General features: G+C 62.2%; 104 protein-coding genes and 5 pseudogenes. 67 read left to right on the top strand and 42 right to left on the bottom strand.

The window, feature by feature from the left end:
- Positions 1–106: 106 nt before the first annotated feature.
- Positions 107–1039 (top strand): LysR family transcriptional regulator, encoded by a 933-nt coding sequence (locus NPS46_RS17390; RefSeq protein WP_274109242.1) that lies wholly within the window; start codon positions 107–109, stop codon positions 1037–1039.
- Between the two features lie 53 nt (positions 1040–1092).
- On the opposite strand, the gene NPS46_RS17385 is transcribed toward NPS46_RS17390, so the two are convergent.
- A complete protein-coding gene (locus NPS46_RS17385; RefSeq protein WP_425312755.1) occupies positions 1093–2550 on the bottom strand; it encodes an MFS transporter in 1458 nt (485 codons plus the stop codon).
- A gap of 278 nt (positions 2551–2828) precedes the next feature.
- A pseudogene (locus NPS46_RS17380) lies at positions 2829–3035 on the bottom strand (transposase); the annotation flags it as partial.
- A 291-nt stretch (positions 3036–3326) separates the two neighbouring features.
- Here NPS46_RS17380 and kwaA point away from each other — a divergent pair.
- The 6 genes from kwaA to NPS46_RS17350 all read left to right on the top strand — a co-directional run bounded on the left by kwaA (position 3327) and on the right by NPS46_RS17350 (position 11629).
- Positions 3327–3917 carry an anti-phage protein KwaA gene (gene kwaA, locus NPS46_RS17375; protein ID WP_274109238.1) on the top strand — a complete coding sequence of 197 codons (591 nt, stop codon included), beginning with the start codon at positions 3327–3329 and terminating at the stop codon, positions 3915–3917.
- On the top strand, positions 3914–4882 hold the full coding sequence (kwaB, locus tag NPS46_RS17370) for an anti-phage protein KwaB (RefSeq protein WP_274109236.1): 969 nt from the start codon (positions 3914–3916) through the stop codon (positions 4880–4882). Before kwaA ends, kwaB begins: the two co-directional genes overlap by 4 nt.
- A 412-nt stretch (positions 4883–5294) precedes the next feature.
- Positions 5295–6212 carry a radical SAM protein gene (locus NPS46_RS17365; RefSeq protein ID WP_274109234.1) on the top strand — a complete coding sequence of 306 codons (918 nt, stop codon included), beginning with the start codon at positions 5295–5297 and terminating at the stop codon, positions 6210–6212.
- Complete coding sequence (locus NPS46_RS17360) at positions 6209–6616, top strand: DUF6375 family protein (protein WP_274109232.1); 408 nt, start codon at positions 6209–6211, stop codon at positions 6614–6616. The genes NPS46_RS17365 and NPS46_RS17360 overlap by 4 nt, the downstream gene beginning before the upstream one ends.
- 14 nt (positions 6617–6630) lie before the next feature.
- The gene (locus tag NPS46_RS17355) at positions 6631–10665 is read left to right on the top strand and encodes a hypothetical protein (RefSeq protein ID WP_274109230.1); all 4035 of its coding nucleotides are present in this window, start codon (positions 6631–6633) and stop codon (positions 10663–10665) included.
- A 496-nt stretch (positions 10666–11161) separates the two neighbouring features.
- On the top strand, positions 11162–11629 hold the full coding sequence (locus NPS46_RS17350) for a hypothetical protein (RefSeq protein WP_274109228.1): 468 nt from the start codon (positions 11162–11164) through the stop codon (positions 11627–11629).
- Positions 11630–11719: 90 nt separating this feature from the next.
- Here the strand turns inward: NPS46_RS17350 and NPS46_RS17345 are convergent, their stop codons facing one another.
- Positions 11720–12577, bottom strand: coding sequence for a LysR family transcriptional regulator (locus NPS46_RS17345; RefSeq protein WP_274109226.1), 858 nt, complete (start codon positions 12575–12577; stop codon positions 11720–11722).
- Between the two features lie 109 nt (positions 12578–12686).
- Here NPS46_RS17345 and NPS46_RS17340 point away from each other — a divergent pair, with 109 nt between their 5' ends.
- The 4 genes from NPS46_RS17340 (at position 12687) to NPS46_RS17325 (ending at position 16874) form a co-directional block, all read left to right on the top strand.
- A complete protein-coding gene (locus tag NPS46_RS17340; protein ID WP_274109224.1) occupies positions 12687–13346 on the top strand; it encodes an ankyrin repeat domain-containing protein in 660 nt (219 codons plus the stop codon).
- A 19-nt stretch (positions 13347–13365) separates the two neighbouring features.
- Complete coding sequence (locus NPS46_RS17335; RefSeq protein ID WP_274109222.1) at positions 13366–13842, top strand: nucleoside deaminase; 477 nt, start codon at positions 13366–13368, stop codon at positions 13840–13842.
- Entirely contained in the window at positions 13829–15016 is a 1188-nt protein-coding gene (locus tag NPS46_RS17330) for a CynX/NimT family MFS transporter (RefSeq protein WP_274109220.1), read from the top strand. The genes NPS46_RS17335 and NPS46_RS17330 overlap by 14 nt, the downstream gene beginning before the upstream one ends.
- 499 nt (positions 15017–15515) lie before the next feature.
- On the top strand, positions 15516–16874 hold the full coding sequence (locus NPS46_RS17325; RefSeq protein ID WP_274109218.1) for an 8-oxoguanine deaminase: 1359 nt from the start codon (positions 15516–15518) through the stop codon (positions 16872–16874).
- 111 nt (positions 16875–16985) lie between these two features.
- On the opposite strand, the gene NPS46_RS17320 is transcribed toward NPS46_RS17325, so the two are convergent.
- On the bottom strand, positions 16986–17441 hold the full coding sequence (locus tag NPS46_RS17320; protein ID WP_274109216.1) for a methyltransferase family protein: 456 nt from the start codon (positions 17439–17441) through the stop codon (positions 16986–16988).
- A 152-nt stretch (positions 17442–17593) separates the two neighbouring features.
- Positions 17594–18367 carry a transcriptional regulator GlcC gene (gene glcC / locus NPS46_RS17315; protein WP_274109214.1) on the bottom strand — a complete coding sequence of 258 codons (774 nt, stop codon included), beginning with the start codon at positions 18365–18367 and terminating at the stop codon, positions 17594–17596.
- A 250-nt stretch (positions 18368–18617) separates the two neighbouring features.
- Here glcC and glcD point away from each other — a divergent pair, with 250 nt between their 5' ends.
- The 8 genes from glcD (at position 18618) to NPS46_RS17275 (ending at position 28083) form a co-directional block, all read left to right on the top strand.
- A complete protein-coding gene (gene glcD, locus NPS46_RS17310; protein ID WP_274109211.1) occupies positions 18618–20117 on the top strand; it encodes a glycolate oxidase subunit GlcD in 1500 nt (499 codons plus the stop codon).
- A gap of 5 nt (positions 20118–20122) precedes the next feature.
- Positions 20123–21181, top strand: a complete 1059-nt coding sequence (gene glcE, locus NPS46_RS17305) for a glycolate oxidase subunit GlcE (RefSeq protein ID WP_274109563.1) — start codon at positions 20123–20125, stop codon at positions 21179–21181.
- 2 nt (positions 21182–21183) lie between these two features.
- Complete coding sequence (glcF, locus tag NPS46_RS17300; protein ID WP_274109209.1) at positions 21184–22401, top strand: glycolate oxidase subunit GlcF; 1218 nt, start codon at positions 21184–21186, stop codon at positions 22399–22401.
- Between the two features lie 11 nt (positions 22402–22412).
- The gene (locus NPS46_RS17295; protein WP_274109207.1) at positions 22413–22814 is read left to right on the top strand and encodes a heme-binding protein; all 402 of its coding nucleotides are present in this window, start codon (positions 22413–22415) and stop codon (positions 22812–22814) included.
- 78 nt (positions 22815–22892) lie between these two features.
- Positions 22893–25070, top strand: coding sequence for a malate synthase G (locus NPS46_RS17290; RefSeq protein WP_274109205.1), 2178 nt, complete (start codon positions 22893–22895; stop codon positions 25068–25070).
- A 269-nt stretch (positions 25071–25339) separates the two neighbouring features.
- Positions 25340–27040 (top strand): L-lactate permease, encoded by a 1701-nt coding sequence (locus NPS46_RS17285; protein WP_274109203.1) that lies wholly within the window; start codon positions 25340–25342, stop codon positions 27038–27040.
- 211 nt (positions 27041–27251) lie between these two features.
- Positions 27252–27413 (top strand): DUF2986 domain-containing protein, encoded by a 162-nt coding sequence (locus NPS46_RS17280; RefSeq protein ID WP_274109201.1) that lies wholly within the window; start codon positions 27252–27254, stop codon positions 27411–27413.
- 226 nt (positions 27414–27639) lie between these two features.
- On the top strand, positions 27640–28083 hold the full coding sequence (locus NPS46_RS17275) for a DUF2846 domain-containing protein (RefSeq protein WP_274109199.1): 444 nt from the start codon (positions 27640–27642) through the stop codon (positions 28081–28083).
- 133 nt (positions 28084–28216) lie between these two features.
- Here the strand turns inward: NPS46_RS17275 and NPS46_RS17270 are convergent, their stop codons facing one another.
- Positions 28217–28849 (bottom strand): hypothetical protein, encoded by a 633-nt coding sequence (locus NPS46_RS17270; RefSeq protein ID WP_274109197.1) that lies wholly within the window; start codon positions 28847–28849, stop codon positions 28217–28219.
- Positions 28850–29182: 333 nt separating this feature from the next.
- Positions 29183–30199: a hypothetical protein gene (locus NPS46_RS17265; protein WP_274109195.1), complete on the bottom strand. Its 1017-nt coding sequence runs from the start codon at positions 30197–30199 to the stop codon at positions 29183–29185.
- A 359-nt stretch (positions 30200–30558) separates the two neighbouring features.
- On the opposite strand from NPS46_RS17265, the gene NPS46_RS17260 reads away from it, so the two are divergent.
- Positions 30559–31806, top strand: coding sequence for a ubiquitin-like protein (locus NPS46_RS17260; RefSeq protein WP_274109193.1), 1248 nt, complete (start codon positions 30559–30561; stop codon positions 31804–31806).
- Positions 31807–31886: 80 nt separating this feature from the next.
- Here NPS46_RS17260 and NPS46_RS17255 read toward each other — a convergent pair whose 3' ends face one another.
- The 3 genes from NPS46_RS17255 to NPS46_RS17245 all read right to left on the bottom strand — a co-directional run bounded on the left by NPS46_RS17255 (position 31887) and on the right by NPS46_RS17245 (position 34680).
- The gene (locus NPS46_RS17255; protein ID WP_274109191.1) at positions 31887–33047 is read right to left on the bottom strand and encodes a GGDEF domain-containing protein; all 1161 of its coding nucleotides are present in this window, start codon (positions 33045–33047) and stop codon (positions 31887–31889) included.
- 278 nt (positions 33048–33325) lie between these two features.
- A complete protein-coding gene (locus NPS46_RS17250; RefSeq protein WP_274109189.1) occupies positions 33326–33940 on the bottom strand; it encodes a hypothetical protein in 615 nt (204 codons plus the stop codon).
- On the bottom strand, positions 33937–34680 hold the full coding sequence (locus NPS46_RS17245; RefSeq protein ID WP_274109186.1) for a tRNA (adenine(22)-N(1))-methyltransferase: 744 nt from the start codon (positions 34678–34680) through the stop codon (positions 33937–33939). The genes NPS46_RS17250 and NPS46_RS17245 overlap by 4 nt, the downstream gene beginning before the upstream one ends.
- 584 nt (positions 34681–35264) lie before the next feature.
- On the opposite strand from NPS46_RS17245, the gene NPS46_RS17240 reads away from it, so the two are divergent.
- Positions 35265–36053, top strand: a complete 789-nt coding sequence (locus NPS46_RS17240) for an SDR family NAD(P)-dependent oxidoreductase (RefSeq protein WP_274109184.1) — start codon at positions 35265–35267, stop codon at positions 36051–36053.
- A gap of 48 nt (positions 36054–36101) precedes the next feature.
- Here the strand turns inward: NPS46_RS17240 and NPS46_RS17235 are convergent, their stop codons facing one another.
- Complete coding sequence (locus NPS46_RS17235) at positions 36102–36512, bottom strand: SRPBCC family protein (protein WP_274109182.1); 411 nt, start codon at positions 36510–36512, stop codon at positions 36102–36104.
- 517 nt (positions 36513–37029) lie between these two features.
- Here NPS46_RS17235 and NPS46_RS17230 point away from each other — a divergent pair.
- The 4 genes from NPS46_RS17230 (at position 37030) to NPS46_RS17215 (ending at position 41277) form a co-directional block, all read left to right on the top strand.
- Complete coding sequence (locus NPS46_RS17230; protein WP_274109180.1) at positions 37030–38223, top strand: GGDEF domain-containing protein; 1194 nt, start codon at positions 37030–37032, stop codon at positions 38221–38223.
- Between the two features lie 9 nt (positions 38224–38232).
- Positions 38233–38691 (top strand): GNAT family N-acetyltransferase, encoded by a 459-nt coding sequence (locus tag NPS46_RS17225; protein ID WP_274109177.1) that lies wholly within the window; start codon positions 38233–38235, stop codon positions 38689–38691.
- 217 nt (positions 38692–38908) lie between these two features.
- Positions 38909–40006, top strand: coding sequence for a carboxynorspermidine decarboxylase (locus NPS46_RS17220; RefSeq protein WP_274109175.1), 1098 nt, complete (start codon positions 38909–38911; stop codon positions 40004–40006).
- Positions 40007–40032: 26 nt separating this feature from the next.
- Positions 40033–41277 (top strand): saccharopine dehydrogenase family protein, encoded by a 1245-nt coding sequence (locus tag NPS46_RS17215; protein ID WP_274109173.1) that lies wholly within the window; start codon positions 40033–40035, stop codon positions 41275–41277.
- 74 nt (positions 41278–41351) lie between these two features.
- Here the strand turns inward: NPS46_RS17215 and NPS46_RS17210 are convergent.
- Positions 41352–41462: pseudogene (locus NPS46_RS17210) on the bottom strand (cupin domain-containing protein); the annotation flags it as partial.
- Between the two features lie 365 nt (positions 41463–41827).
- On the opposite strand from NPS46_RS17210, the gene NPS46_RS17200 reads away from it, so the two are divergent.
- Positions 41828–43165 carry an MFS transporter gene (locus tag NPS46_RS17200; RefSeq protein WP_274109171.1) on the top strand — a complete coding sequence of 446 codons (1338 nt, stop codon included), beginning with the start codon at positions 41828–41830 and terminating at the stop codon, positions 43163–43165.
- A gap of 64 nt (positions 43166–43229) precedes the next feature.
- Here NPS46_RS17200 and NPS46_RS17195 read toward each other — a convergent pair whose 3' ends face one another.
- Entirely contained in the window at positions 43230–44117 is an 888-nt protein-coding gene (locus NPS46_RS17195) for a LysR substrate-binding domain-containing protein (protein ID WP_274109169.1), read from the bottom strand.
- Positions 44118–44304: 187 nt separating this feature from the next.
- Here NPS46_RS17195 and NPS46_RS17190 point away from each other — a divergent pair, with 187 nt between their 5' ends.
- Positions 44305–44934 carry a glutathione S-transferase family protein gene (locus NPS46_RS17190; RefSeq protein WP_337994238.1) on the top strand — a complete coding sequence of 210 codons (630 nt, stop codon included), beginning with the start codon at positions 44305–44307 and terminating at the stop codon, positions 44932–44934.
- 23 nt (positions 44935–44957) lie between these two features.
- A pseudogene (locus NPS46_RS17185) lies at positions 44958–45361 on the top strand (LLM class flavin-dependent oxidoreductase); the annotation flags it as partial.
- A gap of 94 nt (positions 45362–45455) precedes the next feature.
- Here the strand turns inward: NPS46_RS17185 and NPS46_RS17180 are convergent.
- Positions 45456–45845: a cytochrome c family protein gene (locus NPS46_RS17180; RefSeq protein ID WP_274109165.1), complete on the bottom strand. Its 390-nt coding sequence runs from the start codon at positions 45843–45845 to the stop codon at positions 45456–45458.
- Between the two features lie 236 nt (positions 45846–46081).
- On the opposite strand from NPS46_RS17180, the gene NPS46_RS17175 reads away from it, so the two are divergent.
- The 4 genes from NPS46_RS17175 to NPS46_RS17160 all read left to right on the top strand — a co-directional run bounded on the left by NPS46_RS17175 (position 46082) and on the right by NPS46_RS17160 (position 50942).
- A complete protein-coding gene (locus NPS46_RS17175; protein ID WP_274109163.1) occupies positions 46082–46597 on the top strand; it encodes a sigma-70 family RNA polymerase sigma factor in 516 nt (171 codons plus the stop codon).
- Complete coding sequence (locus NPS46_RS17170) at positions 46594–47544, top strand: FecR family protein (RefSeq protein WP_274109161.1); 951 nt, start codon at positions 46594–46596, stop codon at positions 47542–47544. The genes NPS46_RS17175 and NPS46_RS17170 overlap by 4 nt, the downstream gene beginning before the upstream one ends.
- Before the next feature lie 74 nt (positions 47545–47618).
- Entirely contained in the window at positions 47619–50033 is a 2415-nt protein-coding gene (locus NPS46_RS17165) for a TonB-dependent siderophore receptor (protein WP_274109160.1), read from the top strand.
- Between the two features lie 189 nt (positions 50034–50222).
- On the top strand, positions 50223–50942 hold the full coding sequence (locus tag NPS46_RS17160; protein ID WP_274109159.1) for an SDR family NAD(P)-dependent oxidoreductase: 720 nt from the start codon (positions 50223–50225) through the stop codon (positions 50940–50942).
- Positions 50943–50949: 7 nt separating this feature from the next.
- Here the strand turns inward: NPS46_RS17160 and NPS46_RS17155 are convergent, their stop codons facing one another.
- A complete protein-coding gene (locus NPS46_RS17155; RefSeq protein ID WP_274109158.1) occupies positions 50950–51402 on the bottom strand; it encodes an Lrp/AsnC family transcriptional regulator in 453 nt (150 codons plus the stop codon).
- 225 nt (positions 51403–51627) lie between these two features.
- Here NPS46_RS17155 and NPS46_RS17150 point away from each other — a divergent pair, with 225 nt between their 5' ends.
- Entirely contained in the window at positions 51628–52245 is a 618-nt protein-coding gene (locus tag NPS46_RS17150) for a LysE family translocator (RefSeq protein ID WP_274109157.1), read from the top strand.
- Between the two features lie 32 nt (positions 52246–52277).
- Here the strand turns inward: NPS46_RS17150 and NPS46_RS17145 are convergent, their stop codons facing one another.
- Positions 52278–52748 carry an Lrp/AsnC family transcriptional regulator gene (locus NPS46_RS17145; RefSeq protein ID WP_274109155.1) on the bottom strand — a complete coding sequence of 157 codons (471 nt, stop codon included), beginning with the start codon at positions 52746–52748 and terminating at the stop codon, positions 52278–52280.
- A gap of 124 nt (positions 52749–52872) precedes the next feature.
- Here NPS46_RS17145 and NPS46_RS17140 point away from each other — a divergent pair, with 124 nt between their 5' ends.
- Both NPS46_RS17140 and NPS46_RS17135 read left to right on the top strand, forming a co-directional pair.
- Positions 52873–54114, top strand: coding sequence for a methionine gamma-lyase (locus tag NPS46_RS17140; RefSeq protein WP_274109154.1), 1242 nt, complete (start codon positions 52873–52875; stop codon positions 54112–54114).
- A 46-nt stretch (positions 54115–54160) separates the two neighbouring features.
- Entirely contained in the window at positions 54161–55294 is a 1134-nt protein-coding gene (locus NPS46_RS17135) for a branched-chain amino acid ABC transporter substrate-binding protein (RefSeq protein ID WP_274109152.1), read from the top strand.
- A gap of 137 nt (positions 55295–55431) precedes the next feature.
- On the opposite strand, the gene NPS46_RS17130 is transcribed toward NPS46_RS17135, so the two are convergent.
- The 7 genes from NPS46_RS17130 to NPS46_RS17100 all read right to left on the bottom strand — a co-directional run bounded on the left by NPS46_RS17130 (position 55432) and on the right by NPS46_RS17100 (position 62771).
- A complete protein-coding gene (locus NPS46_RS17130) occupies positions 55432–57912 on the bottom strand; it encodes a TonB-dependent siderophore receptor (RefSeq protein ID WP_274109150.1) in 2481 nt (826 codons plus the stop codon).
- 102 nt (positions 57913–58014) lie between these two features.
- On the bottom strand, positions 58015–58974 hold the full coding sequence (locus NPS46_RS17125; protein ID WP_274109561.1) for a FecR domain-containing protein: 960 nt from the start codon (positions 58972–58974) through the stop codon (positions 58015–58017).
- A complete protein-coding gene (locus NPS46_RS17120) occupies positions 58971–59492 on the bottom strand; it encodes a sigma-70 family RNA polymerase sigma factor (protein ID WP_274109149.1) in 522 nt (173 codons plus the stop codon). The genes NPS46_RS17125 and NPS46_RS17120 overlap by 4 nt, the downstream gene beginning before the upstream one ends.
- Before the next feature lie 162 nt (positions 59493–59654).
- Positions 59655–60668 (bottom strand): GlxA family transcriptional regulator, encoded by a 1014-nt coding sequence (locus tag NPS46_RS17115; protein ID WP_274109148.1) that lies wholly within the window; start codon positions 60666–60668, stop codon positions 59655–59657.
- Between the two features lie 20 nt (positions 60669–60688).
- On the bottom strand, positions 60689–61150 hold the full coding sequence (locus NPS46_RS17110) for an Lrp/AsnC family transcriptional regulator (RefSeq protein WP_274109147.1): 462 nt from the start codon (positions 61148–61150) through the stop codon (positions 60689–60691).
- Positions 61151–61271: 121 nt separating this feature from the next.
- Entirely contained in the window at positions 61272–61595 is a 324-nt protein-coding gene (locus NPS46_RS17105) for an ArsR/SmtB family transcription factor (RefSeq protein ID WP_274109145.1), read from the bottom strand.
- A 51-nt stretch (positions 61596–61646) separates the two neighbouring features.
- Entirely contained in the window at positions 61647–62771 is a 1125-nt protein-coding gene (locus NPS46_RS17100; protein ID WP_274109144.1) for an alkene reductase, read from the bottom strand.
- Between the two features lie 261 nt (positions 62772–63032).
- On the opposite strand from NPS46_RS17100, the gene NPS46_RS17095 reads away from it, so the two are divergent.
- Both NPS46_RS17095 and NPS46_RS17090 read left to right on the top strand, forming a co-directional pair.
- On the top strand, positions 63033–64097 hold the full coding sequence (locus NPS46_RS17095; protein WP_274109143.1) for an aromatic ring-hydroxylating oxygenase subunit alpha: 1065 nt from the start codon (positions 63033–63035) through the stop codon (positions 64095–64097).
- 98 nt (positions 64098–64195) lie between these two features.
- Positions 64196–65146: a PDR/VanB family oxidoreductase gene (locus NPS46_RS17090; RefSeq protein ID WP_274109142.1), complete on the top strand. Its 951-nt coding sequence runs from the start codon at positions 64196–64198 to the stop codon at positions 65144–65146.
- 6 nt (positions 65147–65152) lie between these two features.
- On the opposite strand, the gene NPS46_RS17085 is transcribed toward NPS46_RS17090, so the two are convergent.
- From NPS46_RS17085 to NPS46_RS17075, 3 genes are all read right to left on the bottom strand, one after another.
- Entirely contained in the window at positions 65153–65866 is a 714-nt protein-coding gene (locus NPS46_RS17085; RefSeq protein ID WP_274109141.1) for a GntR family transcriptional regulator, read from the bottom strand.
- A gap of 239 nt (positions 65867–66105) precedes the next feature.
- Positions 66106–67437, bottom strand: coding sequence for an MFS transporter (locus NPS46_RS17080; protein ID WP_274109140.1), 1332 nt, complete (start codon positions 67435–67437; stop codon positions 66106–66108).
- Positions 67438–67916: 479 nt separating this feature from the next.
- Positions 67917–68708, bottom strand: a complete 792-nt coding sequence (locus tag NPS46_RS17075) for an aldolase (protein WP_274109138.1) — start codon at positions 68706–68708, stop codon at positions 67917–67919.
- Positions 68709–68928: 220 nt separating this feature from the next.
- On the opposite strand from NPS46_RS17075, the gene NPS46_RS17070 reads away from it, so the two are divergent.
- Positions 68929–70251, top strand: coding sequence for an aspartate aminotransferase family protein (locus tag NPS46_RS17070; protein ID WP_274109136.1), 1323 nt, complete (start codon positions 68929–68931; stop codon positions 70249–70251).
- Positions 70252–70293: 42 nt separating this feature from the next.
- On the opposite strand, the gene NPS46_RS17065 is transcribed toward NPS46_RS17070, so the two are convergent.
- Complete coding sequence (locus tag NPS46_RS17065; RefSeq protein WP_274109134.1) at positions 70294–71790, bottom strand: PLP-dependent aminotransferase family protein; 1497 nt, start codon at positions 71788–71790, stop codon at positions 70294–70296.
- 200 nt (positions 71791–71990) lie between these two features.
- On the opposite strand from NPS46_RS17065, the gene NPS46_RS17060 reads away from it, so the two are divergent.
- The 5 genes from NPS46_RS17060 (at position 71991) to NPS46_RS17040 (ending at position 75989) form a co-directional block, all read left to right on the top strand.
- Positions 71991–72884, top strand: coding sequence for a transporter substrate-binding domain-containing protein (locus tag NPS46_RS17060; protein ID WP_274109132.1), 894 nt, complete (start codon positions 71991–71993; stop codon positions 72882–72884).
- 175 nt (positions 72885–73059) lie between these two features.
- Complete coding sequence (locus tag NPS46_RS17055) at positions 73060–73701, top strand: amino acid ABC transporter permease (RefSeq protein ID WP_274109130.1); 642 nt, start codon at positions 73060–73062, stop codon at positions 73699–73701.
- 12 nt (positions 73702–73713) lie between these two features.
- A complete protein-coding gene (locus NPS46_RS17050) occupies positions 73714–74376 on the top strand; it encodes an amino acid ABC transporter permease (protein ID WP_274109128.1) in 663 nt (220 codons plus the stop codon).
- A complete protein-coding gene (locus NPS46_RS17045) occupies positions 74369–75166 on the top strand; it encodes an amino acid ABC transporter ATP-binding protein (protein ID WP_274109126.1) in 798 nt (265 codons plus the stop codon). The genes NPS46_RS17050 and NPS46_RS17045 overlap by 8 nt, the downstream gene beginning before the upstream one ends.
- Before the next feature lie 61 nt (positions 75167–75227).
- Entirely contained in the window at positions 75228–75989 is a 762-nt protein-coding gene (locus tag NPS46_RS17040) for an SDR family NAD(P)-dependent oxidoreductase (protein WP_274109125.1), read from the top strand.
- A gap of 81 nt (positions 75990–76070) precedes the next feature.
- Here the strand turns inward: NPS46_RS17040 and NPS46_RS17035 are convergent, their stop codons facing one another.
- The 4 genes from NPS46_RS17035 to NPS46_RS17020 form a co-directional block, all read right to left on the bottom strand.
- Complete coding sequence (locus NPS46_RS17035; protein WP_274109124.1) at positions 76071–76781, bottom strand: sulfite exporter TauE/SafE family protein; 711 nt, start codon at positions 76779–76781, stop codon at positions 76071–76073.
- 102 nt (positions 76782–76883) lie between these two features.
- The gene (locus tag NPS46_RS17030) at positions 76884–77297 is read right to left on the bottom strand and encodes a PaaI family thioesterase (RefSeq protein ID WP_274109123.1); all 414 of its coding nucleotides are present in this window, start codon (positions 77295–77297) and stop codon (positions 76884–76886) included.
- Positions 77298–77453: 156 nt separating this feature from the next.
- Complete coding sequence (locus NPS46_RS17025; protein ID WP_274109122.1) at positions 77454–78392, bottom strand: p-hydroxyphenylacetate 3-hydroxylase reductase component; 939 nt, start codon at positions 78390–78392, stop codon at positions 77454–77456.
- A gap of 90 nt (positions 78393–78482) precedes the next feature.
- Entirely contained in the window at positions 78483–79652 is a 1170-nt protein-coding gene (locus tag NPS46_RS17020; protein WP_274109121.1) for a p-hydroxyphenylacetate 3-hydroxylase oxygenase component, read from the bottom strand.
- Between the two features lie 300 nt (positions 79653–79952).
- Here NPS46_RS17020 and NPS46_RS17015 point away from each other — a divergent pair, with 300 nt between their 5' ends.
- Positions 79953–81161: an MFS transporter gene (locus tag NPS46_RS17015; RefSeq protein WP_274109120.1), complete on the top strand. Its 1209-nt coding sequence runs from the start codon at positions 79953–79955 to the stop codon at positions 81159–81161.
- Here the strand turns inward: NPS46_RS17015 and NPS46_RS17010 are convergent.
- From NPS46_RS17010 to NPS46_RS16995, 4 genes are all read right to left on the bottom strand, one after another.
- Positions 81148–82338 (bottom strand): Bcr/CflA family multidrug efflux MFS transporter, encoded by a 1191-nt coding sequence (locus tag NPS46_RS17010; protein WP_274109119.1) that lies wholly within the window; start codon positions 82336–82338, stop codon positions 81148–81150. The genes NPS46_RS17015 and NPS46_RS17010 overlap by 14 nt on opposite strands.
- A gap of 65 nt (positions 82339–82403) precedes the next feature.
- A complete protein-coding gene (locus NPS46_RS17005) occupies positions 82404–83723 on the bottom strand; it encodes a TRAP transporter large permease (RefSeq protein WP_274109118.1) in 1320 nt (439 codons plus the stop codon).
- Positions 83720–84253 carry a TRAP transporter small permease gene (locus NPS46_RS17000; protein WP_274109117.1) on the bottom strand — a complete coding sequence of 178 codons (534 nt, stop codon included), beginning with the start codon at positions 84251–84253 and terminating at the stop codon, positions 83720–83722. The genes NPS46_RS17005 and NPS46_RS17000 overlap by 4 nt, the downstream gene beginning before the upstream one ends.
- A 5-nt stretch (positions 84254–84258) precedes the next feature.
- On the bottom strand, positions 84259–85278 hold the full coding sequence (locus tag NPS46_RS16995; protein ID WP_274109116.1) for a TRAP transporter substrate-binding protein: 1020 nt from the start codon (positions 85276–85278) through the stop codon (positions 84259–84261).
- A 336-nt stretch (positions 85279–85614) separates the two neighbouring features.
- Here NPS46_RS16995 and NPS46_RS16990 point away from each other — a divergent pair, with 336 nt between their 5' ends.
- Positions 85615–86880, top strand: coding sequence for an OprD family porin (locus NPS46_RS16990; RefSeq protein WP_425312753.1), 1266 nt, complete (start codon positions 85615–85617; stop codon positions 86878–86880).
- A 50-nt stretch (positions 86881–86930) separates the two neighbouring features.
- Here NPS46_RS16990 and hpaA read toward each other — a convergent pair whose 3' ends face one another.
- Both hpaA and hpaR read right to left on the bottom strand, forming a co-directional pair.
- Complete coding sequence (gene hpaA / locus NPS46_RS16985) at positions 86931–87839, bottom strand: 4-hydroxyphenylacetate catabolism regulatory protein HpaA (protein WP_274109115.1); 909 nt, start codon at positions 87837–87839, stop codon at positions 86931–86933.
- A 38-nt stretch (positions 87840–87877) separates the two neighbouring features.
- Positions 87878–88300: a homoprotocatechuate degradation operon regulator HpaR gene (hpaR, locus tag NPS46_RS16980; RefSeq protein ID WP_274109114.1), complete on the bottom strand. Its 423-nt coding sequence runs from the start codon at positions 88298–88300 to the stop codon at positions 87878–87880.
- Between the two features lie 313 nt (positions 88301–88613).
- On the opposite strand from hpaR, the gene NPS46_RS16975 reads away from it, so the two are divergent.
- The 8 genes from NPS46_RS16975 to NPS46_RS16940 all read left to right on the top strand — a co-directional run bounded on the left by NPS46_RS16975 (position 88614) and on the right by NPS46_RS16940 (position 96249).
- Positions 88614–89270, top strand: coding sequence for a fumarylacetoacetate hydrolase family protein (locus NPS46_RS16975; RefSeq protein ID WP_274109113.1), 657 nt, complete (start codon positions 88614–88616; stop codon positions 89268–89270).
- Positions 89271–89281: 11 nt separating this feature from the next.
- A complete protein-coding gene (locus NPS46_RS16970; protein WP_274109112.1) occupies positions 89282–90046 on the top strand; it encodes a fumarylacetoacetate hydrolase family protein in 765 nt (254 codons plus the stop codon).
- Between the two features lie 24 nt (positions 90047–90070).
- Positions 90071–91531 (top strand): 5-carboxymethyl-2-hydroxymuconate semialdehyde dehydrogenase, encoded by a 1461-nt coding sequence (hpaE, locus tag NPS46_RS16965; RefSeq protein ID WP_274109110.1) that lies wholly within the window; start codon positions 90071–90073, stop codon positions 91529–91531.
- Positions 91532–91650: 119 nt separating this feature from the next.
- A complete protein-coding gene (gene hpaD, locus NPS46_RS16960) occupies positions 91651–92574 on the top strand; it encodes a 3,4-dihydroxyphenylacetate 2,3-dioxygenase (protein WP_274109108.1) in 924 nt (307 codons plus the stop codon).
- Between the two features lie 72 nt (positions 92575–92646).
- Positions 92647–93057, top strand: coding sequence for a 5-carboxymethyl-2-hydroxymuconate isomerase (locus NPS46_RS16955; RefSeq protein ID WP_274109106.1), 411 nt, complete (start codon positions 92647–92649; stop codon positions 93055–93057).
- Between the two features lie 8 nt (positions 93058–93065).
- A complete protein-coding gene (gene hpaH / locus NPS46_RS16950; protein WP_274109104.1) occupies positions 93066–93869 on the top strand; it encodes a 2-oxo-hept-4-ene-1,7-dioate hydratase in 804 nt (267 codons plus the stop codon).
- Positions 93870–93942: 73 nt separating this feature from the next.
- The gene (gene hpaI / locus NPS46_RS16945) at positions 93943–94746 is read left to right on the top strand and encodes a 4-hydroxy-2-oxoheptanedioate aldolase (protein ID WP_274109101.1); all 804 of its coding nucleotides are present in this window, start codon (positions 93943–93945) and stop codon (positions 94744–94746) included.
- A gap of 48 nt (positions 94747–94794) precedes the next feature.
- Entirely contained in the window at positions 94795–96249 is a 1455-nt protein-coding gene (locus tag NPS46_RS16940) for an NAD-dependent succinate-semialdehyde dehydrogenase (protein ID WP_274109099.1), read from the top strand.
- Between the two features lie 171 nt (positions 96250–96420).
- Here NPS46_RS16940 and NPS46_RS16935 read toward each other — a convergent pair whose 3' ends face one another.
- Positions 96421–97020, bottom strand: coding sequence for a DUF3156 family protein (locus NPS46_RS16935; protein WP_274109097.1), 600 nt, complete (start codon positions 97018–97020; stop codon positions 96421–96423).
- Complete coding sequence (locus NPS46_RS16930; protein ID WP_274109095.1) at positions 96986–98485, bottom strand: APC family permease; 1500 nt, start codon at positions 98483–98485, stop codon at positions 96986–96988. Before NPS46_RS16930 ends, NPS46_RS16935 begins: the two co-directional genes overlap by 35 nt.
- A gap of 341 nt (positions 98486–98826) precedes the next feature.
- Between NPS46_RS16930 and NPS46_RS16925 the strand changes: the two genes are divergently transcribed.
- A complete protein-coding gene (locus tag NPS46_RS16925) occupies positions 98827–100332 on the top strand; it encodes an aldehyde dehydrogenase family protein (RefSeq protein ID WP_274109557.1) in 1506 nt (501 codons plus the stop codon).
- A 94-nt stretch (positions 100333–100426) separates the two neighbouring features.
- Here the strand turns inward: NPS46_RS16925 and NPS46_RS25425 are convergent.
- Together NPS46_RS25425 and NPS46_RS25420 are read right to left on the bottom strand one after the other, a co-directional pair.
- Positions 100427–100672 (bottom strand): annotated as a pseudogene (locus NPS46_RS25425) (methyl-accepting chemotaxis protein); the annotation flags it as partial.
- A 54-nt stretch (positions 100673–100726) separates the two neighbouring features.
- Positions 100727–100936, bottom strand: a pseudogene (locus NPS46_RS25420) (PAS domain-containing protein); the annotation flags it as partial.
- Between the two features lie 641 nt (positions 100937–101577).
- On the opposite strand from NPS46_RS25420, the gene NPS46_RS16915 reads away from it, so the two are divergent.
- From NPS46_RS16915 to NPS46_RS16885, 7 genes are all read left to right on the top strand, one after another.
- Positions 101578–102021, top strand: a complete 444-nt coding sequence (locus NPS46_RS16915) for a GlcG/HbpS family heme-binding protein (RefSeq protein WP_274109091.1) — start codon at positions 101578–101580, stop codon at positions 102019–102021.
- A 129-nt stretch (positions 102022–102150) separates the two neighbouring features.
- On the top strand, positions 102151–103449 hold the full coding sequence (locus NPS46_RS16910) for an NAD(P)/FAD-dependent oxidoreductase (protein WP_274109089.1): 1299 nt from the start codon (positions 102151–102153) through the stop codon (positions 103447–103449).
- Between the two features lie 60 nt (positions 103450–103509).
- Entirely contained in the window at positions 103510–103875 is a 366-nt protein-coding gene (locus NPS46_RS16905) for a cupin domain-containing protein (RefSeq protein ID WP_274109087.1), read from the top strand.
- A 50-nt stretch (positions 103876–103925) separates the two neighbouring features.
- Positions 103926–104600, top strand: coding sequence for a helix-turn-helix transcriptional regulator (locus NPS46_RS16900; protein WP_274109085.1), 675 nt, complete (start codon positions 103926–103928; stop codon positions 104598–104600).
- Between the two features lie 147 nt (positions 104601–104747).
- Positions 104748–105569 carry a molybdenum cofactor biosynthesis F family protein gene (locus tag NPS46_RS16895; RefSeq protein WP_274109083.1) on the top strand — a complete coding sequence of 274 codons (822 nt, stop codon included), beginning with the start codon at positions 104748–104750 and terminating at the stop codon, positions 105567–105569.
- On the top strand, positions 105562–106350 hold the full coding sequence (locus NPS46_RS16890) for an SDR family NAD(P)-dependent oxidoreductase (RefSeq protein WP_274109082.1): 789 nt from the start codon (positions 105562–105564) through the stop codon (positions 106348–106350). The genes NPS46_RS16895 and NPS46_RS16890 overlap by 8 nt, the downstream gene beginning before the upstream one ends.
- Positions 106350–107123 carry an SDR family oxidoreductase gene (locus NPS46_RS16885; protein ID WP_274109081.1) on the top strand — a complete coding sequence of 258 codons (774 nt, stop codon included), beginning with the start codon at positions 106350–106352 and terminating at the stop codon, positions 107121–107123. Before NPS46_RS16890 ends, NPS46_RS16885 begins: the two co-directional genes overlap by 1 nt.
- A 48-nt stretch (positions 107124–107171) precedes the next feature.
- Here NPS46_RS16885 and feaR read toward each other — a convergent pair whose 3' ends face one another.
- On the bottom strand, positions 107172–108119 hold the full coding sequence (gene feaR / locus NPS46_RS16880) for a transcriptional regulator FeaR (protein WP_274109080.1): 948 nt from the start codon (positions 108117–108119) through the stop codon (positions 107172–107174).
- A gap of 521 nt (positions 108120–108640) precedes the next feature.
- Between feaR and NPS46_RS16875 the strand changes: the two genes are divergently transcribed.
- From NPS46_RS16875 to NPS46_RS16850, 6 genes are all read left to right on the top strand, one after another.
- A complete protein-coding gene (locus NPS46_RS16875; RefSeq protein WP_274109555.1) occupies positions 108641–109912 on the top strand; it encodes a hypothetical protein in 1272 nt (423 codons plus the stop codon).
- A gap of 455 nt (positions 109913–110367) precedes the next feature.
- The gene (msuE, locus tag NPS46_RS16870) at positions 110368–110931 is read left to right on the top strand and encodes an FMN reductase (protein WP_274109078.1); all 564 of its coding nucleotides are present in this window, start codon (positions 110368–110370) and stop codon (positions 110929–110931) included.
- A gap of 17 nt (positions 110932–110948) precedes the next feature.
- Positions 110949–112136: an acyl-CoA dehydrogenase family protein gene (locus NPS46_RS16865; protein ID WP_274109076.1), complete on the top strand. Its 1188-nt coding sequence runs from the start codon at positions 110949–110951 to the stop codon at positions 112134–112136.
- A 9-nt stretch (positions 112137–112145) separates the two neighbouring features.
- Positions 112146–113246: a sigma-54 interaction domain-containing protein gene (locus tag NPS46_RS16860; RefSeq protein WP_274109074.1), complete on the top strand. Its 1101-nt coding sequence runs from the start codon at positions 112146–112148 to the stop codon at positions 113244–113246.
- Between the two features lie 67 nt (positions 113247–113313).
- Positions 113314–114450: an FMNH2-dependent alkanesulfonate monooxygenase gene (gene ssuD, locus NPS46_RS16855; RefSeq protein ID WP_274109072.1), complete on the top strand. Its 1137-nt coding sequence runs from the start codon at positions 113314–113316 to the stop codon at positions 114448–114450.
- Complete coding sequence (locus NPS46_RS16850) at positions 114447–115295, top strand: amidohydrolase family protein (RefSeq protein WP_274109070.1); 849 nt, start codon at positions 114447–114449, stop codon at positions 115293–115295. The genes ssuD and NPS46_RS16850 overlap by 4 nt, the downstream gene beginning before the upstream one ends.
- The last annotated feature ends 48 nt before the right edge of the window (positions 115296–115343 follow it).

Here is a 115343-nt window from a genome sequence, read left to right as displayed (position 1 = left end):
TCGCCTTAGGCGTGATCGAGCGCTTTAGCTTATTGACGATTAATTCGCTTATGTTGTGAATAATTCGACCTAAACTAGCCACTTTGATTCTTCAATGAGCCTTTCAATGTCGACCTACAGCGCCACCCGCCTGCAAGGCATTACCGCATTTGTCCATGCCGTAGAAGCCGGCAGCTTCACGGCGGCCGCCAGTAAAATCGGGCTCTCCAAGTCAGCGATAGGCAAGAGCGTGGCAACCCTGGAACAGCGTTTGGGCGTCAAGCTGCTGAACCGCACGACTCGCCGCCTGTCGCTTACGGCCGAAGGCCTTGATTTCCACCAAAGCTGCCTGCGGGTGCTCGCCGAGCTGGAGGAAGCCGAAGCGCGGGCAGCCGCCCGCCGTACCGAGGTGTCGGGAACGCTGCGGATCAATCTGCCAGTGGCATTCGGCCGGTTATGGGTCATGCCCGTTCTTTGTGAGCTGGCCCATACGCATCCGAAGCTGGCGTTGGACGTAAGGTTTTCCGACCGTGCGGTGGATCTTTTGGAAGAGCACATCGACCTGGTGGTGCGTTTGGGCACCCTGGACGACAGCGCTTCGCTTTGCGCACGCTACCTGGGGCAGCAACGCGTGGTCACCTGCGGTTCACCGGTCTACCTGGCCGCTCATGGGCAGCCCACCGGCATTGACGATCTGGCGCAACACGCCTGCCTCACCTTTGCCCAAGGCAGCTACGTACATCCCTGGCAATTGCTGGATCACCAGGGCCAACTCGTGAACCGTAAAATCGACGGGCGACATACCATCAGCGACGGCGAAGCGTTGCGAGCCGCCGTGCTCAACGGTTTGGGCCTCGGACAATTTCCGACCTGGCTGGTGGCGGATCAATTGCGCAACGGAACACTGGTCTCAGTGCTGGCGCCCGCAGGCGTTGAGGGCACGCCGATCCATGCGCTCTGGCCGGTAAACCGCGACCTGGCCCCCAAGATCCGGGCGACGGTCGACGCGCTCCTGCACGCCTTTACGCCCACGGCTCCCTGGGACCGACTTCAGGCTTGAGACCCAGGCGCAAAACGTACCGGATGGGCCAAGTTGGGTTGCACGCAATACTTCTAGTGGTTGGCGCGGTAGCTCCTGAGCATCAGGAACACGACGATGGCCAGACAACCAATCAGCACTGCAGATGTCATCAAAAGGGTCGAGTGGGTGGTCGAAAAGGCATCTTTTGCCGCCCTGATCAATTCGGCGGCCTGGGGCCCGTTCAGGCTTTGGGCGACAACGTAGCTGTCCCCTATCGACCTGGCTGCCTGGGCAGCGAAGGTCGGCTCAAGACCGACCGGTAGTGCGATGGTCCGGGCAAACACGCTGGACATGAACACGCCAAAAAAAGTGATGCCCAGCCCGGTGCCCAGCTCATAGGCCGTCGCCTCCAACGAACCCGCGACACCGCCTTTACTGGCATCGACCGAGCCCATGATCGCGATGGACGACGCCGTGAGGCCGATACTCAACGCCAGGCCCAGCACCGCAAGCTGGATTGGAACAGCCAGGCCCGGAATATGGAAATCGGCGAGTGCCAGAAAAGCCAGGGCGCCCGCGGAAATGGCCAGCGATAGACTGGCGACCCAGCGCAGTCCGAAGCGGTTGGACAGATAGCCCGCCACCGGTCCCCCCACCGCAGCGGCAGCCATGATCGGAATCATGAAGACCCCGGCCTGCAGCGGCGTCTTGTCCAGCACGAACTGCAACTCCAACGCGAGCGTCAGCTCGACCCCCGCCAGCGCCCCCGTGGCGACCACCGCCATGATCATGCCGGCCACAACCGCCGGGTGCGAAAACAGCGAAAGATCCAGCATCGGCGTCTGCGAGCGCAGTTGCTGGCTCACGAAGATCGCCAACAAGGCCAGGCCCAGCAGTAACACCATGACCACGACCCACAGCGGCTGCGTCGCACCGATACCGGCCTTTATGCTGTAAACAACGCAAATGATGCCGGCGATAAGCCCCAGCGCCTGGCCGAACGCCCACCGACCTGGCGTCATGATCTCCACGCGCGGTAGCCACATGAACGCGACCGGAATGACCACCGCCATGATCGGCACATTGATCAGGAAGACCGATCCCCACCAGAAGTGCTCGAGCAGCGCACCACCGATCAACGGCCCCACCGCAGCACCGGCAGCGCCGACCGTGCCCCATAACCCAAGGGCCACAGCCCGCTCGCGTTCGTCCTCGAAGTTTCGGCGGATGATGCCCAGCACACAGGGCATGATCATCGCACCGCCAAGCGCGAGCAGCACCCGGGCACCGATCAGCATGGCCGGCGTCTGGGCGAAGGCGGCCAGCAACGAGGCGACGCCAAACACGCTCAGGCCACCGAGCAGAATGCGCCGATTGCCCATACGGTCGGCCAATGTGCCCATGGGCACCAGCAAGCCGGCCATGAGCAGTGGGTAGATATCGATGATCCAGAGAATCTCTGTTCCCGATGCGCCGAGCGCGAGCGCCAGTGACGGCACCGCGATATGCAGGATCGTCATGTCGATCACGATTGGCAGAAACGCCAGCATCACGGCGATAAGAATCAACCAACGCCTGGGCGGGATAAAAGGCATGCCTAAAGCTCTCGAAGATGGGATGGCCGTCTAAATCCTACCCCACTGTCCGGCAGCACCGGCACCGTTCGAACACTCACTTATCCTATCGGCATATTTCAACTGCCACGCAACACTGCCGGTTTGGGTTCGCCAGGCACACAGTCAAGAGACTGCAATCGGCCAGAAGCGGACATTTAGCATCGACTGATATGGACCAGCAACGGCCAATTGAACGTGCCCTGATTTCGCTAATCTCGAAATCGCTTATAAACCGTGGACCATGGGCCATATCGCTCAGGCATGTCTCGCCAGGTTGCGCCGGAGCAAAGCCCCCAGAACACGCCGTTAAGCATCAATCGATCATCGGCACGTGGGCGTCCCGTGCGACGCGGCGTATTGAAGAGGTCTGCGACTAGCTCCCAGTCGGCGTCGGAGATTTCGTATCGCTGTTTGGGCATGGCAGAGTTCCGCGCTGAAAAGGCTAGAACTCTACGGAAACTCAGGTGGGCTGGGGCGGTGGCGGAATTTCAAAGGTTTTCATACAGAGCCTAGAGCGAGTGGCTCTATCACAGGCCTTTGAATCGCGAGCATCCACAGCAATACCTTCGTAGTGTCCAGGCGCTCATCCATTTGCAGGCATCGGCTAATAAGTGATAAGGCGGAGACATCCCTTCCGGTGCCATCATTATGCTAGTCTGCGCAAGGGGCAGCGAATCGTTCGGTGCCCCTCGCCAGGGAGTGGGTACTAGATGGGAAGTCAGGAGCGGCAGTTGCAGTTTCGCCAGGCCGTGATGAAGTTCGAGCTTTACGTTATTTCGCTCTGGCTTTTGTTCGTTTTGATGATCGTAGTCAAAGTTGATGTCCCTGTCTGCTTTGGACCTAATTGTAATTATATCGGTACCTGGGTACTGGTCAGTACCAACGTCCTCCCTATAATTTCTCTAGTGCTTATTGGTGTTGTGGCGATTTGCTACACTCGTTTCAAATATAGAATCGAGTCAAATGTCGGTCTGCCCGTTGTGGCTAAAAAGGTGGAAGACTTAAGCTACGAGCACCTTACCTTTCTAACAACCTACATTGTCCCTCTCATCTGTTTTAACCTAGATAACATCCGTTACATTATTGCTCTGTTCATTCTATTGTTTGTAATTGGGCAGATTTACGTAAAGACCGATAAGTTTTATGCCAACCCGACATTGGCAATACTCGGCTTCAGGCTTTATAAGCTGGAGGTCGATGGGGCTAGCAAAGTAATGATTACCACTCAGCGAATCAGCGAGCTAGACAAGGTTGTATTTACCAATATTGACGAGAAATTCGTATCTGGAAGGAAGGCATGAGCATTGATGCATTGCGGTTGACCGCAGAAAACCTGGCAGGTGATGATCACACCGTAGGTATTATGTTCTTCATTTTGAAAGATCAAAATACATTCATCGTTCGTAAGGTAGAGCTTTCAGCTGATGCCCAGCGCGCCTTAACAGCGGAAGTTAAACTTGAGCTGAGTGAGTTCTTTGAAGATAATTACGTTTTAAGAGATCTTACTGCAGTTGATCTGCGCCAAGATGCTATCTTTCGCTATGATCTTGTAGACTATCCACCCCAACTGAATGCGTTCATTGAAACGCTTGATTCACCTGGCACCATCCCAGATTTCAATCATGCGAATGACCAAGTGACTGCTTTGAAGGCTATCGTGGTCGTATTGGGAAATGGGAATGAGAGCTTATCTATCTACAAGCATCACTACCCCACTAATACTTATCGCAGAAATGGCTTTAGCTTGCTCCGTGCAGGTATCGCACAGGATCGCTTTGAGAAACTTGATCAAGACATCATTCGGATGGGCCACACCGTTGATTTTATTTATGATGGTGCTGATGTGTTTGTGACGAACTTCAAGGTTCTTGAGAAGTTTTTTGGCTTCAAAGAGGCGGTGAAGGCTGATGCCTGTGTAAAACTTGCCACGCTTACTGCCAGAAATATTATTGAGGATGTTGCCGCATTGGAGGTTAGGATTACTACCCAAGGGGATGTGACGTTCGCTCGAAAGGTAATCAGAGCAATTTCCCATTCTCGGGTTCTTGAAACCGTCGTAAATGATCAGATTATTCAGTTTATTAAGCAGCATCATAGTTTGAGTAAGAAGATAAAGATAAATGCCGCGGAGACGCAGATTGTCTTGGATACCAAAACATCTCAAAACTTCTTTATGAAGCTGCTTAATGATGACTACCTAAAGTCTGAGTTGACGCAATTTGAATATGACGCGGATAGCAAGGACTTAGTGGAGCCAGTGCCCTAACCTGTGGAACATAGGCTGGTAAAGGCAGGACGGGCTACATCGGCACCTGAATTCTTGAGTATGTTCTCGCGGTATCACTACGCGCATATCCGAAAGTAGGAGTAGCGTGTCTTGGCACAGGGCGGCACGGGCCTCAAGCAAACAGCTGCGGCAATCCTTTACAGTTTGTCGCCATTAGTTGCGTAAACTCTCCTGGGCCTCATTTTGAAGTTACATGAACGAGTGCCCTTGTCTGAATACGCATTCCATCAGCAGCTGCTTCTGGCCGAAAGCAGACGTTGGTAGTCAAGGCTTGTCTCAGGCCGAATGGTACAGAATTGGTACGATTAAGGAGGATGTGGCTGGTGAGGCCTATGAATGCTGGCCTTAGATGACCCATTTAAGGTGGAACTGCTTTCGGTGATAATGTCTTATGAAATCCAGAAACGGCCCAAACGGGGTGCATCTTTTCGATAGAGTTTCAGGCCTGAATCTCCTGCTGGACGAGCTGCGCCCGGAAGAGGCAGTTTGGTCGACATCCCCCCGTCAGGTATCCGTTGCACTCACCAATGTCTGCGACCTTCACTGTGCATACTGCTACGCGCCGAAGCACAAGGCGTCACTGCATATCGATCAGGTGGTCGGCTGGTTGAAAGAACTGGATATTGAGGGATGCCTCGGCGTCGGATTTGGCGGCGGCGAGCCTACGCTGCACCCTGACTTCGCCGACATATGCAAACAGGTTGCGGGGGAGACTCAGCTCGCGGTCACATTCACGACTCACGGTCATCGCCTGACGCCACGGCTGGTCGAGCGCCTCAAGGGCTCGATCCACTTCGCACGTATCAGCGTCGACGGGATCGGTCGCACCTATGAAGAACAGCGCGGGAAGCAGTTTTCCAGCCTGCTCAGAGGCATAGAGTCGGTTGCGACCTTGTCGCCCTTTGGGCTCAACGTCGTGGTCAACGAGCGCACTGTTGCAGAACTTGACGCGATGAGTGAGCTCGCGCAAAACGTTGGAGCTAGCGAATTGCTGTTGCTTCCTCAGCAAGCATCAGCCGCGGTCGCAAGCATGAATGGAGTAGTCGGCCGAGACCTTCAGGACTGGGTCTCTAACTACAGAGGTAAGGTTCGTCTAGCGGTCAGTGAGGCGGGGGCTTCAGGACTGCCTACCTGCGACCCGCTTCCCGATGAACGAGGCCTTCAGGCCTATGCGCACATTGATGCATCCGGCATGCTTCGCGCGAGTTCTTACTCGCCCATCGGTGCGACGATTGCAGACGTAGGTGTTCTGTCAGCGCTTCAGCGACTCAAAAATACCTTCGAGGTCCAAGGAAAAACGCAATCATGAAGATTTGGAACGGATACGGGTCTGAGCATTCGATGAACCTGGTTCTCATCGGCAAGTTCAAGCGAGCCCAAGACGCCGAGAAGGTCGAGAGGGACATTGGCAAGCTCAGTGCTCAATCTGCTAAAGACGACAGCTACTCCATCCCTTTTGCTAAACCTGAGAATCAGAGATTTTCAGATGACATGCTCTCGTTGCTGTGCAGTCTGAACCTCAACACGTTAGGTCCGGCTGATCTCGGCCAGTTGGTATCCGATCATCACCTCTCGCGTGAAGGCGATAGAATCACTGTCACAACTGACGAGGCGGAGGTGTCTGCGTTCGTGAAGCTCTTCATTGAGGCTGGGGCTAAGGTCGAGGTCTTCTCTGCGCACGACTACCCGTCCGATTCTGCCGATGCCAGCTGACAGGGAAAACGCCAATGCCTGCAGCAAATTGGGATGTATTCAGCGAGCTACCTGGAGCCGCGGACGAAAACTTCGAGAAGCTTTGCCGCTCTCTGGTGCGCCGACACTACGGACACTACGGTCGCTTCAAGCAACTCGCAAACCAGCCTGGTGTGGAGTTTCATCTTCAACTGACGGAGTCTTGTGATCTCGGATCGCCGCCTCGCTGGATTGGCTGGCAATGCAAATGGTATGAGCTGGCAAACGGACAAGGCTTGGGGGCCACACGCAAACAAAAGATCATCGAGGGCATGGAGAAGACGCGCCAGCATGTCCCAGGTGTGACCGATTGGAAGCTTTGGACGCACCACACGCTTACAAAGGGGGACCAAGAGTGGTTCTTCGCGCTTGAGAAAGACCGCTTCCCCGAGTTGAAGTTGGAGCTGCTGACGGCAACGGACATCGAAGACCTCCTGGTGGGGCCGGGAGCACTACTTCGAGAAACCTACTTCGGCGAGCTCGTTCTGACGCCTGCGCTACTTGCTGAGCAGCATAGGCTCGCTGCAGCTCCATTCAAGCGCCGATACCAGCAGGAAGTTCATGTTGTCGTTGGAGCAGAACAGAAGGTGCTCAGGAATCTGGGCGGCCAGGGTGCGTGGGACTCACTGGAGAAACTCTCAAGTGCCCTCAAAACGAATTGCGCGGACATCGCTTCGCTCACGGGGCAACTCAAAGCCGAACTCAAGGCCGAAGTCGACTCGCTCTTGGCTAGAGCCATCGGATTGGCTGGCCTGCTAGATGACCTGCATACAGCGCTCGGCAAGGGCGACTTCGACGCTGTACATCAAATGCTGGCGGCGAACTCGCCGCAACCGGTGCGCTACGACAGGCTTCTCTCGAAGCTGCGTGGGGCTCGTTCAGGTGGGGCTCCATTAACCGCGAATCTGGTCGCGGACTTCCACGCAGTTTCGTCGGCGCAGCTCAGTCTGGAGAGATCGATCGGTGTTCGAGCCGTGGCTGTGCTTGCAGCTGCGGGTGAAGGAAAATCCGAGCTTGCCGTCAAGGTGACACAGCCAGACGGAGACCTCCCCGGTGGTGTCTTGCTGCTGGGCAAGAATCTTCATGCAGGTCAGGGGCTTGACGATCTTGTGTCTGCTTTCAAAATTTCTGGCAGGCCAGCGGAGAGCTTCGACCGGCTGGTTGAGGCCGTTGATGCGGCGGGGCAGCGCGCGGGCAAGCGCATCCCAATTGTCATCGACGGTCTGAATGAGGCAGAAGACCCGAGAAACTGGAGGGATGAACTCTTCCGGGCGGATGAGCTCCTGAAGGACTTTCCGTACGTTATGCTGGTTGTCACTCTGCGCAATGAGTTCGCACAGATGTGTCTGCCGGAGGAGTTTCCTCAAGTTGAGCACAACGGGTTCCAGGAAGACCCGCAGATGGCAATCGACAAGTACTTTGAGTACTACAAGATCGACGCCACCGACGCGGATCTGCCAATCGAGTTCTTGCAGCACCCGTTGACGCTGAGAGTTTTCTGCGAGGTGGCGAACCCTCGGCGCCAGCACGTTGTCGGGGTGGAGGCGCTGCCCAGTTCGCTTGCAAGCCTGTTTGAAGCGCACTTCAACAAGGTTGCCGAACGAGTTGCTGAGCTTTCACCAACGGCGCATCGTATCTATCAAGATGAAGTCCAAGATGCGCTGCTGACGATCGCGGGTCTCCTCTGGGAGGGCAACGCGAGAAGCGTGGAGTTCAAAGCTGCTCGGACGGCAGTTCAAGACGTGGGCCGTTGGGACGTCAGCGTCATTCGCGCGCTGGAGTCCGAAGGCGTGCTTGTTCGAACGACCTCAGGAGAAGGCGGCCAAGGAATCGCGTTTTCATACGACCTGATGGCCGGACATATGATAGCGCGCCACCTGCTTGCCAGGCCGGCCTTGGCGCAGTGGCTGCAAAGCGATGAAGGACGCGCGCACTTTCAATTCGGTGAGCGTGGTTCGCATACCTTCGCCTATGACGTGTTCCAGGCTCTGGTTGGCCTGTATCCGCAACGCCTTGACAGGCGCCAGCTTTGGCAAGACTTGTCGGATGAGAACCTAATCATGAGCGCTCTGTTGTTGACGGCGCAATCAGACCCAAGGCACATCGGGCGGGAGACGGTCGAACGGTTCGCGCTCGCAATGCAGGAATCGAAGCAGTTTGCACGGATTGCCTTCACGAGACTTCGAAGTACCAGGGCAGCGAGAGCGCATCCGTTTGACATGGACTTCTTGCACGGCGTGCTGTTGGCCATGCCGAATACGCAGCGCGATCTTTTCTGGTCGGAGTGGGTTCGCGAGAGATCTGAGGAAGTTGAAGACGACTTCGAATTCCTGTCGACCAGGTGGAAGTTGGGGGACCTGGACGAGCGAGAGATCCGGCGGGCGCGCTGGGTAATGTGGACGCTGACGTCGACGTCCAGAAGCCTGCGCGACGTGGCCACCAAGACCTTATACGAATTCGCAGCCAAGCGGCCTGGGGAGTTTTTCCAGTTGGCAGTGGAATCAATTACCGTTTCAGACCCATACATCCCCGAGCGGATGTTTGCCGCAGCCTACGGTGCAGCGTTGACCACTTGGTCGGATATCAATGCTGTGGAGATGCGTGAGGCACTGCCTAGAGTCGCGCGTGAGATTTATCGAGCGATGTTCGCGCCTAGCGCGACGCATCCTACTTGGCACGCTCTCTATCAGCAGTATTGTTTGGGAATCATTGCCATCGCGAGGATGGTAGGTCCGACTTGCATGTCTGAGGACGAGGCAGATCATCTCCTTCCGCCGTTTAGTCATCTACCCAGTCCGTTTGCGAATATGCCGCAGTACGCTCCGGAGGTGGTCGAACGTGCGAAACGCGCGGCGATTCGAATGGACTTCGGCAACTACACGATTGGGAGACTGATTCCAAGTCGGTCGAACTACGACGACCTCAACCCAGAGTACCAGCAGGTGCTGCCAGCAATCGTTTCGCGAATGCTGGTGCTTGGCTATGACCCTGAGCAGTTCGAAGCTGTTGACCGGCAAATGAACTCCGACTCTCGTATGGGAAATGACAAGCATAAGGTCGACAGGTACGGGAAGAAGTACGGCTGGATCGCTTACTTCGAGATGTGGGGTGTCCGGTACGCGCAGGGCCTCCTTGCCGAGGAACGCGACGCTCGTCCCTCAGATGCGGACATCGACCCGACGTTCCCGCTCGAGTCCGCGAGCATCGACCTGCCGCTCCCAGTCTTGTTCAGTGGTCAGCCTACGGATGCTGGTGACTGGATGGTGAGAGGGCCGCAACCAGACTACCGCAGCATCCTCGAGATCGCGGAGATTGATGGCCTGACGGGGCCGTGGGTCGTCCTTGACGGATTCCTCGAACAAAACGCTCCCGCTGATGACCGACAGGTCTTCACCTTCCTCCGCGGTGTATTCGTGGACAGTGGAGCAGTCGACCGTCTGTGCACGTTGTTCACTAGTCTCGAATATCCCGGCAATGATGCTATTCCGGAGGAGCCAGGCTACTACTACACCTATGCGGGTGAGATGCCTTTCTCCTCGATTCCGGGACTACCTAATGCTGATGTGCAGAAGGGCGACCGCGCCGAATACATGGTGTCCGCTGATCGGTGGTCAGATAATGGCGTCGCGGTCGACATCCCAGTGCAGAAGTACAACTGGGAGAGCTACCACAGCGTGGTGAATCAGAACAGCGGTGCAAGCCTGCCCTCTAAACTACTCTGTGAGGCTTTGAATCTCAGGTACCTCGCCAACAAATGGGACTTGCACGATGATTCAGGGGTGGCGTCCCTGTACCGCGAAGTCGGCGAGTATGGCTCGCAGGTCAGTGGCTCTTTCAGCTATCTGCGTCGTGACCTTCTTGAAAGCTACTTGACGCAGTCCGGTAAGGCGCTGGTGTGGCTCATGTGGGGAGAGCGTGGCTTTCATCACCGATCGGCCGAGGCGCACAACCTGCACGAGTACTACGAAGACCACCAGCATATTCACAAGTGTGCTCACGTCTATCAGCCTGCTTCGAGCCCTCAATCGTAGGTCGAATCAGGCGAGGGGACGCCGTCACTCTTGGGCGCAGTAGCCGTTTATGCAGGGCGTGGAAGCGGCGGCGGATTCAGTATTCGTTATGGATTCGCCGTTAGACGGCCTGACCAAGTCGCGTTCCGATTGCGGCCCTTTAGCCATCACATGGTCATCGCCGCCAACCGTTAGCTTTGTTCTTTTCCCGCAGTAGGCCGAAAGGATGTTCGTCGGCCTCTCGGCGTCGCCTCATCGTCGTTGGATCATTTCCAGCCATATGGGTAGTGAGCGGGAAACGTCTGCTTTTGGCCGACTGCGGCCCCTCGCGACAGGCAGCTAATGGCCGATTCTGTTGAAAAAGTCGGTCTGCCCAAACTGCCTGACCATTGACTGGTAAAAACACCTTTTTTGCACGCAGGCCGTCGATACCTTACTAAGTTCAAACGATCAGGGAATGACGACATGAGCCTTTCTTTCAACGCTACATTGGCGACATCAGAACGCCCATCAATCGTTGAAGTTTTCCTTCGAAGCATTTCAGTCAGCCCTGATCCACACCGACCCCGATCTTGCCGAGAAGAAATTCGGCTTCACCCTTGCAGCAGATAACCGCCTCAAGGCCCTCGACAGTGCAGGCCAGCTCAGTGCTTCCGAGCTGGATCGACTGAACAAACTGCTCAATGCGTCCAGTGCATTGCAGTCGGCGGCGAGCGATTACCGCGCGGCTTCTTTTGACCTGGTCGCCGCCGACGCCCCCTGGGGCGGAAACTTCACAGGTGGGTACATCCTGAACCCGCACAACTTTGCCACGACCATCGATCTGGGCGCCCTGTTCCTCAAACAAGGTTCAGTGCCAAATGCCCAGACCCTGAACGGCTTCTTCTCCTCTCAGTTGTGGAGCAAAGGCGAGCGGATGGTGCATGAAACCGTCACGCAGCGGTTACCTGAGCCCAGTGCCAAAGAAGTCGATATAACCGTCTGATGCCGTCACGAGTCAGCCTCAAAGCAGTTGCCGGAGGCTGAATCAGCGCAACACTGCTTACCGCTTGGGAGGCCTCCCCAGGGGCCGCACCTAGGTTTTAGCGGTCAGGCTCTCGCACAACGCCAGCAACTGCGCCTGCAATAGCTGGCCCGCGTGGCCGAGACCGTTCTGGCCATAGAGCGCCAGAAACACTCCCTGGATATCAGGCAGGCCGCTGCCGGTACCCAACACCTGATGCTCTGGCGTGACCACCCGCTCCGGCAACAGGCTGATACCCAGCCCTGCGGCGACGGCAGCGCACACGCTCGCCAGGCTGGCACTCGAGTAATTGATGCGCCAGCGCCATCCGCACACCTCCAGATGATGAAGCATTTCATTGCGGTACAGGCCGCCCACCGGAAATGCCACCAGCGGCAAGGGATCACGCCCCAGGGCCGGTAACGAACAGCTGTCCACCCAGCACATCGGCTCGGGCCAGGACGCCAGGCAGTCATCGCCCGGCCCCATCTGCTTGACCAGCAGCAGGTCGAATTCCCCCTGGCGATAGAGCTGCAAGAGCTGCGGGCCCAAGCCGCTGGTGACTTCCAGGCGGACGCCCGGATGCTCCAGGCCGAATCGCGCCAGAATCGGCATCAGGCGCTCGGCGGCAAAATCCTCGGGGACGCCAAGGCGCAGCACGCCTTCACTTTGCTGGTTGAGCAGGACTTCCCGGGCTTCCTCGTGAAGCGCCAGGATCCGTCGGGCATACGCCAGCAATCGTTCACCTTCGACGGTGGCGGTCACACGGCGCTGTTCGCGGTCGAGCAGCTTGCATCCCAGGTTGTCCTCCAGGCGGCGGATCTGTTGGCTGACGGTAGACTGCGTCAGGTGCAGGCGTTGCGCCGCGCGGGTGAAATTGGCGCAGTCCACGACCGCGACAAAACTGCGCAACAACAGCGGATCGAACATCGGTACCACCATTCATCCTGCCACTGATAGGCATGGGTATATTTAATTTCAGAATACCTAGGGCGCTGACCATACTGGCTTTTTCCGGAATGTCCAGACGGGGGCAAGCATGGTCGGCCTGGCAGGTAAATCCGCACTCTTGGCAGTCGGGCTGTTGATGCTGGGCGGGGTGATGGCCAGCGACACGGCACTGCTCGACGCCGTGCGCAACAACGAGCTGGCGCAGGTCCAAGCGCTGATCGCCCAAGGCGCCGACCTCAACGTGCCGGCGCCTGATGGCAACAGCGCGCTGCTACTGGCCACTCGGGCCAACCAGATCGAAATAGCAAGGGCATTGATCGAAGCCGGTGCCGACGTTAACCAGCAAAACCTGATCCACGACAGCGCCTACCTGCTGGCAGGTGCCAGTGGGCGCAATGAAATCCTCACATTGACCCTGGCCCATGGCGCCAACCTCAAGAGCACCAACCGCTATGGCGGCACCGCGCTGATCCCGGCGTGCGAGCGCGGTCATGGGGAAACCGTGCGCCTGCTGATCGCCGCCGGCATCGAGCTCAATCATGTCAATCGCCTGGGTTGGACCTGCCTGATGGAAGCCATCGTGCTCGCCGACGGTGGCCCGGCGCACCAACAGATTGTCAGCCAACTGATCGCCGCCGGTGCCGATCTCAACCTGCCGGACAGCCAGGGGCTGACCCCGTTACAACAGGCGCAGCAACGTGGCCAGCACGCCATCGCGACCTTGCTGCGCGATGCCGGCGCCCACTGATCAATCACTTGGAAGACCTATGTCCAGTCCTGCTGCGTACACCGATGAACATTACCTGCAACGTGCCGTGGCGTTGGCGGCCCGCAACGTGGCGGACGGCGGCCGGCCGTATGGCGCGATCCTGGTGAAAGACGGGCAAGTGATCGCCGAGGCGGTCAATGAAATCCACCAGCACCAAGACCCCACCGCCCACGCCGAGCTGTTGGCGATCCGCCGGGCCAGCCAGCAATTGGGCGCGCGCCTGGAAGGCTGCGTGATCTACGCCAGTGGCCAGCCCTGCCCCATGTGCCTGAGCGCCATGCACCTGTGCGGTGTGACTCGGGTGGTGTATGGCGCCAACAATCAGCAGGGCGAGCCTTTCGGCCTGTCCACCGCGGCGATCTACCAGCAACTGGCCCTACCCCTGGGCGAACAGCGACTGGATGTGCAGCATCTACCGCAACCGGCGATGGACGAGGTCTATCGCGACTGGAACAGCCGTCATGCGCCCCGATAAATCCGCGTTGGCACGGTTCGCCCAGTGGGCCTTGCTGATCATTCTGGGGCTGAACCTGCGCCCGATCCTCAGTTCCATCAGCCCGCTGTTACTGGCGATTCGCGACAGCACGGGCATGAGCTTTCAAAGCAGCGCCTGGTTGACCAGCCTGCCAGTGATTTGCATGGGCCTGGTGGCGTTACTCGGGGTGCGCCTGCACACCCGGTTGGGCGAGCGTCCCGGCGTGGCCCTGGGCCTGGCGATGATTACCGGCGCGTGCCTGTGGCGTTTGTCCGCTGCCAGCGCCACGGCCCTGCTGCTCACGGCCTTGCTGGGCGGCGCGGGCGTGGCGCTGATCCAGGCCCTGGTCCCGGCGCTGATCAAGCGCCAGTTCCAGCAGCGCGTAGCGTTGGCATTGGGCGTGTATTCCGCCTCGCTGATGGCCGGTGGTGGCCTGGCGGCCTGGTTCAGCCCTTGGGTGGCCGGGCGCTTTGCCCATTGGCAGAGCGGGCTCGGGATCTGGGCAGTGCCGGCCCTGGTCGCGTTGCTGCTGTGGTGGTGGCTCCCCTTTACCAGCGCCGCGCCAACCCAGGGGCTGGAGGCTGCGTCCATCCGCCCATGGCGCAACCGCCGGGCATGGCTGCTGGCGCTGTATTTTGGCCTGGTCAACTGTGGCTATATGAGCATGGTCGCGTGGCTGCCGGCCTATTACCTGCAAATGAACTGGAGCGCGATACACAGCGGCGCGCTGCTCGCCTTTATGACGATATTCCAGGTCATCGGCGCGCTGCTGATGCCAGCCCTGGCCCAGCGCAGCAGCGACCGGCGTCCGTTGCTGGCCGTCAGCCTGGCGGCCCAGGCACTGGGGTTGGTCAGTTTGGTGCTGTGGCCGTTGCAGGCGCCACACCTGTGGGTGGCCATGATCGGTTTCGGCCTGGGCGCCTGCTTTGCCCTGAGCCTGATCCTGACCCTCGACCATTGCCGCCAGCCCCGCGAAGCCGGGCAACTGGCGGCGTTTGTCCAGGGGGTCGGGTTTCTGATCAATGCACTGTCGCCGTGGATGACCGGCGGGTTGCGCGAGCTGACCGGCAGCTTTACCAGTGCCTGGTGGGTGCTGGTGATCGCCGTGATGGCGATGCTGCTGTTGACCTGGATCTTCAAGCCGATGCGCGAGGGTCGGATTGTCAGGGAGTGACGGTCGCGGCTTTCACTCAGGTACGAGGGCTGATCCGCGCCTGTAGCGGTAACGCCCTCTATTGAACACTGGCAACTGAGCCGGTTGTGCCATCCGACCCGCACCAGGCATGCAGTGCGATCAATAAGAACAATCTCCCGTATACAGTAATAAGTAATTCTGTTTACATTTGTCCGCGCCTACGACACCGGTAATCGCCGATGCGTATTGCGATGGTCATCGCCATGCAACAACCCTTTCAGCTTGCTCCCGCCAAGCGCCCTCTGCGGACATCGTTCATCGCTCCCCCCCCCTGCGTGCCTGAGCAATCACTTGGGCAATGCCCTCCTCTGTATTCCGCCGCCCCGAAACACACCTGTACACCTGCACTGAGCGAACCGGCTGGCCGGGCCGTGCGTCTTCGCGCAGCGCCTGGCCGCCAGGCTTTCGCTCACACCTTGCAAACGGCTGCCTGAACGAGCATCCAGCTGAACCACACGCCAAACGGAGCGGAGTACGTATGCCCAAAACCCTACTGGTCAAGAACGCTGAACGGCTAGTGACCCTGGACGATGCACGGCGCGAGATCAAACACGGCGGCCTGTACATCGAGGACAACCTGATCAAACAGGTCGGCCCTAGCGACACCCTGCCCCAGCACGCCGATGTAGTACTGGACATGAGCGGGAAAGTGGTGATTCCCGGCTTGATCAACACCCACCACCACATGTACCAGAGCCTCACCCGCGTGGTGCCGGCGGCCCAGAACGGCGAGCTGTTCAATTGGCTGAACAACCTGTACCCGATCTGGGCACGGATGACCCCGGACATGATCGCCGTCTCGACCCAGACCGCAATGGCCGAGCTGATCCTCTCCGGCTGTACGACCTCCAGCGACCATCTGTACATCTACCCCAATGGTTGCAAGCTTGACGACAGCATTCATGCTGCCGAAGCCATCGGCATGCGTTTTCATGCCGCGCGCGGCAGCATGAGCGTAGGCCGCAGCCAGGGCGGCCTGCCGCCTGACTCGGTGGTGGAGAAGGAAAGCGACATCCTCAAAGAATCCCAGCGCCTGATCGAGGATTACCACGATGCCCGCCATGGCTCGATGTTGCGTATCGTGGTGGCGCCCTGCTCGCCCTTCTCGGTGAGCAGGGAATTGATGCGCGAAGCCGCGGTGCTGGCGCGCCAGTATGGGGTGTCGCTGCATACGCACCTTGCGGAAAACCTCAACGACGTCGCCTACAGCCGGGAAAAATTCGGCATGAGCCCGGCCGAATACGCCGAAGACCTCGGTTGGGTTGGCCCGGATGTCTGGCACGCACACTGCGTACAGCTGGACCAGCACGGTATTGAGCTGTTCGCCCGTACCGGTACCGGCGTCGCCCACTGCCCGTGCTCGAACATGCGCCTGGCGTCAGGAATCGCCCCGATCCGCACGATGCGTGACCACGGTGTGCCGGTGGGCCTGGGCGTCGACGGCTCGGCCTCCAACGATGGTGCCAGCATGATCGGTGAGGTACGCCAGGCGTTGCTGTTGCAGCGCGTCGGGTTTGGCCCCGATGCAATGACTGCACGCGAGGCCCTGGAGATCGCCACGCTGGGCAGCGCCAAGGTGCTCAACCGCACGGATATTGGCGCCCTGGCGCCTGGCATGGTGGCCGACTTCGTGGCGTTCGATCTTGGCCATGTGGCTTACGCCGGAGCCCATCACGACCCACTGGCCGCCCTGGTGTTTTGCACGCCCACCCACGTCGACACCAGTGTGATCAATGGTCGTGTCGTGGTCAGGGACGGCCGCCTCACCACTGTCGACTTGCCCCTGGTCCTGGAACGCCACAATCGGTTGGCCCGCCAGTTGGTCAGCGGCGAGTGACCCGCCCGAACCGTTGCACGGCGCAATCAGTGCAACGGCCGGGCAGTTGCAAATGGCCGACACCGCCCTTCGCAGTGGGCAGCCATCCGCCAGGCTCAGGCGCTCGCCACTCTAGAACCAACGCCTGACCTGGCGGCAGTATTGCGCGAACGCTTCACCGAAGAGGCTGGTAAGGGCCCGCTCCTCCGGGCCGATCTGGAAGAGGTTCATGTACAGCACAAAGCCGAGCACGCCGAGCAGTGCCGGTGGCCAGGCGAGGAAGATTGACCAGGCGATCAGGACCGTGGCGAAGCCGAGGTACATCGGGTTGCGGGTATATCGGTAGACGCCCGACCTGACCAGAGCCGACGCGGCTTGCGGTTTCAACGGATTGACCGTGGTGCGGGCGCGGCTGAAAGACAGCACGCCGGCCAGACAAATCCCCAGGCCGGCCAACGACACCAGCAGCGCCAGGCCGATGCGCCACTCGATCGCCAGCTCCAGCGCCCCTGGCAGATACCGGGCAGCGAACCCCATCAACAGGCCAAACAAGGTGGCGACCAGCGGCGGCGGGATACGATTGTCCATGATGAACCCTAGGGGATATGAATGTGCCACTAAGGTAAAGCTTGTAGTCGCTACAGGGTCAAGCGCTGCCGCCGACACAGATCACGCTCAAGACCCACGCGGATAAAGCACGGCTCATGGTTTGCGCGGGCGACGTCTTGCACACCGCGCCGTTACGTCCAGCCTTCCAGGCGCATGGTCGCGCGGACCAGGCGTTGTTCTTCCTGTTCAATCTCGCGCAGGTTGTCGCGAATGCTATGAATATGCTCGCGGGCGGCGCGCTGCGCCTGCTCGGGCAAGCGCTCGATCACCGCGTGGTAGAGACGGGTGTGCTGGCGATCGATCTGGCGCTTTTGCACGGGCCGGTGGTAGAGGTTGTTGACCGAGGCAAACACGGTGCTGAGCATCAGGTCGGTCAGGGACTGCAGCGTGTGCAGCAGCACCGGGTTGTGCGAGGCCTCCCAGACCGCCAGGTGGAACGCGTGGTCGAGCCGGGCATGCGCCTGGGGCTCGACCGGGTCAGCCTGGCTGTGGGAAGCGAGCATGTCTTCGTAGCGCCGAGTCAGCAGGACAAAGTCTGCCTCGGTCCCGCGCAAAGCGGCCAGGCGTGCGGACTCGGCTTCCAGCAGCGCACGGACTTCCAGCAGGTCGAACAAGGTGCGCGGCTGGGAGTTGAACAGGTGCATCAACGGGCTGGCATCGCGAGCGCCGTTAAGCGTGGCCACCCGCGAGTCGCGCCCCTGGGCAGTCTCGATAATGCCACGTCCGCGCAGCACCTTGAGCCCTTCGCGCAGGGCCGAGCGCGATATCCCCAGTTTCTCGCACAAACGCCGCTCCGACGGCAGTGCCTGGCCGACCTTGAGCACCCCGTCGACGATCAATAGCTCAATGCGTTCAGCGACCACATCGCTGACCTGACGCCGCGCAACAGAGGGCTCTTTAAGCATACCAACGGCCTTTTAATGACTGGTAGGACCAATTTTTAGCGGTTAGTGACACGCGGCCCAATATAGGCGAGTAGCCCTTTATTTGTAAGGCCTTTACCGGATTTTGCCGCAATGACGGTTGATAGAAACTGGTCATACCAGCGTCTTAAGCATTGGACGTCGGCACCACATGCCTCTACACATGGCCCATAACAAGCGGACCGGGTCGCTACCGGTGCAGCCATAACAACACCCAGCGAGAAAGCCTGCCATGAGTATTCTGTACGACGAGCGCGTTGATGGGGTATTGCCCAAGGTCGACACCTCAGCCCTGCTGGCCGAGCTGCGTGAGCAACTGCCGGATATGCAAGTGCTGCACACCCGCGAGGACCTCAAGCCCTATGAGTGCGACGGGCTCAGCGCCTACACCACCACGCCGATGCTGGTCGTGCTGCCCGAACGGATCGAGCAGGTCGAGCGCCTGCTCAAACTCTGTTATCAACGCGGTGTCCCCGTAGTGGCGCGCGGCGCCGGAACCGGTCTGTCGGGCGGGGCGCTGCCGCTGGTCCAGGGCATCCTGCTGGTGATGGCGCGCTTCAAGCATATCCTCGAAATCAACCCCGAAGGGCGCTTTGCCCGGGTCCAGCCAGGTGTGCGCAACCTGGCCATTTCCCAGGCTGCCGCGCCTTACGACCTGTACTACGCCCCCGACCCCTCTTCCCAGATCGCCTGTTCGATTGGCGGCAATGTCGCGGAAAATGCCGGCGGCGTGCACTGCCTCAAATACGGCCTGACCGTGCACAACCTGCTCAAGGTCGACATCCTCACCGTCGAAGGCGAGCGCATGACCCTGGGCAGCGATGCCCTGGACTCGCCGGGCTTTGACCTGCTCGCCCTATTTACCGGCTCCGAAGGCATGCTGGGGATCATCACCGAAGTCACGGTCAAGCTGCTGCCCAAGCCGCAGGTGGCCAAAGTCCTGCTGGCCAGTTTTGACTCTGTGGAGAAAGCCGGGCGCGCGGTCGGTGAAATCATTGCCGCCGGCATCATTCCCGGCGGCCTGGAAATGATGGACAACCTGGCCATTCGTGCCGCCGAGGACTTTATCCACGCCGGCTACCCGGTGGACGCCGAAGCCATCCTGCTGTGCGAGCTGGACGGCGTGGAAGCGGACGTACACGACGAGTGCGAGCGCGTCAGCGCAGTCCTGGCCATGGCCGGCGCCACTGAAGTGCGCATGGCCCGCGACGAAGCCGAGCGCGTCAAGTTCTGGGCCGGGCGCAAGAACGCCTTCCCTGCCGTCGGGCGCATCTCGCCGGACTACTACTGCATGGATGGCACCATCCCGCGCCGCGAGTTGCCCGGTGTACTACGGGGCATCAGCGAGCTGTCCGAGGCATTCGGCCTGCGTGTGGCCAACGTGTTTCATGCAGGCGACGGCAATATGCACCCGCTGATCCTGTTCGACGCCAACCAGCCCGGCGAGCTGGAGCGGGCCGAATCCCTGGGCGGCAAGATCCTCGAACTCTGCGTCAAGGTCGGCGGCAGCATCACCGGCGAACACGGCGTGGGCCGCGAAAAGATCAACCAGATGTGCGCGCAGTTCAACAGCGACGAGTTGACCCTGTTCCACGCCGTCAAGGCCGCCTTCGACCCGAGAGGCCTGCTCAACCCCGGCAAGAACATCCCCACGCTGCACCGCTGCGCCGAATTCGGCGCCATGCACGTGCACCACGGCCAGCTGCCGTTTCCCGAACTGGAGCGTTTCTAATGGTTATGCAGCATGACTGCGACGCCAGTGCGGCGCTGCTGGAACAAGTCAATCACGCCCTCAATACCTCGACCGCCCTGCGTATTCAGGGCGGCAACAGTAAGGCATTTCTCGGGCGCAAGGTCGTCGGCGAAGTGCTCGATACCCGCTCCCATCGGGGCATCGTCAGCTACGACCCGACCGAACTGGTGATCACCGCGCGTGCTGGTACACCGCTGGCTGAACTGCAAGCGGCGCTGGATGCCGCCGGGCAAATGCTGACCTGCGAACCGGCGCAAGCCAATGGCGCGGCGACCCTTGGCGGCATGGTCGCGGCCGGGTTGTCCGGCCCTCGGCGGCCCTGGTCCGGCGCAGTACGCGACCTGGTCCTGGGCACCCGCCTGATTACCGGAACGGGCAAGCACCTGCGCTTTGGTGGCGAGGTGATGAAGAATGTCGCCGGCTACGATCTGTCACGCCTGCTGGCCGGCAGCCTGGGTTGCCTGGGGGTGATCACCGAAGTCTCGCTCAAGGTACTGCCCAAGCCGCGCCAGTGCCTCAGCCTGCGCCTGGAAATGGACACCGCCCTGGCCCTGCGCAAACTGGCCGAATGGGGCCAGCAACCGATTCCACTCAGTGCCGCCAGCCACGATGGCCAGGCCCTGCACCTACGTTTGGAAGGCGGCGAAGGCTCGGTGGCCGCCGCCCGCGAGCGCCTCGGTGGTGAGCAACTGGACAGCGACTACTGGACGGAGCTGCGTGAACAGCGCCTGGACTTTTTCGCCGACCCACGTCCGCTGTGGCGTTTGTCGGTCCCCAGCCACACCGGTGTACTCGCCCTGCCCGGCGAGCAATTGATCGACTGGGGCGGCGCACAGCGCTGGCTGAAATCCGAGGCCGAGGCCGAGCTGATCCGCCTGGCCGCCAGCGAAGTCGGCGGGCATGCCACCTGTTTTACCGCCGGCCATTGCGATAGCCCCTTCCAGCCCCTGCCGGCACCGTTGCTGCGCTACCACCGCCAACTGAAAAACCAGCTCGACCCCCAGGGCATCTTCAACCCTGGCCGCCTGTTTAGTGAGGTGTAACCGTGCAGACCCATCTGAGTGAACAGGCCCGGCAACTGCCTCGCGCCGAAGAAGCCGAGCGGATCCTGCGCAGTTGCGTGCATTGCGGTTTCTGCAACGCCACCTGCCCGACCTACCAACTGCTCGGCGACGAGCTGGACGGCCCGCGCGGGCGCATCTACCTGATCAAGCAAGTGCTCGAAGGCCAGGAGGTCAGCGCCAAGACCCAACTGCACCTGGACCGCTGCCTGAGCTGCCGCAACTGTGAAACCACCTGCCCGTCGGGGGTGCAGTACCACAACCTGCTGGATATCGGCCGCGCCGTGGTCGACGCCGCCGTGCCCCGCCCGCTCGCGCAACGGGTGCTGCGCCAAAGCCTGCGCGCGGTGGTCCCCCATGCCGCGCTGTTCAAAGGGCTCACCCAGGCCGGCCAGGTGTTCCGGCCCCTGTTGCCGGCCAGCCTCAACAGCAAATTGCCGCGCAGCGCCGCGACGGCCAAGCCACGCCCCGCGCCACGGCATGCCCGGCGGGTGCTGATGCTTGAAGGCTGCGTGCAGCCAGGCCTGGCCCCCAACACCAACGCTGCCACCGCACGGGTGCTTGACCGCCTGGGCATCAGCGTCACGCCGATCCAGGAAGCCGGCTGCTGCGGCGCAGTGGACTACCACCTCGACGCCCAGGCGCAAGGCTTGCAACGCGCCCGACAGAATATCGATGCCTGGTGGCCGGCCATCGAGCAAGGTGCCGAAGCCATTGTGCAGACCGCCAGCGGCTGCGGCGCCTTTGTCAAGGAGTACGGCCATCTCCTGGCCCATGACCCGGCCTATGCCGACAAGGCCCGGCGCGTCAGCAGCCTGGCCAAGGACCTGGTGGAGGTGTTCAGCGCCGAGCCCCTGGAGCAACTCGGTGTACACGCCGACATGCGCCTGGCCTTCCATTGCCCTTGTACCCTGCAACACGCCCAGAAGCTCGGTGGCGCGGTGGAAAGCGTCCTGACCCGCCTCGGCTTCGGCCTCACGGCTGTGCCCGACAGCCACCTGTGCTGCGGCTCGGCCGGCACCTATTCACTGACCCAGCCCGAACTGTCCAAACAGTTGCGCGACAACAAACTCAATGCCCTGGAAAGCGGCAAGCCCCAGGTCATCGTCACCGCCAATATCGGCTGCCAGACCCATCTCGACGGCGCCGGCCGCACCCCTGTGCGGCACTGGATCGAACTCGTCGAAGAAGCCCTGAACTAACGGAGATCACCATGCTTAGCAAAGCCGTCTTGAGCCAGACCGAAGTCAGCAAAATCCTCGCCGCTGCCCGTGGTGAAGCCGAGAAAAACCAGTGGGCCGTGACCATCAGCGTGGTCGACGACGGCGGTCATCCACTGGCCCTGGAACGCCTGGACGGCTGCGCGCCGGCCGGCGCCTACATTGCCGGCGAGAAAGCCCGTAGCGCCGCCATCGGCCGCCGCGAAACCAAGGGCTATGAAGACATGGTCAATGGCGGGCGCACGGCATTCCTGTCCGCGCCGCTGCTGACCTCCCTCGAAGGCGGCGTGCCGGTGATCGTCGCCGGCCAAGTGATTGGCGCGGTGGGCGTCTCCGGGGTCAAGGCCGACCAGGACGCCCAGGTGGCCAGGGCCGGTGTCGCGGCACTGGGCTGAGTTGTTTATTGAAGCGGGTCCCGAGTGATCCGCCCGGCGCCTGACGCCGTACACGTACTGTTTTTGGGAGAGTGAAAAATGACTGATCGCGTGAACTGCCAGGGCCTGCAAGTGGCCGCCAAGCTGCAACGTTTCGTCGACGAAGAAGTGCTGCCGGGCAGCGGCATCGAGCGCGAGGCGTTCTGGACCGGCTTTGCCGCCCTGGTTCATGAACTGGCGCCGCAGAACCGTAAGCTGCTGGCCGAGCGCGATGCACTGCAGGTCAAGCTGGACACCTGGCACCGCGAGCACCCGGGCCCGATTACCGATATGCCGGCCTACCGCGGCTTCCTCGAATCCATCGGCTATCTGCTGTCCCAGCCAAACCAGGTGCAGGCCAGCACCGCCCAGGTCGACAGCGAAATCACCCACCAGGCCGGCCCGCAACTGGTGGTACCGGTGATGAATGCGCGCTACGCGCTGAACGCCGCCAACGCCCGCTGGGGCTCGCTGTACGACGCGCTCTACGGCACCGATGCAATCAGCGAGGCCGATGGCGCGCAAAAGGGTCAGGGCTACAACCCGGTACGGGGCAACAAGGTGATCGCCTTTGCCCGCGCCTTTCTCGACCAGGCGGCACCGCTCGCCACGGGCTCCCATGTCGATTCGCTCAACTACCAGATCAAAGACCGCCAACTCCAGGTCAGCCTGGCCAACGGCACATTGACCGGCTTGGCCCAGCCCGAAAAACTGGTCGGTTATCAGGGTGATACCAGCGCGCCAACGGCCGTGCTGCTCAAGAACAACGGCCTGCATGTGGAAATCCAGATCGATGCCGCCAGCCAGATCGGCGCTACCGATGCGGCCGGGGTCAAGGACCTGTTGATCGAGTCCGCATTGTCGACCATTCTCGACTGCGAAGACTCCGTGGCCGCAGTCGATGCCGATGATAAGGTGCTGATCTACCGCAACTGGCTGGGCCTGATGAAGGGCGACCTCAGCGAGGCGCTGGAGAAAGGCGGCAAGCAGATCGTACGCCGCCTCAACCCGGACCGCGAATACACCGCAGCGGACGGCGGCACGCTGAAGCTGCACGGCCGCTCGCTGCTGTTTGTGCGCAATGTCGGCCATTTGATGAGCAACCCGGCGATTCTCGACGGCGACGGCCGCGAGATCCCCGAAGGCATACTCGACGGCGTAATGACCAGCCTGATCGCCCTCCATGACCTGCAGCGCCAGGGCAACTCGCGCACCGCCAGCGTCTACATCGTCAAGCCGAAGATGCACGGCCCGGCCGAAGTGGCCTTTGCCGACCTGCTGTTCGCCCGTATCGAGGACCTGCTGAAGCTGGCGCGCAACACCCTGAAAATGGGCATCATGGACGAAGAGCGGCGCACCAGTATCAACCTCAAGGCCTGCATCGCCAGCGCGGCGGCACGGGTGGCCTTTATCAACACCGGTTTCCTCGACCGCACCGGCGATGAAATGCACACCGCTATGGAAGCCGGCCCCATGCTACGCAAGGGCGATATGAAAAGCAGTGCCTGGATCCAGGCCTACGAGCGCAACAACGTATTGGTCGGCCTGAGCTGCGGCCTGCGTGGCCGGGCGCAGATTGGCAAGGGCATGTGGGCCATGCCGGACCTAATGGCCGCCATGCTCGAACAAAAAATCGCCCACCCCAAGGCCGGCGCCAATACCGCCTGGGTGCCCTCGCCGACTGCCGCCACCCTGCACGCCCTGCACTACCACCAGGTCGATGTCCAGGCCGTGCAGCGCGAGCTGGAAGCCATCGACCTAAACAGCCAGCGCGAGGCCCTGCTCAATGGCCTGCTCAGTGTGCCGGTCGCCGCCGAACCCGACTGGAGCGCCAGCCAGATCCAGGAAGAGCTGGACAACAACTGCCAGGGCATCCTCGGTTATGTGGTGCGCTGGGTCGAGCAAGGCGTCGGCTGCTCCAAGGTGCCGGACATCCACAATATCGGCCTGATGGAAGACCGCGCGACCCTGCGCATCTCCAGCCAACACATCGCCAACTGGCTGCATCACCAAGTCATCAGCGCAGCTCAAGTAAAAGAGAGCCTGGAACGCATGGCCAAGGTGGTCGACCAGCAGAACGCCGGCGATGCGCTGTACCAGCCGATGGCCCGCGACTACAGCGCCTCGATGGCCTTCCAGGCTGCCTGCGACCTGGTGTTCAAGGGCCGCGAGCAACCGAGCGGCTACACCGAACCGTTGCTGCATGCCTGGCGCTTGCGCTTCAAGCAGCAGGCCTGAGGAGGCATGCGCGACCGCCAAGGTCGCTCGCCGCCGAGGCTTGCGAACCGGCGCAGCCCAGGCTTTCCCATCCACTCAATGCCCCGCAGTGATTCGGGGTAAAGACCAATAAAGCCCCGACCGCCCATGGCTGCCGGGGCTCTCGAGCATGAGTGGCCACGTCAGGTAATCCCTGGCGAAGCGGCTCAAGCCGCGCGCAAGCGCGCGAAGCGTGGCACCGGGTATCCCCGGGAAAACTGTGGTTCACAAAAAAAACAAGGAACCAAACCATGAGTCAAACACTGCTGTCCATTCTGGCATTCGTGCCCCTGGTACTGGCGGGCGTGCTACTGATCGGCTTTCGCTGGCCAGCCAAGTACGCCATGCCGGTGGTCTTCCTGCTCACGGCACTGATCGGCCTCGGTGCCTGGGACATGTCGTTCAATCGGGTCCTGGCGTCCTCACTCCAGGGCCTTATCCTCACGGCGGCGATCCTGTGGATTGTCTTCGGCGCCATCCTGCTCCTCAACACGCTCAAGCACTCCGGCGGCATCAGCTCGATTCGCCGAGGTTTCGCCAATATCAGCCCTGACCGACGGGTCCAGGCGCTGATCGTGGCCTGGCTGTTCGGCTGTTTTATCGAGGGCGCCTCCGGTTTCGGCACACCGGCGGCGGTGGTCGCACCATTGATGGTTGCCCTGGGCTTTCCCGCCATGGCGGCGGTGGTGCTTGGCATGCTGGTGCAGTCCACGCCGGTGTCGTTTGGCGCGGTCGGTGCGCCCATGGTCGTCGGGGTCGCCGGGGGGCTTGACCAGGCGGGCATCGGCGCGCAACTGGCAGCGGTCGGCAGCAGTTGGGACGTGTTCTTCCACCTGATTTTCTCGCGGGTGGCGATCATCCACGCCCTGTGCGGGATCCTGATGCCGCTGATCATGGTCTGCATCATGACCCGCTTCTTCGGCAAGAACCAATCCTGGCGCGAAGGCCTGGAAATGACCCCGTTTGCGATTTTCACCGGGCTCGCCTTCGTGATTCCCTACGCTGCGGCCGGGGTGTTCCTCGGTCCGGAATTTCCCTCGATGATCGGTGCCCTGGTTGGCCTGAGCATCGTGATTCCAGCGGCCAAGGCTGGCTTCCTGCTGCCCAAGGCCACCTGGGACTTTGCCCCCGCCAGTGAGTGGCCAGCCGAGTGGATGGGTAAGATCGAGATGAAACTCGATGATATGGCCGGTAAAAAAGCCATTCCCGTCGCACTGGCGTGGGCCCCTTATGTGCTGTTGGCGGTGCTGCTGGTGCTGTCGCGCAATATCGCGGCGCTCAAGGCCTGGATGCTGTCCCTGAGCTTTGGCGCCAAGGATATTCTCGGCGAGACCGGCGTCTCCGCCAGCCTGGAGATGCTCTACCTGCCCGGCGGCCTGCTCTGCGTGGTATCGCTGGCGACCTTCTTCCTGCACCGCATGCGCGTCAGCGAACTGATGGCGGCCGTCAGCGAATCGAGCAAGACCCTGCTCGGTGCCGGCTTTGTACTGATTTTCACCATCCCCATGGTGCGGATCCTGATCAACTCGGGGGTCAACGCTTCGGACCTGGTGTCGATGCCCGTGGCGATGGCGCGGCTGGTCGCCGACAGTGTCGGTGACGTGTATCCCATCTTCGCCCCGGCCGTGGGCGCCTTGGGCGCTTTTATTGCCGGTTCCAACACCGTGTCCAACCTGATGCTGTCGCAGTTCCAATTCAATACCGCGGAAATTCTCGGCCTCTCCGGCGCGCTGATGGTGGCGTTGCAATCAGTGGGCGCGGCGGCCGGCAATATGATCGCGATTCACAACGTAGTGGCAGCCTCCGCCACGGTAGGCCTGCTGGGGCGCGAAGGGATCACCCTGCGCAAAACCATCGTCCCGACCCTGTACTACATCCTCCTGGCAGGGACCCTGGGCATGATCGGCTTCTACCTGCTGGGGATCAGCGATCCACTGCAAATGGCCCCCTGATTCCCGATGACTGCCGCCCCCCCCGCGGGCAGTCCTGCTCAGGTCCCACTCGCCCCCTCGGCAGCGGGGGCATCCTCACCAAGCCTACAAACACGCCGGCGAAAGCCGGCGTTTTTTTATCTCCACGCAACTCGTCATCGCATACGCGGCAAGCCGCTGGAGCATTCTGCAAACTGATATCATTGCGCGTCTGACCCGCCGAGTAGAACGCATGAATCGTCAAAAGAAACTGCAGCAGCTATTCAAAGCCAAGGCCAAGAAGGCCAATGCCAAACTGGCGCCGAAAAACAAGAACACCTACATCAGTAAAGCGGATCGTTTGAAACTGGCGGCCGAGGCCGCTGACAGCCCGATCATTACTGCCGAGAGCTGATGAAGAGAGCGGCTGCTTGAAGCACGGGATGGCCTGAGCAAAGGCGAACATGCCCTGCTCGTTCGCAGTAGCAAGGCCCATGGCCGCCGAGCGTTGTTTTCCCGGGGCATTTAGCGGCAAACGCCCCATCGCCAAGATGATGTCAATAAGCCATAATCTCGCCCGTCAGTGACCGGGCCCCAGTGCCAGGGCACTGATTGCCCAACTCACAAGAAAAGGACTTCCGATGCCAAGCCGCATCAAGCTGTTTGCAACCGCCCTGGCCATTGCCGTACTGAGCGGTTGCGCCTCTGTCCCCATGGACAGCCCCGAAATCGATGCCACGCTGAAAACCTTCCCAGCACCGCCTCCCCATCAGGCCGGGCTGTACATCTACCGCGACAGCCTCGGCGGCCAGAGCCTGAAGAAGACCGTTAAGGTTGACGGATCCGTGATCGGTGAAACGGCCAACCGGGTGTACTTCTACCGCGTGATCGCTCCAGGCCCACATGTTATCGCGACCGAATCCGAATTCAGCGACAACACCCTTGACCTGATCGCCGTGGCCGGGCAGAACCATTACGTACGCCAGTCGATCAAAATGGGCGTATTTGTCGGCGGAGCGAACCTGAAAATAGTGCCCGCCAGCATCGCTCAGAATCATCTGCAGAAATGCGAATTGGCCAAGTAAGCGGGATGTATAACAAAGGGCGAACGGGGATCCGATCGCCCTTTGTTGTTTTTATGGAGGGGGGGATGGTGGGGACTGGCAAGTCCAAGAGCTGGCATAACGATTGTCGCAGCATTAACGCGAAGAACGTTGACTACTCGACCTTACTATCTGGCAGTGGTGCCGTATGAATCTCGTCATACATTGCGACTGCCACTGAAGCCGCATAAACGATGTATTTCACATCACTCGCGCCACTCTTGACTTCATAAATCTCACAAAGAAGACTTCTTTTGTTCTTCGGCAATTCGACAGGCGACCACGACGAAGGGCTCTTAAAGTTGTATTCAGGACCTTTGTACGTTAAAGACTTTATACCGACAACCATACGCTTGTATTGTTGCCGATCAGATCTTTTGGAGTTTTCATAGCTACCTCTGAATGAGCCCAGAGAACCCGAAACAACATCTACGCACGCTTCATCCAGTGCAGACTCATAATCAGCCGCCGCATAGGTTCCAACACTCCCATGATTAGAGTAGAATTTTTCACGTGGCGACAATTTTTCTTCTGGATATTTAGGGGTGTACTTATCACCCTCGAAGTAATATTCGATATACCCTCGCGAAATGTCTACCCTGTCATATCTATCCCTCTTCTCTATCACCTCATCGAAAGAATACCAGCGCCGCTCAATTAATTTATGCTCTACGTCTAAGGCACTGGCAAAGACATTTAAAGAAAGCGTAGAACCAAACAAGATAGACACCATCAAAAAAACTTTCATCGACTCACCCTATGACATGGCTTTTTAATTTTACGTTGATTCAATCAGCACGCGATAGAACTAAAAATCCAGCTCATCGCCACGCCAGCTTTATCCATGAGTGGAACTGTCCACAATACTGTAAATAGCGCATCGATATTGACTGACGAATGCAAAATAGCGGCGCCCGTAATCCATGACATGGCGACCACGGAGCTCTTGCCGCAGCTTGAAACACCGAAAGCAGCAGGCGACTTGATCGTTTTCGTCAAGTCGCCACTTCAAAATAGTCGAGGGTTGAAGTTGGCCAAAAATACATGCCAACTTCGAATCCTCACGAGAACAGATCACAGATTAACGAATGGTGGTATCTCTACCAAAATAGCCCTCAGCATCATATTTCTCAATCACTTGCTCCAAGCTCTCATCGTTATTATCCATGACCAACTTGTGCGAAATGGCGCTGAGTGCAATCAAGATATCTTTACATTCCATACGCGCCTGCATCACTGAATTTGATGAACTTGCGAGAACCTGAGAAAGCAACTCGTGATTCTTTTTAATCAAGGACAAAATAAAATTGGTTATTACATCAGAATACAGCTTCATATCCTCAATTTTATTCGGAACGACAACCTTCTCTAGAAAGCGCTCTTCTTCACCAGTAGGAGTAAAGGCTTGAACCCAATAAAAATAGGACTTATCAAAAATGATAGAGTTGATTGCCTTTATTATTTTTTCATTGGCCGTTATTTTATTAAACAGAGCACCTATGAGTTCATCGGGCAGATCAATCAATTCATCGCCGTACTCATCATTGAGCAAGACAATCACTTCGTTAAGCTCTTTTAGCAGCGATAAATTATCAGATCCCATTTTATTGTATGCTTCGCCAACCTCATCAATATTGCGCTTGAACACACCAATATATTTATCACCGTCTTTAATAGCATCAAGCAGAGGGAGCAAGCTATAACGCCTAACCTGAATAAGCTCATAAAACTGGCCTAACTCCTCGCGAATATCTCGCAAGCGATCCGCCGACACCACTAAAAAACCACTGTCATTTTTTATCGTTTGATTTAGGCGAGTAAAATCCAACATACCATTAGTTCTACGCACTCGCAGATCAATATTTTTCTCAAAGGCTTGGGTCTTGCTAATCAGTATTGAGTACTTATCTTCTATTTCAAAAAGGACATCCTGGACTTTTTTGAGGCCTGTTGATCTTGCGTGCTGATTGATTCCGCGAATTTTTTCAGCTTCGGCTTGTTTCTTCTGGCCGATAATCCAAGTGACTGCCGCACCTACAATTGTCAAGCTTGTTGCCATATCAAAGCCAAGTTGGATACTGCTGAACCATGTGCTCATTTCATTTCCTTAAATACCATTTTTTAGGCGCATACACCGGAACAGCTAATTTCAAATCAAACTTCACGCCGCCTAGGCGGCGCTGTCAGGTTTTTTGATGGTGCTTAGGCTCTACGTGGCCAGGCCGACGGCAACGCTCTACGTCATGTACCACGTAGATCAACCGCAATCAATTGTTAGTGCCCCCTTGAGTCGGTGTACTACTCGCCTGAAACACTGCAAGAGTGAATCAACAAATGCCCGCCCGATGTCATCAGCGCGTAACAATCTGGCAGCCACTCACTTAGAGATTGTGCCTGCCCGAGCGACATCATTATGCTATCACCCTTGGCTTTTTCACTCAGTTGGTGCCTTTCGTGATGCTCCCTATCGTTCGAGTCCCCCTGCTTGCTCGTATCGTGCTGCTCGTGCTGGTGTGTGGTGTTACCACACCCGCATTCGCCATGCAGATATTCGTCAAGACCCTCACTGGCAAGACTATTGCGCTGGAGGTGGAAGCGAATGACACGATCGAAAATGTCAAAGCCAAGATTCAGGATAAGGAAGGCATTCCTCCCGACCAGCAGGCCCTGAAGTTTGCCGGTAGAGCGCTGGAGGAAGGTCGTACGCTTGCGGATTACAACATTCAAAAAGAGTCAACGCTGCACCTTGAGAGGGTGCAGATCGTGTTGCAACCAAGTGGGTTGGAGGGGCTGGTTCGACAGGCCAGTGACGTATCCAAGCTTGCGGTCGGCTCCGCTGTTTTAGTACTGAGTGGGAACCACGGGCACCCGTTGGATTTTCGCGTTGCCGCCGGTAAGCAGAATTGCGCCTGGCTGGCCGGAGATTGGGGTGGCGATGACCTGGGCGGTGCGGGCAGCTCGGTTGGGGTTGCCGAGGTCGGAGGGTGCCAGCGTCTTACGGAAAACGGCGCACAATTGGGGCTTGCTGTGGGTAAGAGCCGTGTACGCGATAGCTTTGGAGGGGTGAATACCATCAAAGAGCAAGGAACCTACCTGTTACTGGAGTTCATCGCGCCGGTGACTGCGGTGTCGCCCAATCTTTGGTCGACCCTGACCGCCTATTACAACCATGGCGAGGCTGACATGCGTCGTGGTTATTCGACGCCGTCAGGAAACGAGAGCTCCAGCGCGACGCCGGGGGTCGATACCGTGGCGCTGCGCACCCGATTGGACTGGGAAGCGCTATGGCGGCCCATGGGGATGGAACTCTCACCCTATGTAGACTTGAACTATGTGCAAACCCGCGTTTCCTCCTATGACGAGACGGGTGGCAGCCAGGCCATGTCGCTGGGTGAACGCAATCACAGTATTTCTGAACTTCGGTTCGGCATGAATGGCAAATACCTGTTAGCGGATCACCTTGAGTTGCTCGCAGGCATTGAAGGGGTTCGCCGGGTTCATGATGATGCTGACCCGATAGATGCCTATTGGGGGTCGCAGCATATGCGTCTGGACGCAGAGCAAAGCGACCGCACGTGGATGCGCGGCCAGCTCGGGATCGCATGGTTGATGCTGGATAGCCGCTTGATGCTCTTGCTCAATGGCACCCACGAGGGACAGCAGCCCGCACGCTGGGTGGCAATGAGCTGGACTGGTTCGTTCTGACAATGCTTAGGGGCTTTCGAAACCACAGTCAAAGCGGCATCAGGCCATAGCGTCGCCAATATCGGCCACCGCCTGAATGGCTACACCGGCACATATTCAACCCGATTACGCCCTGCCGCCTTGCCTCGGTAAAGAGCGGCATCCGCCTGCTCCATCGCCTCGTCAAAGGCTTGCGAGCCGGTCAGGGCCGCCGACACGCTGATGGTGACAGTGCAGCGAATCGGGCGCCCCGTGCGGCTACCCGTCACTTGACTCTGTTCAATCGCCACGCGAATACGCTCGGCCAATTGCTGGGCGCCGAGCCTGTCGGTATTCAGGCAGACGACCGTAAACTCCTCGCCGCCCAGCCGGCACACCAGGTCGCCTTGGCGGGCGTTAGCCTTAAGGGTGGCGGCAACATGGCACAGCACCTCATCGCCGACTTTATGCCCGTGGCTATCGTTGATACGTTTGAAATGGTCGATATCCATCACCAGCAGATAGGCCGGCTGGGCGGTTCGGGAGCGGAAATAGATGTCCAGTTGCTCCGTCAACCCGCGCCGGTTCAATAGGCGCGTGAGCGGATCATGCGCCGCCATGGCACGTAGTTCATCGGTGAGGCGGTGCAGCACCAGCCAGATCACGCTAGGCGGAATCACCGTACCCAGGAATGACATGTAGATGTAGAAGATCTTGTGAAAGTTGCCGCTCAACTCCAGGGCCGCCATTCCCCCCGCGACAATCAGCACAAACTTCACCGCATTCAGGGCGCAAATGCCGCCCAGTAAAACGGCGAGCACCGCCATTTCGACATGCAGATGCTTGGCCAAGGTTCGTCTGGCATAGAGCACCGCCACAATCATGCCCAGAAACAGCAATGCACACGAACCGGCCAACAGCGCATAGCGGCCCTCGGTGCCGAGCGCCCACTGCACCAGCAACTGCGCCGCCGTGTAGCCAGCCGCCAGCGCCAGCAGCGGACGCCATACGGTGGTGGGCAGGTTAAAGAAACGCATAATGCCCAGCGCATAAGCTGCGGGCGCGCAGATCGTTAACGTATGGTTGACCACACTCATCAACCCCCAACCTGCCGGGCCGCCGAACAACTGCATGATGTACGCAAGCCCGAGCATAAAATTGCCCAAGGCAAAAACGTCCATACCCATTTTATTGTTGTGCAGCCGCGTGCTGATCAATAGAAACATCAAGCCAAAACACAGCAGGTGCACGCAAAGCATGCCGATAAGGACGGTGGTAACCATAAATCCGCGCAGGTGAAGAGATTAAAATAGGAGCCGAACACTGAAGCCATGGCAGAAGCCCCTGGCGTTTGCAGGCGCTTCTTATCCATTCGGTAGGGTATCTAAAATACGTGAAGCGTAGAGGTATTCAATGCGCCAAGGCAATCGGCCGGCCAGGCGGCTTGAATGCCGTGCTACTTCTTTGCCTTATATCAACGAGTTCGGGATGACTGATTGCTGTCAGCGATGGGCACCCTTCAGCGTTCGCAAGGCAGGTAACGGCTCACTCTCTCCCGTAGTCAGCTCGCGCCCTTTGCGGGTAGCAGCGCGATCATTTGATCGAAGGCCGTTAATGAATACCGTTGCGCCTGGTTGTCCACGGCGGGCAGGGTTGCCGGCAAGCCGAACTGCACTCGGCCGGGCAGCACTTTCGCCAACGCCGAATACCAGGTCAGCAGAGCGGGTTGCAGGCGGACATGCTGTTCAAAGCCTCGACGGCGACGGGTCATATCGCCCCTGGCTCGCTCACGGGCCAGTTGTGGTTCTATTTGACCGACACAGTAACGATCAGCGAAGCCAATCCGGCCTTGGGCGATTGTTGCGCGCGTGGCATCCAACTCCATTTCCCAGTCATTTTCACTCGCGACGCCGATCTGCCACAGGCTCCAGATGTAGTGGAGCTTGAGCGGATCGCTATCACAGAGCGCCAAGGAAGCATGGTTTTCCATGCTCAACGCTTGCTGCCAGCGCTCGACATTTCGCTCGGCCCAAAAGGCTGCAGTACCAAGCGGATCCTGGAGCCGATCCGGCACGCTTTCAAGACGGCCGTGTTCAGCAATGACCTGTTGCCCTCCGTGCCGGGTGCACCAGGTGGTTTTTCCGCAGGCACTGATGCCTTCAACCACCACAATCATCGTGTTGAGCACTGCGCAGTGGCTGCATCACCATACGCCCCGGCACCGTCCAGCAACGCGCTGATCCAGCGTACCTGGCGAGCCAGGTCCTGCATCTTGTCTTCAGGCACGGCTTGCCGTGCCCGCGTGAACTGCTCCAGGGTCTGCTGTTTGAGGCGTAACAAGCGCTGCCACTTGCGCAAGAATGCCGGGCTGCGCGCCTGCATCTGCACAGGGCCGAAATACAGTTGCTCGGCGCTATAACGCACTGGCCCCGTACGCTCGGCGACGATAATTTCGTAATCGAAACGATTTTCGCGCAGCACTTCTTCCCAAACGATGACGTAACCATTGTCCATCAGCCATTGGCGCAATGGTTGCTCTCCACCGTTGGGCTGCAGGATCAGGCACTCCCGACCATTTAACTGGGCCTTGCCGCTGTCGAGGATGTCGCGAATGGTCTCACCGCCCATGCCACACAGGCTGATTGCCGTGATGCCGTCAGCCGGGTCGATGGCCGCCAGGCCATTGGCCTGGCGCACGGTGATCCGGGCGTCCAGACCGTTCTCGCGCACGGTACGCCGAGCGGCGTGAAAAGGCGTTAATGCCACCTCGCCCGCCACCGCCGCCGCAATGGCGCCACGGTGCAGCAACGCCACCGGCAGGTAGGCGTGGTCCGAGCCGATATCGGCCAGGCGCGCGCCCATCGGCACCTGCGCCGCCACCCGCTCCAGGCGCATGGATAAAGTCTGCTGGTTCAATCAATGCCCCCTGTTTTCCCCATCACCTACGCCACGTTTGGCCGGGGGGCGCGATTGTGTCGGGCAAAGCCGGGGATTTCAAATCTATCTGTCCTGCACACCCAGAGCCTGTTGAACAACGGTGATCTGCCGTCATCCCCGTCAAATCGACCCGAAAAGAGCTGCACCCGGGCGCCCTCGGCAGTGCGTAGAACCCCGTACTGGGGCGGGCAACAGTATCCACAAGGCGCGCCCAAATACCTCAAATAAAATAGATTGGTATTTATGCCGCTGGCCAATGACGTCCTTTCCTGGCTCTTGCCCCTTCTTCGTGCAGGTCATCGTGCCGTGAGCCCGCAACTTGCACGCATTGACACAGCCCACAGTATTCGTTGTATGAGACGCCCCAGAGCACTGGCTGGCTGAACAGCCAGGCGCGAGATCCGCCCGCGGCTCCACGCGCGCGCCCACCAGGCTCTGCTGCCTAGCAGCATCGAGCCCCTAGTGCGAATAGACGATGCTGGCATTGACCCGTCGGCCCAGAGTTTCTTCATCTATTCACCCACACCGTCGTTGCCGCGAAACTGCCGGTAGGAGTCATCACCATGGGAAAGCTTGAAGGTCGAGTCGCCATTGTTACCGGTGGCGCCGCGGGTATTGGTCGAGGCATTTCAGAAGCCTTTGTCCGCGCCGGCGCTTCGGTGCTAGTGGCGGATATCAACGCGGCCGCCGCCGATAAGTGGCGCAGCGAGTTGCCCGCCGACCTTGGGCAGCGGGTCAGTTTCCTCGCGGTGGATGTGACGGACAAGGCACAGGTGCAGGCCTTGGTGGCCCAGGCAATCAGCCAATGGGGGCGCCTGGATATCCTGGTCAATAACGCGTGGCGTGGTTCGGGCTTTGCACGCCTGGAGGACTTGAGCGACGAAACCATCCGCGGTGCCTTCGATATGGCCATGATGGCGGCGTTCTGGGCCATGCAGGCCGCACTGCCGGAGTTTCGCCGTTTAGGGGCGGGGCGTGTGATCAACCTGTGTTCGCTCAACGGCGTCAATGCCCATCGTTATAGCGCCGACTACAACACCGCCAAAGAGGCGCTACGCACGCTGACCCGCACGGCCGCGCGAGAATGGGCCGAATATCAAGTGTGCTGTAATGTGATCTGCCCGGGGGCGGCCAGCGATGCCTATCAACGCTTTGCCCGCGCCAACCCTGAGAATGCCGCCGCGATGGCCAGCGCCAACCCGATGGGCCGGGTCGGCGATCCGCTGGACGATATCGCCCCCGTGGCCCTGTTTCTTGCCAGCGATGACAGCCGCTACCTCACCGGCAACACTCTGTTTGTCGATGGTGGCGCGCACATCAACGGTGTTCACTGGGCGCCCCAGCTGCCTTGATACGCAGCGAACGCTGTCGGTCGGCCGGCAGGACAAATCGCGGACGCATCACGCCGGGTAGTTGGCCCGCAAAGCCGCCAGCCCACCGTTATAGACAGCGGCAAACAGCTCCTCGGCTTCCTGGTCGCTGACACCTTTGGCGGTGAAGCGTCCGGACCAGCTGACTCGCGAGCCCTGCCCGTGGGCTTCGACGCTCAGGGTCGACAGGTAGTCGGTCACCGGGAATGGCGCCAGGCTGATGGAATAGTTGTAGGTCTTGCCAGCATTATCGAAGAACTCCAGGCGCTCGACGATCACCTGGCCATCCTGGGTTTCCAGACGTCGCACGCGCCCGCCTTCACTTAATTCGCTCTTGGCAATCAGCGGCAGCCAATCCGGTAGCGAGTTGAAACCACCGATCAATTGCCATACCTGCTCAGACGACGCCGGGATATCGATAAATGCGGATGCAGTTGCCATATCAATTGCTCTCTCTACGAGTAAGGTTCAGATAGCCATGCTGGCGACGCCGCCGTCGATGCGCAAACCCGCACCGACCGTGATGAAGTGCAACGACGAGCGATGTAGGTCACGAGGTTAGCGACTTGCGCCATATCCGCCACCCGACGAATGATGAACTGGGCCAGGCCTTTAGTACAAAGCTGTCGGCCTCTTCCCGGACAGCCCGCCCTCCTGTGTCCGCCAGGCGCCTGGCCAGGCCGTGCAACATCATCAGATTGCCACCCGATCAATCCGCGCCCGTTGCCGCAGCTTTTCACAACGCGGCTGCCCGCGCCCGAACCGATAGCAGAGCGCGCATAGAGACGCCGCCTCGCAGTGGCCGTAAAGCTTCTGCTGCCCTGGCACGGGGGCGACCCAGTGCGCCAGCGACGGGTAAAAAAAGACCCGGTTTTAGCGCTGGCACGCGCTGCGAAAAACCGCCTTGAGCGCTTACAATCGCCGCTCTATCCCGGCAATCAGACAGGCCCCCCAGGCTATGGCCCTCGATCCCTCCACGATGTTGGTGCTCACCATCGCCCTCGCCGCCGCTGCGGCGCTGTATCTGGCCATTGAATGGCGTACCGTGCGCGAGCCTTCGCTGCTGTTCTGGAGCGCGGGCTTTGCCACGATCTGCGTCGGCTCGACCCTGGCCCTGCTGCGTGGCAGCGGCATTCTGTTTGTCGGCATCTGGTTCGCCAACGGCCTGCTGGTGGTCGCGCACTGGTTTTTCCTGCTGGGGGTCACGCGCTTTACCCTGGCGCGGCTGTCCCGGGCCTGGTACCTGGTATTCGTCGCCTGGCTAGCCCTGCTGTTATTACCCGGCGAGCCGCCGTGGTCGAAGGTCTATCTACTGGTCAATTCGCTGCTGGTCGCGGGACTGACCCTCAAGGCCAGTTTCCTGCTGCGCCCCCATGGCAGCTCCCTGAGCGTGGGGGCGGTCCAGTTGCGTTATGTGTTGCTGCTCCACGGGCTGTTCTATCTGGTCAAGGCACTCACGGCGGTGGTGCCCGGTACGCTGATCGACCTGGCGGCCTTTCGGGGCGAGATCATCCAGATCTCCCTGGTCGAGGGGGCGATGGCCATAATGCTGATCGCGTTGTCGATGACCGGCACCGAGCGCTATCGCCGGGAAAAGCGTATCGCCCGGCTGGCGGCGCGCGATCCGCTGACGGCCCTGTACAACCGGCGCGCCCTCGAAGTGCGGGCCACACGAGTACTCGAGGACGTCTCGCCCAGCCGCCCCGGCGCGCTGCTACTGATCGATATCGACAACTTCAAGCTGGTCAACGACCTTTATGGACATACCGCCGGCGACCGCCTGCTGGTCAGCCTGAGCGAGATGATTCGCGCGTTGCTGCCCGAAGGCGCGCTGGCCGCCCGACTGGGCGGTGACGAGTTTGTCATCCTGCTGAGCAACACCGGCGACGCGCCCGTCGCCGCGTTGGGCAGTGCCCTGCGCGAGCAATTTCACCAGGCCACCACCCAGGCCTTCAGCACCCCGGCAGCCGTGACGCTGAGCATTGGCGCCAGCCTGTTCGACCAGCCGCCGGCCAGCCTGGCGGCATTGATCGAACAAGGGGATGCGGCGCTCTACGAATCCAAGCGTGGCGGCCGTGATCGCCTGCGCGTGGTGGATCGAACCCGGGCAAGTGACGAACCACAGCCGGCCAACCGGCCCCCGCTACCTTAAGGACACCTGATGCCGCACTTCACCTGGCTCGATCCAAGCATGGAGCATTGCGCCGCCTTTGCCGAACGCGTGTATCGCCAGTTCGCCTATGAATATGCCCAGCAATCGCTGGCCGACTGGCAACGTGAATTTGCCGAGGGCCAACGCAATGGCGAGTGGCGATGCCTGATCGCAACCGAGCATGGGCAGCTGCTCGGCGGCGCAGCCCTGGCGCGCGACGACCTGCCCGAGCGGCCGGACCTGGGGCCGTGGCTGGCCTGTGTACTGGTCGCCCCCGAGGCGCGCGGCCAGGGGTTGGCGGAGCAGCTGATCGAGGGCGTCTGCGACCAGGCCCGGGAGCGTGGGATCAGCACGTTATACCTGCACACCCACGACCAGAGTGCCTATTACGCCAAGCGTGGCTGGACCGCGCTGGAGCGGTTCGAAGCGTGGGGCAAGGCGCAGCACCTGATGTCCCGCGCCCTCTGACGCCCGGTCAGTGCTGGGGACGCGCTTGCTCGCCTGGCGCCGCACAACGGCTTGCACGCACGCGTCAACAACCGTTGATCCAGATCAGCGATCAGCCCTTGCGCCCGTCAATTTGAAACACTGGCCCGGCATTCTCTACTGACAGCCCTTTCGATCTGCACCGAGTGTGGGCACAATGCGTGTCCTTTTTTTGGCTGGCCTTGCCGGGGGCCTCGAAATGATCAAAACGCCGTACTACCTCATCGACAAACAGAAGCTGCTGGTCAATCTGAAAAAGATTGCCTATGTCCGCGAACAGTCCGGAGCCAAGGCTCTGCTGGCCCTCAAGTGCTTCGCCACCTGGTCGGTGTTCGACCTGATGGAGCAGTACATGGACGGCACCACATCGTCTTCGCTTTACGAGCTCAAGCTCGGCCGCCAGAAATTCGCCGGCGAAACCCACGCCTATAGCGTGGCCTGGGCCGACGACGAGATCGAGGAGATGCTCGAGAACTGCGACAAGATCATCTTCAACTCCATCGGCCAGTTGCAGCGCTTCGCCGAGGCGTCTGCGGGCAAGGTCCGCGGCCTGCGTGTGAACCCGCAGGTGAGCAGCTCGGATTACCTGCTGGCCGACCCGGCACGGCCTTACAGCCGCCTGGGCGAATGGGACCCGGTCAAGATCGAAGCCGTGATTGAGCAGATCTCCGGCTTTATGTTCCACAACAACTGCGAGAACGGTGACTTCAACCTGTTCGACCAGATGCTGGGCACCATCGAAGAACGCTTCGGCGCTCTGCTGCACAAGGTCGAGTGGGTCAGCCTGGGTGGCGGTATCCACTTCACCGGCGAAGGCTATGCACTGGACGCCTTCTGCGCACGCCTCAAGGCGTTCTCCCAGAAGTACGGCGTGCAGGTTTACCTGGAACCGGGCGAAGCGGCGATCACCCAGAGCGCGTCCCTGGAAGTCACCGTGCTCGACACCCTCTACAACGGCAAGCACCTGGCCGTCGTGGACAGCTCCATCGAGGCTCATATGCTCGACCTGCTGATCTATCGCCTCAATGCCAAGCTGGCGCCCTGCGACGGCGAACACACCTATATGGTGTGCGGCAAGTCCTGCCTGGCGGGCGATATCTTCGGCGAGTATCCATTCGATCGTCCGCTGACCATCGGCGATCGGCTGTCGTTTATCGACGCCGCGGGTTACACCATGGTCAAGAAAAACTGGTTCAACGGCCTGAAAATGCCGTCCATCGTAGTGAAGCAACTCGACGGCAGTGTCGAGGTGGTTCGCGAATTCGGCTTTGACGATTACCTGTCCAGCCTCTCGTAGGCTGGTACAAAGGAGAGATAAAGAAATTGAAGAAAAACGTCCTTATCATTGGTGCAGGAGGTGTTGCCAAGGTGGTGGCCCACAAGTGCGCGCAGCACAACGACGAACTCGGTCGTATTGCCATCGCGTCGCGTAACATCTCCAAATGCCAGGCCATCATCGACAGCGTCAAAGCCAAGGGTAGCCTCAAGCAACCCGCCGACATCCAGGCCTTCGCACTGAACGCCCTGGACATCGAGGCGACCAAGACGCTGATCCGCGAAACCGAATCACAGATCGTGATCAACGTCGGTTCCGCTTTCCTCAATATGTCGGTGCTGCGTGCCTGCATCGATACCGGCGTGGCCTACCTGGACACCGCCATTCACGAAGAACCGGGCAAGGTCTGCGAAACGCCGCCCTGGTATGGCAACTACGAGTGGAATCACCTCGAGGAATGCCAGGCCAAGAACATCACCGCCATTCTGGGCGTGGGCTTCGATCCGGGCGTGGTCAACGCGTATGCCGCCCTGGCGCAGCAACAGTATTTCGACCGCATTGATTCGATCGATATTCTCGACGTCAATGCCGGTTCCCACGGCAAATATTTCGCCACCAATTTCGATCCGGAAATCAATTTCCGCGAATTCACCGGACAGGTGTGGAGCTGGCAGAACAGCCAGTGGACCAGCAACACCATGTTCGAGGTCAAGCGCACCGACGACCTGCCGGTCGTGGGCGAACAGAACCTGTACCTGACCGGCCACGATGAAGTGCACTCGCTGTCCAAGAACCTTGACGTGCCCAACGTGCGTTTCTGGATGAGCTTCGGCGAGCACTACATCAATGTGTTCACCGTGCTGAAGAACCTCGGCCTGCTCTCCGAGAAACCGGTGCGCACCGCCGAGGGCCTGGAAGTCGTACCGCTCAAGGTGGTCAAGGCCGTGCTGCCCGATCCAGCCTCGCTGGCACCGGGTTACACCGGCAAGACCTGCATCGGCGATCTGGTCAAGGGCACCAAGGATGGCCAGCCGCGCGAGGTCTTTATCTATAACGTGGCTGACCACGAAGAGGCCTATGCCGAGACCGACAGCCAGGGTATTTCCTATACCGCCGGCGTGCCACCGGTCGCAGCGGCCCTGCTGGTCGCCCGTGGCGTCTGGGATGTGCAGCACATGGCCAACGTCGAAGAGTTGCCTGCCGCGCCGTTCCTCAAGGCGCTGGATGCCATGGGTCTGCCGACCCGAATCAAGGACGAACAGGGCGACCGTCCCTGGGATGCCCTCGGCTGATACGCCGTCAAACAGAGAGCGCCGCTAGGGGCGCTCTCTGCCTGTTACGCCCTTCGCGCTGCACCTGGCGCGCTCTAGATCCACCGATCATTCTGCGCCGTACGCTCGCCACCTTCCTGGCCGGTATTGAGCACGCCACACGGCTCGACCAGCATCAATTTGACCTCGTGTTCGGCATAGGGTTTGCCGCCGGGTATTCGAATGCCTGGCGCCCGCGAGCCTTACCTGCCAGCGCCTTGAGGGCCTGGGCCAGGCCGTAGATGCGTCTTCTTCCTCCAGCACTTCGAGCGGGCAATCCATGGCCTGCACAAACGCGGCGCTGGCGCGGTACAGGCGACCGCGCGATCAGCCTGGGGGTTTCAAAGACCGGTCCAGGGATCCTCCTTGCAATCGATGCAGATTCGAGCGACTCGCGGCTATCGATCAAGGGATGAAAAAGTACCATACCCCAGGGGTATGGCGTGGCACCCAAATGATATTAGACGCAGCCCCCCGACCTACCTAGCCTGCGCCTTTCAACTATAAAAATGCCTTGCTGCGCGGAGCTGCCATGCCTCCTTCAATCTCCATCCCCGAACTGCTCGATCGAACGCGCCTGAGCGCCTTTCAGTGGCGGGTGTTCGTGCTGTGTTTTCTGGTGGCCATTCTCGATGGCTTCGATACCCAGGCCATAGCCTTTACCGGCCCGTCCATTACCCAGGCCTTCGGGCTCGGCGCCGGCGCCCTGGCGCCGATCCTGACCGCAGGGATCGTCGGCATGGTGATCGGCGCCATGGGCCTGGGCCTGCTGGGCGACAAGTTCGGCCGGCGACCGACCATTATCGGCTCGGTGGCCTTGTTTGGCCTGGCATCGCTGGCGACCGCCTTTGCCCAGACCACTGAACAGATCCTGGTCCTGCGCTTTATCGCCGGGCTCGGCATGGGCGGCGCGACCCCGGTCGTGCTGTCCCTGGCCGCCGAGTACGGCTCGGCTCGCCATCGCGGGACCATCATGACCACCGTGCTGCTGGGGCTGCCCGCCGGCGCCATCCTGGGTGGTCTGCTGGCCGCCAAGATGCTCCCGGTGATTGGCTGGCAAGGCATCTTTGCCGTCGGCGGTATCGTGCCGCTGCTCCTGCTGGTCGTACTACTGACCAGCCTGCCGGAGTCGCTGCACGTTCTGGCGCGCCGGAACACCGACAACGGCAGGCGCCAGATCGAACAGATCGTCGCGCGGATCACTCAGCAGCCAGTGATATCCGGCAGCCACTTCAGCGTGCCGGAACAAGCGCTGAGAACCCGCGTCAGCTCGCTGTTCAGCGCCGGCCTGGCCCGCAATACCCTGGGAATCTGGACCGTCTACCTGTTCAACTGGGTCGCGTGGTTTATGTTCCTGTCGTGGCTGCCGACCGTGCTCAAGGCCAGTGGGCTGCCCGTGGAGCAAGCGCCCATGGGCACCGTGGCGGTGAATACGGTGTTTGTGCTCTGCGCGATTCCGCTGTCGATCATATTGCCGAAAATCAACACCCGCCTCCTGCTGCTGGCGCTGTTCGTGTTTGGCATCGTCCTGTGCCTGGGGCTGGCCAACAGCGGCCAGAACTGGACGCTGGTGTTTATCCTGGCGGGCCTGGCCGGCCTGGGGATTGGTGGCCAGCAGATCGTGCTCAACTATATGGTGGCCCAGGCCTATCCCACGGCCCTGCGCGCCACCGCCACCGGCTGGGCGATTGCCCTGGGCCGGGTGGGCGCGATTATCGGCTCGGCCAGCGGCGGCTGGTTTCTTGAACAAGGCGGTCCTGCCGGGTATTACCTGGCCTTGGTCGCTCCACTGGCGATTGCCGCCGCCGGGCTGATGATCATTCGCCCGCGTAAGGATGCCGAAGGCCTGGAAGCCGTGGCGGCCCACTGACCTTGACACTCGCGAGCGTTGGCGATTGGTGTGGCGCCAGAGCTCGCACCGACAGGGCCGAGGTCTAGGGCTCGCTCCCGGCCTCTTCCAGTATCCACTGGACAAAGGCCCGGACCTCGGGCCGCTGCCGCGCTCCGGCGCGCGTGACCACGTAATAGGCAAAACGCGCCGGCCAGGGCTTATCCAGCACCTGGACCAGGCGTCCCGAAGCGATTTCCTCTCTGGCATATTCGTGCGGCACCAGCGCCAACCCCTGGCCGGCCTGCGCCGCGCGCATCAGCAGGTAATCATCCTCGAATGCCGTACCCCGCGCCGCCCGCGAATCTTCATCAACCCCATGGGCCGCCAGCCAGAGCGCCCAGTCAGCGCGATCGCTGTCATGCAGCAAGGCGTAGTCCAGGCAATCCTGGGGTGTATCAAGGGCGTCAGCGGCGATCAGCCCCGGGCGGGCCACCGGCACCAGAACTGGCGCCATCAGCCGTGTGACTTCCAGCCCGGGGTAGACCCCCAAGCCATGGCGCAAGGCAATATCGACGCGATCGCGACGCATATCGGTGAGTGCCGAGGTGGCCTCGACCCGCACTTCGATCTCCGGGTAGCGCTGATTGAACCGGCCCAGGCGCGGCACCAGCCAGGACGCGGCAAACGTCGCCACGGTGCTGACGGTCAGGGTCGGCCCGCGACTGATTTCGGCCAGCGTCCGGGTGGCCCGTTCAATCTGCTCGAAGGCCTGCAGCAGCATCGGGTGGACCCTAAGGCCTGCCTCGGTCAGGCGCAGCCCTCGCGGGTCACGCTCAAAGAGCGCCAGGCCGATCCGCTCCTCCAGCAAGCGTATCTGCTGGCTGACCGCGCCACTCGTGACATGCAGGGCCTGGGCAGCGGCCTTGATGCTGCCACGCTGGCCCACTTCGACAAACGCCCGCAGGGCCTGCAACGAAAGCGCAGGGAACATTGATTTAGTTTTCCTAAAGCCAACCAGCAGAAAGGATCGTTTCCACGAATCCGGTTCAATGCGGATCATAACGCAGCCCAAGGCACCTTCAATTGCTTTAGAAAAACTATATAGAGACTCCCATGCCGTTCGATCTTTTGGCCCACGCTCGACCTGCCTTTCGGCCTGCCCGTCATGACGAGGCAACCTGCCGATGATTCACCTCTATAGCGACAGTTCACCCAACGGCTTCAAGATCAGCATTGCCCTGGAAGAACTCGGGCTGCCGTATCGACTGCACCCTGTGCGGATCGACGACGGCGAGCACCGTCAACCGGGGTTTCTGCGCCTCAATCCCCATGGCCGTATTCCGGTGCTGGTGGATGACAGCCAAGGCATCACGCTGTTCGAGTCGGCCGCCATTTTGCTGTACCTCGCCGAGCAGGCGGACCGGCTGCTGCCCTCCGCGCCCCAGGCACGCTGGCAAGCCATTCAATGGCTGATGTTCCACGCCGCGAGCGTTGGCCCGCTGCTGGGCCAGCGGGTGCATTTCGAGCTGTTTGCCAAAACCGCGCAGCCCGAGGCCATCGAGCATTTTCGACGGCTGAACCACGCGGCCTTCAGCACCCTGGATGCCCATTTGGCCACGCGGCCCTACCTGGCCGGCGAGGAATACTCCATTGCCGATATCGCCCAGTTTGGCTGGAGCCATATCGCCCGAATCGTCGGCTTCGACACCCTCACCTACCCCCACTTGCACGCCTGGCACGAACGCGTGGCCGCGCGCCCCGCCGTACAACGCGGCATTTGTCTGCCAGCCCCGGCCACCGGCGCCTGAAGCGTCTACGAGAGCGATCCCCCATGACCTTTTCTACCTCCCCATCGAGCGGCGCCTCGGCGCCGGCCTTTGCCCAGCACCCGGGTTATTGTCGGATGTTCGCCCGCGATGCCTTGACCCTGGGCATCTTCCTCCCCCTGCGCGCCTACCAGGGCGACCTGCAGGTACTGGCCGGCCAGGCACGCATGGTCCGCGACATCGACCGATACCGCTTTGCCGCCGTGTGGGAACGCGACATCCACTGTTCGACCCCGGCTTCGGCGATGCCGGGCAGGTGTTCGATCCCTTTACCTACCTGGTCTTCCTCGCCGCCCAGACCCGTGATAGTGCCCTGGCCACCGGCAACGCGATTTTCACCCTGCGCCACCCCATCGACCTGGCCAAGGCCGCAACCACCCTAGACCGGCTGTCCGGTGGCCGGCTGGTGACACCGACCCGCTAGACCCCAAGCCCGAATCGCTCCCGCAAGCCTTCGAGCACCGTCCTGATCGAAGGCGCCTCATCGGCAGCGATAAGCGGCATCACGGCGCCGAGAACGTTTGCAGGTAGGCCAGCAGATTATCGACCTTCTCTGCATCACTGAGCCCCCAGAAAATCATCCGGGTCCCCGGCACCACGGCCTTGGGGTCGTCCAGGTAGGCGACCAGTTGATCCCGGGTCCAGACCACGCCCGAGCGCTTCATGGCATCCGAGTACTGGTAGTCCGCCGTGCTCCCGGCCGGGCGCCCGACAATCGCGTTGAGCTGCGGCCCAAAGGCCGCACGGGCCGACTCGCCCACCTGATGGCAACCACCGCAAAGCCGGGTAAACAGCTTGCCACCCGCCTCGACATCGCCCGCGGCCAGTGCCGGCCGGCTCAAGGCTGCAACATTCAGGATCAGGGCAAGACTGACGACAACCGCGCGCTTCATCATGGCTTCCAGTACACATTGACGGGTTTCGCGCTACCGGGTCGGGGCGCGCAAGGCGTGCACGATAAAGGGCAGCCGGCGCCTTGTTCAAGCGTTAAACCGCCGGCCCAGCCTCAACCCGACAGGGCGCGCAAGCCCCCGCTTGCGCCGTAACTTCACTTCCTTGATCAGGCCCATTGCCGGGCCTGATAGGAAGCCTCTAGAATAAGAGCGATTCCCACTTACGAAATTTTCTCATGAAACCCACTCTGCCCGCCGAGGCCCCGACGCTCGACGCGCTCTATCGCGGCTACCATGGCTGGCTGCTGAGCTGTCTGCGGCGGCGCGTGCAGTGCTCGCACCAGGCAGCGGATGTGGCGCAGGACACCTTTATTCGCCTGCTGGCCGCCGGCACCTATGTGGCCCCCAGCGAACCCCAGGCTTATCTGGCCACCATCGCGCGCCGCCTGTTGATGGACGGCACCCGACGCCGGCGCCTGGAACAGGCCTATCGCGAAGAGCTCGAACGCTGCGCCGCCTACCTTGAACAGGCGCCCTCGCCGGAGCAGATTCTCCAGGCCCTGCAGGTTATCGAGGCCATCGATCGCGCCTTGAGCCAGATGAAGCCACGCATACGCCAGACCTTTGTCCTGCGCTACCTCGAAGGTCTGGATCAGGCGCAGATCGCCGCGCGCCTGGGGGTCACGGTGCGAACCGTGCAACACGACCTGGTCGACGCCGTGCTGGCCTGCGACGCGTGCGCCCAGGCATGAGCCAGACACTCTCACCCGCCCTGCTGCGCGAAGCGGCCCAATGGCTGGTCCGCCTGGATCACCAACCTGACGAGCACAGCAAGCAGGCATTTCGTACCTGGATGGCCGCCGACCCGCGCCATCCCCAGGCCATGGCTCGCCTGCAAGGCCACCTTGCGCCACTCGACCAGGCACCGACCCGCGCCGCACTGCGCCATGGACGCCAGCCGCGTCCGGGCGCGAAAGCCCTCAAGGGCCTCGCACTCGCGGTCTTGCTCGGCCTGGCTGGGGTGCCGGCCTACCAGTATGGGCAGCAGGGCTATCTGTTCGCCGACCTGAGCACCGCCAATGGTCAGTGGCACCGCGAGCCGCTACTCGATGGCAGTGATCTGCAGCTCGAAGGTCGCTCCGCCGTGGACCTGCATTTCGATGCCGGGCAACGTCGCGTGCAGCTTTTGCAGGGCGAGATCCTGGTCAACGTGGCCAAGGACGCCCAGCGTCCGTTCTATGTCGACACCCCGCACGGCAGTATCCGGGCCCTGGGCACGCGCTTTATCGTCGAGCTCGGCGCCGATGCCACGGTGGTCACCATGCTCGAGTCCTCCACCCGCATCGACAGTGCCGGGCAAACCGTGATCCTCGCTCCAGGCCAGCGCCTGCGTTTCGACGGCCAGGGCCCGGGCGCAGTGGAGCGCATCGACAGCGCAGCGCTGGAGCAGGCCTGGAATACCCATCAGTTGTTGGCCAGCGACAAACCGCTGGCCGAGGTCCTCGAACGCCTGGCGCGCCATCGCCCGGGGATGCTGCTGTTCGACCGCAAGGCGCTACAGGACCTGCGCGTCACCGTGATGCTGCCGGCCGACGACAGCGACAGCGCCCTGCGGCTGCTGGAGCGCACGCTGCCGATCGAAGTCAGCCGCTACTCGCCATGGCTGACGCGAGTGACGCTGAAAAAACAAATGGAATAATTGTCATCCGCATTTTCGTGTTTGCCGTTTTACCGCGTCCTTCCCTTGGCCAACATCCAAAGGAGCACCGAAAAATGCGTTCAAAACCGTCCAACCGCAGCGGTCTGCTGCTGGCCAGCCGCCTGTTGCTGGGCTGCCTGCCGCTGGCGCTGCCGGCCTTGTCCTACGCGCAACAGCAGGCCCAGTCATTCGATATCGCCGCCGGGCCGCTCAATGATGTGCTGAGTCGCTTCGCCCAGGCCGCCGGCACGCCGATTTCCTTCCAGTCGAGCCAGGTCAGTGGCCTGACCAGCCCCGGCGTTCACGGCACCTACAGCATTGCCGAAGGGTTTGCCCAGGTCCTGGATGGCACCGGTCTGACGGCCAGGCCCAGTGCCGACGGCTACCAGTTGGAAGACAGCAGCGCGTCGGGCGGCGCGCTCGCCCTGCAGGCGACGCAGATCACCAGTAACCAGTTGGGCACTATTACCGAGGGCAGTGGTTCCTATACCCCGGGCACCATCGCGACCGCCACCCGCCTGGTGCTCTCGCCCAGGGAAACGCCCCAGTCGATCACCGTCGTCACGCGCCAGCATATGGACGACTTCGGGCTCAACTCCATCGACGACGTGATGCGCCATTCCCCGGGCATCACCGTGTCGACCTATGACAGCGAGCGCACCAACTATTACGCCCGGGGGTTCTCCATCGAGAACTTCCAGTACGACGGCATCCCCAGCCTGCGCAACTCGGCCTATTCGTCCGGGCAAACCCTGACCGACATGGCGATCTACGACCGCGTGGAAATCCTCAAGGGCGCCACCGGCCTGCTGACCGGCGCCGGCGCCCCGGGGGCCACGCTTAACCTGATCCGCAAAAAACCGACCCGCGACTTCAAGGCCAGCATTGAGCTGGGGGCCGGCAGTTGGGACAACTACCGCTCCCAGATCGATGTCAGCGGCCCCCTGACCGACAGTGGCAACCTGCGCGGCCGCGCCGTGGTGGCGTACCAGGACAAGCACTCGTTCATGGATCGCTATGAGCGCAAGACCAGCGTCTATTTTGCCACCCTGGAAGCGGACCTGAGCGACGACACCCTGCTGACCGTTGGCGTCGACTGGCAGAACAACGACCCGCGCGGCTCGGGCTGGTCGGGCAGCCGCCCACTGTTCGACCGTAACGGTGATCGCATCGACGTCAAGCGCTCGTACAACAACGGCGCCAAGTGGAGCCGCTGGGAGCAGTACACCCGCAGCGTGTTTTCCAGCCTGGAACACAGCTTTGCCAATGGCTGGGTGGCCAAGGCCCAGTTGACCCACCAGATCAGCGGCTACGACGCGCCACTGGGCTCGATCCAGCTCGGCCCCTTCACGGTCACCGGCCTGTCGACGATCTACGCCAACAAATTCACCGGCAACACCCGCGCCGATTCCGCCGACGTCTACGTGAGCGGGCCCTTCAGCCTGCTGGGCCGCGAGCATGAAGTGGTGATCGGCGCCTCGGCCTCCAATTCCCACTGGAAAGGCAAGGACTATGGCGACCCGCTGTTTCCCAACGGCAACAACAAGGTGGTCGATTTCTGGGACTTCGACGGCAATATCCCCGAGCCTGACTGGCGCAACTTCACCCGTAATGACCAGACCACCCGGCAAACCGCCGGCTATATCGCCAGCCGTTTCAACCTGACGGACGACCTGAACCTGCTGCTCGGTACCCGTGTCGCCAACTACTACCTGACCGGCGACGATCACTCCACGGAAACCGGACGGCTCGTGCCCTATGCTGGCGTCACCTACGATCTGGACGACCATTTCACCGCCTACGCCAGCTACACCAGCATCTTTATGCCGCAGGCCTACAACCGCGATCGCAACAACAAACTGCTGGAGCCCAATGAGGGCGAAAACTACGAAGTGGGGCTCAAGGGCGAGTTCTTCGGCGGTCGCCTGAACACCAGCCTGGCTTATTTCGAAGTGCGCGAGAACAACCGCAACGAGCCGGATGCCGAGTACAACGCCAATCCGACCAATCCATCGGTGGGCTATGCCACGATCGGCACCGCCGCCCGCACCAAGGGCTGGGAAGCGGAAATGTCCGGCGAACTGGCTCCCGGCTGGCAAGCCCAGGCCGGTTACACCCACAAGGTCATCCGTGATCACAATGACGCCAAGATCTCGACCTGGGAACCCGAAGACCAACTCAGCGTCTACACCACCTACAAACTCAGGGGCGCCCTGGACGACCTGACTGTGGGCGGCGGCGCACGTTGGCAGAGCCGTGGCTGGCAGGTGTTGAACAACCGGTTCAAGAACCGTAAAGAGGAGTTCTCCCAAGAGGCCTACTGGCTGGTTGACCTGATGGCGCGCTACCAGGTCACCGAGCAGCTTTCGGCCACGCTCAACCTAAACAATGCCTTGGACAAGCGTTACTACACCAACATCGGCTTCTACAACACGTCCTATTACGGCGAGCCGCGCAATGTGATGCTCACCACACGCTGGGATTTCTAACCCACCGCACCACGCAATCCCGGACGGCCGCTGCCGCCTGCGACCACAACGGCTGTCTCCCGGAAGATGGCCGTTGTGCTATCAGCTCCCGCACATGGAAATATCTTGAAGCAATACCTGGATTGAAGTCGCCTCGCCAGCCTGATGGCATGCCCAGCCTGTTCAGCCTATGGCGCAAGGAGACAATTGATGAACATCATGGTGGTAGGGGCAAGTAAAGGACTGGGCCGTGCCCTGGTCGAAGGGCTTGGCGAGCCGGGCGATCAACTGATCGGGGTCTCGCGCAACCGTCCCGACCACCTGCAAAACCGCCAGGGCGCCCGAGTGCAGTGGGTGGAGGCCGATCTGGGCCAGCCAGCCCAGGCTGCCCGGCTGCTCGAACAGGCGGTGAGCGAAGACGGATTGGACACGCTGATCTACAACCTGGGGATCTGGGAGGAACGGGCCTTCGATCCGCAATATGCGTTTATGCAGGACCGCGACGATCAGGTCGAGGCCATCGTCAACTGCAATATCACCGCGCCCATTGTGTTGATCAAACGCCTGCTGCCAGTGCTGCTCAAGAGCGCCCGGCCCCGGATTATCCTCACCGGCTCCACCTCGGGCCTGCCCCAGAGCGGCCGCCCGGAGGTTTCCTTCGGCGCCTCGAAATTCGCCCTGCGCGGCATTGCCGACGCCCTGCGCGAAGGCTACCGGGAGCAGCGTCTGGGCGTGACCTGCCTGAACCTCGGGTATCTGAATACCGACGATCCGCTCAGCACACCCCGCGAGCAGGCCGAGCAACGGGGCGAAGGCCAGTTGATCCCCCTGCACGATGTGGTGCAGGTGGTGCGCATGGCCTTGAGTCTGTCGGCCGCGAGCTACGTCAGGGATATCACCCTGCCGGCGATGCTCGACGAGCGCTTCTGATCCCGGGCTACAGCGGCAGCAAGCGATTCTCGATCACGCGTTTCATCACCAGGGTCGAGATCAGCCGCTGGGCATTGGGCAACGTCGACAGGCGCTCGTCATACAGGCGCTGGAACGCTGGCAGGTCTTCAGTGATCACTTGCAGCAGGTAATCCGGCTCGCCGAACAGGCGCTGGGCGTCGACGATCTGGGGAATCTCGATCAATGCCGCCTCGAAAGCCTCGACGGCGCGCCGGTCGCCTTCGCGCAGGGTGACAAACACCATCGCACTGAAATTCAGCCCCAGGGCACAGGGGTCCAGTTGCGCCCGATATCCCAGCAACACCCCGGACTCTTCCAGGGCCCGCACCCGTCGATGACAAGGCGACAGGCTCAAGCCCACGCGCTCCGCCAACTCAGTGACCGAGAGTCGACCGTCTTTTTGCAGCTCGGAAAGAATCTTCCGGTCAATCCTGTCCATTTGGAAGATTCTCCCTCTCTATTGAGCCTTAAAGGCAATCATTGGAAGCAAATTCTAGCAACATTTCCCTATTCTTCCTTCCATCAATCCACTGCCACGCCCCTTTGACTTCAGCAGGGCGGGCTTCGATATGCAGGAAGACGCGATGCCAGCACACCGCCTACCCATAGCCCCCGAGATCACCGCACGGGCCCACGACGCTGCACGGACAGAAGGACGCGCGCCATGACCCTCAGCGTGCTGGCCGCCTTCTGGGCGGTGTCGTTTCTCTTTGTGATCACCCCGGGGGCCGACTGGGCCTATGCCATCTCGGCGGGGCTGCGCGGCAAGGTCGTGGTGCCAGCGGTCAGCGGGCTATTGCTGGGCCATCTGCTGGCGACCGTGATCGTGGCCGGCGGTATTGGCGCGTTGATGGCCAGTAACCCCATGGCGCTGTCGATGTTGACCGTGGCCGGTGCAGGCTATCTGCTCTGGCTGGGCATCAACCTGCTGCTGCACCCCGCCGTTCCCCATGCCGACGACACCCGCCCGGCACTGAGCGGCACGCGCTGGGCGCTCAAGGGCCTGTGCATCAGCGCCCTGAACCCGAAAGTGTTCCTGCTGTTCCTCGCACTGCTGCCGCAGTTCACCGACGCTACGGCGCCCTGGCCCGTCCCGCTACAGATCATTGCACTGGGGTTGGTGCACGCCGTCAGTTGCGCGCTGATCTACCTGCTGGTCGGGTTTGGCTCGCAGGCCGTGCTGGGCGCCCGTCCGGCCGCTGCCCGAGCGGTCAGCCGGCTGTCCGGCGCGATCATGATCCTGATAGCGACCCTGCTGCTGATCGGCCAGCTAGCGGCCTGAACCATTCCCGCCCGGGACGCCGGGCTCAAGCGCTAGTCGGGCAGTGGAATCATGCGCAGCGGCTTGACCGACTTGAATGAAAAGCTCGAGTAGATTTCCTTCACCGCCGGCAGGGTCTGCAGTACTTCGCGGGCGAACTCGCCGAAGGATTCCAGGTCCCTGGCGACCACCTCCAGCAGAAAATCGTAGCGCCCGGACACGTTATGGCAGGCGACAATTTCCGGGATCGCCAGCAGCCGCTGCTCAAAGGCCCTGGCGGTGTCCTGGGTGTGGGAATCCATCATCACGCTGACAAACGCGGTGACCCCATAACCCAACGCCTTGGGCGAGAGAATCGCCTGGTAGCCGGTGATCATCGCGCTTTCTTCCAACTGCTTGACCCGTCGCCAGCACGGCGACGTCGTCAGGGCGACGCTATCGGCCAGTTCGGCGACAGTCAGCCGGGCATTGACCTGCAGGGCGCTCAGCAGGGCTTTATCAGTACGGTCCAGGCCTGAAGGCATGTTTTGCCTCATATTGTTGTTTTTATGGATTTTTATGCCAAAACGACGAACTTTCAGGTGTCATTTTGGAAACTTTCTTACCCAAATCGAGCATAGCATTGTAGGAAATCAGGAAGCGTTCGCCATGAACAATAAAAACAACGATCTGGGCTTTTCCACCCGCGCCATCCACCACGGCTACCTGCCACAGGAGCATCAGGGCGCATTGATTCCACCGATCTACCTGACGTCGACCTTTACCTTTCCCACGGCTGAATATGGCGCCGCCTGCTTTGCCGGCGAAGCCGCCGGGCATTTCTACACGCGTATTTCCAACCCGACCCTGGCCCTGCTGGAATCGCGCATGGCCACCCTGGAAAACGGCGAAGCGGCCGTGGCCTTCAGTTCTGGCATGGGCGCCATTGCCGCAACGTTCTGGACCCTGCTGCGCCCTGGCGACGAGATCATCGTCAACCGCACCCTCTACGGCTGCACCTTTGCCCTGCTGCACCACGGTATCGGCGAGTTCGGGGTCAAGGTCCGCCATGTCGACATGAGCAACCCGGCCCAACTGCGCGAGGCCATCGGCCCGAGCACGCGCCTGGTCTATTTCGAAACCCCGGCCAACCCGAATATGCAACTGGTCGACATCGCGGCCATGGCGGCGATTACCCGTGAACACCCCGCGATCACTCTGGTGGTCGACAACACCTACTGCACGCCCTACCTGCAGCGACCGCTGGAACTGGGCGCCGATGTGGTGGTGCACTCGGCGACCAAATACCTGAGCGGTCACGGTGATATCACCGCCGGTATCGTGGTCACCCGCCAGGCGCTGGCCGAGCGCATCCGCCTGCAAGGGCTCAAGGACCTGACCGGCGCAGTGCTGTCGCCCCAGGATGCCTTTTTGCTGATGCGCGGCCTCAAGACCCTGGCCCTGCGCATGGAGCGCCATTGCAGCAATGCCCTGGCCGTCGCGCAGCTCCTCCAGGCGCATCCGGCAGTCGCATGGGTGGCCTACCCTGGCCTGCCCGCTTTCCCCCAATACGAACTGGCCACCCGGCAAATGAAGCTGGCGGGCGGCATGCTTGCCTTTGAACTCACGGGCGGGCTGGCCACCGGCCGGCGTTTTATGAATGCCCTGCAACTGTTCAGCCGCGCCGTCAGCCTGGGCGATGCCGAATCACTGGCTCAGCACCCGGCAAGCATGACCCATTCCAGCTACACCGCCGAAGAGCGCGCCCGCCACGCTATCGGCGAGGGGCTGGTGCGCCTGTCGGTGGGGCTGGAGGATTGTGCCGACCTGCTGACGGATATCACCCAGGCCCTGGCGGCCGCCACGCAAGACGAAGCGCCCGCCCGAGATATTGCCCTCAACCATCGCTGAATAGCGGCCCCCCATTCGCATCAATCACCACAGGAGTGGAACACCCATGAGTCGCACCCATCAAAAAGCCACCCAACTGCTCAGCGCCATGATCCTCGCCGGGCTGGCCAGCCATACCCTGGCAGCCGACAGCATCAAGATCGGCATCGCCGGCCCCAAGACCGGCCCGGTGGCGCAGTACGGCGATATGCAATTCAGTGGCGCGCGCATGGCCATCGAACAGATCAACGCCCGGGGCGGCGTCGACGGCAAGCAACTGGTGGCCGTGGAGTACGACGACGCCTGCGATCCCAAGCAGGCCGTGGCCGTGGCCAACAAAGTGGTGAATGACGGCGTCAAGTTTGTGGTCGGTCACCTGTGCTCCAGCTCGACCCAGCCAGCGTCGGATATCTACGAAGACGAACGCATCGTCATGATCACCCCGGCCGCCACCAGCCCCGAACTGACGGCACGGGGCTACACGATGATTTTTCGCACCATTGGCCTGGACAATGCCCAGGGCCCTGCCGCTGCGCGCTACATCGTCGGTCTCAAACCGCGCAATGTCGCGGTGCTGCACGACAAGCAGCAGTACGGCGAAGGCATCGCCACCTCCGTCAAGGAGATTCTGAGTAAAGAAGGTATCCCGGTGGCGATGTTCGAAGGCATCAATGCCGGCGAGCGCGACTATGCCTCGATCCTGTCCCGGCTCAAGCAAGCCAACGTCGACTTTGTCTACTTCGGTGGCTACCACCCGGAAATGGGCCTGCTGCTACGCCAGGCCAAGGAAAAAGGCCTGACCGCCCGTTTTATGGGTCCTGAAGGCGTGGGCAACGACTCCATCTCGCAGATCGCCAAGGATGCCTCCGAAGGCATGCTGGTAACCCTGCCCATGTCTTTCGATCAGGTTCCGGCCAACCAGGCACTGGTCGCGGCCTTCGCCGCGAAGCAGGAAAATCCCAGCGGCCCCTTCGTGCTGCCGACCTATTCGGCAGTGGAAGTGATTGCCGGTGGCATTGCCGCGGCCAAGAGCGAGGACCCGGAAAAAGTCGCCGAGGCGATCCATGCCGGCACCTTCAAGACCCCCACCGGCGATCTGAGTTTCGATGAAAAAGGCGATCTGAAGGACTTCAAATTCGTCGTCTACGAATGGCACTACGGCCAGCCGAAAACCCCTGCCCAAGACAGCGCCAGCCGCTAGGCCGGTGAGTCTGCGCTCCCCGGCCTACGGTTCGCCCGTGGACCGGGAAGCACTGCTGGCGCCGCGAGATAGCAGACCCGCACCGACACACCAGGCCCCGTACCCACCTGGCGACCGCTTAGGTGTCGCGCAACCGTTTAGAAACCGGCCTTGACCGACAGCGTGAAGTTGCGCGGTTCGCCGTAGAAATTGCCGAAGCCTTCCGTACCGATCGTGGCGTAGTAGCGCTTGTCGAACAGGTTGTTGCCATTGAGCGCCACGGACCAGGTATCGTCGATGCGATAGCCGATGCGCCCGTTCCAGATAGCATAGCCGGCCTGGCTGATGTGCTTGCCGCTGGTGGGCGAGGTGCGGAAGTTGGCGCTTTGCGCATTGACCCCGGCGCCAACACTGAAGCGCTCAAGCGCACCGTCCAGGGCGTAGTCGCCCCACACACGCAGCAAATGACGCGGCACGTAGCTGTTGAACGGCTGGCCGGTGGCGCTGCTGTCGGCATCTTCCAGGGTCTTGGTCTGGGTGTAGGTATAGCCGGCGAGCAGTTGCAGGCGCTTGATCACTTCACCGCTGACCTCGGCTTCGAAGCCCTGGGCGCGCACTTTGCCCGAGTTCTGCGAGCAGCTGTCGTCCGGGCACGCCGGGTCGGTCTGGGCCGCGTCCTTCTGCACCGTGCGAAACAGGTTGAACGAGCTGTTCAGCCGCCCTTCATACCATTCGCCCTTGATCCCCAGCTCATAACTCTCGCCAACCAACGGGCGCAGCGCGGCGCCGGTCAGGGTGCGGTAGTTGCCTTGGGGGGTGAAGATATCGGAGTAGCTGGCGTAGGCTGTCAGATGGTCATTGAGTTCGTAGAGCACCCCGGCAAAGGGCGTGACTTCCCCGGTCTCCGTGGCCTGGACATGGCTGGGAGTGCGGGTGGCGAACCAGTAGGCCGTGGAATCGGTATCGGACTTGTACCAACTGACGCGGCTGCCCAGCACCAGGGTCAGCGGGTCGGTAATATTCAAGCGCAAGGTCGAGTAACCACCGTACTGCTGCACCCGCGAATCCACCGGGCCACCCCGGCTGGCGTTATTGAGAAAGAAGCTCTCGTCGGGCTTGGGGATGAACTTGTTCGGATCCAGCACATTCTGGCGCTGCGGCAGTACCGCGACCGCAAAGAAATCATCTTTGTGCGAGCGGCTGGCATTGGCCCCCACGGTCAATTCGTGCTGGCGGCCAAAGGCCTCGAAATGCCCGTCGACATAAGCGTCGAAGCCATAATCGACCTGGTCATAGTCATAGATGCTGCCCAGCATGATCGTACTGGAACTGCTGCTGCCCACCGGCACCGCGCCGCTGGGGAAGGCGTACTCGATATCCTGGGTGTTGCGGCTGTAGACCCCCGCGACCTTCAGGGCCCAAGCGTCGTTGAGCTGGTGCTTGAGATCGGCGAAATAGGTGGCCCGCTTGCTGCGGGAATTGTTCCAGGCGGTGTTCAGGCAAGTCGAGCGGCTGAGCTTGAGATCACTGCCATCGCTGTAGCGCGGCAGACCGCCCCAGCAGGGCCGCGCGTCGACATCCTCGAAGGCCGCGCCCAGGCCCAGCGTGGTGTCAGGGTCCAGGTCAAAATCCAGGGCCGCGTAATAGACCTGGTCCTTGCGGTCGGCAATGTCATAGAAGTACTGGCGGGTCTGCTGGGTGACCACCGCACGACCGCGTACTGTGCCCGCGTCATTGAGCGGACCACCGGTGTCCACCTGGGCGCGATAGTTGTCCCAGCTACCGGCCGACAGCGACAGCTGCGTCTGGGGCGTGGCCTGGCCACGCTTGCGCACGAAATTGACCGAACCGGCCGTGCCACCCGCCCCCTTGAGCATCCCGGCGGCGCCGCGCAGCACTTCGACCCGGTCATAGAAGGCCATGTCGCTACTGAAGCTGTCGGCCTGCACATAGCTGCTGCCCATATCCAGCGGCACACCGTCGTACTGGTACTGGCCGGTCATGCGAAAGCCACGGGAATAGAAGTACTTGCCGCCCATGGGGGAGTCATACAGGGTGATGCCCGGGGTGCGCTCCATGACCTGGTCGATGGTATTGAGGTTCTGGTCGTCGAGCATCTTGCGGGTGATGACCGTCACCGACTGCGGAGTTTCGCGCAGCGAATGGCTGCCCTTGCCAATGGTCACCGCGCCCGTGGTGTAAGAGCCGGAGTTTTCGGTGGTGGCACCGAGGGCCTGGGCCTGGACACTGGTCACGCCCAGTTCCAGGGCCGAGGACGACGCGGCCTTGGGCAAGGCCCGCAACACATAGCTGCCATTGCCCTGGCGTTCGGCCTGCAGGCCGCTGCCGGCCAGGATGCGGGCAAAGCCTTCGAGCACCCCGTAGTGACCCTGCAAGCCAGCGGAGCGCAGGCCATCGGTCTGGCTGGCGTCGAAGGAAATCGCCGCGCCGGCAGCATGGGCAAAGCGCCCCAGCACCTCGGTCAGATTGCCGCCGGCAATCTCGAAGTGCTGCACCGCCGTCTGCTCGTTGGCCGCCATCGCGACCTGCGCCAGCCCCAGCGAGCCACTGACCAGCGCCGCGCCCCACAACCCGGCCCTGATCGCCACGGCCAATTTCGACTGATAAACCTCGGACATGCTTTCCCTTCCCCACTGACAAAAATGAACTCAATGGGTGCTAAGCCGAAGCAGCGCCGAAAAAAGTGCAAAGACGAATGATTATTTTTTGAAAGTCATTCATCAGGCCCGGGAAACCGTAACCCAGTACGGCGTGACGCGGCTGATGCGCAGGGCAAAACCAGTCTCCAGCGCGCCCAGCGCCAGGTCGATATTGTCGACGGGGAACACGCCCGAAATCTGCAGCCCGGCAATATCCGCGCTACAACGCAAGACGCCATGGCGATAGCGCGACAGCTCAGCGAGCAACTCGCCCAGGGGGCGGCGAATGGCAATGATGCTGCCCTGCTGCCAGGCGCCCAGGGTCTCATCGCTGGCCAGTACCGGCCCCAGCTCCCGAGCGCCGAAGTCCAGCGACTGGCCGGCATGCAACACCCTGGAAGCCCCGCTGCCCAGGCTGACCTGGGCTGCCTGCTGCAACACGGCGACCTGATCCTGCGCACCGGTCGACCGCACCCAGAGCTGGGCGCCCTGGGTCTGCACCCGACCAAAGCGGGTGTCGATCCGCAGGGGGCGCTGCAAGGAATCGAAGGCGGCGTTGAAAAGCATTTCCCCGGCGAGCAGCTCAAGGACCCGCTGCTGACCGTCGAAACGCACATTCACCGAGGTCGCGGTATTGAGCAGCAGCGAACTGCCGTCGGCCAAGGGCACTTCGCGACGTTCACCGACACCGGTACGGTAGTCGGCCAACAGGTGCTGCGCGGTCTCGCTGCGCCAACCCAGCGCGCCCAGGGAGCCGGCGCCGGCCAGCAGCGCCAAGCCACGCAGCACCTGGCGGCGCGATTGTCCGGCCCCGCGCAGCACCGGCCCGGCAAGGCGCCCGGGAATCGCGGCCATCTGCTCGCTCACCCCTTGCATGCGCGTCCAGGCCAGGCGATGCAGAGGGTCGGCCTGCAACCAGTGCTGCCAATCGCTGCGTTCCTGCTCGGTGGCACTGCCGGACAACAACCGGGCGTACCAACGGGCGGCGGCGCTGATCGCCTGGCGCTCCCCATCGCTGAGCTGCACGCCGGAGAAGCTCATGAGGACTGCAACCGCAACTGCATCAGGCAATAGTGCTCCATCGCTTTGGCCATGTAGTTGTTCACGCTGCGCACGGATATCTGCAAGCGCTCGGCAATCTGCTCGTAGGTCAGGCCGTCGCACTGGGACAGGATAAAGGTCTGCTTGACCTTACTGCCCAGGCCGTCGAGGAGCCGATCGATCTCCAGCAGCGCCTGCAGCAGAATCGCCTGGTCTTCCGGCGACGGGTGTTCCTCTTCCGGCACCCAGAGCATGGCTTCCAGATAGGCCTGTTCCAGGGAGCGACGACGAAACAGATCCGTCAGCAGTCCACGGGCCACCCGCGACAGATAGGGTCGCGGCTCGCGAATCTCCAGCGCGTTGCGTGCCCGGATAATCCGTACGAACGTGTCCTGCACCAGGTCCGCCGCATCGCAGGCATTGCCCAGGCGCTGGCGCAACCAGCCATGGAGCCAGCTGTGGTGATCGGCATAAAGATCGTTGACGGCGCAGCGCAGGGACGGATCGTCGGCGGGCATGACAATATAAATTCACATTTGATAATTAGTCGCATTGTCATGCAGAAAATAAGCACTTGGCAATAGCACGCAGACATCATCGATGCCGCTACAGGGACGCAGGAAATGCCTCTAGCCTCGGGGTGCCGGGGACCCGCCATTGGACAGCAGGTCAACCCGGCGCTATTTGAACAACCGCACTTCCCGGGACGGGCCATAGCCGAAGTAAGCGCTGTAGCATTTGCTGAAGTGGCTCGGCGAGACAAAACCGCAGGCCACCGAGACATCGACCATCGACAGCGCCGTATGCTGGAGCAGGCGACGGGCCTCGGTGATGCGCAGGTCCATGTAATAGCGCTGCGGCGTGGTGCCCAGTTGTTCCTTGAACAGACGTTCGATCTGCCGCCGCGAACGGCCAGCGTAGGCACACAACTGGTCCAGCGCCAGGGGCTCTTCCAGATTGGCGTCCATCAGGTTGACCATCTCGCGCAGTGGGCCGCTGACCGACAGGCTCAATGACGGCTTGATCCGTCGATAGCGCGACACTTCGAAGGCCAGGATATCTTCCACCGCATCGGTGAGGGCCTTGTCATGCAAGCTGCGGATCCATTCCAGGGCCATATAGAACGCGCCATTGGGACTGGATGCCGTCAACCGGTCACGGTCGACCACATAGCCCTCGCTGGTGACATGGGCCACCCGGGCGATTTCTGCCAGCGCCGGACGGTGTTCCGGGTGAATGGCGCAGCGATAGCCATCGAGCAGCCCGGCACGTCCGAGAAACCAGGCGCCATTCCACAATCCGGCCAGCGCCATGCCTTGCTCGGCCGCCTGGCGCAGCAGGCTGATCAATTCATCGCTGGCCTTGAGCTCCGTACGATAACCGCCACAGACCACCAGCAGGTCCAGCTCGCGCAAGGCCGTTGAATCGAGCTGGCCGTCGGGGCGGATCACCAGACCCAGATCGCTCACCACCTCCCCCGGCGTCAGGGCGAAGGTACAGGTCGAGAACAGCGCCGGGCGCAGCAGATTGGTGGTGATAATCGTGTCCAGCGCCTGGGTAAAGGCCGGCAGCGAGAAATGCTCCAGCAGCAGGAAGCCGGCGCGACTGCGCCTGGGCGCATCAGCGACGGGCTCGCCCAGATAACGCAGATTCTTGCCCTTCATCGCCCCACTGAACTGACGGCGCTCAACCATTGCTCACCTCGCGCTGCAAGCTATGGCGCATAGCGCAATGGCAGGCTGGTGGAGTACTTGATCTGCTCCATGGCAAAGCTGGAGCTGATATCGGAAAGCCCGGGCACGCGGATCAGTTGTTTGTAGACGCCGTCGTAGGCCGCTACATCCGGCACCACCACCCGCAGCAGGTAGTCGGTGTCGCCAGCCATGCGGTAGACCTCCATCACTTCCTCGATGGAGGACACGGCGCGGTGAAAACCTTCCAGCCAATCGGAGTTGTGCTGGGTGGTCTTGATCGAGACAAAGACAATCACCCCGACATTGAGCTTCTTGGCATCGAGCAGCGCGACCCGCGCGCGGATCACCCCCGACTCCTCCAGCTTCTGGATACGACGCCAACAGGCGGTGTTGCCCAGGCCGATCTGCTCGGCGATCTCGCCGACCGGACGTGTGCTGTCGGCCTGGAGAATGCCCAGTATTGCCCTGTCAAGCTTGTCCATGGAGTGTCCCGGCCCTGTTCCTGGAAAAAAGCGGGTCAGTGACGACCCGCGAGCATTTTCCAATAGCCGGGCGCCGGGCGCCACCGGACTTTGCACGGGGGAACGCCCAGAGCCCTGGCGCTCAATCCAGCTCGATCTGTAATGTCTCCAGCAAATCGGTGACCGCGCTGACCAGCGAGGCTTCGCTGCGCTGGTAGTACGTCCACTTGCCGACCTTGCTCGCCTTCACGAAACCGATATCGAGCAAGGCCTTCAAGCACAACGAGGTCGCGGGCTGGGACAGGCCGGCCCGCTCCTGGATCAGGCTGGCGCAAACACCATAGACAGCAAAATCGTAGAGCTGGGTCAGGCCCGCGAACGATTGGTCGGGATCCTTCAGCAACGCGAGTATCTCTCGGCGATTGGGGCTGGAGAGAACCTTCAGCGCTTCATTCAACTCGGTCATTGCGGTCCCTAATCTGCTTCGACGGCCCTGCGCGCCATCAAGGCCGACATGTTATGCCGGACTGAACGGATAGTCGATGTAGCCCCGCTCTGTGCCGCCATAGAGGGTCGCACCATCCACCGGGTTCAAGGCCAGGCCGTGTTCGAGGCGCCGCACCAGGTCGGGGTTGGCAATAAAGGTCCGGCCAAAGCCGAACAGATCGCCGTAACCTTCGGCCAGCATCCGCCGCGCCTTCTCCTCGGTGTAGCACCCCGAGTACATGATCGGGCCAGGAAAGGTTGTTCGCAGGGCCTGGCGAAAGGACGCCGGCAGATCCGGGGCGTTGTCCCAGTCCGCCTCGGCAATCGACAGATAGCCGACGCCCAGGCCTGCCAGCATCTCGGCCGCCTGGATATAGGTGGCGTGAGGATCACTTTCCACCAGCCCCAGGTACACCCGCATCTCCTGGGTCGACTCGAACAGCGGCGCAAAGCGCACACCCACGCGCTCGGCGCCAAATACGCCGATCACCGCGCTCACCACTTCCTGCAAGAAACGCAGCCGATTGGCCAGCGAGCCGCCGTACTCGTCGGTCCGCAGGTTGGTGTGCTCGGAAATAAACTGGTTGAGCAGATAACCATTGGCCGAGTGCAGTTCCACGCCGTCGAAACCGGCGCTCTTGGCGTTCACCGCGGCCTGGCGATACAACTCGACCAGCTCGCGCACCTCAGCGGTGGATAGCGCGCGGGGGAGCGAAGGCTCGGTCAGCATGCCGGTCTGCGGGCCGGTCTCGACAAACACCTTGACCGCCGTCGCGATCAGCGCAGAAGGCGCCACGGGCGGCTGCGCGTCGGGTTGCAGGCTGGTATGGGAAATCGCCCCAACGTGCCACAGCTGGCAGAAAATCACCCCGCCCTCCTCGTGCACCGCCTCCGTCACCTGACGCCAGCCGGCGATCTGTTCGGCGCTATGGATCCCCGGCGTCCAGGCGTAGCCCTGCCCACGCGGTTCGATCTGCGTACCTTCGGTGACCATAAAGCCGGCGGCGGCGCGCTGGCGGTAGTAGGCGGCCATCAAGGCATTCGGCACATTGCCCGGCTGCGAGCTTCGCGAGCGAGTCAGCGCCGGCAGTGCAATTCGATTACGCAGTGTCAGCTCACCGAGCTGCAGCGGTTGAAACAGGTTGGAACGGCTCATGGATTTTCCATTGTGGGACTGAATTGACGAACACATTAACACATTCGAATGTATTCATATGTATGCACTTTCGTCGCCCGACCACCGGATAATCCTTTGCTGATGGCAATCAATGGATCCACTAAGTCAAAAAGAAAGTCCAGAAGACCGATAATCGCCCAAAATAAGCCAACAAAAACTGAGCACGCGTTGACTCGGCCACACGCCAACCCCTCTAATGGATCCATTAAATAAAAACAACGACTCGCCTGGAGAACCGCCATGTACCCCAAGAACACTTGGTACGTTGCCTGCACCCCCGATGAAATCGCTGAAAAGCCCCTGGGCCGACAGATTTGCGGGGAAAAAATCGTCTTCTATCGCGGCCACGAAGGCACAGTCGCCGCCACCGAGGACTTTTGCCCCCACCGTGGCGCGCCGCTGTCCCTGGGTTATGTGGAAAACGGCAATCTCGTCTGCGGGTACCACGGCCTGGTGATGGGTTGCGACGGCAAGACCGTGGCCATGCCCGGGCAACGGGTGCGCGGCTTCCCCTGCATCAAGACCTTTGCCGTGGTCGAGCGCTATGGCTTTATCTGGGTCTGGCCCGGTGACCAGGCACTGGCAGACCCGACGCTGATCCATCATCTGGAATGGGCGGTCAATGATGAATGGGCCTACGGTGGCGGCCTGTTCCATATCCATTGCGACTACCGCCTGATGATCGACAACCTGATGGACCTGACTCACGAGACCTATGTCCATGCCTCCAGCATCGGCCAGAAGGAAATCGACAAAGCCGCGCCGGTGACCACCGTTGAAGGCGACGAAGTCATCACCGCCCGGCATATGGAAAACATCATGGCCCCGCCGTTCTGGCGCATGGCGCTGCGTGGCAACAACCTGGCCGACGATGTGCCGGTGGACCGCTGGCAGATCTGCCGCTTCACCCCGCCCAGCCATGTGCTGATCGAAGTGGGCGTGGCCCATGCCGGCAAGGGTGGCTATCACGCCGAGCCACAGCACAAGGCCGCCAGCATCGTGGTCGACTTCATCACCCCCGAGACCGAGACCTCGATCTGGTATTTCTGGGGCATGGCGCGCAACTTCAATCCTCAGGATGAAGCCTTGACCGCGACCATCCGCGAAGGCCAGGGCAAGATCTTCAGCGAAGACCTGGAGATGCTCCAGCGCCAGCAGCAGAACCTGCTCGATCACCCCCAGCGCAATCTGCTCAAGCTCAATATCGACGCCGGTGGCGTGCAGTCGCGCAAGATCCTCGAACGTCTGATTGCCAAGGAACGCAGCGCCGAGCCCCAGTTGATCGCCACCGCCAGCCTGGCATGAAGCACCGGCGGCACGCGAACGCGTGCCGCCCTCCCCTCTATTACCCCCTACCTTGCCTGCAAACAGCCAGAAGCGCCCGAGCGCTCCGAGGACCGAACATGATCGATGTGCTGGTGGTATCGCGAATCAATGAGGCGCAGGACATCTGCAGCTTCGAGCTGGCCAGTGTCGACGCCAGCCCGTTGCCGGCCTTCAGTGCCGGCGCGCATATCGACGTACACTTGCCCGATGGGCTGATCCGCCAGTACTCGCTGTGCAACCACCCTGAAGAGCGCCATCGCTACCTCATTGGCGTGCTCAACGACCCGGCGTCCCGGGGCGGTTCACGCAACCTGCACGAACAGATCCAGGTGGGCAGCCGCTTGCGCATCAGCGCGCCGCGCAACCTGTTTGCGCTGGTGCACGGCGCCCGCCGCAGCCTGCTGTTTGCCGGCGGCATCGGCATTACCCCGATCCTGAGCATGGCCGAGCGCCTGGCCCATGACGCCAGCGAGTTCGAGCTGCACTACTGCGCCCGTTCCAACGCGCGCGCGGCCTTTGTCGAACGGCTGCACAACGCGCCGTTTGCCGAGCGAGTCTTCCTGCATTTCGATGAACAGCCGCAAACCGCCCTGGATGCCGCCAGCGTCCTGGCCCACCCCGAAGACAATGTCCATCTGTATGTCTGCGGCCCCGCCGGCTTTATGCAGCATGTGCTGGACAGCGCCAGGGCCCAGGGCTGGCCGGAAGATCAGCTGCACCGCGAATACTTCGCCGCCGCGCCGCTGGACAACAGCCATGACGGGCGCTTCGCGGTCAAGCTCGCCAGCACCGGCCAGGTGATCGAGGTCGGCGCCGAGCAAACGGTGGCCCAGGCCCTGGAAAGCCAGGGCATTGAAATCGCCATGTCCTGCGAACAGGGGATTTGCGGCACCTGCCTGACACGGGTATTGGAGGGCGTGCCGGAGCATCGCGACCTGTTCCTGAGCGAGGATGAACAGGCCCTCAACGATCAGTTCACACCCTGCTGCTCACGCTCGAAAACCCCGCTGCTGGTGCTGGATATCTAGCCTGCCTCACTCGCTGCGCAGGATGACCTTCATGCGCGCGTCGGCAGTCGCCGAGCCGAAGGTCTCGGCATAGCGCAAGGTGGCGTTGGCATGCTCGCGCATGATCGCCTCGGCACGCGCGCCCTGGCGATTGACCAGCGCATCGAACACCGCATGATGCTGCATATGGGCAAAGTTGAAACGCCGGTACTCGCGCACCAGGTCATGGCGATCCACCGCCAGCGCGGTCACCGAGGCAAAGGGCAGATGATCGTTGCGTGCCAGCGCATCGGCAATCGCCGGGTTGTGGCTACCCTCGATGATCACCTGGTGAAAACGCATATTGAGGTCGTGATACACCTCAAGATCGTCCTGGGTCACAAAGCCCTTGTCGAACAACTGGTCGCCTTGCAACAGGCACCGCTGCAGGGCCTCGAACGCGGACGGGGACAGCCCCCGCTCGGCCGCCTGGCGCGCCGCCAGGCCCTCGAGCACACCCCGTACTTCGACTGCCCCGGCAATATCGTCGGCACTGACCGAGCGGACCTGGAAACCCCGGCCGCCAGACCGTACCAACAACCCTTCCTGCTCCAGCGTGCGAAACGCCATGCGTACCGGCATGCGCGAAACGCCGAACAGCTCGGCCGTGGGGACTTCCATCAAGCGCTCGCCCGCTGCCAACTCGCCCGAGGCGATCATCTTGCGCAGCGTCACCAGCACCAATTGACCGGGCTTGCTCATCCAGGCGACTTCCAGAAAACGTGGGCTGCCATAGTACCCCATGAAGGCCCTGCGTCGTGGCGGGCAATCGCTTGAAACCATGGCGCCTACGAAGCATTTCCCAGGGCCGTTCGCAGCCCTGGAAAACCCCTTGAGGCGCCATCAGCAGGACACCGGGCAACTGAGGATCAGTTGCGCCCGGTCCACATCAAGTTACTGCCAGCGTAAACGCTCGCCGCGACGATTATCGGCGGCCAGCCCTAGGCTCCGGCCAACACTGGCTGCACCTTGGCCGGCGACGGCTTGAGCAGCAACAGGCAGCCGGCGGCGATCACAAAGACGCCGGCAAACACCCCGTACAGATGCAGTGGCTGCCAGCCGCCATCGAGCAGGAAACCGGCGACAATCGGCGACAGAATCGCGCCGATGCGACCGATACCAATGCCCCAACCCACCCCGGTCGCACGCACCGAAGCGTCATAGACCACCGGCGACAGCGCATAGAGCCCGGCCACGCAACCGTTGACAAACAGCCCGATCAGCAGCCCCAACCCCAGGGCAGCGGTAATCGTCGAGCCGCTGCCAACAAACACCACCAACAGCGCAGCGGTGGTCAGCATAAACAGCGCGAGGACCCGGGTCAGCGACCAGCGCGACGCCAGGGCGCCAATCAGCGCGGCGCCGAAAATCCCGCCGACACTCAGCAGCACCCCGCCGGTAATCCCCTGCTGCGCCGAAAGGCCGGCAGCCACCAGCAACTTCGGCGTCCAACTCATCACGAAGTAGAAACCGAACATCACCAGGAAAAACAGTAACCAGATCACCAGCGTGGTACGACGCATCGCCGGCACCAGCAGTTGCCGGAAACCCGTGGCGGCACCGGCCTCCCTCAGCACGGGTACAGGCAATTCGGACAGTGCCGGCAGCCCCAGGCGCCCGGCCAGGCGATTGACCCGCACCAGAGCGTTGGCCGGACGACGGGCCAGGAGAAAATCCAGGGATTCGGGCAACCACAGCAGCACCAGTGGAATCACCAGCAGGGTCGCGGCGCCGCCAAAGAGAAAGACCGAGCGCCAGCCCCAATGGCTCAACAACCAGACCGCCAGCAAGCCGCCCAACGTGGCGCCCAGGGCATAGCCGGTGGATTGCAGGCTCACCGCCAGGCCACGCCAGCGCTTGCTCGCGTATTCACTGGCAATCACGTTGCTGCTAGCCAGGATGCCACCGATGCCCAGCCCGGTCAGGCCGCGTAGCAGCGCCAGTTGCAGCGGGCTCTGGCTGAGGGCCGAGAGCAACATGCCGATGCCCGATAGCGTTAGGCAAAACAGAATCAGCGGACGGCGACCGAAACGATCGGCCCAGGGCGCGATAAACAGCGAACCGGCAGCCATGCCGAACAGCCCGGCGCTGAGCAGAAAACCGATCTGCGCACCATTGAGCCCCCACTCCGCCGACACCGAGGCGGCGGTAAAGGCCATCACCAGCACATCGAAGCCATCGATCATATTCAGAACAATGCAGATACCGATGGCCAGGCACTGAAAACGCCCCATCGGGCCGCTGTCCACACGGTGCTTGAGATCGACGTTCATGGGCACACCTGCCAGCCGACCACGGCCCCAGGCGAAGAAAGTGGCACCCGCGTGCACACCGACAGCAGACACACACCACCCAGGCAGTGGCGCACGCTTGATAGGCCATTCATGACTAAAACCCTTTTTTGTAGTTGTTTTCGCCGACAGTCAGGAGGGCTCCCGCCGTCGCCAGGATGCTAATCAATCAGCTAATGGATCCACAGACAAGCCACCCTCTTGCTCGCCAGGCGTATAAACAGGCTTTTTTCACTCATACCTTCTTAATAAAACCCAATATTATCAATATCTTATAGCCATTCTCCGGCCTTCATTATTAGCGTTCGATTATCGGCCAGTTCAGCCCGCAAAGGATCCCTGGAGTGTTATCGGTTCGAACCTCGTCACTTGCGTGATCATGGGACCCATTCAGCGCACAGACACGCCCGTGCCCCATCGCCCTGTCACCGAGGACGCCGCGAAAACTGCAGCGCCGCGCCCTACTCTGCAAACCCAGGCTGGGTACGCAGCAACTGGCGCTTGACGCTTTCCAGGTGCAGGCGCGCGCTCTCGGCATTGCCGATCAGCATTTGCCGACACGCCGCACTGGCGATAGCGTGGGGCACCCGCTGCAACGGTCGGCCGCTGGCCATGGCCTTGAGCTGAACCTCGGCGGCCCGCTCCAGGTAGTACAGATCATCCCAGGCCTCGGCAATGCTCGGCCCCAGGACCAGCGGGCCATGATTTTTCAGCATGACCACATCGGCTGTACCCGCCGCCCGGGCAATGCGCTCGCCTTCGGCAGTGTCCAGAGCCAGGCCGTTGTAGTGCTCGTCCACTGCCAGGCGCTCGTAGAACTTGAGCGCGGTCTGCCCGGCCCAGATAAAGGGTTCGCCTTCCAGCATGCACAACGCCGTGGCGTGGGGCATATGGGTATGGAACGCAGCGGTGGCCCGGGGGTTGAGGCGATGCAGTTGGGCATGGATAAAGAATGCCGTGGCTTCGGGCTGGCCCACGCCCGCGACGACCCGTCCGTGGAAATCGCAGATCAGCAGTGACGAGGCAGTGACTTCGGCGAAGGCTAGGCCGAACGGATTGACCAGAAACAGCTCAGGGTGCCCTGGCAATACACAGGAAAAATGATTGCAGATGCCCTCGCCCATCCCCAGCCTTGCGGCCATGCGAAAGCAGGCCGCCAGGTCGATCCGTGCCTGGCGAATCAGCGGGCTGTCCAGCGTGCCCACCGGGGCCTGTGGATCGGGGGCGCGATTGACTTCAAAGGTGTGGGCCATGGGCAAGGTTCCTGAGTGAGTAAGGCGTGCTTGCAAGACTAGCCAGATTCCCTGCTCCGCCAAGGGACAGTTGGGCCCATTGCTCGGGCCAGACAGCCACCCGGCCGCTGACCCGGCGGTTCTGCCCATCTGGCCCTACGACTGCGCCGGCATTTGTTTCTATCGTGCGGCCAGGCCCCGTGAACCCACGGCCCTCCCATCGCCCGTCGAGAGGTCGAATATGAACAAGCCGGTTTCCAACGAATACGTCCACGCCCTGGATCGCCAATTCGTCTTCCATTCCTGGTCCACCCAAGGCCATCTCAACCCGCTGGTGATCGCCGGTGGCGAAGGCTGCACGCTGTGGGACTACGACGGGCGCCAGTACCTGGACTTCAGCAGCCAACTGGTCAACACCAATATCGGCCACCAGCATCCCAGGGTCATTGCCGCCATCCAGGAACAAGCCGCGACGTTGGTCACCGTGGCCCCCGCCACGGCCAACCTGATGCGCGGCGAAGCAGCCAAGCGCATCCTCTCCCACGCCCCCGCCAACTTCAGCAAGGTGTTCTTCACCAACGCCGGGGCCGATGCCAACGAAAACGCCATGCGCATGGCGCGGATCTTCACCGGCCGCGACAAGATCCTCTCGGCCTACCGCTCCTATCACGGCAGCACCGGCGCAGCGATTGTCGCCACCGGCGATCCCCGGCGGGTGCCCAACGAATTCGCCCGCGGCCATGTGCACTTCTTCAACCCGTACCTGTTTCGCAGCGAATTCCACGCCGCCAACGAAGAGGAGGAATGCCAGCGGGCGCTGCAACACCTGCGCCGCGTCATCGAGTGCGAAGGCCCCAATGCCATTGCCGCCATCCTTCTGGAAACCGTGCCGGGCACCGCTGGCATCCTGGTTCCGCCCACAGGCTATCTGGCGGGAGTGCGCGCCCTGGCCGACGAGTTCGGCATGCTGCTGATTCTCGATGAAGTGATGGCCGGTTTCGGCCGCACCGGCAGTTGGCTGGCCCTGGATCACTTTGCCGTGGAGCCCGACCTGATCTGCTTTGCCAAGGGCGTCAATTCCGGCTACGTACCCGCCGGCGGGGTGATGATTTCCCGGCCCGTGGCCGAGTACTTCGACACCCATTTCTTCCCCGGCGGCCTGACCTATTCCGGGCACCCGCTGGCCATGGCCGCGATTGTCGCGACCCTGGATGTCATGGCCGAGGAAGGCATCGTCGACAATGCCCGGCGGATCGGCCAGGAGCTGCTCGGCCCGGGCCTGCAAGCCCTGGCAGCCAAGTACCCGCTGATCGGCGAGGCGCGCGGCATCGGCCTGTTCTGGGCGCTGGAGTTCGTCAGCGACGAGCGCCTCAAGACCCCGTTGGCCGCCCCGGTCATGGCCCAGATGAAAGCCGCTTTCCAGGCCCGCGGCCTACTGACCTTTATCGTCGAAAACCGCCTGCATGTCGTCCCGCCATGCATCGTCAGCCCGGCGCAAGTCGCCCAGGCCCTGGGGATCTTCGACGAAGTAATTGGCGAGTTCTCGGCGCGCCATGCCCATTGAGACGCCATCACGTTGCCGGCCAGGTCCTGGCCGGCAATGCCTTCAGAACCCGTCCAGCACCTGTGCCAGTTGGCGAATACCCGGGCGAATCAGCTCGGCATCGATGGCGTGAAAGCCCAGGCGCATAAAGTTCGGCGGCGGCGCCGCGTCAAAGAAAAACTGCGCCCCTGATTCAATCAGCACACTGCGCTGCGCTGCGGCCCAAGCCACTTTCTGCGTATCCACGCCGCTCGGCGCCGCCAGCCAGAAGGCACTGGAACCTTCACTACCCAGGTGCTGGCAACCCCCCAGCGCCTGATCGACCACCGTGCGCAGGATCTCGCGACGGCGCCCATGCTCGTCGCGAAAGCGCCGCAGGTGCGCATCGTAATGCCCCTGGGCGAGAAATTCGGCGAGCATGCGCTGGTTGTTCAGTGGCGGATGGCGGTACATCAACCGGCGCAAGGCGCGCAGTTCATCGATCAATTCGGCGTCGGCGACCATATAGCCCATGCGCAGCCCCGGCGAAAAAGCCTTGGACAAGCTACTCAGATAGATTACCCGGCCACTGCTGTCGCTGGCCTTGAGGGCCGGCTGGGGATGATTGTCGAGGTTGAGCTCGGCATCGTAGTCATCCTCGATCAGCACCTGGTCATGACGGCGAATCTGGCGCAGCAGTTCGCCCCGGCGCTGGGCGCTCATGGCGATGCCGGTCGGCACCTGGTGGCCGGGAGTGACATACAGGTACTCGCAGTCATCCAGGCGGCTATCGACCAGCAGCCCCTGCTCATCAATCGGCTGCAACTGCACTTCGGCGCCCTGCAGGTCGAAGATACTCAGCGCATCGCGAAAGCCGGGGTTCTCGATGGCCACTTTGACCCCGTTGCTCATCAACAGGGTTGCCAACAGGTACAGGGCATTCTGCGAGCCCAGGGTCACCAGGATTTCCTCGGGCCGTGCCCAAATACCGCGCTTGGGCAAGACCCGGGTGCGCAACTGCTCGATCAGCATTTCATCGTCGCGATCGAAGCGGTCGCGCATCCAGCCCTGGTCGCGCTCGCTGCGCAGGGTATTGCGCGACACTTCCCGCCAGCGCTCCAGGGGAAACAGGTCCTGGATCGGCTGGCCGTAGACAAAGGGGTAGGTAAAGCTCGACCAGTTGCCGGGGCGCAACACCCCGTGCTTCAAACTGGGGAGCACCTTGAAGCGCACGGACCAATCCGGTGCACGCTCGTCGCTGCCGTCGTCGCAATAGCCCGGTTTGCGCGCCGGGGTAAAGCGCAGCAAGGCTTCGTCGAATTCGGCGCCGCAATAGTCCGGGTGCAGGTAATAGCCACTGCGCGGACGGCTGACCAGGTAGCCGTTGTCCAGCAGGCTTTCATAGACCAGCGCCACGGTATTGCGCGAGATGGACAGTTGCTGGGACAGCTTGCGGCACGACGGCAGCGGCTCGTCCGCCGGGAAGCCGCCGCCCAGGATGGTCGACACCAGGGACTCGCGGAGCTGCTCCTGAAGGCCGCGTTGATGGTCAAAATCCAGGTGAAACAGATGATCGATCATGGGCTTTCCACTCGCAGGCCGACCCCTGGTCAAAGCAAATAGCGCGCCATGCTTTTTGGCCGGTTCGACTGGCCAGTCGAATGCTGCGAACTGCCCCTATCGCAGCGTCCGGACGCCTCACTATGGTTGAGTCCAGGCCCGCACAAGACCTGCGACGCAAGCGGTCAGGCTGATCCCCTTATGACATTTGGAGCCGCACCATGAAGCATTCACGCCAGGATTCGATGCCCGCCAAATCCCTCGGTCTGTTGCGCAAGCTGACCCTCGCCACCCTGATGCTCTCGGCCTCGTTCGGCGCCCATGCCGACCTCGCGGACGTCAAGAGCAAAGGCGTGCTCAGTGTTGCCACCGAGGACGACTACGCGCCCTTCAACTTTATCGTCGACGGCAAGCCCGAAGGCTTTCACAAGGATTTGCTCGAAGACCTCAAGGCCTACGCCAAGGCGCAGAAGTTCGACGTCAAGCAGGACATCCTGCCCTGGACCGGCCTGCTGGCTTCGGTCTCCGCGGGCCAATACGACCTGGCCTTCACCGGTGCGCTGGTCACGGATGATCGCCTGCGTGTGTTCAATTTCGCTCCGCCGTTCGCCTCGGCCCAGCACTTCTACGTCAAACGCGCCAATGACCAGAGCCTGAGTGACATCGCCAGCCTATGCGGCAAGACCGTCGGCCTGCAGGCCGGCAGCGCCTTGCTGGCACGCTTGCCGGAACTGAAGAAAATGATGCAAGCCCAGGGCTGCAAGATGGGCAAAGTGGTGGAGTATCCGTCCTATCCCGAGGTCTACGCCGACCTGGCCAACGGCCGGCTGGACTACGCGATCAACGCACTGATTTCGGTCAATGACCTGGTGAAGACCCGCGGCGATACCTTTGCCAAGGGCATCGCCGTCTCGGGGGCCGGCTTCGCCGCCTGGCCCGTGCCCAAGGGCAGCCCCGAGCTGCTGACCTTCCTCAGCGGTTTCATGGACCATATCCGCGCCAATGGCCGCCTGGCGGCGCTGCAAACCCAGTGGTTCGGCGAAGCGTTCCCCGACATGCCCAACACACCGATCACCAGCGTCGAGCAGTTCCACAGCCTGGCCGGCATGGACTGATTCAACCTGTAACCCTCAGCAGGCGTGCGACCGCGCAGCGTCGCACGCCAAACCTGGCCCCGGCTTTGCTTGGGCTATTGACCGAGGGGACGCGCTAGCGCCGTTCCCGGTTCCCCTGCGGTGCTCAAGCACCGTCAGTCCCCCCGCACCTCCCCATGATTCAAGGACCCGAGGTATGAACGGACAAGCCTGGTTACTGCTTCTCGAAGGCGCCTGGACGACCCTCTGGATCTCCGGTATCGCCATTGCCATCGGTGTCGTGCTCGGCCTGGGCATCGCCCTGGTGCGCATGGCCAAGATCCCCTTTGTCGACCAACTGCTGGTGCTCTACATCAGCCTGGCCCGGGCCACGCCACTGGTGACGTTTGTGTTGTTCCTGTTTCTCTCGGCGCCGACCTTCGGCATCAACATGAACCGCACCACTGCCGCCATCGTCGCCATGACCCTGAATACCGCGGCCTTCAATGCGGAGATCTGGCGAGCGGCCTTTCTCAGTTTCTCCCGCGAGCAGAAGGAGGCAGCCCTGGCCTGCGGCATGACCAGCGGCGTGTTCTTTCGGCGCATCATGCTGCCGCAGATGATCACCACCAGCCTGCCCGGCCTGGTCAACGAGATGTCGTTCCTGATCAAGGGCAGCCCGGCCATCGCCGTGATCGGCATCGTCGACCTGACGCGAGTGACCAACCGGATCTCGGCCGTGACCTACGAACCGCTGCCGCCCATTCTCGCCGCCGCGCTGCTGTACATGCTGATCATCAGCGTCCTGCTCAAGCTGCAGGCCCTGGCCGAAAAGAAAGCCAACCGCCTGGCTATGTAAGGAGCCATCGACATGACTGAATGGACCATTCTCTGGGAAGCCCGCGCGGTGTTCTTCGACGGCCTGCTCGCGACGCTGGGGCTGTTCGGCCTCTCGATCATCTGCGCCTTTGTGCTCGGTTGCGTACTGGTCTACCTGCTGGAAGAAGGCAATCGCCTGTCCAAGGCCCTGCGCCTGCTGATCAACCTGATGCGCACCTTGCCCTTCCTGATCCTGGCGTACCTGCTGTACTACGGGCTGCCGCAACTGGGCCTGCGCCTGAGCGCCTGGAACGCCGGGCTGCTGGCGCTGATCGTCTACCACGCGGCGTACTTCGCCGAGATCCTGCGGGGCAGCCGCCTGGTGATGCCCGAGGGCTATATCGAGGCCGCCAAAGCCCACGGCTTCACCCCGCTGCGCCTGTACCTGCGCATCGTTCTGCCGCAGCTGGTGATCAAGACCCGTCCGCTGCTGGGCAACCAGTTAATCATTGCCCTCAAGGACACCGCCTTCCTGACCATCATCACCGTGCAGGAACTCACGGCCGCGGCCAACTCGGTGCAGTCGACCTATTTCATTCCCACCCAGGCCTTTGTCGTTGCGATCGTGCTGTATTGGCTGGTCAGCATCTGCCTGGAACTGGCACTCAAACGCGCCGCCCGCTTCGGCGCCAAACGAGGGTTCGACTATGTCTGAACATCTATCCACCTGCGAACACCGATCCGCCGCCGACGTCCCGGCCGTCAGCATCAGGCGAATGTCCAAGAGCTTTGGCGACATCGAGGTGCTGCGCGATATCGACCTGGTGGTCAACAAGGGCGAAGTGGTCAGCGTGCTGGGCTCTTCGGGCTCGGGCAAGTCGACCATGCTGCGCTGCATCAACTGGCTGGAGGAGCCCGACCGCGGCACCATCCATATCGCCGGCCAACGCATCGGCGTGAATGAACAGGCCGGGCGCAAGATGACCAGCAAAGAGCTGGCCACCCTGCGGGCCAGGACCGGCATGGTGTTCCAAGGCTTTAACCTGTGGCCGCACCTGAGTGTGATCCAGAACGTGATGGAGGCGCCGATCTACGTCAAGGGCATGCCTCGCGAGCAAGCCCGTGCGATTGCTGTCGAGTTGCTGGAAAAGGTCGGCCTGGCCGACAAGCACGAGGCCTTTCCCTTCACCCTGTCCGGCGGACAGAAGCAGCGCGTCGCCATTGCCCGCGCCCTGGCCATGAGCCCGGAAGTGATCCTGTTCGACGAGCCAACCTCGGCCCTCGACCCCGAGCGGGTCGGCGAAGTACTGACGGTGATGAAAAACCTCTCCAGCGAGGGCTACACCATGATCGTGGTCACCCACGAAATGGAATTCGCCCGGGCCGTATCCGATCAGGTGGTGTTTCTCGAAAAGGGCCTGATCATCGAAAAGGCCCCACCGGCCAAATTCTTCAGCAACCCGGAGACCGAACGGGTGCGCAAATTTCTCGAACTCGCGAACTGACTCCCTTCCCCCACCCTATTGGCCAATGCACGGCACACCAACGCATTCAACGAGGTAGCACATGAACAAGGTCGCATTTATCACGGGCGCAACCTCGGGCTTTGGCCGGGCCACGGCGCGGCGCTTTGCCCAGGCCGGTTGGTCGCTGGTCCTCAGTGGCCGACGCCTGGAACGCCTACAGGCATTGCAGGACGAACTGGCCAGTCAGGTCGCGGTGCATATCGCCGCCCTGGATGTGCGTGACGCCCAGGCGGTGCAGCAGATGGTCGCCGCGCTGCCCGAAGGCTTTCAGCGCATCCACAGCCTGATCAACAACGCCGGGCTGGCCCTGGCGCCGGAACCGGCACAGAACGTCGCGCTGCAGGACTGGCACACCATGATCGACACCAATATCACCGGCCTGGTCAACGTGACCCACGCGGTGCTGCCCAAATTGCTGGAAACCGGCCAGGGAGCCAGCATCGTCAACATCGGCTCGGTGGCCGGTGAGTGGCCGTATCCCGGCGGCCACGTGTATGGCGCGAGCAAAGCCTTCGTCAAACAGTTCAGCTTCAACCTGCGTTGCGACCTGATCGCCACCGGCGTGCGGGTCACCGATATCGCCCCGGGTATGGCCGAGACCGAGTTCACCCTGGTGCGCACCAAGGGCAACCAGGCCGCTTCGGATGCCCTGTATGGCAGCACCACACCACTGACCGCCGAGGACATTGCCGAGCAGATTTTCTACGTCTGCACCCTGCCCGACCATATCAATATCAACCGCCTGGAAATCATGCCTAGCCGCCAGGCCTGGTCACCCTTTGCGATTGATCGCGACAAGTAAAAGCGCACCCAGGACAGGTCGCCAAAAAAAAACGCACCTTGGGGCAACTCCCGGTGCGTTTTGCATGAGTGGGCAACAAGATCAGGCAAGCAGGCTATTGACCAGGGTCGCAGCGGACAGCAACACCAGCAGCACGCCAATCACACGCTGCAGGGACAGGGGCTTGCGGCGAAACAGCCACTGCCCCAACAGATTGCCTGCCAGCGCCGGCAGCAACAGGGTCGCGGCCAGGCTTAACTGGTCACGATTGAGCGCCTGCAAGCACCACAGGCTGAGCAGTGCACTGGCACTGCTCGCGGCAAAAAACACAATGGCCGTGCCACGTACACGAGCGGATGGCAAGCCGCTGCGCAGCAGGTAGACCACCAGCGGCGGGCCGCCGGCCGAAGCCATGGCCGTGGCCAGTCCCGAAGCCAGGCCAGCCGGCAAAGCCCAGCGACTCGCCAGCAACCTGGACACTGCCGGCCGAGCCAGCACCAGCACGCCGCCCAGCAGGCACAGGCCGGCCGCCACCGGCGCCATCCATTGTTCGGGCAGCCTGGCCAGGGCCAGGGCGCCCAGTGGCACGGCCAACAGCATCCCCACGATCAACTGGCCGCCGATGCGCGGATGAAAGGTCTTCAGCGCACCCGGCCACAGGCTGACGCTGCACACCAGGTCGAGCATCAGCACCACGGGAATCACCTGGGCCGGAGCCAGGCTCGCCAGCAGGCCCAGGGTCAGAATCATGGCAAAACCAAACCCGCTGTAGCCACGCACCACGCCGGCGGCAAACGCGAAAAACATAAACATGCTGGCCGATCCCCTGGAAGTCACCGTCGGCACTCTAAGGGGCGCGTCCACCGCCCGACAGGGCCAGTTGTCGCCAGTTATCGAGCCAAGGGCCCGACCGAATCAGCGCAGATGCACGGGAGGAATCGAATACGTGCCCACCACATGGGCCACGGGTTCGTCGTCACCTTCGGAGTACAGCGATACCTCGCCCATGGCGAGGCTCTTGCCAACCTTCAGCAGGCGGCATTCGCCGATGATGCGCCTGCGGGCATCGGGTCTTCGTAGGAAATTGGTGGTCAGGCTGGTGGTCACCGCCAACGGGACGATGCCGATAACACCGAGGATGGCGATATACAGCGCAACGTCCGCCACTGCCATCAAGGTCGGCCCCGAAACCGTGCCGCCCGGACGCAGATCCGCGTCACTGACCTGCAGCGACACCGTGGCCGCGCGATCACCCACCGCCTCGATCACTACCCGCGTCTGTGGAAACTCCCGGGCGATAAAATCGGCAATTTCTTCTCGGCAAGCCACATCGATTTTCCTTGTTCTTAGAAGGGGAACCCGCTCGAACCCAAGCCCCCTGCTCCAGCGAAGCGCCGAAGGATGGTCCGATGATTGACCATCGGACCGCGCTCGGCAACCACGCTGTCGCTAGCGCTTGGCAGCGCAACCGATACCCGCTACCGCTTAGCCGATATCGATCACCTGCTTGAGCATGCGCTTGAAGGTGTCGATCTGCTCCGGCGAGAATTCGGTGAAGACCCGACCTTGCTGCTCGGACGCGATGGTCCAGAGGGCTTCCGTCTGCTCGATACCCTGGGCGGTCAGGCCAAAGCAGCCGGCCGGCCGATCCTCGACCAGCCCCTTGCGCTTGAGGATGTCCACGGACTGTTCGATCTCGCGCATCGGCATCGCCACCTCCCGCTGCAGCCCGTTCATGTCCAGGCCCGCGTCGCTCTCCAGGACCATCAGCATGCGCGCCTCGCTGGTGCGCAGGCCGCTGGACAACTGGCGCGGCTGGTAGTCGGCCTGGTAGCTGCGCACGGCCTGGGTCATCAAGTAATACAGGTTGTGGCTCAGGCGGCCCTGGAATGCACTGGCCAACGCGCCCTGGGCACGTGGTGCCTGACGCGGGTGCGGCAGCACCGAAGAGTAGGCACCCTGATGGTAGAGCAGCGGCGAACGGCCGAAATCATCAAAGGCCACGACCTTGCCGATCAGGATCCAGTGATCGCCACCGTCGACCTGCTGGTGCATTGCACATTGAAAGCGCGCTGCGCAATCGCTGAGCAACGGTGCACCACCCGCCCCCGCCTCCCAGGCGACCCCGGCGAACTTGTCGTCGCGGGGCCGGGCGAACTGGTTGGACAGGTCGATCTGGTCGGCCGCCAGGATGTTCACCGCAAAGTGGCTGGCGTCGTTGAACACGTCATAGCTGGTGGAGCGCTTGTCGATGCTCCAGAGAATCAGCGCCGGGTCCAACGAAACCGAGTTGAAACTATTGGCCGTGACGCCGACCTGACGGCCGCCGACGGCCGCGGTCATGATGGTCACGCCTGTTGCGAAATTGCCCAAGGCACGGCGAAAGGCGCGCGGATCGAGGCCCGCGTCTAATGGTTCGGTCATGGTGTCCTCAAGGCCGGGCGAACCCGGCAGGTCGATACGTGAAAAAAGCATGGGCGCCCCTGAACAGGCGGGGGCTAGCGCGTGGCGCCGTCAGACCATGCTCGGATCGGGTTCGAGCCCCATCAATTCACGTCCGAGAATCTGTGCACAGACGTCGTAGTCGGTGTAGGCATGAGCGGCGGTCATATGGGAGTCGCGCCACAGGCGTTGCAGCTCGTTGGTTTCCATCCAGGCGGTGCCGCCGGCGGCTTCGAACAAGCGATCCACCGCGCTCACGCACATTTTCACCGCGTAAGCCTGGTTGGTGCGCCAGAACGCCAGGGTCTCGCGGCTCGGGTATTCATGGCGCTCGCCATGGGCGGCATGGTCCTGCCAGGTCTTTTCCAGGAATGCGCGGGCCGCGGCCACCTGGTGGGTCGACTCGGCCAGACGCATCAACGCAGGTGTGGCGGCGCCGACATTGACCCCGGTGTAGGCGCGTACGCGGTTGCGGGTCTTGTCCTTGAACGCTTCGAGCATGCGCTCGGCAATGCCCAGGCTGATGGTCGCAAAGCCGCTGGCAAAGTACGGGCGGTAAGGGCCGTAGAAAATCTTGCTGTCGGGGTACAGGCCAAAACCGGCGGACTTGCCTTCCATCATGTCCTTGGCTTTCTGGATACGGTGCTCGGGGACAAACACCGGGTCGATGGACAGGGTCTTGGTGCCACTGCCCCGCATGCCCATGGCAAACCAGTCGTCGACGATCCGGTAGTCGCTGCGCGGCAGCACGGCGAAGCAGTAGTCCTGCGTGCCCTCGGCATTCGCCCGGCGGCAACCGACAATCGCCCACTCGGCGTGATCACTGCCGCTGCTCCAGCCCATCTGGCCGCTGAACATCACGCCACCGTCGACTTCCTCGACCTTGCCAAACGGCGCAATCGAACTGCTTGCGGTGGCATGGGGGTTGTCACCCCAGACCTCATCCTGCAACTGCCTGGAAAACATCGCCAACTGATGGCTATGGGTGCACAGCAGGCTCATGGCCCAGGCGGTACTGGCACACGCGCCGGCCAGCAGGGCCACACAGTCGCAGAAGTCCGGCAGGGACATTTCCAGGCCGCCGAAGGCCTTGGGCTGAAACGCGCGGTGCAGGCCGATGCCCTTGAGCATGGCAATGTTCTCGGCCGGGACCATGCGGTCCTTTTCGGCCTGGGCAGCATTGGCGGCAATAGCTGGCAGGATTTCCTTGAGGGCCTCAAGGAGTGGGGTTGGCTTTTTCATTGTTAGCGACCTTGTTTTTAGATATTCGCCGGTCCGGCGGGCGTCGTCGGTAGGCGGCCCGTCAGTCGCCCGGATACGGGAGTCTGGAGATCCCGCCGAGCGTTCAAGGCTCAATTATGCGCAGGCCGCCCCCCGGCCAAAATGGACATTCCAAACTCCCCATTGCACTTTCCATGGTGCCCGATCACCCACCCCGTGCAGCCCAGCCGCCCAGGCGCCTTGCACGCCGAAAAAATTGTTAACAAGACAACGAAACCTTTACCATAGTGCCCTCTTTCGGCCCCGGAGCCCCGCACCCTCATGCGTCACTGGCCCAGTTCCCTGCGCGCCCTGCGCCACCGCAATTTCCGCCTGTACTTTATCGGTCATGCCATTTCCACCCTGGGCACCTGGATCCAGCAGGTGGCGCTGTCCTGGTTGATCTACCGGCTGACCGACTCGGTCGCCCTGCTCGGCCTGACCACCTTTGCCGCGCTGATCCCCCAACTGCTGGTAGGACCGTTTGCCGGGGCCTGGATCGACCGGCATGATAAGCGCCGGCTGCTGATCCTGGTCGAGGCTGCCCTGGCCCTGCTGGCACTGACCCTGGCCGGTTTGACCGCCGCCGAACAGATCGGACCTACGCTGATCGTGATCATGGCCGCCCTGCTCGGCGTGCTGAATGCCGTGGACACGCCGCTGCGCCAGTCGCTGCTCAGCCAGTTTGTCGACGACCGCCAGGACCTGCCCAATGCCCTGGCCCTCAATGCCATGCTGTTCACCTCCTCGCGCTTTATCGGCCCGCCCCTGGCCGGGCTGTTGCTGGCCGTGGTCAGCGAGGCCGTGTGCTTTGCGCTAAATGGCGCCTCTTACCTGGCCCTGGTCATTGGCCTGCTCTGCATCCAGCTGCCCGCCTCGCCGCGCGCCAGCGGCTCGTTCGGCAATGTCTTGCGCGAAGGCCTGCGCTATGTGCGCAACGACCGGCAGGTCAAACAGTTGATGCTCAGCGTGCTGATGATCAACCTCACCGCCTCCAGCTATGTGGTGCTGCTGCCGGTGTTTGCCCGCGATATCTTCGCCGGCGATGCCACCACCCTGGGCTGGTTGTGGGGGGCGGCCGGGCTTGGTTCACTGGCGTCCAGCGTGGTGCTGGCCGGGAATCGCCACACCGCGCCGCTGCGTGCGTTCATTCTGGCCAGTGCCGCCGTCAGCGGGCTGGCCATGCTGCTGTTGGCCCTCAGTAGCCAGTTCTGGTTGTCGTTGATCGCCATGGCGCTGCTCGGGTTCGGCATCACGATCTGCAATGTCGGCACCAATATCCTGCTGCAAAGCGACGCCCCCGAAGCGCTCAGGGGCCGGGTGGTGTCGCTGTACACCTCGACCCGCTTCGGCTTCGACGCCATCGGTGGCCTGCTGGCCGGCCTGCTGGCGGTGCACCTGGGCGCGCCAGGGGTACTGCTCGGCGCAGGCGCGCTGTTGCTGGCCTACACCGCCTGGGCCGCGCGCCAGGCGAGCGTCAAAGCCGGGTAAGGCGAAACGCCAGGAAGGCGCCGCAGCCGGCCACCCCGACCACCAGGCCCATGGGCCAGGGCGTACCGTCATATAAGGCACTCACCAAGGCGCTGGCCAGGGTACCCAGACCGAACTGCATGGCCACCGCCAGCCCGGCTGCGGCCCCAGCCTGGCGGGCAAAAATCGCCATCAAGCTGGCCAGGCAGTTGGCTGCAATCAATCCCGTCACGCTGACAAACAGCAGCACACACAGCACCAGCGCTGGCAGGCCGCCCACGGCGAAACCGGCACACAGCAGCAGCGCCAGCCCCGCGCACGCCGCCGTCAGGGCACCCAACCCGAGCAGACGCTGGGAACCGAGCCGCCCGACCCAACGCGCATTGAGAAAACTCACGCCCATGATCCCGCCGATATTCAGGGCGAACAGCCAAGCATAGTGCTGCGGGGCGACGCCGAAGTACTGGATATAGATAAAGGGCGAGGCCGTGATAAAGGCGAACATGCCGGCGAAGGTCAGGCCCATGCACAGGATATAGCCCAGTGCCCGGGGTGAGCGGACGATAACGCCATAGGCCTTGAAGGCGCTGGCCAGCGAGGTGCCGCGTGCGGCGACAGGATGGGTCTCCGGAATCGCGCGCAGCACCCACACCAGGCATAGCCCGGCCAGGACCAGCAGCACCACGAACAGCGCGCGCCAGCCACTGAACAGCATCAGGTAGCCGCCCAGCACCGGAGCGATCAGGGTCGCGATCAAGGTCACCTGCTGCATCAGCGACAGGACCCGCGCCGCATCATCGAGCGGGAACAGATCGCGCACAATCACCCGGGCCAGCACCGAGGCAGCGGCACCGCCCAAGGCCTGCACCAGGCGCCAGCCGATCAACTGCCCCGGTGCGCTGGCCAGCGCGCAACCCAGGGTGGCCAACAGGTACAGCACGATACCGGCGAGCAGCAGGCGACGCCGACCGAAGCGATCGGACAGCGGTCCGTAGAACAGCATGCCCAGGCTGAACCCGGCGAGAAAAACCCCGATAGTCAGTTGGACCTGCTGCTCGCTGGCCCCCAAGTCGGCGGCAATCAGTGGCAGGCTTGGCAGGTACATGTCAATCGACAACGGCCCAAAGGCCACCAGCGCGGCGAGCAGGACAATCAAGCGTCGGGGTGTATGAACGAGGGGCGTATGGACTAAGGACATGCCATCTCCGGTTTATCGGACGAAAAAAAGCCGCCCGAAGGCGGCCCAAAGGAGCGTGTTCACATTTAGAACGCCAGCAGCCACAGGCTCAGCCCGGGGAAGGCAACCAGCAGGGCAATGCGTATCAGGTCCGAGCACAGGAACGGCACGATCCCCTTGGCAGTCTCGCCATAGGGAACGTCACCCGCACTGCGCTGGACGATAAACAGGTTCATGCCCAACGGCGGATGGATCAAGCCGATCTCCACCACCATCAAGGCCAGGATGCCGAACCAGATCGACTTGTCGGTCTCGCTCATGCCGAAGAAATCCAGGCCCATGATCATCGGATAGAAAATCGGGATGGTCAGCAGGATCATGGCCAGCGAATCCATGACGCAACCCAGCAGCAGGTACAGGCCAAGGATAATCAGCAGCACCAGCATCGGCGCCAGGCCACTGCCGATCACCCATGCGGCCAGCTCGCCCGGCATCTGGGTCAGCGCCAGGCCCGAGTTGAGCAGGTCGGCGCCCAGCAGCACGAGGAAGATCATCGCCGTGGTTTCGGCGGTGCCGAGCATGCTGGCGCGAAACCCGCTCCAGCGCATGCCGCCCTGCCAGACCGCGAGGATCCCGCACGCCGCCGCACCGATGGAGGCCGCTTCGGTCGGATTGGCCCAGCCGCCGTAGATACCGACGATCACCACCAGGAACACACCAATTACCGGCGACACGCTGATCAGGGCCTTGGCCCGTTCCAGCGGCGTGGCCTTGACCGAAACGGTCGCTTGGCTTTCGCGGGCGACCATGATTCTCAGTACGATCATGTAACCGATGATCGCCACCACGCCAGGCACAATGGCCGCGACAAACAGCTTGGCAATCGATTCCTGGGTCAGCACCGCATAGATGATCAACGGGACCGACGGCGGAATCAGAATCCCCAGCGTGCCCCCCGCCGCCACCGTGGCCGTGGCCAGGCGCCCGGAGTAGTTGTGCCGACGCAGCTCCGGCAGCGCCACATGGCTCATGGTCGCGGCCGTGGCCAGGGACGAGCCGCAGATCGCGCCGAAACCGGCACAGGCACCGATGGCCGACAGGCCCATGCCGCCTTTCCAGTGGCCGATAAACGCCGCGGCGCAGCGGAAAATCGCCCGGGACAAACCGCCATGGGTCGCAAACTGGCCCATCATCACAAACAGCGGGATCACCGCCAGGTCGTAGTTGGACAACCGCGAGTAAGCCAGGGAGTTAAGGGTGAACATCAGGCTCGACAGATCGCCGTCGTTGAGCGCCCAAAAGCAGGCTGCCCCACCGATCAGCATGGTCACGCCGATATGCACCCGCAGCAACAGCAGCCCCGTGGTGATGCCCAGGGCAATGAGCCCCAATACCAAACCGCTCATGCACGCCTCCCGGCTTTACGACAGACATCCTGCACCCGTGCCAGGGCGCACACGCCCAGAAGCACCAGGCTCGGTACGATAAACAGCAAGGGAATCCACAGCGGAAAGGACAGCAGCGTGGTGGTTTCGCCAAACTCGTGGCTTTCGAGCATCTGCAGCCATGTGCGCCAGGCCAGGATCCAGGCCGCGGCGCAGCACAGCAGATGCCCGAGGCAATCGAGCGTGTCGCGGGCCATGGCCGGCAGCCAGGAGGTCAGTGCGTCGACCTTGATATGGGTGCCGCGCAGCTCGCACAGCGGCAGGAAGGCGGCGATAGCCATCGCCGCCCCTACTTCCACCAACTCCATATCGCCGCGCACCGGTATGGAAAACAGCTTGCGCCCGACGATGGACACCAGGGACATGGCGATCAACGCGATCAGCAGCATGCCACCGGCCATGGCAAAGCCCTGGGTCAACCACAACAGGCCGCCCCGTAGCCAGCCACGATGCTGCTGGGCATCGAACTCTATGGTCAGAGATTCCTGCATGACGATTACTGCGCCAGGCCGGACAGGCTGCGAACGTCCTGGACCAGCGCCTTGCCGTCAAGGCCCTTGTCATTGGCTTCCTTGACCCACTGCTCTACGGCAACGGCCGAAGCGGCCTGCATTTCGCCATAGGCTTTGGCATCGATGGTGACCAACCCGCTGGCCGGCGTGGCAGCCAGGGCACTATCGCTTGCCTTGTCCCACGCGGTGGCGAAACGTTCGGACAGCGCCTTGCCGCTGTTGCGCTCGATGATCGCTTGCAGATCCGCCGGCAGGCTGTCGAATTTCTTCTGGTTCATCAGCATGGCCAAAACGGTGTAGCCAAAGGCCGGCTGCCCGGCAGGCGTCACGCTGTGGTACTGGGTGACTTCATCAAGCTTGGTCGCCGGAACCACTTCCCAGGCAGCCAGTGCGCCGTCGACCACGCCCTTGGAAATCGCTTCGGTCATCTGCGCCGGCGGCATGCTCACCGGGGTCGCGCTCAGGCTCTCCACGGTTTTCGCTGCAGTGCGGCTCGAAGCACGCAGCTTCAGCCCCTTGAGGTCGGCCAGGGTTTGCACGGCTTTACCTCGGGTGTGCAGGCTCATCCCGCCGTCACCGTGCACCACCAGCACCTTGTAGCCCTTGAAGTCGTCCTTGGCGTACTGCTCGTAGAAATTCCAGATGATCGCGTTACCCGCCTTGCCACCGTAGGGCAGCACGAACGGCAGCTCCAGCGCCTCGACACGGGGGAACTTGCCCGCCGAGTAGGCCGGAGCGGTCCAGACGATATCGGCTACGCCGTTGCGCGCCATATCGGCCAGCTTGGCCGGGGTGCCGCCCAACTGCATCGACGGATAGAGCTGGCACTTGATGCGATCGTCCGACTCCTGGCGCAACTGCTCGCACCATGGCTCGATGATGTTGGCCTGGGCGTTGGAAGTGGAAGGCAGGAAGTGAGCGATCTTGAGGGTTACGGTTTCAGCCTGGGCCGATGCGGCGCCCGCCATGGCCAGACACAAGGCAGTAATTCTGATTGTTTTCATGGTGTTAGCTCCGTGTTGTTGTTGTGGCCACGCTGGCGCGATAGCTCTAAGGAAGCGCAATCCGTTAATAAGTTAATTTTTTCCCTGAAATTGTCAACCTCTCGGCAAACATTCTCTCGCGCTCCGGCAGGTTTTCAAGGCCGTCAAAAATACCTTCAAATCCTTTATATTCAAATAGATACAAGTCAAAACAGCGCAAAATGAAGATCGTTTATTTTTTCAAAGGCTGAAAAATACTATTGTTAATAACTTAACAATATGACTACATTATTTTCACGCGGCCCCAGGCTCCACCGCCGTGTCGACACGCCAACACCTATCCTAGAGATAACAACAATGATCAGGATTTCACGCTCCACCCCGGCACTGGCCTGCCTGTTCGGCACTGCCTGTGGTTTCAGCCACATGGCGAATGCCGATTTCATCAGCGACACCAAAGCCAGTATCGAAGCCCGCAACATGTACATGAATCGCGATTTCCGCCAAAGCGGCGCGCCCCAGAACAAGGCCGAGGAATGGGCGCAGGGCTTTACGGCGCGCATTGAGTCGGGCTTCACCGAAGGCACCATCGGCTTTGGCCTCGACGCCATTGCCCAGACAGGCATCAAGCTCGACTCCAGCCGTGACCGGCGCGGCACCGGGCTGCTGCCCTACGGCCCCAACAGCCTGGAGCCGGACGACAACTACAGCGAACTGGGCGTCGCCGCCAAGCTGCGGTTGTCCAAGACCGTGCTCAAGGTCGGCACCCTGCAACCGCAGTTGCCGGTCGCCGCCTACAACGACACGCGCCTGCTCTCCTCCACCTACACCGGTGGCCTGGTGACCTCTCAGGAAATCGAGGGCTTGACCCTCAACGCCGGGCGCCTGGAGAAGATCAACCTGCGCGATTCGTCCAGCAACGACGAGATGAACTACGCCGGCGTCGAGAGTGCCCACCTGGACCTGGCCGGCGGCAGCTACGCCATCAACCCGGCCCTGGTGGTGAGCTACTACTACGCCAAGATGGACAACATCTATCAGCAGCACTATGCCGGGCTGGTGCACAACGCCACGCTGGCACAGGGCGTGACCCTCAAGACCGACCTGCGCTACTTCGACACCGGTGAGCAAGGCGACCACCGTTATCGCAGCGCCGCGCGCGTCGATGGCGGGCGTATCGACAACCGGTTCTTCAACGGCATGCTGACCTTGGGCGTGGGCGCCCATAAGTTCGGCGCGGGCTACCAGAACCTCTCCGGCGACGGCGACTTCGCCTACCCGGGCCTGGACCCCTACTCGGTCAACCTGGTGACGATCAACGTCTTCACCAAAGCCAATACCGATGCCTGGCAAGCGCGCTACGACTATGACTTCGCCGCCCTGGGTGTGCCCGGCCTGACGTTCATGACCCGCTACGTCAACGGCCGCAATATCGACACGGCCAAGATCAGCGGCGGCCGGGAATGGGAACGTGACACCGACCTGGTCTACACCTTCCAGTCCGGTACCGTCAAAGGCCTGAATATCCGCCTGCGCAACGCCAGCCTGCGTTCCAGCAATGGGCTGACCTCGGATATCGACGAAAACCGCATCATCATCGGCTACACCCTGCCACTGCTGTAAAACACAACGGCCCCGGTGCAGACCGGGGCCGTTTTCTATTTCTTCATGGCTCAGCCTTCAGCGCTGGCCCGGCTGCGCAGCCGGTACTCGCCCGGGGTCACGCCGGCGTGGCGGGTGAAGAACCGGCTGAAATACGCTGGATCCTTGAACCCCAGCCAATAACAGATCTCGTTCACCGTACTGCCGGTGAATAGCAGCAGGCGCTTGGCCTCCTGCATCAATCGCTCGAACACCAGCTGCTTGGACGGCCGGTCGGCAACCCGTCGGCAGGCATCGTTGAGCCGCGCCTCCGCCACCCCAACCAACTGGGCATAGCGACTCAGGGACAGGTGCTCAAGGTAGTGCGCCTCGATTTGCGTGGTGAAGCGCTGGAAGATATGCAGGTCTTCGCTGCGTGACGGCTGTGCGGACAGCGAGGGCGCGGACAGGCGCAGCACGCTGATCAAAATCAACCGCGTCAGCGCTTCCAGGGTAATGGCCCGCCCCGGCTGCTGGGCCGCGAACTCGCTGCGTAATTGATCGAGCAACAGGGTCAGGCGCTGCGCCTCCCCTTCATACAGCGCATCAAGCTCGCCGACCGCCACGCAAATTGGCGCAATCCGCGCCCCACCGGCCAACCCCACGCTGTCCTCCAGCAACGGCCAGACCAGTTGCTGGCTGACGGTCAGCACATGGCCGTCGCTCTGGGCATCGGTAACAAAGGCATGGGCAATGGTCGGCGGCGTCAGGAAAAACATCGGTCCTTCCTGCAGGTAATGCCGGTCATCCAGATACACCCGCACCGTGCCGCTCTTGACGTAGTGCAGTTGGAAAAACCGGTCATGGCGATGCACATGCATATCGCGGCCGAAGAAATCCGCCAGCTTGCCCAGGGCATCGTAATGCACCTCGGCGTCGGCATAGCGCTGGTCGTAGGCCTGGCCGATGTGGATGTTGGGAATCGAAGGGAGAGCCGCCATCAACACTACTCGATGAGTCGGACCGGACCGGCCCGGAGCTAGAGCTTGACCTGTTTCAACTCTTCGAGCAGGCCCAGCAGCAGGTGCAGTTTCTCCTCGCCGAACTGTTCGAGGATGCGCTGGTAATTACGCTCCATGTCTTCGCTCATCGAGACAAAGCACTGCTGGCCCTTCTCGGTCAGCCCCACATGCACGCGACGCTGATCCTGAGGCGAGCGCCAGCGGCGAACCAGGCCGTCACGCTCCATGCGCGACAACACACCGGTCATGCTCGGCTTGAGGATGCAGGCCTGCTCGGCCAGTTGATAGCTCTCCAGCTCACCGTTCTGGCGAAGAATGCGGATGATCCGCCATTGCTGTTCGGTCAGCCCGTGCTGGTTGAGCGAGGGGCGAAAAAAGCCCATGGCCGCTTCACGCGCTTGCAAGAGGGTCAGTGTCAGTGAGGGACGAGGTGCAGACATAGGGAAAGTGGCTCTCCGGCCAAAAAAATGAAGACAGTGAGTGATTTAAGCAACAACCCAGGGCCGACGCAAACCGCTGATGGCGATCCGGCCCGCCCTGGCAGCTCAGGTCAAAAGCCATGGCAGGCCAGGACAATCCCTGGGACCAAAAGCCTTTTCTAATAGACCCGGATCGAGCCTCGGGAGCATCCACGGCTTGACCATCGTTAACATATTAATTATAACATTAGCATGTTAACAATCTACCGGCGAAAGCCTTCCCTATAGAGCCACTACCCACTGGGGACCGCCCAGCCCGATCCAGGAGTGAAGCATGCGTCGCGCCACTAGCGAAATCGCCACAGGCACCCTGTTTGGCATTGCCTTGAACTACCAGGGCTTGCTGCAAAGCCGCCTGGACGAGTTCAACCAACCGCCCTATCAGAAGCCACCGGTCAAGCCCGTACTGTTTATCAAGACCCCCAATACCCGCAACGGCGACGGCCAGCCCGTGGTCATGCCGACCGGCGAGCGCCTGCAGCCCGGCCCCGCCCTCGGCGTGGTGATCGGCAAGGACGCCAGCCGCGTCAACGCCGAGCAGGCGCTGGAATATGTCGCCGGCTATGTGATCGTCAATGAATTCAGCCTGCCGGAAGACAGCTACTACCGCCCTGCGGTCAAGGCTAAGTGCCGCGACGGCTTCTGCTCACTGAGCGGCGAAGTGGTCCCGGTCAGCGACATCGCCGATCCCCATGACCTGACCCTGACGCTGCGGGTCAACGGTGAAGTCCGCCAGGAAAACAGCACCGCCCACTTCGTGCGCAACATCGGCCAGTTGATTGCCGAGCTCAGCGAATTCATGACCCTGCACGCCGGCGATGTCCTGATTACCGGCACCCCCGAAGGCCGCGTCGATGTCCAGCCGGGCGACCAGGTGGTCGTCGAAATCAGCGGCCTGGGCCGCCTGTCCAACACCGTTGTGGTGGAGTAAGGAGACCTTTTATGAAACACGCCCGAATCCGCTACGAAGACCAGGTCTACAACGTCACCGTTGAAGCCGAGAATGCCGTGCGCCTGCCCGATGGCCGCCTGCTTGCCGAACAGGCCGTGCAATGGCTGCCGCCCGCCGAGGGCAGCATGTTCGCCCTGGGCCTGAACTACGCCGACCATGCCGCCGAACTGGCCTTCGCCCCGCCGACCGAGCCGCTGGCGTTTATCAAGTCGCCAGGCACCTACACCGGCCACAACCAGGTCACCTGGCGCCCAGACAACGTCAAATACATGCACTACGAGTGCGAACTGGTCGCAGTGATCGGCAAGCCGGCGCGCAACGTCAAGCGCGAGGATGCCCTGGCGTACGTGGCCGGCTACACCGTGTGCAATGACTATGCGATCCGCGACTACCTGGAAAACTACTACCGACCCAACCTGCGCGTGAAAAACCGCGACGCCACCACCCCGGTCGGCCCGTGGATCGTCGATGTGGCCGATGTACCGGACCCGTCCAGGCTGACCCTGCGGACCTGGATCAATGGCGAGTTGAAGCAGCAAGGCAGCACCGCCGACATGATCTTCGACATCCCCCACCTGATCGAATACTTCTCCAGCTTCATGACCCTGCAACCCGGCGACATGATCGCCACCGGCACGCCCGAAGGCCTGGCCGACGTGGTGCCTGGCGATGAAGTGGTGGTGGAAGTCGAGGGCGTTGGCCGCCTGGTCAACCGCATCGTCAGCGAAAGCGAATTCTTTGCCGCGCGCGGCTAACCCAGAACAAAAGAGAGACAAACCATGATCAAGCACTGGATCAACGGCAAGGAAGTCGAGAGCCGCGACACCTTTACCAATTACAACCCGGCCACCGGCGAGGCCATCGGCGAAGTCGCCAGCGGCGGTGCAGAGGAAATCAACCTGGCGGTCGCGGCCGCCAAGGAAGCCTTCCCGAAGTGGGCCAACACCCCGGCCAAGGAGCGCGCCAGGCTGATGCGCAAGCTCGGTGAGCTGATCGAGCAGAACGTGCCCCACCTTGCCGAACTGGAAACCCTGGATACCGGCCTGCCGATCCACCAGACCAAGAACGTGCTGATTCCCCGGGCCTCGCACAACTTCGACTTCTTCGCCGAAGTCTGCACACGCATGGACGGCCACAGCTATCCGGTCGACGACCAGATGCTCAACTACACCCTGTACCAGCCGGTCGGCGTATGCGGCCTGGTCTCGCCGTGGAACGTGCCGTTTATGACGGCCACCTGGAAGACCGCGCCCTGCCTGGCCCTGGGCAACACCGCCGTACTGAAAATGAGTGAATTGTCGCCCCTGACCGCCAACGAGCTGGGCCGTCTGGCCCTGGAAGCCGGCATTCCGCCTGGCGTGCTCAACGTGGTCCAGGGCTATGGCGCGACGGCTGGCGACGCGCTGGTGCGTCACGCCGATGTACGGGCCATCTCGTTTACCGGCGGCACCGCCACCGGGCGCAAGATCATGCAGACCGCCGGCCTGAAAAAGTACTCCATGGAACTGGGCGGCAAGTCGCCGGTGCTGATCTTCGACGATGCCGACCTCGATCGTGCCCTGGATGCTGCCCTGTTCACCATCTTCTCCCTGAACGGCGAGCGCTGCACCGCCGGCAGCCGGATTTTTATCCAGGAAACCGTCTACGACCAGTTTGTCGCCGAGTTCGCCGCCCGTGCCAAGCGCCTGATCGTGGGTGATCCAACCGACCCGAAAACCCAGGTCGGCTCCATGATTACCCAGGCCCACTACGACAAGGTCACCGGCTATATCAAGATTGGCATCGAAGAAGGCGCCACCCTGTTGGCCGGTGGCCTCGAACGCCCGGCCAACCTGCCGGCGCACCTGGCCAAGGGGCAGTTTATCCAGCCGACCGTGTTCGCCGACGTCGACAACCGGATGCGCATCGCCCAGGAAGAAATCTTCGGCCCGGTGGTCTGCCTGATCAAGTTCAAGGACGAAGCCGAGGCCCTGCGCCTGGCCAACGACACCGAGTACGGCCTGGCGTCCTATATCTGGACCCAGGACATCGGCAAGGCCCATCGCCTGGCCCGTGGCATCGAGGCCGGCATGGTCTTTATCAACAGCCAGAACGTGCGGGACCTGCGCCAGCCATTCGGCGGTGTGAAAGGCTCGGGCACCGGCCGTGAAGGCGGCCAGTACAGCTTTGAAGTGTTCGCGGAAATCAAGAACGTGTGCATTTCCATGGGCAGCCACCACATCCCGCGCTGGGGCGTGTGACGTTCGGCTCGCATGAGTGACCCGACCGGGTTTATAAACCCGGTCCGGGTCGCCAGTTTCCTGCGTGCAGACCAATCACAAGAACCCAGGCCCCCCGGGGCCACGCTAGGAGAAAGACCATGGGCACACTCGCTCTGGCTGCCAAAGTCACCCACGTTCCATCGATGTACCTGTCCGAACTGCCCGGCCCGCGCCAGGGCTTTCGCAAGGCGGCCATCGACGGTCATCTCGAAATCAGCCGGCGTTGCCGCGAACTGGGCGTCGACACCATCGTGGTGTTCGATACCCACTGGCTGGTGAATGCCAACTACCACATCAACAGCAGCCCGCACTTCAAGGGGCTGTACACCAGTAACGAACTGCCGCACTTCATCAGCAACATGGAGTATGAGTTCCCCGGCAACCCGGCCCTGGGCAAGATCCTCAGCGATGCCTGCAACGCCTTCGGCGTGGAAACCATGGCCCACGACGCCACGACCCTGGCGCCGGAATACGGCACCCTGGTGCCGATGCGCTACATGAACGCCGATCAGCATTTCAAAGTGATTTCGGTCTCGGCGCTGTGCACCTCGCACTTTCTGAACGACAGCGCCCGCCTCGGCTGGGCCATGCGCCAGGCGGTAGAAGAACACTACGACGGCACCGTGGCGTTCCTGGCCAGCGGCTCGCTGTCCCACCGGTTTGCCCAGAACGGCCAGGCCCCCGAGTTCGCCACCAAGATCTGGAGCCCGTTCCTCGAAAGCCTCGACGAGCGGGTGATCCAGATGTGGGAAAACGCCGAGTGGGAAACCTTCTGCGCCATGTTGCCGGAGTACGCGGCCAAGGGCCACGGCGAAGGCTTCATGCATGACACCGCCATGCTGCTGGGTGCCCTCGGCTGGTCGAAGTACGACGCCAGGGCCGAGGTCCTGACACCCTACTTCGCCGCCTCCGGCACCGGGCAAATCAACGCCGTGTTCCCGGTCACGCCCCAGGATGGCAGCAGCCTTCCTCCGGCCCAGGCCTCCAACCCGACAGGCGTCGCCTACGCCGGCCGAATCTGACCCACGCCCGACACCGACGCGGCGCCCTTGCCCGGCCCGCGCCGGTACCGGACACCCAGCAGGATAGCCACCATGCCTCACCTGGTACTGCTCTACACCCCGGAACTGGAACAACAGGCCGATATGACCGGCCTGTGCCGTGCCCTGGCCGACACCATGCTGGCGCAGCGCGACGAGAGCGGCAAAGCCGTGTTCCCCACCGGCGGCACCCGTGTCCTGGCCTACCCCGCGGCGCACAGTGCCGTGGCCGATGGCCAGGGCGACTACCGGTTTCTCTACGCCAACCTGCGCATGGGCGCAGGCCGTAGCGCCGCCGTGCACAAGGCCGTCGGCGACAACCTGCTGGCCGTCTTGCGCAGTCGGCTCGACGGGCTGGTCCAACAGCACCCCACAGGCATCACCCTGCAGATCGACGAAGCGCCCGGCCAGGTCTACGACGGCAAACACAGCAGCCTGCACCCCCTTTTCAACAAGACTTCCTGAGGTTTCACATGCTTGACGCCGCTTTTATCCAGCAGGCCGCCGCCCGCCTCGACGCCGCCGAACGTTCGCGGATCCAGGTGCGCCAGTTCTCCCTCGACCACCCTGAAATCACCATCGAGGACGCCTACGCCATCCAGCGCGCCTGGGTCGCACAGAAGATCCGGGACGGGCGCCGGCTGGTCGGCCACAAAATCGGCCTGACCTCCCGCGCCATGCAGGTCTCCTCCAATATCAGCGAGCCGGACTACGGCGCCCTGCTCGACGACATGTTTTTCGACGAAGGCACCGATATTCCCTTCGAGCGCTTTATCGTGCCGCGGGTGGAAGTGGAACTGGCCTTTATCCTCGGCAAACCGCTCAGGGGCCCCAACGTCACGGTGTTCGATGTGCTCGATGCCACCGAATGGGTGATCCCGGCCCTGGAAATCATCGACGCACGCATCCAGCAGGTCGACCCGGACACCAAGGCCACCCGCAAGGTGTTCGACACCATTTCCGACAACGCCGCCAATGCCGGCGTGGTCATGGGCGGGCGGGCCGTGCGCCCGACCGAGATCGACCTGCGCAAGGTCCCGGCCGTGCTCTACCGCAACGGCGTGATCGAGGAGTCCGGGGTATCCGCCGCCGTCCTCAACCACCCGGCCAAAGGCGTGGCCTGGCTGGCCAACAAGCTGGCGCCCTACGGCGTCACGCTGGAACCCGGGCAAATCATCCTGGGCGGCTCGTTTACCCGTCCGGTCGCGGCCAACCCCGGCGACACCTTCCACGTCGACTACGACATGCTCGGCAGCATCGCCTGCCGTTTCGTCTAGGCCCGCCCGAACACGCCACGTGATGCCCGGGTGCCGGGCTGAAAAACGCCCGCACCCGGCCGAGGAGCTTCCCATGCAAATGCCCATCAACACCTTCAAGCAACGCCTCAAGTCCGACCAGGCGCAGATCGGCCTGTGGCTGGGTCTGGCCGACGCCTACTGCGCCGAACTGGCAGCCAATGCCGGTTTCGACTGGCTGCTGATCGATGGCGAGCACGCGCCCAATGACCTGCGCGGCCTGCTGGGCCAATTGCAGGCCGTGGCGCCCTACGCCTCACAGCCGGTGATCCGCCCGGTGATCGGCGATACCGCGCTGATCAAGCAGGTCCTCGATATCGGCGCCCAGACCCTGCTGGTGCCCATGGTCGAAAGCGCCGAACAGGCCCGTGAGCTGGTGCGTGCCATCCACTATCCGCCGCGCGGTATCCGTGGGGTCGGCAGCGCCCTGGCCCGCGCGTCGCGCTGGAACAGCATTCCCGGCTACCTCGACCAGGCCGATGAGCAGATGTGCCTGCTGGTGCAGATCGAAAACCTCGACGGCCTGGCCAAGCTCGATGAAATCGTCGCGGTGGAAGGCGTCGACGGGGTGTTTATCGGCCCGGCCGACCTGAGCGCCTCCATGGGTCATCGCGGTAACCCGGGTCACCCTGACGTTCAGGCCGCCATCGAGGAGGCCATTGTGCGGATCACCCAGGCCGGCAAGGCCGCCGGGATTCTCAGTGCCGACCAGAGCCTGGCCCGACGCTATATCGAACTGGGCGCGCGGTTCGTCGCCGTGGGCGTCGACACCACCGTGCTGATGCGCGGCCTGCAGACCCTGGTCGGGGCCTTCAAGGACACCCCGGCGCCGGCCAGCTCAGGTGGCGGGGTTTACTGACCCCCGTGGGTCCATCGCACGTCCCCCCCCTTATCTGCCGAGAACCTTATGAAGCTCACCGATCTCCACCTGCTGCGCCAACAGGCCTATATCGACGGTCGCTGGGTCGATGCGGATAATGGCGCGCGCTTTGCCGTGACCAACCCGGCCAATGACCAGCTCATCACCCACGTCGCCGCCCTGGGCCAGGCGGAAACCGCCCGGGCCATTGCCGCCGCCAAGGCCGCCCTGCCCGCGTGGCGCGCGAAGACCGCCAAGGAACGCAGCCAGATCCTGCGCACCTGGTACGACCTGATCCTGGCCAATCAGGAAGACCTCGCTCGCCTGCTCAGTTGGGAACAGGGCAAGCCCCTGGCCGAGAGCCGTGGCGAAATCGCCTACGGCGCCAGCTTTATCGAGTGGTTCGCCGAAGAAGCCAAGCGCGTCTATGGCGACGTGATTCCCCACGACAAGCCAGGCCGGCGTCTGCTGGTGACCAAGCAAGCGATTGGCGTGGTGGCGGCCATCACCCCGTGGAACTTCCCCAACGCGATGATTACCCGCAAGGTCGGCCCAGCCCTGGCCGCCGGTTGCACGGTGGTACTCAAGCCCGCAGCGGAAACCCCGCTGTCGGCCCTGGCCCTGGCCGTACTCGGCGAGCAGGCCGGCCTGGCACCCGGGGTCTTGAATATCGTCACAGGGGACGACGCCCCGGCCATAGGTGGCGAGCTAACCAGCAACCCGGACGTGCAGAAGCTGTCGTTTACCGGCTCGACCGGCATCGGCAAATTGCTGATGGCCCAATGTGCCCAGACCATCAAGAAAGTCAGCCTGGAACTGGGCGGCAACGCGCCCTTTATTGTGTTTGACGACGCCGACCTGGACGCTGCCGTGGAAGGCGCCCTGGGCTCCAAGTTTCGCAACAGCGGGCAAACCTGCGTCTGCACCAACCGCCTGCTGGTGCAGAACGGCATCTACGACGCATTCAGCCGCCGCCTAGCGGCGGCGGTCAATGCCCTGAAAGTTGCCCCGGCGGACGACGAAGGCGCGCAACAGGGCCCGCTGATCAATGCCAAGGCCGTGGCCAAGGTGCAGGAGCATATCCGCGATGCGGTAAGCAAGGGCGCCAGGATCCTGGCCGGGGGCAAGCCCCATGCCCTGGGCGGCGGCTTTTTCGAGCCGACCGTGCTCGGCGATGTCACCTCGCTCATGCAGGTCGCCCGCGAGGAAACGTTCGGCCCGCTGGCACCGATCTTTCGCTTCGACACCGAAGAACAGGCCATTGCCATGGCCAATGACACCGAGTTCGGCCTGGCATCCTATCTCTATACCCGCGACCTGAGCCGCGCCTGGCGCGTCAGTGAAGCCCTGGAGTACGGCATGGTCGGGGTCAATGAAGGGCTGATCTCCACCGAGGTCGCGCCCTTTGGCGGGATCAAGCAGTCCGGCCTGGGCCGCGAAGGCTCCAAGTACGGTATCGACGACTATATCGAGCAAAAATACCTGTGCCTGGGCATCCAGTGACCACCGCCCCCTCCCCCGGATTATCTGGCCCCTGAACGGGGCCTTTTTTATGGGCCGTACACCCTCTCCACCGCTCGGCCGTGGCCAGCAAGACAGCTAAAGGGTAGAGGGATAACCGAGCGTAGCCCGGCCAACCGCAAGGGGCGGCCCGGTATGCGCTGCACGCTCGGCTCAGAGGGTCTGCAGAATCCGTTGCAAGGCGCTCAACGACTGGAGCAAGCCATCGCGCTGCCGATCGTCGAGGCGAATGTAGCGACGGAAACTGGGCATGCGATTGACCACTTCACTGGCCCCCATATGCTCCAGGCTGACGGTCCAGCCGCCCGCCTCGCCACGCTCGATGACCAGGCGCTTGAAGTCCAGCGGCATCAGCGCCGTGCACAAGGGTTGGTCATGCAGCAACGCGGCTTCCAGCGCCGCCAGCGCGGCCGCCTCACCTGCGCGGCGCTTGCAGGTCAGCCCCGTGCGCCGGACCGCGCCGGTATGGCGCAACTCTATCTGCAACGCCCCCACCTCACGCGACGGCACCTGCAACACGAAATCGGTCAGTACCAGGTGCATCAGCAGTTCACTGTGCGTGCGCTCCTGCGCCTCGAAGAACAGCCCGTCGGCGGCAGCGAACCGCCCCCGGGTAGGCTCCAGGGCCTCGAAACTCAGCCCCCCGAAATTGCGCCGCACATGCGCCAGGGTTTCCCCCGGGCGATAGCCCGAGGGTTGGCGTTGGCGGATGAACCGATCAGACAGGCTTCGAAGCACTGTAATAGGCGTCATGGCTATGGATACCCGGTTCGTGACTGAATTCGTTGGCCAGGATCTCCTCGGCCGGCACCGGCCGGAAAGGATTGACCTTCTGAACCACCAGGGTCCAGAACAGCGCATAGGCGGCGGTCAGGCCAAGCATGATCGCAAACGGTATGTAGATCTCGCTGCGTTCCATGCCCGGCGGGGCGATAAACCACATGCCGGTCAGGATGCCGGCGCTGGAAACGATTTGCGGCAGCGGGAAAAACGGCGATTTATAGGCCCGTTGCAGGTCCGGACGGCGAATGCGCAGCAGCACCACCGACAAGGTCACCAGCAGATAGGCCGTACCCCATGCGCAGACCGCCGCCAGGATCAGCGGCACGATATGGTCGGCGTTGCCGCCCAGGTACGCCGCATGCAGGCAGGGAATCAGCATGGCGACCGCAATGCACACCAGCGGCGTCTTGTAGCGTGGATGCAGGTAGGTAAAGATTTTCGGCAACGCACCGTCCACGGCCATGCCGTACATGATGCGAGGTACACCCGCCATCAGCGTGTTGATGGTCGCCGCGCCGGCGAACAGGAAACCGATACCCAGCCAGAGCGGACCGATATCACCCATCACTTGCTGGGCGAAGTGCGGGATGGCCATCGGCGTGTCCAGCAGATGCACACCCGTGGCTTCGTCGAGCAACACGTTTTCGACCTGGCGGCTCATCGCCGCGCCATAGATGAACATGCACGACGCTACGCCGACCAGGCCCAGGGCCATGGCCCGCGGCATGGTTTTGTGGGAGTTGCGCAGATCCGGTGCCAGCGGCGTGACGAACTCGCAGCCGACAAACATGAACATCGCCATCCCGACCAGCGACAAGGTCGTGACCAGGTCAGTGCCGACCAGGGACTCGCCAAACCAGCCCTGCAACTCCACCGCAGGCGCCGCCAGCAAACCCAGGACGCCGAAGACCATCAGGGTCGTCCACATACCGAAGGTCAGGATCACCTCGGCCTTGCCGAACACGCTCACGCCAAAGGAGTTGAGGATCCCGAAGACAATCACGAACCCGACGCCGAGCAACCACGAACCGCCAGCGGATTCGGCCAGGGTATTGAGGTGTTCGAAGTTCACCAGGGCCATGACACCCGACAGGATGGTCTCGGCCGTACCGGCAAAGACATGCACGATCAGGTAGGCGGAAATGGTCCCGGTAATCGCAAAGAAACGCCCCATGCCGCAGGAGATGTAGTCATACACCGAGCCCGTAGTCGGCAGCATCGAGGCGGCCTCGGCGAACGTGGTCGACTGCGCCAGCATCATCACCAGGGCAATCAGCATGGCGATGGCAAAGGCGCTGCCGCCAATGCCAAACCCCATGGTCGCGGTGAGAATCACCGGGCTGGCCATGATCAGGCCAATGGTGCTGGCGAGCGCCGTGGGAAACCCCACCGACCCGCGGGTCAGGTGCGCGTTGAGCCTATCGTTGATCGACATTGTCGTGGACCTCGAAAGCAGATTTTTAGTTATTAGAACTCTCGGCACTCTGGCGGCGCCGTGAGCGGGATCTCGGGGCCGGTCACCAGCCCCCACTCTATCCGATCACGCACAGGCGTACTGACGGACAGCCAGGCAACAGTGCGCTTACCCCGACGGAGCGTCTTGCCCCTCCCTGCCAGCCCAGTTGCATGTCCCTGACAGACGCACAAAAGCACGTACCGCCCCAAGCAAGCAGGGTCAAGTCGCCCTGGCAGGCACAGTCAAGCAGGCCGCTGACGCGCTCCCTATGCTGAAGAACTCTCGCCCCGGCGACCTTTCAACCTGCCCAGTTTCAGGAGCTGCCCGTGACGTCCTCCCTGACCACGACACTGCCAAACGTCGAAGCCTTCATCTCGCGAACCCATGCCTCGTTTATCGAGGGGACACAGCACCTGCCCGCCCATGGCAGCCGCTTCGAACTGCGCAATCCGGCGGATGACCGCGTACTGAGCACGACCGTCCACGCCGATACCGCCCAGGTAGAGGCCATTGTCCAGTGCGCCCAACGGGCCTTCAAATCAGGTATCTGGAGCCGCCTGGCCCCGGCCGAGCGCGAGCGGATCCTGCTGCGCTTCGCCGACCGCGTCGAAGCCCACGGCGAAGAGCTGGCCCAGCTGGAAACCCTCAACCAGGGCAAATCGATCCACCTGGCCCGGGCGGTGGAAGTCGGGGCCTCGCTCAGCTACATGCGCTACATGGCCGGCTGGGCGACCAAGATCGAGGGCCAGACCCTGGATGTGTCGATTCCCATGCCGGCCGGGGCGCGTTTCAATGCCTATACCCGCCGTGAACCGGCCGGGGTGATCGCCGGTATCGTGCCGTGGAACTTCCCGATGATGATCGCCTTGTGGAAGATCATGCCGGCGCTGGCCTGCGGCAACACCATTATCATCAAGCCGGCCGATGAAACCCCGCTGACCGCGCTGCGCCTGGCCGAATTGGCCATCGAGGCCGGCGTGCCGGCCGGGGTGTTCAACGTACTGATCGGCAACGGCGCGCAGGCCGGTGCCGCCCTGGTCGCGCACCCGCTGGTGAACAAGGTCTCGTTCACCGGTTCCACCGCTGTCGGCAAGCAGGTCGGCGTGGCGGCGCTGCACAATATGACCCGCTTCACCCTGGAGCTCGGCGGCAAGAACCCGATGCTGGTGCTCGCCGATGCCGATCTGGAAAAAGCTGTGGCGGGCGCCATCGGCGGTGGCTTGCTCAACCAGGGCCAGGTCTGCGCCGCCGCCTCGCGCCTGTACGTTCATGCCAGCCGCTACCAGGACTTTGTCGAAGCCCTGAGCAGCCAGGTCGCCAGCCTCAGCATTGGCGCCGGCATGGATCCCCAGGCGCAGATCAACCCCCTGGTTTCACGCAAGCAACAGGACAGCGTACTGCGCTACCTGCAGATTGCCCGCCAGGAAGGCGCAACGTTCTGCACCGGCGGCGGCAAACCCGACCTGGCGGGCTATTTCGTCCAGCCGACGGTGCTGAGCCATGTCGAGCAGAGCATGACCTCGGTGCGCGAGGAAATCTTTGGTCCGGTGCTCTCGGTGCTCTCGTTCGACGACGTCGAACAGGCCCTGGAAATGGTCAACGACAGCCGCTACGGCCTGACCGCGAGTATCTGGAGCAACGACCTGGGCCGGGTAATGGACCTGATTCCGCGCATCGAAGCCGGCACCGTCTGGGTCAACAACCATGTGCCGGTCGACCCGAACATGCCGTTCGGTGGCTACAAGCAATCAGGCATGGGCCGCGAGTTCGGCAAGGCCGCCATCGAAGGCTTCACCGAAACCAAATCGGTGTGCATCACCTATTGAGGCGTCTGGGTGCGCGGGCATTGGCCGCGCACCTTGTCATGCTGTACACCAGGCCCTGCGACGCAGCACCAGGCGGGCCTCACTTTTTCGGGTGCTGATGCAGCATGCCCTGGATCTGCTCGGTGGCCTGGCGGGTGCTGGCGGCCAGCTTTTTGACCTCATCGGCGACCACCGAAAATCCGCGCCCGACCTCCCCGGCCCGCGCCGCCTCGATGGCCGCATTGAGCGCCAGCAGATTGGTCTGCTCGGCAATGGTCTTGATCACTGCGACCACCGTAGCGATCTGCGCGTAGGTTTCCTCGCTGCGCTGCACGGCCTGCTCATGGCTCTGCAAGGCGGATCGTTCATCACTGATATCGCGCACGGCCCCCAGCACCCGCGTCAGTTGCCCCCGCTCGTTGCGCAAGGCTCGCCCGCGTTCGCGACACCAGATATAGCCGCGTTGCTTGTGGCGCATCCGGTACTCGAAGGCATATTCGCCACTGCCGCCTGCGCTGCCGATCTCACGGTCGAATACCGCCATGATGCCCGCCAGGTCGTCGGGGTGAGTGATGCTCACCTGCGCGTCCCAGCCGTCCGGCAACTCCTGCTGGCTGTAGCCCATCAGCGTCCGGAACTGGTTGGAGATACGCATCCGGCTGCCCGGGTTCTGGATCTCACCCTGCACCACACTGATATCCCAGACGCCCTCGGTCAGCGTCGACTGGATCAACTCCCAGATGTGCGCTTCCCGGGCATGCTCGGCGGCGGTGCAACCCTGGCGCTCGATCTCGGCTTGCAGCGCCGCGTTGTGCTGGAGCGCCCCCTGGTGACGCGCCTGCAGCTCGCCCAACTGCCCCTGCTGTCGCTCGCCCGCCTGCAATAGCTCGGCAACGCGCTCCTGCGCTTCGTCCAGGCGCTGCGCTTGCCGCTGGTTCTCCTGCAGCAAGGCTTCCAGCGCTGCCACCAGCGCAGGGTGGCGCTTGAGTACCGCAGACTGGCCGGCACCCGAGTCAACGCCCTGGCGGATTCGCGCCAGGATCGCGGTCAACTCTGGGGCCCATTCCCTACGATTCAGAAACATGTGCGCACCGTTTGGCTATCAAATCGATGCCCGGATATGACGCTAAATGGCGCCCGATCGCTTGCACACGACTGCCAAGGGCCTTGTCTGTGCATGCCGCACCCGGCACGGCGCGGCCGTATTGCAGGCACTCATTAACTTATTCATTATCTGCCGTTCTATCTCCCAGGAACCTTGCGCCCATGAACGCCCTGCTCAGGCAACAAACCAGCCTTTCCCTGGAACTCGCGATGCAGGCCTTGCAGGCAGCGCTGGCACGGGCCAAGGCCGAGCCCGTGACGGTGAGCATCGCCCTGGTCGATGCCGCTGGCCAGTTGGTGCATATGGCCCATATGGACGGTGCGCCCCTGCAGAGTCGCGATATCGCCTTGAACAAGGCCCGCACCGCCGTTGGCTTCGGCATCGCCACCAGCGCCTGGCAAGCCCGCCTGGAGCAGTGTTCACCCGCCGTCCGCCAGGGCCTGGCGTTGCAACCGGGCATGGCCCTGTTTGGTGGGGGCGAACCACTACGCCATGAGCACACGGTGATTGGCGCCATCGGCATTTCCGGCGCCAGCGAAGCCCTCGATGGCGCATGCGCCCTGGCCGCTGTCGCGCGGGTGGCGCAGCTGCTGGGCGCGGACTGAAGACCTCTGCCCTGGGCCTGTCAGCCCGGGTCAAGAGCCTCGGCAGACAGGGACAAGACTGTGCCCACCGTACCGGGGCTAATATCCGTCATCCGCAGGTCTTCCTCACTTTGATGCCAGGCTGCATTTATGATCAATATCGAGACACCCACCTACTACACGGCCACCAAGAAGTACGATCTCAGCTTCCCCTCGTTGCATGAGGACCTGGAAGCCGATGTCGTGGTGATTGGCGGTGGTTTCTCTGGTATCAACACCGCGCTGGAGCTGGCTGAAAAGGGCATCACCAACATTGTCGTACTGGAAGCCCGCTACCTGGGCTTCGGTGGGACCGGGCGCAACGGTGGGCAGATCATGGCCGGCATCGGCCACGACCTGCAGAAGATCAAGAAAGACGTCGGCGAGGACGGCCTGCGGCAGATCTTCGAAATCAGCGACATGGGCGCCGATATCATCAAGGGCCGTATCGCCAAATACGCCATCGATGCCGACTTCTGCCACGGCTACGGCTACATGGGCTTCAACGCCCGCCAGGAAAAAACCCTGCGCAGTTGGGAAAAAGAGTTCAAGTCCCTGGGCTCGCCCCATGAAATCCGCTTTCTCGGCGGCTCCGACGTGCAGCAGATCATCGGCTCCAATGCCTACAGCAGCGCCCTGCTGCACATGGGCGGCGGGCATGTGCACTCGCTCAACCTGCTGCTCGGCGAAGCCAAGGCGCTGGCCGGCCTGGGCGTCAAGATCTTCGAATACAGCCCCGCGCTTGAAGTGCAGTACGGCGAGCGCATCACCGTGCGCACCGGCAAGGGCTCGGTCAAGGCCAGCAAGCTGCTGTGGGCCTGCGACAGCTTCCTCAACAAGCTGGAGCCGGAACTGCACCGCTCCACCATCAACACCTATGCGTTCCAGATGATGACCGAGCCGTTGTCGGACGAAATGATCCAGCGCATCAGCCCGATCCGCGGCGCCTACAGCGATATCCGCCCGGTCATCGACTACTACCGGGTCACAAACGAGAACCGCCTGCTGTTCGGCGCGGCCACACCGTTTATCGAGCACATTCCCAGCGACCTCAAGGCCTGGAACCGCAACCTGATGCTCAAGATCTTCCCGTACCTCAAGGACGTGAAGATCGACCTGGCCTGGGGCGGCCCCATGGCGACGAGCGCCAACCTGTTCCCGCAGATCGGCAGCCTGCCCGGACGGCCCAACGCCTTCTTCGTGCAAGGTTACTCAGGCTTTGGCGTCACTCCCAGCCACATCATCTGCAAGGTCCTGGCCGAGGGCATGAGCGAGGGCTCGGCCCGCTACGACCTGGTCAGTTCGGTCAAGCGCGGCACCATCATCGGCAAGGATCACATCGCGCCCCTGCTGCTCACCGGCGGCAAGAGCTGGCACCAGTTGTCCGGCTATTGGTCCGGGCGCCGCTGAACATAGGCCTTACCGCCCTCTTCCACCCGTTCACTTTTCCACTCATCAGGAGTCACTGCCATGTCCCTTACCGCCATCAAGAACGGCATCACCCTCGACCAGCTGGATGCCTGGGGCACCGTTGCCGACCTCGGCTCCGAGATCCTCGAAGGCGAAGTCAAATGCTTCGGCAAAATGACCGCCGGCGCCCCGACCGATCCGGTCAGCGCCGCCTACTTTGGCACCACCCAGGGCAAGTTCCGCATGGTCTACCCCTTCAACGAGCAAGCTACAGTGGTCACCGGCGAAGTCGTGCTGACCGACGAGTCGAGCGGCCAGACCAGCCGTTTCAAGGCCGGCGACAGCTGGTTCGTGACCAAAGGCACGCCGGTGCTGTGGGAAGTCGTCAGCGACAGCTTCGTCAAGCACTACTACGCCGTAGCCTGATGGACACGGGCAGCGGTTCGCGCCGTTGCCCAACCTTCGCGGAGCCTGCCATGCACGAGCTTTCGCCAATCGGTGCCTTCGGCCAACAATGTCTGCGCACCTTCAGCCATTTCGTCCCCGCCTCGCTGGCCGTCTTCTACCGTATCGACCCACAGTTGCAGGCCGTCGACTTCCAGTTGCTTGGCATGCAGGCACCGATGCACACCGCCTACCTCACGCACTATCGCCACCTGGACCCGCTGACGCCAGCCGCCTGCCTGGACAGCGGATTGCCGGTGGTGTCGCTGCACGCGGCCATGGCGCGTCAGGCAGACAGCAGTCATCGCGAATACCGCAGGTTTCTGCGCCGGCATTCGGTGGTCGACGTGGTGGAAATCATTGCCCTGGTGGACCGCCAACCCGCTGCCGGGATCTCCCTGCTGCGCCACGGCGAACTCGGCCCATTCAGCCGCCAGGACCTGGCCAATCTGCTGCCCCTGCACGGGCTGATGCAACTGGCCGTGCCCAGGATCGGCAGCCCCCCGGCGCAAACCTTCGACCGCCTGACCCAACGTGAACGGGAGATCGCCCTGCTGCTGCGTGACGGTGCCAGCAACAAGCTGCTGGCACGGCACCTCGATCTCGGCCTGCCCACCATCAAGACCCACCTGCTCAACCTGTTTCGCAAGGTCGGCGTCAGCAATCGCACCGAACTGGTGACGGCGCTGTTTCTCCACCCGCGCTAAGGCTGGGCAATGCTTCGCGGCAGGCCGTGACGACAGACAAGCTCCCCCCGGTGCTGACTCACCTTCGCGCCTCAACCATCCGGTTGATACCCGTGGTGTTTGCGTCGCCACACACTGAGTCTTCCGTTAACCCACGAGAAGCCCCCCATGAGCACCTCCTCCGACTGGATCACCGTAGGCGCCCTCGCCGAGGGTTTCACACCCCACGCGTTTATCCTGCCCAACCTGGCCGAGCTGGACGGCAAGCAGTTCAGCCTGCGCTTTGAGAACGGCTGGGAAATCGCCCACCGCTTCGACGCCGAACAGGTGCACTGGCTGGCCGCCGATGGCCACTCCAGCGGCAGCGCAGCGTACCGCGCGACGTCGGTACGCCCAGGCATCTACCTGGTCGACTTTATCAAGCACGAAGACGGCCAGGCCTGGTCGATCAGCCTGGTGCTGGACACCCTCAGCCAATCCTTCACCGCCGTGATCGGCACGCTGCCGAGCGCCGCCGACCTCGACGAAGGCCTGTACCGCCGTGCGCTGGCGGGCAAGGCACTGACCGGCGTACAGGCGCGGTTTCTGCAGGGCAGCCTGGACCGGCCATGGCACGACGGCGCCTGCCCCCATGCCCCGACCCGCGAACTGGTCGGCATGCGCAACCGTTACCGCTACAGCCCCACCGAGGTCTATGAACATATCTACCTCAACGACCAGTACTACAGCTGGCAATGCCTCAAGGGCGTCGAGCAGGGCCTGTGCGACACCGACCGCTGCCACTACTACAAGATCGCCGACGCGCTGTACCTGTTTGTCTGGCGCGAGAAAATCGTCCCGACCCTCGGCCTGGTGATGATCGACCTGCAGCAGCATCGCAGCGACGGCAAGATCTTCGGCTATGCCGGCGAAGGCTTCGAGGCCTTGTCCAACTTCGCGGTGTCGTCCTACTGCGACCTGCTCAATCGCACGGAGCACGGCGATGAGTAAAACCGTGGTCATTACCGGCGCCGGCACGGGTATCGGCGAGGCCTGCGCCCGGCAACTGGCCGCTGAAGGTGCCAATCTGGTACTGATCGGCCGTCGCGCCGAACCTCTGCAACGCGTCGCCGCCGAGACCGGTGGCCTGGTCCTGGTCGGCGACGCCGCCGACAGCGCGACCTGGGTCGGCTTTATCGAACGGATCAAGGCCCGCTTCGGCGGCATCGATGCCCTGCTCGCCTGCGCGGGCGGGCATGGCCTGGGCAGTGCCACCCAGACCTGCGACGAGACCTGGCAGGCGGCGCTGCGCAGCAACCTCGACAGCGCGTTCCAGAGTGCCCGCGCCTGCCTGCCGATGCTGATCGAACGGCGCGGCAGCGTGGTTTTGCTGGGCTCCATCGCCTCGCTGGCGGCAGGGCCGCAGGTGTGTGCTTACACCACCGCCAAGCACGCCCTGCTCGGCCTCAATCGTTCACTGGCCCGCGACTATGGCCCGCAAGGTGTCAGGGTCAATTGCGTGTGTCCGGGCTGGGTGCGCACACCGATGGCCGATGCAGAAATGCGCCCGCTCATGGAGCACTACGGCGGCGACCTCGACGCCGCCTATGCCCGGGTCTGTGCCGACGTACCGCTGCGCCGCCCGGCCAGCGCCGTGGAAATCGCCAGTGTCTGCCGCTTTCTGATCAGCGCACAGGCAGCAATCATCACCGGCGCGGCCATCGTCGCCGATGGCGGGTCGAGCATTGTCGATGTGCCTACCCTGGCATACAGCGCCCTGGGGAGCAGTTGATGGACACAGGCCTGGATTTCATCGACAAGACCGTGCTGGTCACCGGCGGCGCCCAAGGCATCGGCCGGGCCATTGCCGAAGGCTTCGCCACCCGGGGGGCACAGGTGGTGATCGTCGACCTCAACCTGGCCCCGGCCCAGGCCCTGGTCGACGAGTTGCGTGCCCGGGGTTGCCAGGCCAGGGCCGTGACCCTGGACCTGGCTGACCACGAGGCGATCTTCGCGCTGCTCGCAGCAATGGAGCGCCTCGATATCCTGGTGCACAACGCCGCCTATTTTCCGCTCACGCCCTTTACCGCCATCAGCCCGCCCCTGCTGGAGCGCACCCTGGCGGTCAATCTGGCGGCGCTGTTCTGGCTGGCCCAGGGCGCCTTGCCGCTGTTCCAGCGCCAGGGCGCGGGTGTCCTGCTGGTGACCTCCTCGGTCACCGGGCCGCGCGTCGCGTATCCGGGGTTAAGCCACTACGCGGCCTCCAAGGCCGGGGTCAATGGCTTTATCCGCAGCGCGGCCCTGGAGCTGGCGCCCTATGGCGTACGGGTCAACGGCGTCGAACCCGGGATGATTGCCACCCCGGCCATGGCCAACCTCGGCGATCCCGCGCTCACTGCCCGCATCGCCAGCGCCGTGCCCCTGGGGCGCTTGGGTGAGCCCCGGGACATTGCCGAAGCGATGCTGTTTCTGGCCTCGGACAAGGCACGCTACATCACCGGCCAGACCCTGATCGTCGATGGCGGGGTCACCCTGCCGGAAACCCTGGCCACGCTGCAGGGCTGAACGTAACGGCGACCTGTCCTGCGTCTGAAGAAGGACAGGTCGCCGCGCCTAGGCCGTTTGCCCCAGGGCATTGGCGCGGTAGTCCTTGGGCGAACGCTCGAAGTGCTTCTTGAACGCGCGACTGAAATGCGCCGAGTCAGTAAAGCCCCATTTGTAGGCGATGGAGGTGATCGACTCACTGCGGTGGAAAGGATTGGCCAGGTCATCCGCGCTGCGTTGCAGGCGCGTGCGCTGGATGTAACGGCACACGCTGTCATCCTGCTCTTCGAACAGACGGTAGAGGTGTCGTACGGAAATATTCAGGCGTGTCGCCAGGCCCACGGGCGTGAGGTTAGGCTGGGCCAGGGACTCTTCAATGACCTGCTGCACATAGCTGCGCAGGTTGCTGCCCTGCATCAACTCAGCCTTGGGCTGCTCCCTGGACGCGTCCGTCAAGGCCGGTGCCAATAGGGCGATAAAGGCGCTGCGCAACGCTTCGCTTTCCTCACCATCGTCATGAGCGCCCTGGGGTTCGCGGCACAGTTGATCGACCAGCACATGCAGCATCTTGCCGCTGGAGCTGGTGGCGCTGACCTTGCCGAACTTGCCGCGCTTGAGCACGCGGTCCACTTCATTGCGGGGCAGGGACAGCGAGGCATGCTCGATCAGCCCGAACGGCGTGATCTCGCAGGAGCCCACTGAGTCCATCAGCAGCAGCTCGCCAGGGGCCAGTTGGATCGTCGTTCCGTTTTGGCTGATCTGCGAGCAGCCACTGCGCTGGCTGACCAGAAAACAGCTCTGGTCATTGTCGTGATCCGGCTTGATCGACTCGCGGGCAATCAGCCCGGCATTGGTGCGCAGGTGTGCCATCGGCAGACCAGCATGGCATTGCAGCGAAATCTCTCCGATAAACAGGGATCGATTGAACGCCATCTGGGTCTCGAACTGACCACAAATGGCCTGTAGGGAAGCACGCCATCCTTCCAGACCGTCATGTGCCACGCTTTGAGCATTCATATGCACCTCCGTGGATGCAGTTTGTTTTTGTCGCTAGATAGTTAACATGTTATCCATATAGGCGCAACAATGACTCCAAGGCGTGCAGTACTGCAATTTGGATACCAGCATTTAATTCGAGAATATATTCACGGTTTAGCCAGCATCGCTGTCGGGCACGGGACGCTCTCGACCGCCGCTTCGCGCCCTCTCGGTGCACTTCCCCGCACCGGGCACCGGAACAAGGCGACCGACACCTTTGCCCCTGCCTGCCACCGTCCTTGTCACTGGCTGACATCGGCGCCCCATAGGCCATTTCTGGCTGCGCCGATCAAGGCAGTGGCAGCCATCGACAAGACGTGCCCCGCCCGCCGATGTGACTAATACCGCCACGCCCTGCGCAAGCGTTGCGCATTGCCTGCGGCGTTGTCCCGGAGCCACAGAAGTTCCGGCTTTCCACTATCTGCAACAGGGAGCGATCTTTCATGGGGCCATCCACCCGTGTTCTAGCACTATCCCAGGCCATCGGCCTGAGCATCGCCATGCTGGTCACCAGCCAAGCCGCCAGCGCCTACGAACTCTATGCCGACGATGACACCCACCTGAACGCCGATCTGCTCGCGGTGTTCGGCGCGATGAACAGCCGCAAGAACTACGACGGCACACCGGGCGGATCGAGCTGGCGCGAAGGCTTTATCAAGTACGGCATCAGCGGCGACCAGGGCCTGGCGGGCGCGGGTACGGCCTATGGCACGTTCAACCTAGTCAGTTCGGCCACCTGGGGCGATGGCGATGCAGGCGGCAATACCGACGGCTCGGAGCGCACGACCAAGATCGAGGACGCGTTCCTGGGCTGGCGCTCTGGCGACCTGTTCCCGGTGCTGGGCAAAGATGGCGTGGATGCCTCCTTTGGCCGCCAGGTGATCAAAGTCGGCAGTGGTTTCCTGATCAACGACGACGGCCCCAACCTCGGCAAGGGCCCGGCCGATGGCGCGCTCAATCGGGGCGGTGCCTATTACATTGCCGCACGCCATGCCTTCGACCGCACCGCGCTGCTGCGCCTGGGCGGCCAGGACGGCCTCCATGGCAGCGTGTTCTGGCTCAAGTCCGACAACCGCGCCCAGGCCGAAACCGAACTGGCCGCCGGGACCCTGGACTACACCGGGACAGCAGGCACCCTGGGCCTGACCTGGATTCACGGGCTGGGCGTCACCGAGCAATGGGCCAGTGACTTCCAGAAGGAACGTGACGGCATGAATGTCTACAGCCTGCGCGGTGAAGGCGATGCGGGCATTGAAAATGCCAGTTTCGGTTTCGAATACGCCTGGGAAGACAAGGACGCTGGCACTGAAAAAGCCTGGTACGGCGAGGCCGGCTATACCTTCGCCGATGCCCCTTGGTCACCCAAGGTCACCTACCGCTACAGCCGCTACTCCCAAGGCTGGGACTCGCTGTTCAACGGTTTCAGCTCGGGCTACGGCACCTGGTTCCAGGGTGAAGTCGCCTCCAACTACGCCGGGCCGTTCAACAGCAACACGGCCATCCACCATGTCGGCCTCAAGGCCACGCCCCTGGAAAACCTGACCCTCGGCGCGCTGTACTTCGACTTCAATACCCTGCACAAGCGCAGCACATTGAACCTCGATGCCCGCGAGCTGGACCTGTACGCCGAATGGGCCGTTAGCGAGCACCTGATCATCAGCCCGCTGGTCGGCCTCTACCAACCGAAAAAGGATGAAAACACCGGTGGCAACCAGGTCGGTGGCCATGGCACCAACGTCTACAGCCAACTGACCGTGGCAGTGCCCTTCTAACCCCTGACTCGACCCCCACGACGCAGCTCGCTGCGTCGTTTTTTACCGCCAACGGCAGGCCTCGACCTGCCCGCCTGCCCCCAGCGGCAATGGCAGCCTGCTCGCAACGGGCAAGGCAAGACGCCAAATGCCTGCAACGCTCCGTTATCAGTCGCCTCTTCTTATACCTATTAGTTACTTAAATATTTCTAGTTAGTATTTTTAGAAATATTAAAACTTACTTATAACTGTCCAACAGCTGCCCGAATGGCCAGTGACCACTGCCGTGCTGTTGGCGCCCGAACATTCGCGCCAGTGACCGCAGAGCAACAGCGAATCAGCAGAGCGCCCGGACATCAACAGCTGAAGACGCCATTAAAAACACTCAAGCAATTGATTTATAACGATTTAAATCATAGGCACAACAATTGCTCAGAGACCTGTACTCCTTGCACCAAACAACAGGACTACCTGAAATGAGCACACCTTTGAACGTCGTCGCCCTTTCCGGCGGCACGGGTCGCCCCTCACGCACCCTGGCGCTGACCGAATCGATCCTGGCCGAGCTGGGCAACCTCCTGCCAGCCAGGACCCACCTGATCGAGTTGGGCGATATCGCCCGCCCTCTGGGGGCCGCGCTCTGGCGCTCGGAGCTGCCGGCCGAAGTCGAGCAGCAGCTGCAACGCATTGAAAGCGCCGATCTGCTGGTGGTGACGTCGCCGGTGTATCGCGGCAGCTTTCCCGGTCACTTCAAGCATCTGTTCGACCTGATCGGACAGGACGCATTGGTCGATACGCCCGTGCTGCTGGCGGCCACCGGCGGCAGTGAGCGCCATGCGCTGGTGCTCGATCACCAGTTGCGCCCCCTGTTCAGCTTTCTCCAGGCGCTGACGCTGCCCATCGGCGTCTACGCCAGCCAGGGCGACTTCCTCGACTACCGCATCCATAGCGAGGCGCTGAACACGCGCATCCGCCTGGCCGCAGAGCGTGCTGCCGCGCTATTCGCCGACTCCGCCCGCGCCCTGCGCAAGACCGCCTGACGAGCAAGGAAGCCCCCATGAGTGTTCATCTTCATCCCGCCCAGGCGACACCGCTCCAGACCGCCCGCCTGTTGGCGCAGACCTTCGCCGAAACGGCCGTCGAGCGCGACGCCCGCGGCGGCACGCCCAAGGCCGAGCGTGATGCCCTGCGCGCCAGCGGCCTGCTGGCCTTGACCATCCCGCGCCAGTACGGCGGCCTGGGCGCCAGCTGGAGCGAGACCTTCGAGGTGATTCGCGAATTCGCCCGCGTCGACAGCTCCATCGCCCACGTGTTTGGCTTTCACCACCTGATGCTCGCCACCGTACGCCTGTTCTCACGCCCCGAGCAGTGGCAACCCTGGTTCGAACAGACGGCCCGCAAGAACTGGTTCTGGGGCAATGCGCTGAACCCGCTGGACACCCGCACCGTGATGCGCACGTTCGAGGGCTGGTACGAATTCTCCGGGCAAAAGAGCTTCTGTTCCGGCGCCAGCGACTCGCAGATGCTGATCGCTTCGGCCATCGACGAACGCGCCGGCGGCAAGCTGTTGATCGCCGCCATTCCCAGCGGCCGCTCCGGCATCACTCTGCACGGTGACTGGAACAATATCGGCCAGCGCCAGACCGACAGCGGCAGCGCCACCTTCGAGCGGGTGCGCGTGGAGCACAGCGAGCTGCTGCTCGACCCCGGCCCGCTGAGCACGCCGTTCGCCGGCTTGCGCCCGCTGATCGCACAACTGCACTTCTCCAATATGTTCCTCGGCATCGCCGAAGGGGCCTTCGAGGAGGCACGCAATTACACGCTCAAGGAGAGCCGTCCGTGGTTCCGTTCCGGCGCCAGCCAGAGCAGTGAAGACCCCTATGTGCTGCGTCACTACGGCGAGTTCTGGGTCGGCCTGGAAAGCGTGCGCCTGCTGATCGACCGGGCCACTGCCCAGCTCGATGCGGCCTGGGCCAAGGCCGAGGAATTGAGCAGTGAAGAGCGCGCGCAACTGGCGCTGTCCATCGGCACGGCCAAGGTTGCGGCCACCCGTCATGGCCTGGATATCTGCAACCGGCTCTTCGAGGTCACCGGCGCCCGCGCCACCCACGCTTCACTGCGTTTCGACCGCCACTGGCGCAACCTGAGAACCCAGACCCTGCATGATCCGGTGGACTACCGCATCCATGAACTGGGCGAGTGGGCGCTCAATGGCAAGCGCCCTACCCCGTCTTTCTACTCCTAAGGCACGCCCATGCAACTGCTGACCCTGCCCCCGTCACCCACACTCGCCACCTCGATCCGGGCCACCGCCCAGGTCTTCGAAGACCCGCGATCCCAGGCGCTGCTCGCCCACGTGCAACAGGTCGCGCCCAGCGAAGCCAGCGTGCTGATCATCGGCGAGACTGGCACGGGCAAGGAGCTGGTGGCACGCCATATCCACAATCTGAGCGGGCGACGCAACGGGCCATTTATGGCCGTCAACTGCGGCGCCTTCTCGGAAACCCTGGTGGAGGCCGAGCTGTTTGGCCATGAAAAAGGCGCCTTTACCGGAGCCCTGGCGGCCAAGGCCGGGTGGTTTGAGGAAGCCAATGGCGGCACGCTGTTTCTCGACGAGATCGGTGACCTGCCGATGCCGATCCAGGTCAAGCTGCTACGCGTGTTGCAGGAGCGCGAAGTGGTCCGCCTGGGCTCGCGCAAAAGCATCCCGATCAATGTACGGGTGTTGGCGGCGACCAATGTGCACCTGGAAAAAGCGATCAATGCCGGGCACTTTCGCGAAGACCTCTACTACCGCCTGAACGTGGTCAGCCTGCAGTTGCACCCGTTGCGCGACCGCCCGGGCGATATCCTGCCGCTGGCCCGTCACTTCATCAACGAGTACAGCCGCCGGCTCGGCTACCAGGATGTCAGCCTCGACGAGGGCGCCACCCAGCGCCTCGCGCGCTACGACTGGCCGGGCAATATCCGCGAGCTGGAAAACGTTATTCACCACACCCTGCTGATCTGCCGCGACCGCCTGATCCGGGCGGAAAACCTGCACCTGTCCAACCTGCGCATCGCCCGCGAAAACGACGAGCGGCCCCGCGAGGAAACCGCCGAAGCGTTGCTGCAACGCGCCTTCGACAAGTTGTTCGAGGAACAGAGCGGCGCGCTGCACGAGAAGGTCCAGGACACCCTGCTGCGTGCGGCGTATCAGTTCTGCCATCACAACCAGGTACACACCGCCAGCCTGCTCGGGCTGTCGCGCAACATCACCCGGGCGCACCTGATCCGTATCGGCGAGCTGATGGTCAACAAGCGCCGTCCGGGACAAAGCGCCCAGGGGCATCGGGTGATCAACCTGTCGATTTGAACACTGCCTCGCGTGCACCCACGGGCGCCAACGAGCGCCCTCGACGAAGGCTTTTGAGGAAAACACTGTGAGTCTCGATATTTTCTGGTTCCTGCCTACCTCCGGCGACACCCGCTACCTGGGCCATTCGGCCAGCGGTCGTCCGGCGACCAATGCCTATATGCGCCAGATCGCCGTGGCCGCCGAGCAACTGGGCTACGACGGCCTGCTGATTCCCACCGGTGCCAGCTGCCTGGACCCCTGGGTCACCGCCGCTAGCCTGGTGCCGGTGACCCAGCGCATCAAGCTGCTGGTGGCCCTGCGCACGTCCCTGGGCAACCCCACCGCCTCTGCGCGCCAGGCCGCCAGCCTGGACCAGGCCAGCGGCGGGCGCCTGCTGCTCAATGTGGTCCCCGGCGGCGATGCCACGGAGCTAGAAGCTGATGGCGTGTTCCTCAAGCATGACGAGCGCTACCAGGCGTCCGACGAATTTCTCGGGATCTGGCGTCGCCTGCTGCAGGGCGAAACCGTCGACTTCGAAGGCGAGCACCTCAAGGTGCGGGGCGCGCAGAACTTCTTCCCCCCGGTGCAGAAACCCTATCCGCCACTGTATTTCGGCGGTTCCTCGCCCGCGGCCCACGACCTGGCCGCCAAGCACGTCGATGCCTACCTGACCTGGGGCGAGCCGCCAGCCGCCGTGGCGCAGAAGATTGCCGATGTCCGCGCGCGTGCCGCCACCTATGGGCGTACCGTGCGCTTCGGCGTGCGCCTGCACGTGATTGTGCGCGAAACCAACGAAGCGGCCTGGGCCGCCGCCGACGAACTGATCAGCCACCTGGATGACGCCACTATCGCGGCCGCCCAGGCCAACTACGCCAGCATGGATTCCGAAGGGCAGCGGCGCATGGCCGCCCTGCATGGCGGGCGCCGCGACCAACTGGAAGTCGCCCCCAATCTGTGGGCCGGGGTGGGCCTGGTGCGCGGCGGCGCCGGTACGGCACTGGTCGGCGATCCGCAAACCGTGGCCGCACGCCTGCTCGAATACGCCGCGCTGGGCGTGGACAGCTTCGTGCTCTCCGGCTACCCGCATCTGGAAGAGGCCTACCGCTTTGCCGAGCTGGTGTTTCCGCTTCTGCCCGGCAAGGGCAAGGTCACCGTGGATGGTTCCTTCACCGGCGGCGCCTTCGATATCCGCGCCGGACGCACCACGGAGAGCGCCGCATGAAGGTGATCGATATGCGCTGCCGTCCAGCCTTTCTGCACCCGTTTTTCGGGGCCGAACCAGGCTCGCCGGAGCATGCCACCGCGCGCTGGCTCAATCGCCGGGTCGGCACGCGCGGGCCGGACAATCACTTCGAGCGCTCGCTGGATCTGCCGGGTTTTCTCAGCGAAGTGCGCGAGGCCGGTTTGCACAAGGCGGTGGTGGTCGGCCGCCATACACCGGGCCAGCACCTGCCCAATGAGCAGATTCACAGCATCGTCGACGGCTATGACGAGTTGCTCGGTATCGGCGCTGTCGATCCGGCGTTGCAAGGCGTCGAGGCCGCACTGCAGCAAATCGACCACGCGGTGGACGAGCTCGGGCTCGTCGGGATCGACCTGGAACCGGGCTTTGCCGAACCGGCGCGGCATCCCGACGACGCCCTGTACTGGCCGATCTATGAGCACCTGCAACGGCGACGCATCCCGCTGTTCCTGATGAGCGGGCCGACTACGCCCAATCCGCATTACAACGACCCGGCTCCCCTGGCTGCCGTGGCGCGGGCCTTTCCCGACTTGCAGATTGTCGTCTACCACGGCTACTGGCCCAATGTGCAGCAGGCGCTGGGCGTGGCGTTCCGCTACGCGAACATCCACCTGGTGCCGGATATGTACCTGTTCCTGCCCGGCAGCGAGGGCTATGTGCAGGCGGCCAACAGCTACCTGGGCGAGCAGTTGCTGTTTGGTTCGTCCTATACCTTCCGCCCGATCCGCCAAAGCATCGAGGATGCCCAGCGCCTCGGCTTCAATGATGCCGTCGTGGAGAAGTTTTTCCATGGCAATGCCGCACGCCTGTTCGGCCTGGGCTGAAACGCAGTCATCGCTCAAGCAGTAGCACAGCCAACAAAGGCGCCTCCG

Source organism: Pseudomonas putida (assembly GCF_028682395.1).
Classification (GTDB): domain Bacteria; phylum Pseudomonadota; class Gammaproteobacteria; order Pseudomonadales; family Pseudomonadaceae; genus Aquipseudomonas; species Aquipseudomonas putida_AB.
This window is presented reverse-complemented; position numbering and strand designations above follow the sequence as displayed.

Bases quoted from the DNA above. Each gene is read 5' to 3' on its own strand.
- NPS46_RS16890 (WP_274109082.1), top strand. From the start codon at position 105,562: ATGAGTAAAACCGTGGTCATTACCGGCGCCGGCACGGGTATCGGCGAG.
- NPS46_RS17260 (WP_274109193.1), top strand. From the start codon at position 30,559: ATGCTCCCTATCGTTCGAGTCCCCCTGCTTGCTCGTATCGTGCTGCTC.
- feaR (WP_274109080.1), bottom strand. From the start codon at position 108,119: ATGAATGCTCAAAGCGTGGCACATGACGGTCTGGAAGGATGGCGTGCT.
- NPS46_RS17330 (WP_274109220.1), top strand. From the start codon at position 13,829: ATGCGCCCCGATAAATCCGCGTTGGCACGGTTCGCCCAGTGGGCCTTG.
- NPS46_RS17055 (WP_274109130.1), top strand. From the start codon at position 73,060: ATGAACGGACAAGCCTGGTTACTGCTTCTCGAAGGCGCCTGGACGACC.
- NPS46_RS17345 (WP_274109226.1), bottom strand. From the start codon at position 12,577: ATGTTCGATCCGCTGTTGTTGCGCAGTTTTGTCGCGGTCGTGGACTGC.
- NPS46_RS17275 (WP_274109199.1), top strand. From the start codon at position 27,640: ATGCCAAGCCGCATCAAGCTGTTTGCAACCGCCCTGGCCATTGCCGTA.
- NPS46_RS16995 (WP_274109116.1), bottom strand. From the start codon at position 85,278: ATGAAAACAATCAGAATTACTGCCTTGTGTCTGGCCATGGCGGGCGCC.
- NPS46_RS17285 (WP_274109203.1), top strand. From the start codon at position 25,340: ATGAGTCAAACACTGCTGTCCATTCTGGCATTCGTGCCCCTGGTACTG.
- NPS46_RS17250 (WP_274109189.1), bottom strand. From the start codon at position 33,940: ATGATTGTGGTGGTTGAAGGCATCAGTGCCTGCGGAAAAACCACCTGG.
- NPS46_RS17130 (WP_274109150.1), bottom strand. From the start codon at position 57,912: ATGTCCGAGGTTTATCAGTCGAAATTGGCCGTGGCGATCAGGGCCGGG.
- NPS46_RS17010 (WP_274109119.1), bottom strand. From the start codon at position 82,338: ATGTCCTTAGTCCATACGCCCCTCGTTCATACACCCCGACGCTTGATT.
- NPS46_RS16885 (WP_274109081.1), top strand. From the start codon at position 106,350: ATGGACACAGGCCTGGATTTCATCGACAAGACCGTGCTGGTCACCGGC.
- NPS46_RS17050 (WP_274109128.1), top strand. From the start codon at position 73,714: ATGACTGAATGGACCATTCTCTGGGAAGCCCGCGCGGTGTTCTTCGAC.
- msuE (WP_274109078.1), top strand. From the start codon at position 110,368: ATGAGCACACCTTTGAACGTCGTCGCCCTTTCCGGCGGCACGGGTCGC.
- NPS46_RS17360 (WP_274109232.1), top strand. From the start codon at position 6,209: ATGAAGATTTGGAACGGATACGGGTCTGAGCATTCGATGAACCTGGTT.
- NPS46_RS17255 (WP_274109191.1), bottom strand. From the start codon at position 33,047: ATGGTTACCACCGTCCTTATCGGCATGCTTTGCGTGCACCTGCTGTGT.
- hpaI (WP_274109101.1), top strand. From the start codon at position 93,943: ATGCAAATGCCCATCAACACCTTCAAGCAACGCCTCAAGTCCGACCAG.
- NPS46_RS17355 (WP_274109230.1), top strand. From the start codon at position 6,631: ATGCCTGCAGCAAATTGGGATGTATTCAGCGAGCTACCTGGAGCCGCG.
- NPS46_RS17390 (WP_274109242.1), top strand. From the start codon at position 107: ATGTCGACCTACAGCGCCACCCGCCTGCAAGGCATTACCGCATTTGTC.
- glcC (WP_274109214.1), bottom strand. From the start codon at position 18,367: ATGCTTAAAGAGCCCTCTGTTGCGCGGCGTCAGGTCAGCGATGTGGTC.
- NPS46_RS17240 (WP_274109184.1), top strand. From the start codon at position 35,265: ATGGGAAAGCTTGAAGGTCGAGTCGCCATTGTTACCGGTGGCGCCGCG.
- kwaB (WP_274109236.1), top strand. From the start codon at position 3,914: ATGAGCATTGATGCATTGCGGTTGACCGCAGAAAACCTGGCAGGTGAT.
- NPS46_RS17125 (WP_274109561.1), bottom strand. From the start codon at position 58,974: ATGAGCTTCTCCGGCGTGCAGCTCAGCGATGGGGAGCGCCAGGCGATC.
- NPS46_RS17040 (WP_274109125.1), top strand. From the start codon at position 75,228: ATGAACAAGGTCGCATTTATCACGGGCGCAACCTCGGGCTTTGGCCGG.
- NPS46_RS17325 (WP_274109218.1), top strand. From the start codon at position 15,516: ATGCCCAAAACCCTACTGGTCAAGAACGCTGAACGGCTAGTGACCCTG.
- NPS46_RS17200 (WP_274109171.1), top strand. From the start codon at position 41,828: ATGCCTCCTTCAATCTCCATCCCCGAACTGCTCGATCGAACGCGCCTG.
- hpaD (WP_274109108.1), top strand. From the start codon at position 91,651: ATGGGCACACTCGCTCTGGCTGCCAAAGTCACCCACGTTCCATCGATG.
- NPS46_RS17135 (WP_274109152.1), top strand. From the start codon at position 54,161: ATGAGTCGCACCCATCAAAAAGCCACCCAACTGCTCAGCGCCATGATC.
- NPS46_RS17320 (WP_274109216.1), bottom strand. From the start codon at position 17,441: ATGGACAATCGTATCCCGCCGCCGCTGGTCGCCACCTTGTTTGGCCTG.
- hpaH (WP_274109104.1), top strand. From the start codon at position 93,066: ATGCTTGACGCCGCTTTTATCCAGCAGGCCGCCGCCCGCCTCGACGCC.
- NPS46_RS17080 (WP_274109140.1), bottom strand. From the start codon at position 67,437: ATGAACGTCGATCTCAAGCACCGTGTGGACAGCGGCCCGATGGGGCGT.
- NPS46_RS17265 (WP_274109195.1), bottom strand. From the start codon at position 30,199: ATGAGCACATGGTTCAGCAGTATCCAACTTGGCTTTGATATGGCAACA.
- NPS46_RS17075 (WP_274109138.1), bottom strand. From the start codon at position 68,708: ATGGCCCACACCTTTGAAGTCAATCGCGCCCCCGATCCACAGGCCCCG.
- NPS46_RS17025 (WP_274109122.1), bottom strand. From the start codon at position 78,392: ATGACCGAACCATTAGACGCGGGCCTCGATCCGCGCGCCTTTCGCCGT.
- NPS46_RS17155 (WP_274109158.1), bottom strand. From the start codon at position 51,402: ATGGACAGGATTGACCGGAAGATTCTTTCCGAGCTGCAAAAAGACGGT.
- NPS46_RS17015 (WP_274109120.1), top strand. From the start codon at position 79,953: ATGCGTCACTGGCCCAGTTCCCTGCGCGCCCTGCGCCACCGCAATTTC.
- glcD (WP_274109211.1), top strand. From the start codon at position 18,618: ATGAGTATTCTGTACGACGAGCGCGTTGATGGGGTATTGCCCAAGGTC.
- NPS46_RS17365 (WP_274109234.1), top strand. From the start codon at position 5,295: ATGAAATCCAGAAACGGCCCAAACGGGGTGCATCTTTTCGATAGAGTT.
- NPS46_RS17225 (WP_274109177.1), top strand. From the start codon at position 38,233: ATGCCGCACTTCACCTGGCTCGATCCAAGCATGGAGCATTGCGCCGCC.
- NPS46_RS17150 (WP_274109157.1), top strand. From the start codon at position 51,628: ATGACCCTCAGCGTGCTGGCCGCCTTCTGGGCGGTGTCGTTTCTCTTT.
- NPS46_RS16875 (WP_274109555.1), top strand. From the start codon at position 108,641: ATGCTGGTCACCAGCCAAGCCGCCAGCGCCTACGAACTCTATGCCGAC.
- NPS46_RS17270 (WP_274109197.1), bottom strand. From the start codon at position 28,849: ATGAAAGTTTTTTTGATGGTGTCTATCTTGTTTGGTTCTACGCTTTCT.
- NPS46_RS17140 (WP_274109154.1), top strand. From the start codon at position 52,873: ATGAACAATAAAAACAACGATCTGGGCTTTTCCACCCGCGCCATCCAC.
- NPS46_RS17020 (WP_274109121.1), bottom strand. From the start codon at position 79,652: ATGAAAAAGCCAACCCCACTCCTTGAGGCCCTCAAGGAAATCCTGCCA.
- NPS46_RS16970 (WP_274109112.1), top strand. From the start codon at position 89,282: ATGAAACACGCCCGAATCCGCTACGAAGACCAGGTCTACAACGTCACC.
- NPS46_RS17035 (WP_274109124.1), bottom strand. From the start codon at position 76,781: ATGTTTATGTTTTTCGCGTTTGCCGCCGGCGTGGTGCGTGGCTACAGC.
- NPS46_RS17235 (WP_274109182.1), bottom strand. From the start codon at position 36,512: ATGGCAACTGCATCCGCATTTATCGATATCCCGGCGTCGTCTGAGCAG.
- NPS46_RS16940 (WP_274109099.1), top strand. From the start codon at position 94,795: ATGAAGCTCACCGATCTCCACCTGCTGCGCCAACAGGCCTATATCGAC.
- NPS46_RS17090 (WP_274109142.1), top strand. From the start codon at position 64,196: ATGATCGATGTGCTGGTGGTATCGCGAATCAATGAGGCGCAGGACATC.
- NPS46_RS17295 (WP_274109207.1), top strand. From the start codon at position 22,413: ATGCTTAGCAAAGCCGTCTTGAGCCAGACCGAAGTCAGCAAAATCCTC.
- NPS46_RS17145 (WP_274109155.1), bottom strand. From the start codon at position 52,748: ATGCCTTCAGGCCTGGACCGTACTGATAAAGCCCTGCTGAGCGCCCTG.
- NPS46_RS16975 (WP_274109113.1), top strand. From the start codon at position 88,614: ATGCGTCGCGCCACTAGCGAAATCGCCACAGGCACCCTGTTTGGCATT.
- NPS46_RS16930 (WP_274109095.1), bottom strand. From the start codon at position 98,485: ATGTCGATCAACGATAGGCTCAACGCGCACCTGACCCGCGGGTCGGTG.
- NPS46_RS16990 (WP_425312753.1), top strand. From the start codon at position 85,615: ATGATCAGGATTTCACGCTCCACCCCGGCACTGGCCTGCCTGTTCGGC.
- NPS46_RS17335 (WP_274109222.1), top strand. From the start codon at position 13,366: ATGTCCAGTCCTGCTGCGTACACCGATGAACATTACCTGCAACGTGCC.
- NPS46_RS17385 (WP_425312755.1), bottom strand. From the start codon at position 2,550: ATGCTGGCGTTTCTGCCAATCGTGATCGACATGACGATCCTGCATATC.
- NPS46_RS17180 (WP_274109165.1), bottom strand. From the start codon at position 45,845: ATGAAGCGCGCGGTTGTCGTCAGTCTTGCCCTGATCCTGAATGTTGCA.
- NPS46_RS17100 (WP_274109144.1), bottom strand. From the start codon at position 62,771: ATGAGCCGTTCCAACCTGTTTCAACCGCTGCAGCTCGGTGAGCTGACA.
- glcE (WP_274109563.1), top strand. From the start codon at position 20,123: ATGCAGCATGACTGCGACGCCAGTGCGGCGCTGCTGGAACAAGTCAAT.
- hpaR (WP_274109114.1), bottom strand. From the start codon at position 88,300: ATGTCTGCACCTCGTCCCTCACTGACACTGACCCTCTTGCAAGCGCGT.
- NPS46_RS16935 (WP_274109097.1), bottom strand. From the start codon at position 97,020: ATGACGCCTATTACAGTGCTTCGAAGCCTGTCTGATCGGTTCATCCGC.
- NPS46_RS17060 (WP_274109132.1), top strand. From the start codon at position 71,991: ATGAAGCATTCACGCCAGGATTCGATGCCCGCCAAATCCCTCGGTCTG.
- hpaA (WP_274109115.1), bottom strand. From the start codon at position 87,839: ATGGCGGCTCTCCCTTCGATTCCCAACATCCACATCGGCCAGGCCTAC.
- NPS46_RS16955 (WP_274109106.1), top strand. From the start codon at position 92,647: ATGCCTCACCTGGTACTGCTCTACACCCCGGAACTGGAACAACAGGCC.
- NPS46_RS17120 (WP_274109149.1), bottom strand. From the start codon at position 59,492: ATGCCCGCCGACGATCCGTCCCTGCGCTGCGCCGTCAACGATCTTTAT.
- NPS46_RS17085 (WP_274109141.1), bottom strand. From the start codon at position 65,866: ATGAGCAAGCCCGGTCAATTGGTGCTGGTGACGCTGCGCAAGATGATC.
- kwaA (WP_274109238.1), top strand. From the start codon at position 3,327: ATGGGAAGTCAGGAGCGGCAGTTGCAGTTTCGCCAGGCCGTGATGAAG.
- NPS46_RS16850 (WP_274109070.1), top strand. From the start codon at position 114,447: ATGAAGGTGATCGATATGCGCTGCCGTCCAGCCTTTCTGCACCCGTTT.
- NPS46_RS16905 (WP_274109087.1), top strand. From the start codon at position 103,510: ATGTCCCTTACCGCCATCAAGAACGGCATCACCCTCGACCAGCTGGAT.
- NPS46_RS17220 (WP_274109175.1), top strand. From the start codon at position 38,909: ATGATCAAAACGCCGTACTACCTCATCGACAAACAGAAGCTGCTGGTC.
- NPS46_RS16910 (WP_274109089.1), top strand. From the start codon at position 102,151: ATGATCAATATCGAGACACCCACCTACTACACGGCCACCAAGAAGTAC.
- NPS46_RS17290 (WP_274109205.1), top strand. From the start codon at position 22,893: ATGACTGATCGCGTGAACTGCCAGGGCCTGCAAGTGGCCGCCAAGCTG.
- NPS46_RS17045 (WP_274109126.1), top strand. From the start codon at position 74,369: ATGTCTGAACATCTATCCACCTGCGAACACCGATCCGCCGCCGACGTC.
- NPS46_RS17195 (WP_274109169.1), bottom strand. From the start codon at position 44,117: ATGTTCCCTGCGCTTTCGTTGCAGGCCCTGCGGGCGTTTGTCGAAGTG.
- NPS46_RS17115 (WP_274109148.1), bottom strand. From the start codon at position 60,668: ATGGTTGAGCGCCGTCAGTTCAGTGGGGCGATGAAGGGCAAGAATCTG.
- hpaE (WP_274109110.1), top strand. From the start codon at position 90,071: ATGATCAAGCACTGGATCAACGGCAAGGAAGTCGAGAGCCGCGACACC.
- NPS46_RS17165 (WP_274109160.1), top strand. From the start codon at position 47,619: ATGCGTTCAAAACCGTCCAACCGCAGCGGTCTGCTGCTGGCCAGCCGC.
- NPS46_RS16915 (WP_274109091.1), top strand. From the start codon at position 101,578: ATGAACGCCCTGCTCAGGCAACAAACCAGCCTTTCCCTGGAACTCGCG.
- NPS46_RS17280 (WP_274109201.1), top strand. From the start codon at position 27,252: ATGAATCGTCAAAAGAAACTGCAGCAGCTATTCAAAGCCAAGGCCAAG.
- NPS46_RS17005 (WP_274109118.1), bottom strand. From the start codon at position 83,723: ATGAGCGGTTTGGTATTGGGGCTCATTGCCCTGGGCATCACCACGGGG.
- NPS46_RS17170 (WP_274109161.1), top strand. From the start codon at position 46,594: ATGAGCCAGACACTCTCACCCGCCCTGCTGCGCGAAGCGGCCCAATGG.
- NPS46_RS17340 (WP_274109224.1), top strand. From the start codon at position 12,687: ATGGTCGGCCTGGCAGGTAAATCCGCACTCTTGGCAGTCGGGCTGTTG.
- NPS46_RS17065 (WP_274109134.1), bottom strand. From the start codon at position 71,790: ATGATCGATCATCTGTTTCACCTGGATTTTGACCATCAACGCGGCCTT.
- NPS46_RS17175 (WP_274109163.1), top strand. From the start codon at position 46,082: ATGAAACCCACTCTGCCCGCCGAGGCCCCGACGCTCGACGCGCTCTAT.
- NPS46_RS17095 (WP_274109143.1), top strand. From the start codon at position 63,033: ATGTACCCCAAGAACACTTGGTACGTTGCCTGCACCCCCGATGAAATC.
- NPS46_RS17230 (WP_274109180.1), top strand. From the start codon at position 37,030: ATGGCCCTCGATCCCTCCACGATGTTGGTGCTCACCATCGCCCTCGCC.
- NPS46_RS16865 (WP_274109076.1), top strand. From the start codon at position 110,949: ATGAGTGTTCATCTTCATCCCGCCCAGGCGACACCGCTCCAGACCGCC.
- NPS46_RS16895 (WP_274109083.1), top strand. From the start codon at position 104,748: ATGAGCACCTCCTCCGACTGGATCACCGTAGGCGCCCTCGCCGAGGGT.
- NPS46_RS17105 (WP_274109145.1), bottom strand. From the start codon at position 61,595: ATGACCGAGTTGAATGAAGCGCTGAAGGTTCTCTCCAGCCCCAATCGC.
- NPS46_RS16900 (WP_274109085.1), top strand. From the start codon at position 103,926: ATGCACGAGCTTTCGCCAATCGGTGCCTTCGGCCAACAATGTCTGCGC.
- NPS46_RS17070 (WP_274109136.1), top strand. From the start codon at position 68,929: ATGAACAAGCCGGTTTCCAACGAATACGTCCACGCCCTGGATCGCCAA.
- NPS46_RS17110 (WP_274109147.1), bottom strand. From the start codon at position 61,150: ATGGACAAGCTTGACAGGGCAATACTGGGCATTCTCCAGGCCGACAGC.
- NPS46_RS17000 (WP_274109117.1), bottom strand. From the start codon at position 84,253: ATGCAGGAATCTCTGACCATAGAGTTCGATGCCCAGCAGCATCGTGGC.
- NPS46_RS16860 (WP_274109074.1), top strand. From the start codon at position 112,146: ATGCAACTGCTGACCCTGCCCCCGTCACCCACACTCGCCACCTCGATC.
- NPS46_RS17160 (WP_274109159.1), top strand. From the start codon at position 50,223: ATGAACATCATGGTGGTAGGGGCAAGTAAAGGACTGGGCCGTGCCCTG.